Here is an 84,211-nt window from a genome sequence, read left to right as displayed (position 1 = left end):
TTGGTAAGTACCGTTGCTTCTTTGTAATTCCCCGGTACGAAGAACTACTCTTGATTTATCCTTTCTCTTTTCCTTAGCCATAAGTCACCCCTCCTAAATATGCTTTTTACCCTTGATATAGGTATCTAATTTCTCCCGGACAATAAAAACCTAATTCCCAAGCGGCACTACAAACGGGCATTTCTTTTGCTGTGATAATTGTCTGAGCTTCGTTATCCCGATACCGGAATATGCCGCCGCTTCTTCAATAGAAAGACATTTTTTCTCCCATATTGGCTTGTCAGCATTCCTTGCTTCAAGCTTTGCCTTATAAGTCATAACTTCATCATCCATAGTAGTTCCTCCTTAAATCGAATATGATTTTTTTATGTACTCATCAAAAACTTCTCTTTTTATCAGCCTGCGGTTTCCAATCCACAATACAAATGGGCAATCCTCTTTGTTTGTCATCTCGTAGAGCTTATCCCGACGGCAGCTCTTTTCTTGTTTCCGTTTGTTTCTTTTAGCTTTTTAATCACTTCGTACTTTTTCTGTTCTTTCATTCTAAGTTCAACCTTTCTGATAAAAACCACCTCCGAAGAGATAGTTTACTATGATATGTGTTTTTTAGGAATCCTTTTGGGACATTTTCTCTTGCGCTTTCTTAAGACATTATCACTTTTGGAGCAGAAAACCCACCCGAGAGCATAAAAAACTCTTGCAATCTTTTGTCCGATATGATATAATGCTCATGTTGTAATTACGGGCGGTCCTCTGTACGCAAGGAAAATGAGCGACAAGAACGTCTTGGAGGGAAGGAGGATACTATACAATGAATATTTTAGATTCAGTTGCACAGGATTACTTAAAGAAAGAAGTCCCTGCATTTAACGTGGGAGATACTGTAAAAGTTCACGTTAAAATTAAAGAAGGTAACAGAGAAAGAATCCAGATTTTCGAAGGTTTTGTACTGAAGAGACAGAACGGCGGAATTGCTGAGACTTTCACTGTTAGAAGAATTGCTTCCGGCGTTGGCGTTGAGAAGACATTCCCTGTACATTCACCATGGGTTGAAAAAATCGAAGTGATTAGAAAAGGTGATGTTAGAAGAGCCAGACTGCACTACATGCGTGGTAGAACCGGTAAAGCTGCTAAGATCAAGAGCAAAGAAAGATAAACTTTCTAAGGGAACCGTTAGGTTCCCTTTTTTTCTTTAGCGAATGAAAGTGTGGACGGGACGGCTAAGAAATGATATACTATTTGTATATGCGTAAATACACACAGATGAGGTAAAACATGATTGAAAATATAAACTGGTATCCCGGACATATGAAGAAGACCAGAGAACTGATTCAGGAAAATCTGAAGCTTGTGGATCTGGTTATAGAAGTCATTGATGCTAGGATTCCTATATCTAGCCGAAATCCCATTATCGATGAGTTGGTAAAGGACAAGAAGCGGATTATCGTTTTGAACAAGAGTGATCTTTCAGATCGAAGGGAGAACGACAAGTGGGCAGCGCATTTTGCGGCAGAGGGCAATTTGACTCTTGCTATGAACTGCATGAGTGGCGGTGGTGTAAACCAGCTTTTTAAAATGCTGGATAAGGAACAGGCGGCAAAGAACGCAGGGCAGATGCGAAACAAGCCTCTCCGCATGATGATTGTAGGTGTGCCTAACGTAGGCAAATCCTCTCTAATTAACAGAATGACAGGACGCAAAAGCGCTCAGACCGGTGACAGACCGGGGGTAACCCGAGGCAAACAGTGGCTTTCATTAAAAAATGGCATGCAGCTTTTGGATACGCCGGGCATTTTGTGGCCTAAGTTTGAGGATCCCAAGGCAGGTTTGAATCTGGCGTTTTGCGGCTCTATCAAAGATGAAATTTTGGATGTGGCAGACCTTGCACTGGAATTGATTACTGTGCTGCAGGACGCCTATCCGGACTTATTGGCAGAGCGTTATAAGTTGGATGCGGTGTGCGACATGCCTCTTGAAACCATGGAAGAAATCGCAAGAAAGCGGGGCTTTATCCTGCCTGGCAAGCGAATCGACTATGAGCGGTGCGCAAGGACCGTGTTAGATGAATTTAGAAGCGGAAAAATTGGAAATATTACATTGGAGCAAATATGAAAAAAGCAGAACGAGAAGCATATCTGAAAGCCAGACTGGAGGAAATGCTGAGCTACGAGCGGCAGCTTTGCGGGGAAGGTTACAGATATATTGCAGGCGTTGACGAAGTGGGAAGAGGACCTCTTGCAGGACCTGTAGTTGCTGCAGCGGTGGTGCTGCCTGAAGATTTTGACGTCATTGGCGTAGACGACTCTAAAAAGCTATCAGAAAAAAAGCGGGAGCAGCTTTATGAGGTGATTTTGGAGAAGGCGCTGGCGGTGGGAATCGGCAGCAGAGACAATCAGGTTATAGATGAAATCAATATTTTGGAGGCAACCAAACTTGCTATGACGCAGGCCATCGAAAATGCGGAGATCATGCTCAGAGAGCGCTTCGGTGCGGACATTGATTACGTGCTTTTTGACGCCATGAAAATCGACGCTGTGGAAAAGCCCCAGATGTCCCTGATTAAAGGTGATGCAAAGAGTGTGTCTATTGCGGCGGCTTCGATTATAGCAAAGGTAACCCGTGACAGGCAGATGGCGGAATGGAGCAAGATATATCCGGATTATGCCTTTGAGAAAAACAAAGGCTACGGCACTAAAGCCCACTACGAAGGCCTTACCCGGTGCGGCATGACACCGATACACAGGAAAAGTTTTTTAAAGAATTTTAAATAAAGAAAATGAAAAGGAGAAGTACCTATGGAAATCAAAAGCGACATTCAGATTGCCCAGGAAGTGGAAATGGCAAATATAAAAGAGATTGCCAAATCCGCCGGAATTGATGAAAAGTACGTTGAGCAGTACGGAAACTATAAAGCAAAGGTTGACTATAATCTTTTGCAGGAAAAGCAGGATACGCCGGACGGCAAACTGATTTTGGTAACTGCAATTTCACCGACCCCAGCAGGAGAAGGTAAGACTACTACTTCTGTAGGTCTTGCCGACGCACTGCACAAAAAAGGCGTTAACGTTATGGCAGCGTTGAGAGAACCATCTCTTGGACCGGTTTTTGGTGTGAAGGGCGGTGCTGCTGGCGGCGGCTATGCACAGGTTGTACCGATGGAAGATATCAACCTTCACTTCACAGGCGATTTCCATGCAATCGGCGCAGCAAACAATCTGATTGCCGCTATGCTTGATAATCACATTCAGCAGGGCAATGTGCTGGGCATCGATCCTAGAAGAATAACCTGGAAGAGAGCTGTAGATATGAATGACAGACAGCTGCGCTATATCTTAGATGGTATGGGCGGCAAGGTCAATGGCGTGCCAAGAGAAGATGGTTTTGAAATCACTGTAGCCAGCGAGGTTATGGCGATTATGTGTCTGGCAAAGGATATCGACGACCTGAAAGAAAAACTGGCAAGCATTATTGTAGGCTACACCTATGATGACAAACCGGTTACCGTTAGAGATATCAAGGCACAGGGCGCTGCTGCAGCCCTTCTGAAGGATGCTCTGAAGCCAAACCTGGTACAGACGCTGGAAAAGACGCCGGCATTTGTACACTGCGGACCATTTGCAAATATTGCTCATGGCTGCAACTCCATTATGGCAACTAAGATGGCGCTGAAGCTTGCCGATTATGTCGTAACCGAAGCTGGTTTTGCGGCTGACCTGGGTGCAGAGAAGTTTGTAGATATCAAGTGCCGAAAGGCTGGATTAACTCCGTCTGCATGTGTTATCGTAGCAACCGTAAAGGCTCTAAAATACCACGGCGGCGTTGCAAAAGCAGACCTTGCTGCTGAAAATCTAAATGCACTGGAAAAAGGTCTTCCAAACCTTTTACAGCATGTAGAAAACGTAACAAAGAACTTCGGTCTTCCAGCTGTAGTTGCTATCAACGAATTTCCGACAGATACTGCCGCTGAGCTGAAAATGGTAGAGGATAAGTGCAAAGAGCTGGGCGTAAACGTAGTGCTTTCTCAGGTATGGGCAAAGGGCGGTGAAGGCGGTCTGGCGCTGGCTGACGAAGTTTTGCGTCTGTGCGAACAGGAAAATCACTTCCAGTTCGTATATCCGCTGAATGTTTCCATTGCGGAAAAAATTGAAATGATTGCAAAGAAGATTTACAGAGCTGACGGCGTTATCTTTGAGGGCAACGCTAAGAAGCAGATGGCGCAGTTGGAATCACTGGGCTTTAATGATGTGCCTGTGTGTATGGCGAAAACTCAGTTCAGCTTCTCTGATAATCCGGCGCTCCTTGGCGCACCGAGAGGGTTCAACATTACAGTAACAGATTTGAAAATCGATGCGGGCGCAGGCTTTATCGTTGCAAAGACTGGCAATATTATGACGATGCCGGGATTGCCGAAAGTACCTGCAGCAGAAAGAATAGATGTAGATAACACAGGAAAGATTACAGGACTATTCTAAGATTGACATTGACAATCGATGCTGGAGATTGTATAATGCCCGACAGAAAACAAGAAGTTAAATTTATGGTATTTACCGTGAAGAAAAGCCAGGTCGTGTGGGACCTGGTTTTTCTTTATGTTTTTAAAATGACTGCTGCTATTTTCCGTTGCGACCACCCAGCCATTTGCCTATGTAGCGACTAACCAAAATTCGATGCATAAGAAGAACCTTAACATAAGGCACAGCATTTCTCAATTTGAGAAATGCTGTTTTTGTATCCTTGCAATTGCAGTGTTTCTACGTTGGCATGATTTATGCGATTTATACAGGCAAGAAAAAGATACCAAAGGAGGTTAATTTTATGAAAAGAGTTACTGTATTTGGTGCAGGAAACGGTGGTGTTACTGCAGCTTATCACTTTGCAAGAGCAGGATATCAGGTTTGCATCTGCGATTTTTCGCAGTTTCCTACGCAGATAGAAAATATTGCAGAACGCGGAGGAATCAGTGCGGCGGGAGAGACACACGGCTGCTCTATGATCCTGGAAGGATTTGAGCCGATAGAGCTTGCCACCTGCGATATCAAGGAAGCGATGGAGTTCTGTCAGCTGTATGTGATTCTATGTCCGTCCTTTGCACAGGAGATTTTCTTTGCACAGATGATACCGCATTTAAAGGATGGCAGTATTATAGTGACTATGCCGGCAAATTACGCAAGTCTTGTATTTACTGAAATGCTGAAAAATGCGGGAAAAATTGACCTTGATGTACATTTTGCAGATACAATCAGCATTCCTTGGGCATGCAGACTGCTATCGCCGGGTGTAACTGGAATCATGGGAATTAAGAAGTTCCTGCCGCTGTCCATCTATCCGTCAGATGAAAGCGGCAAGGTAGAGGATGCGGTGAGAGATTTGCTACCGATTCCGGTGGAGATTCTGAATAATCCGCTGGTTGCAGGCCTTGAGAATATCAACTTTGGCGGACATCCACTGATGACAACCATTAACATAGGACTTTTGGAGAATTTTAACGGGGCGTTTAATTACTATAAGGACTGCTGCAGTGCGGCAACAGCAAGAGCGGCCGCTAAGATGGACTTAGAGCGGCTGGCGGTGGGCAGTGCTTTGGGCTTTTCACTACGGACGGAACTTGAGGCGATGAATGCGCTGTATGGTATGGAGGAAGAAAGCGTTTATGACTTTAACAGAAAATCTGTTTCACACGGAAAAATCAACGGTGCACCAGATAGCTCGAAAGCCAGATATATCAGTGAAGATGTGCCTTATGTGTTGGTGCCATGCTATGAACTGGCAAAACTTTGCGGTGTTGATACGCCGATTATTCGTGCTTGCATAACGCTAGCATCGGCATATAATGAAGATAACTATTTTGAGAGCGGACGAACGCTTAAAAAGATGGGACTTGGTGGTCTGTCAGCGGAGGCAATCAAAGAGAAAATCTCAAAATGAGAACAAATAGCAGTCGAAGGTTCTCATTTTGAGAAGCTTCATTGCATTGAATCAAGAAATTGTTTAAATTTCAATGGAAATTAAGTTGGCACGTTTTATGCTTTATATAACAGCAGAAAAAATATAGGAGGAAATATCATGGAACCGAAATTAGAAGAAAAGAAGTTCAAACTGCGCTTTCCGGATACGGGAACTCTTTTGATTATTTTAGTGGTTTTATCTGCAATTTTAACGTATATCGTTCCCGCAGGGCTTTTTGAGCGGCAGCTGGATGAAGCCACAGGCAGAACGCTAGTCGTAGCAGGTACTTATGCCAGTGCAGAATCCAATCCGACGACATTCATGCAGCTGATTATGTCTATTTATAACGGTATGGTGGACGCTTCTGATATTGCCTGGTTTATCTTTGTCATAGGTGGCGCCTTTGGCATTGTAACCAAGTCGGGCGCTATTGCGGCAGGACTGAACAAATTGATTCGCAAATATGAAGGAAAGGAAAGTCTGCTGGTGATTATCATCATGAGCGCATTTTTCCTTGGCGGCATGTCCTATGGCATGGGCGAAGAGGTCATTCCACTGGTAGCAATTTTAGTGCCAATTGCAATTAAGATGGGATTTGACCCGATTGTAGGCGTATCTATGGCAATTGTGGGACTTTACAGCGGATATTCAGCAGGTGCGCTGAATCCCTTTAACACCGGCGTGGCACAGGGCATCTGCGACCTGCCGATGTTTTCCGGTATAGGACTTCGCATCGCGCTGGGCGTAGGGGCGCTTCTCATTGCGATTCATCACACCATTCGCCACGGAAAAAAGTTCAAGGCCAGCGGTCAGGTGGTGAACTTAAACGAACTGCCGGAAAACCTGCAGACTGTAGAGGAACGCGAATTTAACGGCAGAGACAAGGTGATTTTGCTGGTTCTGGTTCTGACTGTTGCGGTACTGGTATACGGCATTATCAAATTTGACTGGTACCTGGGCGAAATGGCTGCGCTGTTTTTCCTTATGGGAATCATCGTAGGACTGATTCACTTTGAGGGCAGCTTTAACGACACGATCAACGAGTTTATGATTGGCTGCAGAGATATTGCGACAGCGGTCATTCTGGTATGTCTTGGCAGAGCGATTTTGATTGTTTTGCAGGACGGAAATATTTTGGATACCATCGTCTATGCGACTTCTGTACCGCTTGCGAAACTTCCAAGCGTGGTAGCAGCATGGGGCATGTACTTGTCACAGGGGGTTGTCAACTTCCTGATTCCGTCGTCTTCGGGACAAGCGGTTGTGGTGATGCCGATTATGAGTTCACTAGCTGACGTGCTTGGTATTACTCGACAGACCGCAGTATTAGCATTTCAAAGCGGCGATGGATTCTGGAATATGATTACGCCGGTACATCCGATTCTGATGGCGTCACTGGGACTTGCAGGCGTATCTTTTAAGCAGTGGTTTAAGTTTGCATTCTCACTGGTAATGAAATGGTCCGCATGGGTTTGCATTATCCTTGCGGCAGCAGTTTTGACAAATTACGGTCCATTTTAAGGAACCTAAAAATAGGAGGAAATGAAAATGAATAATGTAAAGATGATCTCAAAGGCAGATGTACAGAAAGTGCTGGACATGAAAAAATCCATCGAACTGGTTGAAAAGGTGTATGAAGCCCATGGACATAACGAAGTGAATATGCCGGCAAAAATTACGCTGGATACAGGGGAAAGCAACGACTGGCCACCATATGGCGGCTCCTACAATGCAATGCCGGCGTATATCGGTCAGGATGTAGATATTTCCGGGATCAAATGGGTTTGGGGCTTCAATGATAATGCAAAGAAAGGCATCCCTTATATCGGCGGTGTCATTATCTTAAACGAAGCAAGAACTGGTGAAATTCTTGCTATCATGGACGGCAGTTTTATTACCGATATCAGAACCGGCGCTTCTGCAGGTGTTGCTTCTAAGTATCTGGTTCGCAAAGATGCCAAGGTTGCCGGCATCATCGGCGCAGGTGTGCAGGGCAGAATGAATGCAAGAGCCATCGCAGAATCCTGTGAAAATCTGGAAGAAATCAAGATTTCTGACTTATACTGGGAAGCAGCGGTAAAATGTGCAGAAGAACTCAATCAGGAACTTTCGGTAAAGGTGACGCCGGTAAAGACCAATCAGGAATGCTGTGAAGGCTCTGACCTGATCATTACGGTAACCATCGCCAATGAGCCGCTGGTAATGGGTGCGTGGCTGAAAAAGGGCTGTACTGTGATGTCTCTGGGTTCCTTCCAGGAATTGGATGAAAACATTCCGCTTCACTGTGACAAGCTGATTGTCGACAGCTGGGCACAGAACGCCCACAGGGGTGAACTTTTGAAACTGGTTCATGACGGAAGAATCACAGAAGAAAACATCCATGCTGAAATGCCGGATATCGTAGTGGGGCGTAAGAGCGGAAGAGAAAACGATGATGAAATCATCTGTGCAAGTATTATCGGTATGGGTTCCACCGACATCGGCACAGCGGGACAGCTGTACAAAGATTATTTTGCAGAAGACGACAGCCTGCCGGTATTTGCTTTCAGAACCTATGATAAATAGACACAGAAAATGAAAGTATTGAAATAAGTGCAATCTTCTGTTAAAATGAAAATATACGTGAAGTAGAGGCTGCCACTGGCAGCCTTTGCGCTGTGATTCGTTCCCAGAGGTAATTATGAATTTAGGTAGTATCAGAGAATATGCACAGAAGACCACAGAAATTATCAGCACAGTAGCGGACATGCAGGTGTTGGTCTGTGATATGCAGTTTCAGATTATTGGGGACAGCAAAGACGGCATCACCAATCAGCGGGCGCTGAATAAGTTGACCGGTAATTCCATGCTGGTGGAGACCGTTCGCCTACGAAAAATGATGGTGATCGAAGACAGCAAGAAGGATTTTGCAGGATGCAAAAATTGTCCGGAGAAGAATGCGTGCGACGTTAACGCAATGATTTCCATTCCAATTATCGATGGAGAGGATATTTACGGCGCCATTGGTCTTTATGCCCATGGAAAAGAAGATGTAAAGAGACTGATGGAAAAGAACAAGGATTTTCTGGAGTTTATTCACAGAATGTCAGAACTTTTGGTGATGAAACTAAAAGAGACTTCTGAAACGAAGAAATTAAAAGAAACTGTCAAGCAGTTGAAAAATAACAGTTGCAATTTGCCTTTTGAAGACATTGTAGGAAGCAGTCCCGCGTTTCGGAAGGTAAAAGAAGAGGCGAGGCGTTTTGCACAGGGGAATTCAGGGATTCTGATCCAAGGAGAAAGTGGAACTGGCAAGGAGGTTTTTGCTAGAGCCATTCATACCGCCAGCAGAAATGCGGATGGTCCTTTTGTTGCCATTAACTGTGCGGCGCTACCGGAGAACTTAATCGAAAGCGAGCTGTTCGGCTATGAGGAGGGGGCATTTACCGGTGCGTTGAAGGGCGGAAAGCTGGGAAAGTTTGAACTCGCCAATCACGGTACTTTGTTTCTCGATGAAATCGGTGAATTTCCAATCCATCTGCAGGCGAAACTTTTGCGAGCCCTTCAGGAGAAAAAAATTCAGCGAGTAGGCGGCAGCAAGGAGATAGAGGTGTCGGTACGGATTATCGCAGCCACCAATCAGGATTTAGAGGAGCTTTCGCGCAACGGACAGTTTCGGGAGGATTTGTATTATCGCCTCAGTGTCATCCCTATTACATTACCGCCGCTAAGACAGCGACGAAGTGATATTGGAGAATTGGCAGAGCATTTTCTCAGGATTTATGCAAAGGCGCTGCACAAAGATATTTTTGGCATAGACAAGGCGGCCATGGACAGGCTGTACGAGTATGCGTGGCCGGGCAACATCAGACAGCTGCAGAATGCTATCGAATATGCGGTGAATATTTCTTCTGGTTCCTATATTACGGTTGAAGATTTGCCGCAAAGAATTTTGGGCAACGCCACGGAACCACCTTCTGAAAGCGGAATTTGTTTGAAACCGCTTAGAGATGTGGAAGATGAATATATTTTAGAGGCCATCAGAATTTATGGCGATACACTTTCAGGCAAGCTGAAAGCAGCGGAGGTGCTGGGCATCAGCAAAGCTACGTTGTATCGCAGATTAAAAGAACTTAATGTATAGAGAGGTAGAAAAAATGAAGCACAAGTTTATTGCAAAGCGGTACTGGAAAGATCAGAGTACTGCTATGGGAAAATCTGATGAAATGGCAAAGTCTTTTGATGATGTGATCAATCTGAGTTTAGGGGATCCGGATTTAATCACCCATGATATTATTATCGACAATGCCTTTGCAGATGCAAAAGCCGGACATACCAAGTACACGGATTTCAGAGGAGATCCGGAGCTGCGCGCAGAAATCTGCAAATACTATAAAGAAGAGTATCAGATGGATGTTGTAGACGAGGAAGTCTTTGTCTGCGCATCTGCATGCCTGGGCATGTATTTGGCGCTGGAAGCCATCATAGACGATGGAGATGAGGTAATTTTACAGGCGCCGTACTTTACGCCGTATCCGCAGCAGGTGGAACTGGCAAGAGGCATCCCTGTTGAGCTTCCAACTTATGAGGGGGAAGACTTTCAGATTAACATTGAACGTCTGGAATCTCTGATTACAGAGCGTACAAAGGCGCTGGTCATCAACTCGCCGAGCAATCCGACCGGAAACTGCCTGACTGTAGAGACTATGGAAAAAATCGCAGAAATCGCTGTAAAGCATGACTTAATTGTAATTTCTGATGATATTTATACCTCGTTCAGTTACCAGAATCCGTTTGTGCCGTTTGCGACACTTCCGGGTATGAAAGAAAGAACGATTATTCTCAATTCATTCTCCAAGAACTTCACCATGACAGGATGGAGAGTGGGCAACATCATTGCGCCGGATTACATCATCAAGGTGATTCAGCAGATTAACGAAAATGTAGTATTTACTGCGCCGTCAGTATCTCAGCGTGCTGCAATCTATGCACTTCGCCACAGAGCGGAGATTCAGCCGCCGATGATTTCCGAATACAGGAAGAGAATGTTCTATGCAGCGGAGAGAATTAACCAGATTCCAAAGCTTTCTGTGATTTACCCGCCGAAGGGAAGTTTCTATCTGTTTATGAACATTAAGGAAAGTGGGCTGACCAGTGCTGAGGCGGCGGAACTGATCCTAAAGGAGGCACATGTGCTGATGCTGCAGGGTGATGCCTTTGGAGCCTGCGGAGAAGGCTATGTGCGTATCGCTTGCACTGTCAATGTGGATACCCTGAAAGAGGCTTTTGACCGAATTGAAAAGATCGAGGCGTTTCAGTAAAAAAAGTGTGCATGACGGAGCTAAAGCTCCTATGCACACAATAAGAAATTGTGAGAGACGAAAAGCGTGCGTATAGAAATGTGCACGCTTTTGCCGTTTTATGTTTGAAAAGGAGAAACGGAATGGAATGGAAAGATGGAAAAAAACGGTGCAGGTGGGTGAATCCCAAGAATGAAATCTATCTGCGTTATCATGACGAAGAATGGGGTGTGCCGGTGCATGACGATCATCAGCTTTTCGAAATGCTGATTTTGGAAAGCTTTCAGGCGGGTTTGTCCTGGGAGTGCGTGCTCAATAAGAGAGAAGCCTTTCGAGCTGCTTTTGATGGGTTTGATCTTGCCAAAGTCTGTGATTATGACGAGGAAAAAATGGCAGCACTTCGCGAAAATCCAGGCATCATCCGCAACAAATTGAAAATTCGAGCGGCAGTAAATAATGCGCGGATTTTTCGCGAAATCCAAAAGGAATACGGAAGTTTTTCCAACTATCTCTGGCATTGGACCTGCGAAACTGTTTTGCACGAAACAGATGTGGTAAGTTCTCCACTTTCCGATCAGATCTCAAAGGATTTGCAAAAACGAGGAATGAAGTTTGTCGGAACGGTGATTATTTATTCGTACTTGCAGGCGGTCGGCGTCATTGATTCTCATGAAGAAGGCTGTTTCAAAGCGCGCGGCACAAAAGAATAAAAGGCTGCGTGTTCTAGTAAATCAAAGAAAAGGTGAGAGTGAAAGAAAACATGGCAAACCCATGAAAGGAGTCTTCGACGATAGTACTGACAAAATTCTGGATTTTGAAAGATTTTGTCAGTAAATCGTGTCGAAATCACATCGTATGCCCCTGAAATCCTGACAAAACTGACAATTTTTTTCGATTCTGTCAGTTTTGTCAGGATTTTTACATAAAACACCGACAAGACTGACAAAAATCTGAGAAATTGTCAGTTTTGTCAGCAGTGTAAAAGGGTATCGCTTTTTCACGCGTTTGCCGCGCGAAAGAAAAGGGTGCGGCTTGCAAAAATAGCGGCACCCGTGCTATACTAATACCAGTTTAAAAAGAAAAGAGAGGTACAAGCTATGCAATGGATTGATCAAAGCTTGAGAGAATTTACAGAAGTGCTGGCGAGCAAAGCGCCTGTGCCGGGCGGCGGCGGCGCGTCGGCGCTGGTGGGCGCACTCGGGACAGCCCTTGGCAGTATGGTGGGTGCGTTAACGGTAGGAAAGAAGAAATATGCTGCTGTGGAAGAAGAAATCAAGGGACTGATGAAACAGGCGGAAGTTCTGCAGGCAGAGCTGCTTGCCCTTGTGGAAAAGGACGCGGAGGTTTTCGCGCCCCTTGCGGCGGCTTATGGCATGCCGAAAGAAACGAAGGAAGAAAAGGCGGAGAAGGCGCGAGTCATGGAGCTTGTGCTGAAGGATGCATGTAGCGTACCTCTGGAAATTATGGAAAAATGTTGCCAGGCGATTGATCTGCACAGGGAATTTGCGGAAAAGGGCAGCGTTCTTGCAGTCAGTGATGCCGGTGTCGGCGTAATTTTTGCCAAAGCAGCCCTGCAGGGCGCGTCACTGAACGTCTTTATTAATACAGGCTCGATGCAGGACAGAGCATACGCCGAAACGCTCAATGAGAAAGCTGAGAAGATGCTGATGGAATATACAGTAGCCGCCGATGAGGTGTACGCGAAAGTGTACAGTCAGCTAAAGAAATAGGGGGACAAGATGGAAAAATTACTAAAAGGAAAGCCAGTGGCGGACGCCATTGACGAAGGGTTGATTGCAAAGATGCCCGTATTTTATGAGAAAGGCGTGGTGCCGACCCTTGCAATCGTTCGTGTGGGGGAAAACGGCAGCGATATCGCCTATGAAAACGGCGCTGTGAAAAAGGCAAAGAAGATCGGCGTACAGACAGAAAAATTCATCTGTGATGGGAAGATAGAGGAAGCGGATCTCATTGCGGTCATAGAATCCATCAATCAGAATCCGGAAATTCATGGTGTGCTGCTGCTGCAGCCTTTGCCAAGGCACATCGACAGCGAGAAGGTACGAAATGCCATCGCGTCGGAAAAGGATATGGACTGCGTTTCGGATGGCGCGCTGGGCAGATTTTTTACTGGGGACAGTGCTTTCGCGCCGTGCACAGCGGAAAGTTGCATTGAAATTTTGAAACATTACGATGTAGATTTACGCGGAAAGCGGGCGGTGGTCATCGGCAGGAGCATGGTCATCGGAAAGCCCGTCAGTCTGATGCTTCTGAAGGAAAACGCGACGGTAACCGTCTGCCACACAAAGACCAGACCGGAGGATTTACGGAATCTTTGCAAAGCGGCGGATGTGATTGTAGCAGCCGCCGGCGCTGCAGGGACTTTGACAGATGAGATGATTAGTCCAGGTCAGGTGATTGTGGATGTGGGCATCAACTTTAATGAGGAAGGAAAAATGATCGGCGATGTGTCGGTCTGTGAGGACGCCCAGGTGTGGCTGACCCCGGTACCGGGCGGTGTGGGCAGTGTGACAACCAGTCTTTTGATGAAACATGTCGTGGAAGCGGCAGAACAAAGCATGCTTTAGTTCTGCAGGAGGAACCTTTGTGCAATGAGTGGATTGATTGATAAACTGAACCAGATTATGCAAATCGACAATACCAAATATGATGGTGTACTGATTGTAAATAAACATGGCATTGTGGAGTACAGCACGTGGTTTGGCAGAATGTCTAATGCAGTCATTCCGGACTGGACCAGATCGATTGTCGGAGAGCATCTGACGAATTTTTATGAGGATCTGTCAGAGGAAAACAGTACCGTTTTTCAAACACTAAAGACAGGAAAGATGTCCATCGACGAACCGCAGAAGCTGACCTGGAAAAACTATCAGATGGTACTGCGCGGCATCACGTATCCCATTGTGGAGAGTGGGGTGATTTTGGGCGCGGCCAATGTTGCGCAGCTCTTGTATCTACAGAATTTGAAGACCTCAGAATATCTGAAACAGAAGCTTTATGTCACAGATGATATCATCACGCAGAACAGGAAAATGCTGGAAATGAAAGCGATGATACTGGAGGTCAGCAACAGTGATTCACCGGTGCTGATTTATGGCGAAACAGGGACAGGAAAAGAACTGGTTGCAGAATCAATCCATGCAGAGGGAAAGCGGCGTACCGGAAATTTTATTACACAGAACTGTGCTGCAATTCCATCCCATCTTCTTGAAAGCATGTTTTTTGGTACAGAAAAGGGGGGCTTTACCGGCGCGGAATCCAGAGAAGGTCTTTTTGAAATGGCCAATGGAGGCACCCTCTTTCTGGACGAAATTAATTCGATGGATTTAGGGATGCAGGCGAAGCTTCTGAAGGCAATTGAAGAACAGAAAATACGCCGGATTGGCGGTAATCAGGATATTCATTTTGATGTACGTCTGATTTGCGCGACCAACGAACCCCTTGAAAAGCTGCTTTCCGAAAAGCGAATTCGGGAGGATTTGTACTATAGAATTTGTGTTTTACAGATCGAAATTCCACCGCTTCGAGAGCGTGTCGACGACATTCTGCTTTTGACGGAACACTTCATTCGCTATTATAATGAACGCATGCAGCGAAATATCAAGGGGATCAGCCCTTTGACGGAGCAGGTCTTTGTAAAGTGGGACTGGCCCGGCAATGTGAGGGAACTTCGCAATATCATCGAAAGCGCGTTTAATATAGAAAAGAAGGAATATATTAGCTTGGAAAGTGTGGACGCGCTGTTCCGAAGAACACAGCTTGTAAAGACGGTCAGCAGAGAAGAACGGAATGTATCACAGCGGGCAGATTTACTTTCTGAAGCAGCAGAGATAGAGCCGGGAATGCATATTGATTTGGAACAGATGCTGGCAGCCTATGAGCGTCAGGTGATTCAGACTGTGATGGAGCAGGAAACCAAGTTAATTGATGTTGCCAGGAGGCTTTCCATCTCTCCGCAGAAGCTGCAGTACAGACTGAAGAAGCTGGGGATCACTAATAAAAAATTTTGAATAAATAAAAATATTTTTATAAATAAAGAATTTTTCATCGAAAAAAGTGCGGCTGCAATTTTAATCTAATACTGAAAACGCTTGAAATTCAGGCGTTTTTTTGTTGCCCTTTTTCAAATGAACGGATTGGCACGCCCTTTGCGATAGTATAGTGCAAAGACTGAAGGAGGGAGTGAAAGAATTTGAAAAGACCATTACCGGGCAAAGTGGACATCATCGACGTGACCCTGCGGGATGGATTTCAGCACGAGGAAATGTTCGTGCCCACAGAGGTGAAGCTCTGGATCGCAGAGCGGCTGATGGAAGCAGGATTTCGGCGCATTGAGGTCGGCACGTTCAGTCATATCAAATATGTACCCCAGTTTAAGGATATCCTGGAGGTATTGAAAGGACTTCCGAAAAGAGAGGACGTAGAGTACACCGTCCTTGCGCTCAACACGAAAGCCTGTGAGCGTGTAGCTGCAGCCCTTGAAGAAGGCGTTCAGATTGACCGCGTACTGTGCGGACAGCTGGCAACCAGCGAGGCGTATGCCCGCAAGAATATGAACAGAACCCATGAAGAACTTTTTAATGAAGCAGAAAAAAATATAAAATTTCTTCACAGTCTGGGCATCAAGAAGGTTTTCGGCAATATTGGAACGATTTTCGGATGTCCGATCCAGGGAGAAATACCAATCGAAAAGGCTTACGAATTTGTAGATCGGGCTTTTGACATTGGATTTGACGAGATTGAACATTCTGATCCTGACGGCATCGCAGATCCGGAAACCGTATACCGCTATTTTTCGCATATCCTACAGAAGTATCCAGATGCATCGATGCATTCCTTCCATGTCCATGATATACGCGGCATGGGGATGGCATCTTACTGTGCAGCGATGGAGGCAGGTGTCAGAACCTTTGACTGCAGCCTGGGCGGCATTGGCGGACAAGTTGCGAATATTGTCGACAGCGTACCTGTCAAGGGGATCGGCGCATATTACTTTGATACGGAGAGAACCGGGCTGGTGGAAACCTGCGACTTTGTCTCCATGGTAAATGCCATGGGGATTGATACCGGAATCGATGAGAAAAAATGCGGCGTTATTACGCAGATGATGGAACGAATTTTAGGACGCACGCTGCATTCCTTTACAGCAGCAATCAAATAACAGAGGAGATGATAAGATGAAAACAAGTAGCTATTCCGGCTTTTTCAAGCTGGATACAGAGGCAAGAATGCGGGAGGTTGCCGAATTCGCGGGACTTTCTATCGCAGAACAGGAAGTTCTCAGAAGCGCGGATTCTTTGGACATGGACAAGGCGGATCACATGGTAGAAAATGTAATCGGCAGATTCGCGCTGCCGATGGGTGTTGCCATTAACTTTATCATAAACGGTAAAGACGTGGTAATTCCCATGGTGACAGAAGAACCGTCTGTCATTGCGGCATGCAGCAATGCGGCAAAGATGGCAAGAGCGGCAGGCGGCTTTACAGCAAGTACCTCCGGCAATATCATGATTGCGCAGATTCAGATGCTGCGCGTACCTGCGCCTTTTGCAGCAAAGAGTATGATTTTAGAGAAAAAAGAGGAAATTTTGCGAATCTGCAACGAAAAAGACCCGGTACTGGTCAGCTTTGGCGGAGGCGCAAAGGATGTGGAGGTCAGAATCATAGATTCTGCGGAAGGCCCTATGGTGATTGTGCATCTTCTGGTGGACACCCTGGACGCCATGGGCGCAAATGCGGTAAATACCATGGCAGAAACGGTTTCCCCTTACATAGAGGAACTGACCGGCGGCATTGCGGAGCTGCGGATTTTGTCCAATCTGGCGGACAGGCGTGTGGTGCGGGCAAGAGCAACTTGGAAAAAGGAAGCAGTCGGCGGCGCAGAGGTGGTGGAAAAAATTCTCAGCGCTTATGCCTTTGCGGCGGCAGACCCTTACCGGGCAGCAACCCATAACAAAGGGATTATGAACGGAATTATTCCGGTGGTGCTGGCCACGGGAAATGATACCAGGGCCATTGAGTCCGGCGCCCATGCTTATGCGGCAAGAAACGGAAGATATACATCGCTAACCACCTGGGAAAAGAATGCAGAGGGAGATTTAGTCGGCTGTATTGAGATGCCTATGGCGGTCGGACTTGTGGGCGGCGCTACCAAAATCCATCCGGCGGCACAAACAGCCGTGAAAATTTTAGATGTAAAAACTGCTGCGGAGCTGGGACAGATTATCGCATCTGCAGGTCTTGCAAATAATCTGGCGGCGATGAAAGCGCTTGCGACGGAGGGCATCCAGCGAGGACATATGTCTCTGCATGCGAGAAATCTGGCAAGCACCGTAGGCGCAAAGGGTGAAACGCTGGAGAAAATCGTGAAACAGATGGTGGCAGAGAAAAAAGTACGCATGGAATATGCGGCAGAGCTTTTCGAACAGTATAAAAAGCAAGGAGATGAAGGCTGAATTGAAACAGAAAGTATTTATCAATGGTAAGATATTCACCTCAAATCCGAAGCAAGCCTATGCGGAGTGCTTTGTAGTGGAGGACGGAAGAATTACTTTTATTGGAGACAGAAGCGATTTGCCGGAATATGATTGTGAAGCTGAGGATTTGAAAGGAAAGCGCGTCATTCCCGGCTTTGTGGATACCCATATGCACCCGGTCATTTTGGCAGACTGCGCGGCGAAGATATCCTGCCTGCCACCGGTGGTTCACTCCATCGAGGAACTGCAGGAGGAAATTCGCCGCGCAGCGTTAGAGAAAAAGCCAGGAGAATGGATTTGCGGCTGGGGCTATGATGAAGAAAAGTTTGCGGAACATCGCGCGCCAAACCGGTATGATCTGGACAAGGCGTCAGCGGATTATCCCATCGAACTGCTTCGTTCCTGCTCTCATATTCGGAGTGTCAACAGTAAAGCGCTGGAACTTGCAGGGATTACGAAGGATACCCCTGATTCGCCAGGCGGAGAAATTGAACGGGATGCGGAAGGCGTGCCGACGGGGATTCTCAAAGAAAATGCCCGCCATCTGGTCGGCGCGGTTTTGCCGGACAAATCCAGAGAGGTTATCGTGGATGGTCTAGTGGATCTGGGAAAGCTGCTGCTTTCTCAGGGGATTGTAGCGGTGACGGATATGGGAAACCTGGATGCAGTGGATTATTTCGATTATTATCAGGAAGCGGCAGAAAAAGGATTCCGGCAGGATGTAGGCATGTACTATATTTGGGATTTGATTCGTAAAAATCCTGATTTCCGGTGGGACGCTGAGAAAGCAGACAAATCCAGGCAGATTCACAGAAATGGAATTAAGCTGATTGCAGACGGCAGTATCGGCGGCAGAACGGCATGGATGGACAGACCCTATTTGGGGTCCTGTGACGAATGTGGCATTTCTGTGTGCAGCGACGAGGAAATCGAAAGCGCCATGGAATTTTGTCAGAAACATCAGTGCCAGCTGGCTGTACACACTATGGGAAAACGGGCAATCGACCGGATTGTGGATCTTGCATATCAGACCGGATCGTGGCTTTGTGATATGCCGTCTGTTCGCATGGAGCATATTACAGACCCGTCCCAGAATGCCATTGAAAAGGCGGCAGCAGGAAAAATTGCCTTTGCAACGCAGATGATTTTCCTGTATGCTGAAATTGAGAGTTATCGAAACAATTTGGGTATGGACTGGATTAAGGAGACCTATCCCATTTCCCATATGCTGGACTGCGGCGTGAAAGTGGCGCTGTCAACGGACGCTCCGGCAACCTCCTGGGCGCATCCGTCCGATCCGTTTCCAAATCTCAAGTGCGCGGTATCAAGAACGGCGTACGATGGAACGGACTGCGGTGAGAAAGGCAGCATCGATATCGAAACAGCGATCAGACTCTATACGAAAGAGGGCGCTGAAATTGCGGGATTTTCTGATATCGGTCAGCTGGCAGAAGGCTTTCGGGCTAATTTTGCGGTATTGTCAGAGGATATTCTGCATGTACCGCCAGAACGCTTTCCTGAAATTCGGGTAGAGCAAACCTATATGGACGGCGAATGTGTGTATGACAGGACAAAGGATCAGTAAAGTACAGATCTGATTTTTATCCTTACAGAATATCTTTTCCAAACATAGAAACATAGAAAGGAAAAAACGATGCTAGCTATTATGAATTTTTGTATTGCGTGCGCCAACTGGTTTTGGGGACTTCCCATTCTGATTTTAATCGTTGGCGGCGGATTATATATGAGCCTTCGATTAGGCTTTCCACAGATTACAAGGCTCCGTTACATCTGTTCCCAGACCTTTGGCAAGATGTTTGTGAAAGCAGAAGCCGGTAAAATATCTCCTTTTGCAGCAACATGCTCTGCACTGGGATCTTCCATCGGCGCGTCCAATATCGTGGGCGTTCCGGTAGCCATTGCGCTGGGCGGACCGGGGGCAATCTTCTGGATGTGGATTATCGCTATTGTCGGCTGCTGTACCAAATATGTTGAAATTGCTCTTTGTATGAAATACAGAACGAAAAACGAAAACGGCGAATGGGTCGGCGGCGCTTTCAGCTATGTCAAGGAACTGTTCGGTGGGAAAAAGGCAGGACGCGCTATTGCGATTTTCTGTGCGTTTTTTACCATGATTGCGGGAATTCCGTCGGTGGCTTCACAGACGCTGTCCGCCAGCGCACAGGTTGCGGTATTTGGCATTAATGGTACGGTATTCGGTATCATTGTTGCGGCAATTGTTGCGCTGATTGTCTTCGGCGGTATTAAGAGAATTGCCAGTGTTATGGAAAAGGCAGTGCCAATCATGGCAGCGATCTATTTGCTGGGCGTTATCATCATTTTAGTGTGCAACGCCGGTGAGATTCTTCCTTCCCTGGGCAGTATCTTTGTCTATGCGTTTACACCGCACGCCGCAGTTGGTGGCTTTGCCGGTTCTACCGTTGCGCTGGCGCTGCGCTGGGGTTCCGCAAGAGGTGTATATTCCAACGAAGCGGGCTTTGGTTCTGCACCGTCAGCCCATGCGGCAGCCGATGTTGACCATCCGATCCGGCAGGCGATGTGGGGCGTCTTTGAAGTAGGCGTAGATACGATTTTAGTCTGCACAGCGACGGCGCTTTCTGTACTGACGACTGGCGTATGGAAGCAGCCGGGTGTAGATGCCGGCGCTTTGGGACAGGCGGCGTTCCATACAGTATTTGGCGCGGCTGGAGACTATTTTGTGGCAATCTGCGTACTGCTCTTTGTTATTACAACGATTACCGTAGTCATTTTCTACGATGAGAGACAGGCGGAGTTCCTGTTTAAAACGCCAAAGGCCGGCGTTGCATGGAGATTTATCGCCATTGCGACCATGATCATCGTAACCTTCGGTATGGAACTGACGGTTGTATATCAGCTCAACGATTTTGTCAATGCTTTGTTCATCATACCAAATATGATCGCGATTATCTGGCTTGTACCACAGGTTGTAAAACTGCAGGATGAATTCTTCCATACACCGGGTAAATATTATCTTGCTGATATGGAAGCAAAGAGAGCCAAGAAAGAAACGAAATAACGATTATAACACAAGTGAAATGAATTCTGTAAAATAAAGACCTGTCTTGTTTTGGATCCATACCGGAAAGTCACTGAAAAGTCAGGCTTTCCGGTATGAGTTTTTGGAGGAAAAAGAAAATGAAACCACTGGAAGGTGTAACGATACTGGATTTAACAAGAGTTGTTGCAGGACCTTATGCAACGATGATATTAGCCGATCTTGGCGCTAGAGTGATTAAGATTGAAAATCCCGGTGATCCGGACTATACACGGGATTTTGAGCCATATCTTGTAGATGGAGATAAGCGGCAGAGCGCTTTCTTCGCCCAGTATAACAGGAATAAAGAGGCAATCACGTTGAACTTGAAAGAGCCGCGGGCAAAGGATATTTTCCGGCAGATGGTTCAAAAAGCGGATATTGTTGTGGAAAATTATCGCGCCGGCGTAATGGATAAGCTGGGTGTTGGTTATGAAAATTTGAAAACGTACAATCCGAAGCTGGTTTATACGGCAATTTCGGGATTTGGACAGACGGGACCGTATTCGACATGGCCTGCATATGATAACAGCGGGCAGGCGCTCAGCGGGCTTTGGTCCATGAACGGTATGCCCGGTGAACCGACCAGAATCGGTACGATTATCGGGGATTTGGCGGCAACTTTTTTCGGCGCGATTGGAACTCTTTCTGCGTACATTCACGCGCAGAAAACGGGACAGGGACAGCTGGTGGACGTGGCGCAGCTGGACGCCTCTCTGGCGCTGACAGAAAATGCCGTTTCCAATTATACGGTGGGAGACCAGGTGCAGCAGCCTCTTGGAAATGATCATCCCCTCTGCAGGCCTTATGGGAAATTCAGAGCAAAGGACGGCGAAGTCTTCTTCGGCGGCTATACAGATCGTTTTTGGAAGACGACCTGCGAGTTCTTTGGCGAACCGGGGCTTTTGCAGGATCCTGAAATTGATACCATGGCAAAGCGCTTTGACGAAGAAGTTTACAATAGGAGAATTTTGCCGAAAATCAATCAGTGGTTTTCTGCGTATACCTGTCAGGAGCTGCAGGACGCGCTGGCGGAAAAATTACCGCTGACAGCGATTCATACGATAGATCAGGTGCTTTTAGATCCGCAGCTGAATCACAGGGACATGTTTATCGACTATGCTTACGGAAATGCTCACGGCAAGCTGTTCGGAACACCGATTAAATTGAGTGAAACGCCGTGTGATACTTCGGGCCGCGCGCCGGAGATCGGAGAAGGCAACGCCCGAATTTATCAAGAGTTTTTGGGATATTCGGAAGAAGAAATCCGTGTGCTTTCAGAGGAAGGAGTTTTGTGATGACGCATATTTCTTATGAGGTGAAAGATGGGATTGCAGTGATTTGGTTTAACAGACCGGAAAAGCTGAATACCCTGACGCTGCAGATGTATCAGGACTTAGGAGAGGCTTTTGAAAAAGCGCAGAAGGATGACCATGTAGCAGTATGCATTTTGACAGGAACAGGAGAGAAGGCTTTCTGTGTCGGGGCGGATCTGACGGAATCCATTCCGTATTTGGGACAGGGACATTATATCGACGAGTGGGACGCAGCACATTTAAAGCACAGCAGGCTATTTAAACCGCTTATTTGCGCAGTTAATGGACTTTGCATGGGCGGCGGTTTTGAAATTATGCTGGCGTCGGACATCAGAGTGGCTTCCAGTCAGGCAGTATTTGCCCTTCCGGAAGTTTCTCTGGGAATCGTGCCTGCCGGCGGCACGCTGGTAAGATTGGCAAGACAGATTCCTTATGTCAGAGCAATGGAACTGATTTTAAGCGGCGAGAGGATCGATGCGCAAAAGGCGTTAGACTATGGACTTTTAAATGCGGTGGTACCGCCTGAACAGGTGATGGAGAAAGCCATGGAGATGGCAAAGAAGCTCTGCGCCTGCAGTACAAGGGCAGTGCAGACGGCAAAGGAATCTGTGCTGAAGCTGAGAGAAATGCCGGCTGAACAGGCTTTTGAGACGGAGGCGCTGCTGGGGTATAAAGCCTTTACCAGTGAAGACGCAAAAGAAGGATTGGCAGCCTTCTATGAGAAACGGAAACCGGACTTTCCGTCGAAGAAGTGGTAAATAAATTGTGCTGATTTTGCTGGAATTTATTGTTTACAGTGGGAAAAGGAAGCTGATATAATAAATGTATTATCACAGAAGGAGATTGCATTTATGGATACCATTTTCTACAACGGAACAATTTATACGCAGGATCAGGCATATCCTGCATGCAGCGCTATAGCAGTGAAAAACGGCGTGATTGCAGCGCTGGGTAGTGACCAGGAGATGCTGGCGCTGGCAAGCAGCAGGACGGAGCGGATTGACCTTGCCGGAAGATTCGTGGTGCCGGGATTTATCGACAGTCACCTGCATTTTATTTACGACGCCATGGTTCGGAGAACCATCGATCTGTCAGAGACTAAGTCACTGTCAGAAGCGATGGAGCTTTGCCGCGGCAGAGTTTCTGAAATCAGCGAGAAGGGTGGATGGCTCCTGGCAGGCGGTTTCAACCAGGACGACTGGATAGAAAAAACCATGCCTACCAGGACGGATCTAGATGCGATTTCAGAAGAGGTGCCGGTGGTATTGCAGAGAGCTTGTCTGCATATTTCCGTTTGCAATACAAAAGCGCTGGCGCTTTCGGGACTTTTGGAAAGCTGTCCGGACGGTATCGTCAGAGAACAGATGCAAAACGCTATTTCTGAGGCGGAGCCGCTGCCGGATTTAGATGAACTGAAGGAACTGATTCAGGATGCGGCGCGCGCTGCCGCAAGAGCCGGTATTACGGAAGTTCATACCGATGATTTTACGGTGCTGCCGGGCACCTGCGGGAAGCTGATTTTACAGGCGTACAGAGAGCTTTCCGAAGCAGGAAAGCTGGATGTGCGGATTTATGAACAGTGCAATCTGGAAACCCTGCCGGAGCTGAAACAATTTCTTGCAGCAGGGCACAGAACCGGCGATGATTACGGTTTTTTCAGAATCGGACCGCTGAAGATTATTACAGACGGATCTCTCGGCGCCCATACGGCGGCTATGCTTGCGCCGTATTGCAACGCGCCGGAAACCTGTGGCGTGCTGAATTATACCGATGAGAAACTGCAGGAGATGATATCCTTGGCGCAGGAGTACGGAATGCAGATGGCGATTCATTGTATCGGCGACGGTGCACTGGAACAGACGCTGAATGCGCTGCGCAGGGCGCATTATGAGAATCCAAAGGCGAATCTTCGCCACGGGATCGTCCATTGCCAGATTATGAGCGAAAAGCAGCAGGACTGGTTTCAGAAACTGAATCTGCTGGCATATATTCAGCCGATTTTTGTCCGCTATGATATGCATATCGTAGAAGACTGCGTAGGAGAGGAACTGGAGGCTACCAGCTATAACTGGCGAAGGTTTGCTGAGCTGGGCGTGCATCAGTGTGCAGGCTCCGACTGCCCGGTAGAAAAATTTGATATCCTGCCCAATCTGCAGTATGCGGTAACCCGTAAAGACCCGGTTTCCGGCAAGACCTGGTATCCCCAGTACGGGTTGACCTTAGAAGAAGCGCTGCAGGCGTTTACCTATGAGGGGGCGTATGCAGGGTTTAGTGAGGATGTACGGGGTACGATTTCTGTCGGCAAATATGCGGATTTGACCGTGCTTGACAGAAATCTGTTTGAAATTCCTGTAGAGGAAATTTCCGGAGCAAAAGTTGTTCTAACCATGACAGGCGGGAAGGTGACTTATCGCGCTATATCATAAACAAAAAGAACGCCCTGTGGTCCATACATGCAGGGCGTTCTTTTTATTTATCGTATTTACGCTGTCAGCATCATTTCCAGCGAGTTGTCTGCAAAGAAGGTATTGGCATTGTAGAGGAATAGTACATCCGTGATGCCTTCTGATTTAATGATATCGTTGATATCATCAAAGAAATAGCGAGGATCGACGACGACGATTTCGCGGAAATTCTGTGCAAGGAACGGAATCATGCTGTTAGCGTAAGAATCCTTGACCAGCAGTAATTTTTTTTCGGAGGCAGTAGGGGTTTTGATGGTGTACATCGGATGGTTGCTGCCGCCGAATACGGTATAAGCGTCTTTGGTATCCAGATTGTCAAGCTGGTAAAACTCCGTTGTCTTCGTTTTGGTATCCGCATAGTAAATGACGGAATTATGGTAATCTTTGTCTTTATTTGGCAAGTAAATGGTTAGCGGGTCATTTTGACCGTTGGTGAAACCGCTTTTGGAAGCCAGGGTGCCGCGAAAATCGTTTTTTACGACATAGCGTTTATAGCTTACATTATCGGTCAGTTTCATAATGGAAACAGCTTCTTTATATGCGAGAAACGCACCGTCGGTGGTCCAGTGATGGTCGGTTCTATAGTAGAGCTGTGTATTTTGCTTTGCGTTTTTGGTTAAGATGGAACGCACATCAATAGGCTTGATGCCGCACTCTTCGACTCCTTTATAAAACTGATTAATGGATTGGTTTTGATCTGCAGTGATTACGGTTGCAGGCAATTTGTCGCACAGAATATTGGCGGCATTTGGCGCCAGCATAAAGTACATGTTCAGTTTTTTGTACTGGCGTTTGAACTGAGTCAGACTGGAGAGGGTGGATTTCATCCAGTGCTCTGAAGGTTCCGTGATAGATTCCATCAGGTAGTTATCTTTGCAGCGGTAGACGCCGCCTGATTCCAGCTTGCCGCAGGTCACGTCAGATGCTGTTTTGATTTTTATGAACGTATTTCTGGCAGGAAATTGGTCGTTGACATAGGATTCCAGTTTTTTTTCATAGCGACCTTCCACATAAGAAGAAAAGGTGAATGTCGGTTTATCCTGTAGTACTCTGTTTTCTTCTTCTGAAAAACTTTGATCACTGCTGAACAGATTGCAGAGGAAGACCCCCGCAAGAACAGCGATGAAACAAAGCCCTAATATTGTATCGGTTAATTTTTTGTTCATAATTGATAATCCTTTTTTTTGCAATTTATATTACCGTTTGGCAGTTTGCTCGTCCTCTTGGGACGGAACCATTATACGACTAAATCCTGCCAATCAAGCTTCGCTGTGGGCTTGCTTTCTTGGGGATTTAAGGCATAAGGTCCGTCAGACCAATCGAACTTCGCCATTGCTCGTCCTCTTGGGACGGAACCATTATACGACTAAATCCTGCCAATCAAGCTTCGCCGTGGGCTTGCTTTCTTGGGGATTTAAAGCATAAGGTCCGTCAGACCAATCGAACTTCGCCATTGCTCGTCCTCTTGGGACGGAACCATTAGAACCTAAAATACAGAAACGGGTTATAGCTGCTGAATACTAGGTAAGCAGTGCACAGGGCAAGGAGTCCCAGTAATAGCAGGGTACTGAGCAGTCCATTTCGTTTGCGCAGGATTTCAAACTGCTTCATTGGTTCTGGGGTTGCAATGAGAATTCCAAGCAGCAGGAATACCCAGTTGGTGCGCAGCAGGTATAGCGTCATAGTATCTGCAAGGGGAACACCGCCTGCGCAGAAGAGCACTTGCAGATACTGCAGTGCGCCGGTTAAGGTTTCACTGCTGAAGAAGACCCAGCCGATGGCGACGATGAGCATCGTATAGATATGCTGGACAGTGGCGGGACATTTTTCTAAATGATTTCCCAGGAAATATTTCTCAAGAATCAGCAGGAAGCCATAGTAAAGACCCCATGCAACGAAATTCCAGCTGGCGCCGTGCCAGAGTCCAGTCAATGACCATACAATCAGCAAGTTGAGAATATGCCGCTTTGTAGAAACACGATTGCCGCCCAGCGGGATATAGACATACTCTCTGAACCAGGTCGATAGGGACATATGCCATCTGCGCCAGAATTCGGTAACGGTTTTGGAAATATACGGGTAATTGAAGTTTTCTAAGAATTCAAATCCGAACATTTTGCCAAGACCGATTGCCATATCGGAATAGCCGCTGAAATCGAAGTAAATCTGCAGAGTATAACAGATGATGCCGATCCAATAGGTGAGTACAGAAACTTGCTGGTCGGGCAGTGCAGTCACAGCAGCGTGAATTGCCCCCAGATTATTGGCGAGAATGACTTTTTTGCCAAGTCCGATCAGAAAGCGGCGTGTACCTTCTCCAAATTTTTCCAATGTGAGGGTTCTTTCCTTGAGCTGTAGTGCGATGTCTTTGTATTTGACAATAGGACCTGCAATCAGCTGCGGGAAGAGGGCAAGATAGAGTGCAAAATGCAGCAGGTTTCGCTGTACGTGCACGTTGCCTCTGTATACATCGAAAATATAGGAAAGTGCCTGAAAGGTATAAAAAGAAATACCGATGGGCAGTGCTAGCGCTGTATATTTGATTTCAGTACCAAGCAGGTCGTTTATGGTGTCCATGAGGAAGCCGTAGTATTTAAAAAAGCACAGGATAAACAGATTGACGATAACTGTAAAAATCAGTGTGCTTTTTCCGGTTTTGTTATGAATCTGTTCACGCCTGATATCGATTGCCATAAGATAATTGAAGACAGCGCTGAACAGCATCAGGATCACATAAATCGGCTCTCCCCAGCTATAGAAGAAAATGCTGGCAATGAGCAGAACCGGATTTTTTAGTCTGCGGGGGACGATGGTGTAGATGAACAACGTCACCGGCAGAAAGTAAAATAAAAACAGGATACTACTGAACAGCATCGCAGAACACCTCCCCAAATTTTTCTGCATGTTGATCAGTGCAGTAAAATAAATAATTTCCTTTTGTGATAATCACGGCATCTGAAAGCAGCGCAACCTGCGCAGGACCGTATCCATCAAAGGTTGCGGTTTGCGATGCGATGCGTTTTTCGACGGCATCTTTGACCCCATCTAAATCAGATTTTTCATGGGCTTTTACAATCAGTACTTCATCGACGCTGAGCGCCTCTTTTCCTTTATAGTAGAGGTGAGAATCGTACTGTTCATAATCCAGACCAAAAAACTGCATCAGATTTCGGTTATCACACTTTGTCATGTGGGTCATATCGCATGCTGTGGTCAGTTGTGTTTCAATATCCTCCATGGGAATATCGTTTGCACCGGCGCTCTCATAGACACCGGCAAGAAATAAAATCAAAATTAGGACGAAAACTGCTTTTTTAATCATTATATGCCTGCCTTCAGAATCATATTGTTCATCCAGAGCGGGTAGTAATCGGCTGTGACATGGATACCGTCGCCGGCATAAAACTCAGGATGTTCTTCTATGATATAAGTATTGTCAATATAGGTTAATTTTAAATCCTTGCACATCTGTTTCAGAGCGTTGTTAAATTTCTTGTAATTGCCCAGGATTGGATTAGAGGCAATTGCGTTTTTGGTCGGCGGTGTAATCCCATTAACCAGAATGATTGTATTTGGAGAGATTTTTTTAAATTCCTGAATCAGAGTGGTATATTTCTCAATAAATGCATCCGCATTGCCGTTATAATTTCCCATGTCATTCATGCCGAAAGAGCAGAATGCAAATCCTGGATAAGTATTTGCGGCAGACGTGAATAGGTCGTCGCCGCTGATAATGGACGCGCCGATTTTACAGAAAACCTGCTCATTTCCTAGCCAGCCGTAGTCAGCAAGCCCCTCAGTGATAGAATCGCCGAGAATGGCGCTTGTGGAGAAGATTTTTCTATACTGGTCTTTGGAAAGTGTTTCCGTTACATCAAAAGTACCGTGGGCTTCTGTAATTTCCAGATTTTTAATCTGTGCCTCGATGGTCGTAACCTTGGAATAATCAAAGGTTGCAATGGTAGAGATATTTGTCCTGATTTTCTTTTCGCTGTATGCAGCGTTTTCGTTGCTTTTAAAATATTGCATAAAAAATAGGCTTACCAAAAGGAGTAAGACTATGATAAAAATCAAAAATTTTTTGCTATTTGTTTTCTTTTCTTTTGTCATGATGTGTAGTCCCCTTATTATTAGATGTATATATAATGATAGCAAAACCGGAGGGAAAATCAATAGGAATTTGTTGGATTTTTTCTTAATAATTCTTAAGCCTGGTGAAACGAAAAAAAAAGTCCCGCAGTGCGGGACTTGCACCAGGAGACTTTTTAGAAATAGATAGTTTCGAAAAGGGTGAACTAGAGCAGTTGCGCAATCAAATCCCCGGCTTCTTTTGTGCCGATAGAAGAACCGCCTGCCGCAATGTCCGGTGTTCTGTATCCTTTGGCTAAGAATTTTTTGACAGCGTTTTCAATGGTATCTGATTCGGCAGTCAGTCCGAAGGTATAACGCAGCATCATGGCGGCAGAGAGAATCGTGGCAATCGGGTTTGCCAGATTCTGTCCTGCGATGTCAGGTGCAGAGCCGTGGACTGGTTCGTACATGCCGAAATTGCCTTCCGCCAGACTTGCCGACGGCAGCATACCGATGGAGCCGGTGATCTGGCTTGCCTCGTCGGAGAGAATATCGCCGAAGATGTTGCTGGTGACGATGACGTCAAACTGCTTCGGATTTCGCACGAGCTGCATAGCGGCATTGTCTACATAGAAATTTTCCAGTTCTACTTCCGGATATTCTTTTGCGACTTCACCTACAATCCGTCTCCAGAGGCGAGAGCTTTCCAGTACGTTGGCTTTATCGACGCTGGTTACCTTTTTGTCCCGCTTCATCGCCATATCAAAAGCGACTTTCGCGATGCGGCGTACTTCTTCCTCGGCATATTGTTCTACGTCGTAAGCGGCAGGACCTAAATCGGTGTTTTCGATGATGCCTTTTTTTCCAAAGTAGATGCCGCCGGTCAATTCTCTGACCACGGCGATATCAAGACCGCCCGCCAAAAGCTCCGGTTTCAGCGGGGAAGCATCAGCCAATTCATCAAAGACCATGGCAGGGCGCAGGTTGGCAAAGAGCCCCAGGGCTTTGCGAAGTCCCAGAAGCGCTCGCTCCGGGCGTTCGTCACCCGGCAGGTGATCCCATTTAGGACCGCCTACAGCGCCCAGCAGGACGGCGTCAGATTTTTTGCAGATTTCAATGGTCTCCGGAGGCAGGCACTGACCCGCTTCGTCGATGGCGTTTCCGCCGGCAAGGACGTAAGTGTATTCAAAGGTGTGCCCGAACTTTTCTCCGATTTTATCTAATACTTTTATCGTCTCGGCGATGACTTCAGGTCCGATGCCGTCGCCTTTGACTACAGCAATTTTATAATTCATTGATCTTTCTCCTTGTTATTTGTTGGAATTGACATAATTAACCAGACCACCTGCGCCAATCATTTTCTGCAAAAATTCCGGGAATGGCTGTGACTGATACTCAGCGCCTTTGGTCCGGTTATAGATGACGCCGGTCTGAAAATCTACTTCCACGGCGTCGCCTTCCGCGATGTCTTTGGCGGCTTCTTCACATTCCAGAATTGGAAAGCCGATATTGATGGCGTTTCTATAGAAAATTCTTGCAAAACTCTCTGCGATTAAGCAGCTGACGCCCGCCGTTTTTAGTACCAGTGGGGCGTGCTCTCTGGAAGAACCGCAGCCGAAGTTTTTACCGGCGACCATGATGTCGCCAGGTTCCAGTCGTTCCACAAAGGTTGGATCGATGTCGACCATCGCGTGGGTTGCCAGTTCCTTTGCGTCAAAGGAATTTAAGTATCTTGCGGGAATGATGACGTCAGTGTCTACGTTATCACCATATTTCAAAACTTTGCCTTTTGCGTCCATTATTTTTCTCCTCCAATCTTTTCAGGATTTGCGATATAGCCTGCCAGAGCGCTGGCTGCAGCAACTTCTGGGGAAGCCAGGTAAATCAGGGATTCCACATCGCCCATACGACCCACAAAGTTTCTGTTGGATGTGGATACGCATTTTTCGCCTTTGCACATGACACCCATGTGACCGCCCATGCAGGCGCCGCAGCTAGGAGTGTTGAAGGCGCATCCTGCTTCTACGAAAATCTTGGCAAGACCTTCTTCCATACACTGCAGGAAGATTTTCTGAGTAGCAGGGATGACCATGACGCGGACTTCCGGGTGCACGGTTTTTCCTTTCAGAATTGCCGCCGCTTTTCGCATATCGCTCATGCGACCGTTGGTGCAGGAGCCGATGACAACCTGGTCAATCATGATTTTTTCACCGGCTTCGACTTCGTCGATGGTGTGGGCGTTGCCCGGCAGGTGCGGAAATGCTATGGTCGGTCTAATCTCAGCAAGGTCGATTTCGATGGTTTGTTCATAGATTGCGTCGTCATCTGCTGTGAAAATCTGGTAGTCTTTTCCCGGTGCGTGTTCTTCCATGTAAGCGATGGTCTGTTCGTCGACCGGGAAGATACCGTTTTTAGCGCCGGCTTCGATTGCCATGTTGCAGATGGTGAAACGATCATCCATGGTTAAGTAGCAGGTGCCGTCGCCGACAAATTCCATGGATTGATATAAAGCGCCGTCTACGCCGATTTTTCCGATGATGTGCAGGATGATGTCTTTGCCAGTCACATAGCGGGATGGTTTGTTTTTCAGTATGAATTTGATTGCGGTAGGGACTTTGAACCATGCCTGACCTGTTGCCATACCTCTTGCGATGTCAGTGGTACCGACGCCGGTGCCGAATGCGCCCAGCGCGCCGTAGGTACAGGTGTGAGAGTCAGCGCCGATGATGCACTGACCGGCATAAACGATACCCTGTTCAGGCAGAATACCGTGTTCTACGCCGCATTTTCCCTGCACCATGTGGTGGGTGAGACCTTGCTGCCTGGAAAAGTCCTGAATATCTCTGGCGTTCTGTGCTGACTTGATATCTTTGTTCGGCGTGAAATGGTCTGGAACCAGTACGACTTTGTCCTTGTCGAAGACTTTATCCGCCATTTGCCGGAAGATCGGCAGCGCCATAGGACCGGTAATGTCGTTTGCCATTACCACGTCCAGATTACATTCGATCAGCTGACCGGCCGCGACAGTGTCGAGACCGGCATGGGCTGCTAAAATTTTCTGTGTCATTGTCATTCCCATTGTTCTGATTACCTCCTGTGGAATTGATGGGGTTGGGGTTTCGGATGTGAAGTGCAGGTTCTTGCTGCGTTGTGCAAAATGCCTTATATTTGCATGAAATGCACAACCTTTGAGCGCTTTGATTCGTTTGGGTTGTGCAGATAGCTCTGATTTTGCGGGATATGCACAACTTTTGAAACTTTGTAAGCCTTATAGTTGTGCAAAATGGCTTGTATTTCGCAAATCTGCACAACTTCAAGAACTGTATCGTTAATTACATCGCTTGTTCATTACTTCACGAAATGAATTCGCTTGTTCATTCTGTTCAATGCGCTGACCAGTGCATTGACGGAAGCGAGAATGATATCGGCATGGGTACCGACGCCCCAGTAGTAGTTGTCTTTTTCATCAGCGATGCAGACATAGGCAGCTGCTTTGGAATTGGAATCCGCGCTGATGGCATGTTCTGAATAGGTGATGAACTTATAGTCAAAGTGATATTCGGTCTTTCGAAGCGCATTGCTCACCGCGTCCAGACGACCGTTTCCTTCTGCTTCCAGATTGTAGCTTTGTCCGTCGATCACAGCACGCATTCTTACGCCGTACACTTCATTGTCATCCTTAGTAGAGGAGAAGTGGCTGAAGGATGCATCTGTAATGTCGATCGGCGAAAAGTCATTGATGTATTCTGCCTTGAACGCTTCAAAGATTTCTTCGGGTGAAAGTTCTTCGTGGCTTTTGTCGGAAATATCCTTCATCATGTAGCCGACTTCGCTCATCATATTCTTTGGAATTGCGTACCCGAAGTTATGTTCCAGAATATAGGCAACGCCGCCTTTGCCGGACTGGCTGTTGATTCTGATGACGTCGCCGTCGTAGGCTCTGCCTACATCATGGGGGTCAATTGGCAGATAAGGTACCGTCCATCTGTTTGGATCTGTTTCTTCTCTCCATTTCATGCCCTTGGAAATCGCATCCTGGTGAGAGCCGGAGAACGCCGCGAAGACCAGTTCGCCGCCGTAAGGCTGACGCGGATCAACGTGCATGCCGGTATATTCTTCGTACTTCTCTACAACTTCTGGCATATTGGAAAAGTCCAGACAAGGATCGATACCGTGGGTAAACATATTCATGGCAATGGTGATAATATCTACATTGCCGGTGCGTTCACCGTTTCCGAAGAGGGTACCCTCAATTCTGTCACCGCCTGCCAAAAGCCCCAGTTCAGCATCGGCAACGCCGGTGCCTCTGTCGTTGTGTGGGTGCAGGGAGATGAGAACGTTTTCTCTGTTATGTAAATGTTTGCTCATGTATTCAATCTGGTTCGCATAAACGTGCGGCATAGACATCTGCACAGTAGCGGGCAGGTTGATGATGACTTTATTATTCGCTGTCGGCTGCCAGATATCGATCACTTCGTTGCAGATTCGTTCTGCGAACTCAATTTCCGTTCCTGTAAAGCTTTCCGGAGAATACTCGAATTGGAATTTCGTCTCTGGGAATTTTGTCGCGTATTCATTCATCAGCACTGCACCATCTTTGGCAATTTGAATAATCTCTTCTTCGGAAGCCCGGAACACCTGCTGCCTTTGGGCAAAGGAAGTGGAGTTATATAAATGTACAATCGCTTTCTTTGCGCCGCGGAGGGCTTCAAAGGTTTTGTCGATGATGTGCTTTCTGGACTGAGTCAGCACCTGTACGGTCACGTCGTCGGGAATCAAATTCTTTTCAATCAGAGTACGGGTGAATTCATATTCAGTTTCGGACGCGGCAGGGAAGCCAATTTCGATTTCTTTAAAGCCGAGGGAAACCAAATACTGGAAAAAATCCAATTTTTCTTCCAGGCTCATGGGAACGACCAGCGCCTGGTTTCCATCGCGTAGGTCAACGCTGCACCACATCGGCGCTTTTTCGATGTGATCTTTTTTCGGCCATTCCATCTGAGAAATGTCCATCGGCGGCGTAAAGTAGCCGGGTCTGTACTTTTCAAAGTTTTTCATGTTGTAATACCTCCGTTTGTATATCAGTGTAGGAAAGTAGCTTAGCGGTTAGGGCATAAAAAATCGTCTCTTTTGACGATTGTTCCAAACCGCAAAAGAGACGAAAACTTGTTACATTGATGTAAGAACCTTGTTTCCGCGGTACCACTCTTTTTGACACGCTTTTTCTATATATAATGTAGAAAAGTGCGCGCCCACTCTTTGAACGCTGCTCGGGGGTGAGACACTATAAAAGGTTTACGGACTTTCACCAAACGCCGCTCTCTGCAAAACCAACATTATAGCTTATTCCCGTCTTGGCAGACGTAAATTTCAGCTATTTAATAATATAAAGGATAAAGTCATAATTGTCAACAGTAAAATTTGTGTTTTCACAAAATAATTGAAAATATTTTTTGTTGGATTACAACAAAAAATATTGAAAAAAAGTGTTGACATTTACATACTTGCGGCTATAATAATATAAGGGCGAAAGAATGCCCATAAGATTCTAAAGAAAAGGAGAGAGAGTATGAAATTGACAGGATCACAAGTGGTGATAGAAGTATTGCTCGATCATGGCGTTGATACTGTATTTGGATATCCAGGCGGCACTGCACTGAATATCTTTGATGAACTTTATAAGTATAGCGACAGGGTTAAGCATGTACTCACTGCCCACGAACAGGGTGCTTCCCATGCGGCTGATGGCTATGCCAGAGCCACAGGCAAAACTGGTGTAGTTTTTTCCACTAGCGGACCGGGGGCAACCAATCTGGTCACCGGCATAGCGACAGCATTTATGGACAGTATTCCAATGGTTGCCATTACAGCCAATGTTGCCGATTCCTTAATCGGAAGAGACGCATTCCAGGAAATCAGTATTACCGGTGTCACGCTTCCTATTACGAAGCACAATTTCTTCGTAAACAGGATAGAAGATCTTGAACCAGCACTTCGAGAAGCTTTCAAGATTGCAAACAGCGGGAGAAAGGGTCCTGTCCTCGTGGACATTACGAAGGACGTAACTGCTGCGAGCATTGAATATACAAATAAACCACCGCTTCAGCTGAAACCGGTGCCGCAGATGGACAAGGAAGACATTGATGCAATTGTTGCTATGGTTAATGAGGCAGAAAGACCGGTTGCATATATTGGCGGCGGTGTAGTTGCTTCAGGCGCAGAGAAGGAAGTAGTTGAATTTTTGGAGAAAGCAGATATTCCTGCGACATACACCTTGATGGCGGCTGGTGTAATCGGCTACGACCATGAGCTGAATCTTGGTCTTGTAGGTATGCACGGAACCGCAGCAGCAAACAGAGCAATCGACCAGGCTGATTTGGTTATTACACTGGGAGCAAGATTCTCTGACCGTGTAGCTTTGACACCAGAGAAATTCGGCCGCAGAGCAAAGATTGTACAGGTTGACATCGACCGCAGTGAAATCAACAAGAACGTTATGATTGATAAGTGCTGTGTCGGCGATGTAAAGGAATTTTTGATTCGCGCACTGCCTGAAGTAAAGGCACAGAAACATGAGTCCTGGCACCAGGAGGTTCTCACTTGGAGAAATACCGCAAAAGTGGTCAGATCCGGCGAATGCGAGCTGCACCCGAAAGATATTATCGATACTCTCTGCGATATGACCGATGAAAACACCATTTATGTAACTGACGTAGGTCAGCATCAGATGTGGTCAGCGCAGTATATCAGACATAATAAGGCGAAGAAGTTCCTAACAAGCGGCGGACTGGGCACCATGGGCTTTGGCTATGGCGCAGCAATCGGTGCAAAGCTGGCTTGTCCAAATGACAGAGTGATACATATTACAGGCGACGGTTCTTTCCATATGAACCTGAATGAGGCATGTACTGCAGTAAGTCAGAACTTGCCAATTATCACCATAATCATGAACAACAAGGTGCTGGGTATGGTTTACCAGTGGCAGACTCTATTCTATGATAAGCGTTATTCCAACACCACACCGGAAAGGAAGACCGACTTTGTAAAACTGGCAGAAGCCTTTGGCGCAAAGGGATTCCGTGCGGATTCTGTAGAAGAACTGAAGGCCGCAATGGAGCAGGCTCTGAAGGAAGAAGGCCCGGTTTGGATTGACTGCACCATTTCCAGAGAGGAAAGAGTGCTTCCGATGATTCCAAACGGTAAAACCGTTGAAGATATGATTATTGACTAGGGAGGGAACGCAATGCATAAACCATTAAAGAGAGAAATCGTCAGCGTTCTTGTCCTGAATCAGGCAAACGTATTGACGAAAGTTGTCAGCCTTTTCGGCAGAAGAGGATTTAATATTGATTCTTTGACAGTGTCTGCAACCAATGATCCGACCCTGTCCAGAATTACCATCGTATTCAGTGCGACTGAACAGTCTATGCAGCAGATTATCACCCAGACTGAAAAGCTGGAGGTAGTAAAAGAAATCTATATTTTAGATCAGGAATACAGCCTTTATAGAGAACTGCTGCTGCTGAAAGTTGAAGCAGCACCGGCACAGCGTGCTGGAATCAAGGAAATCGTAGATATTTACAGAGGCAAGATTGTAGATCTTTCCAGAGACAGTATGATTATCGAGTTGACCGGAACACCGGAGAAAATCGACGGGTTTATGAAGGTTATTGCTGAATACAATGTGCTGGAAGTCTGCAGAACTGGTATTACCGGCATTGAAGGCAATACCGCAAAAAAAGATAATTAATTTTAAAGGAGATAGATAAAAATGATTACGAAGTATTATGACCAGGATTGTAACTTAGGTTTGTTAGACGGCAAAACTGTTGCCATTATCGGATTCGGAAGCCAAGGCCATGCACATGCAATGAACCTTGCCGAAAGCGGTGTGAACGTAGTAGTAGGTTTGAGACCGGGTTCCGCTCATGCTGCAAAGGCTGAAGCTGCTGGAATCAAAGTTTTGGGCATCGAAGAAGCTGCAGAAGCAGGCGATATCGTTATGATGCTGACACCGGACGAATTGCAGGCAAAGATTTATAAAGAACAGATTGAAAAGCACATGAAAGAAGGCAATGTACTCGCATTTGCTCACGGCTTTAATATTCATTTTAACCAGATCGTTCCTGCTAAGGACATCGATGTTATCATGATTGCGCCAAAAGGACCTGGACACACTGTAAGAAGTCAGTATGTAGAAGGCAAGGGCGTTCCTTCTCTGATTGCTGTTTATCAGGATGCTTCCGGCAAAGCGAAAGATTATGCGCTGGCTTATGCAAGCGGTATCGGTGCTGGCAGAGCAGGTATTTTGGAAACTACATTTAAAGAAGAAACTGAAACTGACCTCTTCGGTGAACAGGCAGTTCTGTGCGGCGGTGTAACTGAGCTGATGAAGGCTGGCTTTGACACTTTGGTAGAAGCAGGATATGAACCGGAAATGGCTTACTTTGAATGTATCCACGAAATGAAGCTGATCGTTGACCTGATTAACGAAGGTGGTTTCGATAAGATGAGATATTCCATCTCCAACACTGCTGAATACGGTGATTACAGAACCGGCAGAAGACTGATTACAGACGAAACCAGAAAAGAAATGAAAAACGTTCTCAGAGAAATTCAGGACGGTACTTTCGCAAGTGAATTTATTCAGGAATTCAACGCTGGTGGAAAAGCGAGATTCCTTGCAACCAGAAAGATGGAGGCTTCCCACCTGCTGTGCAAGGTTGGCGCTGAACTCCGTGCTATGATGAGCTGGTTAAAGAAATAAAGAAAGGTTACAGTTATTATGTCAAGAAGAAGTGATAACGTAACCAAAGGCGTAGAAAAGGCTCCGATGCGAAGCCTTTTTTATGCTATGGGTTACACGAAAGAAGAACTGGAACGTCCGCTGATCGGTGTGGTTTCTGCACACAGTGAGATAGTTCCCGGACATATGCATTTAGATAAAGTGACCGAAGCAGTAAAAGCTGGTGTCAGAATGGCAGGTGGCACACCGATTATGGTGCCTGCTATCGGTGTTTGTGATGGTATTGCTATGGGGCATATCGGTATGAAATATTCTCTGGCAAGCCGGGAACTGATTGCAGACAGCGTAGAAACTATGGCAAATGCGCATCAGTTTGATGGTCTGGTTTTGGTTCCGAACTGCGACAAAATCGTACCAGGCATGCTGATGGGCGCACTGCGTCTGAACATTCCAGCTGTGGTTTGCTCCGGAGGTCCTATGATGAGCGGACTTGTAGGCGGTGTAGAGACATCTCTTTCCAAGATGTTTGAGGCAGTCGGCGCTCGCAAAGCGGATATCATCGATGATGAAGGGCTGCTGGAATTTGAACAGAATACCTGTCCGGGCTGCGGTTCCTGCTCCGGTATGTATACGGCAAACAGCATGAACTGTCTATGCGAAGCGCTGGGCATCGCACTGCCGGGCAACGGCACAGTTCCGGCTGTACACAGCGGCAGAATGATGATTGCAAAGCACGCAGGTATGGCAATCATGAACCTGGTTGAAAAAGATATTAAGGCCAGAGATATTGTAAACGAAAAGGCAATCAGAAACGCTCTTGCCTGCGATATGGCGCTGGGCTGTTCTTCAAACAGCGTATTGCACCTTTTGGCAATTGCTCACGAAGCAGGGGTAGAACTGAATCTGGAGTTGTTCAACGAAATGAGTGCAAAGACACCGAATCTGTGTCATCTGGCGCCTGCTGGCGGCACACACATGCATGACCTGAATAACGCAGGCGGTGTGCAGGGTGTTCTTGCTGAACTTTCCAAAAAAGGTCTCATCGATACGACACTTTTGACCGCAAACGGAAAAACCGTAGGTGAAAATATTGAAGGAAAAGGTTCGCTGGATTCGGGCGCAATGCGTCCTTCTGACAATCCGTACAGCGAAACAGGCGGACTTGCTATTCTTTGGGGCAACATCGCAAAGGACGGCTGTGTTGTTAAGAAAAGTGCAGTCGCACCGGAAATGCTGACCCACAGTGGTCCGGCAAGAGTTTTTGACTGTGAAGAAGACGCGATTGATGCAATTTACAACGGAAAGATTGTAGACGGCGACGTAGTCGTAATCCGCTATGAGGGTCCAAAGGGCGGTCCGGGCATGCGGGAAATGCTCAATCCGACCAGTGCCCTTGCCGGGATGAAGCTGGATAAAACCGTAGCACTGATTACAGACGGTAGATTCAGCGGTGCAAGCCGTGGTGCTTCTATCGGTCACGTTTGTCCGGAAGCTGCCAGCGACGGCGAAATCGGACTGCTTAAGGAAGGCGATATCATCGAAATTGATATTCCAAACTCCAGTGTTAATGCGAAAGTTTCAGAGGAAGAATTTGCAAAACGGCGTGAAACTTATGTGCCGCGCGAGCCGAACGTAAAGAGCGGCTGGCTTTACAGATATTCCAAGATGGTTGCACCGTCCAACAAGGGTGCAGTCATGCTGGAAGACTAACCTGATTGATAATAACGGGGTTGTTGCAGAAGCAATGACCCTGTTGTGATTGTCCGGGGCAACAAGGTTTCTGGACACCCATCCCAAAGTTTTACTTTATGGAAAGGTGGGATTGGTATCTGTGGTATGGAACACGGGAAGGCATGAACGCTTTTTTTTATTTTATATTGACAAATTTCGTTAATTTACGAGATTTTGTCAATAAACAGGCTGAATTCTTACCTAGGATGGCTTAAATATTGCCAATGTTGACAAAAAAACGAGAATCTGTCAATTTTGTCAATGTTTCACCGTAAAAACATTGACAGGATTGACACTTTTTTTGATTTCTGTCAATATTGGCAATAAAGTGGCTGCTTTACATATGAATTCGAGCAGAAATCACGATGACCATTTTTCACAGGCTTGCCGTGACGGAATACAGTTTTTCCTTGCAGTGCATACACACAAGGAGTATAATAATTCCTAGAGATTTTTTGGAAAGGAAAACAGAAGATGTTAACGTTAGATAAATTTGAGCAGGCGACGGAGGTCGTAAAGAAAGTTGCGGTAGCGACTAATTTGCTTTACAGTGACTATTTCAGTGAACAGACCGGAAATAAAGTCTATTTGAAGCCGGAAAATATGCAGGTGACCGGTGCATACAAAATTCGAGGCGCGTATTATAAAATTAGTACATTAACAGACGAAGAACGTGCAAAGGGGTTGATTACAGCTTCTGCTGGCAATCATGCCCAGGGGGTTGCTTATGCGGCAAAGGCTTATGGCTGTAAAGCGGTTATCGTTATGCCGACTACTACGCCTTTGATGAAAGTGAACCGTACAAAGAGCTATGGCGCGGAAGTGGTTCTCTACGGTGATGTTTACGACGAGGCTGCGGCCCATGCAAAGCAGCTGGCGGAGGAGAAGGGATATACTTTTATTCATCCCTTTGATGATCCAGTAGTAGCAACAGGTCAAGGAACCATCGCTATGGAAATCATTAAAGAATTGCCTTTAGTGGATTATATCCTAGTTCCTGTTGGCGGCGGCGGTCTTGCGACTGGCGTATCAACGCTGGCTAAAATGCTAAATCCAAAGATTAAAGTTATTGCCGTTGAACCGGCAGGTGCAAACTGCCTGCAGGCTTCGCTGAAAGCTGGTGAGCCAGTAACTCTGCCTACAATCAGTACAATTGCTGACGGTACAGCTGTGAAAACGCCGGGTGTCAGTATTTTTCCTTACCTTAAAGAAAACATCGATGATATCATTACAGTAGAGGACGATGAATTGGTGGTAGCTTTCCTGGATATGGTAGAAAATCACAAGATGGTTGTAGAAAACTCCGGACTTTTGACGGTGGCTGCACTGAAGCACCTGAAGGTAAAAGGAAAGAAAATTGTTTCCATTCTCAGCGGTGGCAATATGGACATTATAACCATGTCTTCGGTAGTACAGCACGGACTGATTCATAGAGAGCGAATCTTTTCCGTATCTACGCTTTTGCCGGACAAGCCAGGTGAGCTCGTTAATGTAGCAAGTATTATCGCCAAAGAGCAGGGCAATGTTATCAGACTGGATCATAATCAGTTTGTCAGCACCAATAGAAATGCGGCAGTGGAACTGAAAATTACCATTGAGGCATTCGGTCCTGACCATAAGAAAAAAATCATTGAAGCGCTGGCTGCTGGCGGATATAATCCAAAAGTCATAAGCGTAATGATGTAAAAACGTGAAAAAGAAGGATTGCGCATTTGTTTCAAAAGCAAGTGCGCAGTTTTTTTATGAATAAAACTTGTAGGCAGATTGAAAATTACCATTGATTTCCCCATACAACAGCAGTATAGTGAAAATTATAACAGGAAGGAGATGGTAATATATTGTATAATAGTAAATTATATGCAGAAAAAGAACTAGAATATCAAAGCGAGCTTGCAAAGCGTTATCGGAAAGAGTTGAAGCGTTTACCGGAAGGAAAACTTTCGGTTAATACTGTAAAAGGAAAGCCTTACTATTTTCACCTGTCAAATGGAGAGCGGAAGTATTTGGGCAGTGGAGAAAATGAAGTAGTAAAAGATTTACAGAAACGATACTATTTAGAAGAATCACTGAAGAGAATTGATTCAAATCAGAAGCTTCTTCAGAAAATAGGACAGGAGTACATATCGATAAACTTAGAAGAAATGATGACACAGTCACCGAAAGCTTATAGAGAAATGCCAATCGATTATTTTAATTTAAGCAAACAAAATTCTTCTAGCTGGGGTAGTAGTAAATATGAAAGAAGTCAGAAATACTCAGAACATTTGGTTCATCAGACTTTAAAAGGTGATTTTGTCAGATCAAAATCTGAAGCCATTATTTCAAATATTTTCTTTACAAAGAAAATCGAATATAGGTATGAAGAAGTCATAAAAATTAATGGAAAAATAATTGTTCCTGACTTTAGGATTTTAGTAAAAAGTGAAAATCGTATTAAGCTTCTTGAGCATTTTGGAATGATAGGAAACGCTGAATATATGGAAGATGTCATGTGGAAAGTTAAGTTTTACTTAGAGAACGGATTCAAGCCGTGGGAAGATATTATTTTTACTTTTGAAGATATATACGGGAATATTAATACGCAGCTCATAGACAAGATTATTGAAGAGTTTTGCAGGTAAAGAGATATGTAGAGATGATACACAACTTTTGTGAGTTTAATCAGAGAAGAGTTTTGTAGACAGTTAATAATACACTAAATTAGCACAACTTTTTAGCCCGGAAATAATCTTTACATAGTAAATTCGTGCAGCTGTTGTGTAAAATAGTGAGGTCTATTAACCTATGCACAACTCTTAAAGATGTAAGCGAAATAAAGTTGTGCATATTGGCTAAAAAAGAACAGTCTGCACAACATTGTTCATAGAAATAGAAAAAAGTTGTGTAAATGTTTGTATAAACAGATACATTTACACAACTTTCGATGATTGCAATAATGGGAAGAGCTATTCCCTAAACTGATACTGATAAAGTTCTGCATACATGCCGCCAGCAGCTACCAGCTCGTCGTGACTGCCGCGCTCAGTAATACCGTTAGCTGTGAGAACGATGATTTCATCTGCACTTTTTATGGTAGACAGGCGGTGGGCGACGATGACAGAGGTTCTGCCGCGGCCGAGTTCTTCCAGAGACTTTTGAATCAGCATTTCTGTAGCGTTATCCAGGGCGGAAGTCGCTTCATCAAGAATCAGAATCGGTGGATTTTTCAGGAATACGCGGGCGATGGAAATTCTCTGCTTTTGACCGCCGGATAGTTTGATGCCACGCTCTCCAACCTGGGTATCATAGCCATCTTCCATGGTTAGGATGTAGTCGTGAATGTTGGCTTTTTTTGCAGCTTCGATGATTTCTTCATCGGTGGCATCTAAGTTGCCGTAGGCGATATTTTCACGTATCGTACCGTTGAACAGGAAGACGTCTTGTGCAACCATACCGATATTTTTTCTAAGATCGTAACGGGAAATTTTTGTGATATCAATGCCGTCTATAGTGATTCGACCTGAATCTACATCGTAAAATCTTGGAATCAGATGGCACATGGTAGTTTTACCGCTGCCGGATGGACCAACCAGGGCAAGGGTGCGTCCTTTTTTGATATCCATGGTGAGATTTTTGATAACAGGCGGTGCTTCGCCTTCCTTGTCGCTGTTTTCGTAGCTAAAGGTAACGTTTTCGAAACAGATATTACCGTCCAGATGGTCAGGGTGAAGTAAATCTGTGCTGTCACTTTCTTCTTCATCAATCGCCATGATTTCACAAAACCTGCGGAAGCCCGTCATTCCTTCCTGTAGTTGTTCATAGAAAGAAACCAGTTTATTGACAGGATTCAGGAACATAGAAATGTAAAGCAGGAATGCGGCAAACTCGCCGGCATTGATTTTTCCATAGAAGAAAAAGAGTCCGCCTGAGGAAAGCACTACCAGATAGAGGAGGTCCATAAACAGTGTCATGCCAGAGTGAAAAATACCCATGGCTTTGTAGGCGCCGGAACGGGAACGTTTTAGATTTTCGTTGGCGACGTTGAATTTTTTATTTTCGTGTTCGTCTGCGGTGTAAGCTTTGGAAACACGGATGCCAGCGATGGCGGTTTCCACATTAGCGTTGATTTCTGCAGTTTTGACACGGGTTTCGCTGAAAGCCTTATTCATCATGGTTCTGGTTTTAAAGGCGAAGAAAATCATAAATGGCAGCACGGCAAAGGTAATCAGCGTCAGCGGTAGACTGATCTGTGCCAGCATGATGAAAGCACCAATTAGGATAATCAGCGACAGAAACAGGTTCTCTGGACCGTGGTGGGCAAGTTCAGATACCTCGAATAAGTCGTTAATCATTCGGCTCATGATGACGCCAGTTTTGTTTTCGTCGAAGAATGAGAAGGGAAGCTTTTGCAGGTGACGAAACAGCTCACGGCGCATGTCTCCTTGAATTCTGACGCCGACGATATGCCCCCAGTATTGAATGATGTAGTTGAGAAATGCTTTCAGCACGTAAATGCAGAGCAGAACAATCGCCCAAACGACGAAGAGGTGGATGTTCTGATTTGGCACATAGTCGTTGATAATATTCTTGGCGATGACTGGGTAAAACAGGTCGCAGCACGCCACAATAAAAGCACATACCATGTCCAGCGTGAACAGACGTAAATGAGGTTTATAGTATTTTGCAAACTTTCTAATCATGTATTTCCTCCAAATGCTTCTGGTATATTAAAGTCACTAATAGTATGATACCACTATTTGTAATAATTTCGCAAGATTTTACTCACAAAATGCACACATAATTTTATCGTTTTCTACAAAGTCAGACTGTATAATGAAAGTGCAAAAGGGAATTAGAATTAGAAATTTTATCAGGAGGAGAACATGGTAAACAAGAGAAAACATAAGAAACGACAGGATAGTAAGAGGGATAAGCCCCTGGAGGGGCGGGACAAAGAGGTTGCAGTTTTGCTGTGGCTGATGTCACATGGAAATGAGGATGTAGAGAAAAGGATCTTTGATGAATGGTCCTATACTGTATGAGTGAGATAAAGCAATACCTTCTAAGTAGACCAAAACCGCCGCGGGTGACCGCGGCGGTTTTGCAGTGGAAAAGTTTTAACTCTCGGCAGGATACAGCGTGATGCTTTCTACCTTGTCTGGATCAAAAAAGGTAAGTTTTAGAATTATGCGGCAGGGCAGGGTCTGATCGCCTGCGCTTAAATAAAACAGATTAGTGCCTTTTTTCAAAAATGTACCGCCACCGAGCCAGATTTCTCCGTAATTTTCCTCAGAAGACTGTGCTAGGCGCATGGTATAGATGGGTTTCAGCAGAACTTCATTTTCATCGCTATCGTTGACGTCGCAGCAGAGCATGACGCCCTCTTTTCCATAGGTATCATAGGTGTAGCGCAGGGCGATATCGGCATCTTCCTTTACTTTGACGGCAAGAAAAATAGGTTTATCTTCAGGCGCAATGCTGTCAGGTTTTGCCAGTGTATCGATTTCCACTGTGAGGCTTCCATCTTCGGAAAGAGAGAGTTCTTTGGATTCTTTTAGCTGGCTTTGCTGATGCAGGACATTGCTGTTCTTGGTGTTTTCTGAAGGCTTCTTATCGTGTGTGCTGCCGGGGGAAGCTTTGCTGCAGCCGGTGCAGGCAATCGCAAGTATTAGTATCAGTGCAGTTATGAATAACAGATTCTTTTTCATTTCAATTCACCTCGTATTTTTCTTGTTAAAAGAATCATAGCAGGAAAGACGGAAGAAAAACCAGAGGAACCTCTTAATTTTTTCTTAAGAACAATTCATGCCTTTTGGGCATGGAAGGTATACTTGATGCGTATTTGCTATTGCAGCCTGCAAGGGGTACAATGGGTAAGAGAATAAAGAAAGGTGAGATGACGGATGCAGTATCAGGATTTTTATGGAAAAAAGATTTCTACCCTTGGACTTGGGGGCCTCAGATTTCCGACGGTAGACGGCGATCCAAACAGGATTGATAGGGCGGCGGGACAGAAGGTGGTAGACGCGGCGATGCAGCAGGGCATCAATGTCTTTGACACTGCCTGGTCTTATCAGGACGGTGATTCAGAAAGGTTTCTGGGGGAGGCTCTTGCAAAATATCCGCGGGAAAGTTTTCTGCTGGGACTTTCGGGCGTACAGACCGTGTTTTCTGGCATGTCGGATGTATCTCAGGTCATCGAAAATGCAGCGCTGTTTGATGCGCCAAAGCCGTTGAGCGCCGCGGAGAGGAAGACATTACAAATGGCGGCGGGCGCCTTTCTCAAAACTATGGGTGTGCCGTGTTCCGGCTGCCGGTATTGCTGTGGCATCTGCCCGGCAGGACTTGAGATTCCGCTGCTGATCAAAGGATACAATGAGCAGAATATTACCGGTTCTACCTGGAAAATCGGTATGCTGACAGAGACGAAAGGCGCTTCGGCGTGCCTTTCCTGCGGCGCGTGCCTTTCCCGGTGTCCGCAGAAAATCGATATTCCCGGTGTGATGAAGAAGATTGTGGAACAACAATAAATCCGCGGCAGATCCGTACGCTGTGATGCAATATATGGATATTACGATAACAAGTTCCTTCAAGATGAGGGAGCTTGTTTGTTATATTTTGAAAATGATTGAATTACAATATCTAGCATGATAAAATATAATAAAACAGAAATAGCATGGATTGATTAGGAACAGGATATGAAGATTTTAATTTGTGAGGATGAAAGGGATTGCGCGCAGGCACTTGCAGTGCAGTGCATGGATTTTTTAACACGCTCCGGGATAGAAGCGGAAATTCTGACGGAATATACCGCAGAAAAAATTATACAGCATGATCCGGATATTCTACTTTTGGATATTGAAATGCCCGGTATTTCCGGGATTACAGCAAAGGATATGCTTTGCCAGTCAGATGGAAAGCCTCTCATTATCTTTGTGTCCAGTCACACGGAAATGATGCCGCAGGCTTTTGGACGGAATGTGATTAGCTTTATTGCCAAGCCGGCGCGGCAGTTTGAAATAGAAGAATCTCTGGAAACTGCAATCCGATTGCTGCCCAGAGACATCGGGATAGAATTGGAAGGAGGAAATACTGTCAGCAGCGCGGATATCGCCTATATTGCGGTAGCTGGCGTTTACACCGATGTGCATCTGGCATCAGGTGAACATGTTTCTAATCAGAGAAAAAGCTTGTCTGCATGGGAGGAAACGCTGCAGGAGACTGACTTTCTCAGAGTCAGTGACCGGCATCTGATCAATTGCGCCTATATAGAGGAAATAAACGATGAGGGTGCTATTTTGGAGCACAGCTTGGGTGTGCTGCATATCAGCAGACGCAGAAAAGCGGCGTGCAAGGAATCTTATCGAAACTATTGTAAAAGGATGGCGAAGCTGGTATGAATGTACTTTATACAGGGGTGTATTTCATTGATATCTTGCGTTTGGCAGCCGTTCTGTGCGGCATATTTGGATTCTCTTTTTCCATGCGCAGGAGCGCTTTGTTATTGGGTGCGGTTCTGGTGCTGACTGGCGCGGTGGTGACGCTTTTGCTTTCCGATCCGTCAAATCGGATTTTTGTATCGCTGTTTGTGCAGATGATGTTTGCTGTCATTTGTTTTGCGGAAAAAAAGCGAGTTTTAGCAGAGGTTACGTTTCTGCTGCATTTTGCTCTGATGACCGCAGAAGCGCTGGTGCAGAGCGTAATCGCAATGTTCTGGTACGCGGGGATGGTGCTGGAAAGCGAGCGGGAGGTTGCTCTTGATGCAATTTGCGGAATGACAACTTGCATCGTGATACTGGGTGTGACAGCGGCTATATCCAAATATACGAAGCCAGTACTGCAGCATTATCTGAAGCAGTTCGGCTGGAAACAAGTGCTCTATTATGCAGTGTGGATTTTTTCTTCAGGTGTTGTAATTGGGGTTGCCAGTGGAATAGCGATGGATAACGGTATGATTTATCGGTATAAAGTGGCGATGCAGCTTGCCGTGTGTGTGCTGGGCATCGGGATGCTTGCCTTTGGTGTATTGCTTAACGTGCTCTACGAGCAGAGGAAGAAGTTAAAAGAAGACGATCAATTTAAACAGAGGTGCATCGAACAGCAGGCGGCACAGTACGAGGAAATCACAGTAAAAAACAAGAAGTTGCTAAGCTTTCGACATGATCAGAAAGCCTACTTGCTGGCACTGCGGGCGTTGATCGACGAGGGAGATTTGACCCAGCTTCGCAGATATACAGAAGATTTAGAACAGAAAGCCAGAGATTTTGATTACATAGCCACTGGAAATCTGGTGGCAGACGCCATTGTGAATGCCCAGGCGGCATGGGCAGAAGAGGCGGCTGTAGACTTTTTTGTGGCGGGAAGATTTCCTGCACAGATGCGAATCAGTGACGCAGACCTTGCGATGCTCCTTTCCAATGGACTGAAAAATGCCTGTGAAGCGGCTGAAAGATGTGCAGAAAAACGAGAAGTATTTGTTTTGATCAAATCCTATAAAAAGATGTTGTTCCTGGAAATTAGAAATTCAGCCATGGAAGCGCCCAGGGTGCAGGACGGACAGCTTTTAACCAGTAAACAGGACAAGGAAAATCATGGAATTGGCACACAGAATATGCAGCAGGTAGTAGAAAAATATGACGGAACATTGACCTGGGAGTATGATGAAGAAGGACAGGTTACGACAAAAATAGAAATTTAAGGAAAGTAAACGACCACCTACATCAAAAAAGCAACCACCTGCAACATTTAAATTGGAACCTGCGCAGACCTATGATAGAGTGAACCTAGAAGGTGTTAGCAAATAGGTTTGCGGGAGGTGAGTGTATGCCAGAATATCTTGATTCCAATTGGTGGGAGTGGCTGAAAAGCTGCTGGGCGGAAAATAAAGAAGTTAGCGCAAGATTAGGAGAAAATCAAGATGGAAATTGTATTTTGATTGGAAAGGATAGAGTAATGAAGAAAAAATCATTATCAAAAAAATTATTTTTAGCAACTATAAGTTTAATTATATGCATGTTCATTTGTTCTTCTACTACATTCGCAAATGAAGTAGTTAGTGTTTCTGAAGAAATACCGGTCTATGGAAGCAATCGGGAAGCATTTGATAGCCAATATACTCCAAATATTTCAATTGATGTTGCAGGGATATTTCGTTCCGCAAGACTAGAGCCTGTGTTTATTAGATCAGGAGATACAACAAAGGTTGAAGTTTATGTGCAGTATACAGGTGATGATCCTGCAAATGCTGTGAAGATTACGAACTTTGAAATTTGGAATACAAATCTTTTGAATCGAAAACAGTTAGTACCGACATTTTCTCCAGGTACTAGAAACTTTATGGCAGCTAAAGAGGCTCATGTTCGATTGAAAGAAGTAAAGCTTGCAACATCAGTCAAAGCAGTTAGAGTAGATGTGGGAACTTATCAAGCATATATTATGGGTTATGGTTGGATTAGTGCAGGAGATCCTGTTGGACAGAAACCTATTAAATAAATATAAATAGATTTGTCGCATGAAAATAAGGGGTGAAGTGTAATTTGATTAAAAAATTATCAGATATAACGAGTTTTTTAAATAATAAATTTGATGTTACTATGATTGAACCGGAGAAATTAAGTGATTCAAGATTTAATATTATTATAAATAATATTATAAAATGTGAATTAAATAAAAATAAGTTTTTAAAATATGATGAACTTGATATATTGATTTTCGATATAATAAGAAATACAAAAAGTGAGAATTATTATAAGAAAGCGATTCTATCTGGAGCTTTAGAAAAAGAGGAACTTATAAGGATTATAATTGAAAAAAAAACTGGTTATATTGAATGCTCATCTCAAGAATTATATAAAGAATTGCGACTATTTCAAGGTGTATCTCAGTATGATATAGAAAATAATACTTCAGTATTTTGGGATTATTGCACACTACTTGAAAAGGAAAAAAAATGAATATGGCTTATTGTTCTACGTGGCATAATGATGTAACAACGCTTGTAGACACGCAGGCAGAAGGTACATGGAGAAGCAACTAAGATGACATGAAGGAAGACTGCGCTTGCAGTCTTTCTTTATCCTTTTGAAAGGAGAGAAAACAAATGAACCTATACTTAGATTCACTTAAAAGACAACGACTTCCTGCGGTTATTATGGGTTTGATATACGGGGGGTGTTGGTTGTCATGATGTTTATTACCGAATTGAGGAGTATAACTCCATATAATCCCTGCTTATATGAGGTGAACATGTGAACATGACTTAATTTACTTTAATTCAGCAGATGCTGACATTATTAGTTTTTTTATGTGGAATAGGCGTCACTGTGTCGTTAATCGTATATTTCATTCGGAAACGTCGTAAATAAAAGGGTAGTCTAAACACGTGAAAATATTTGAATTTCTTTCGTGACGACAAATCTGACTGTATTGTAGCAAAAATGCTATCTTGCGGTCATCTTTAAAACGTGTGACAGGCCGAAAATGACCGCAAATCTCTTTTTCGAACAATTGCGGTTATAAATTCCCTTGTTCAAAGGGAATTCTCAAAAGTTTTTCCTCATCATTTTGGAAGAAACTATAATATAATGGAATTGAAGATATAAATTCACAGTATTGAAAGTCAGTGAGTTTATTTTTTTGACTGTATTCGTTCAAATTTAGCCTTTTACGGTCAGAAATGCCTCAACAGGATTTTCAAGTCTGACCGTATGACGGCGATTTATTGCCCAAACGGTCAGAGTATGAATTTCGGAACAAAAATCCAGCTTCGTGTCTTTGCTGTTTCATGCCCCAAGAAAAGTATTTCCCTTTTCGGATTTCTTTGCTACAATAGAAACGAATGGGTACGAAAGGAGTCAAGGATGAAGCGGATTGCCATTGTGGAGGATGACAGGCTGTTCAACGAGGCGTTGTATCAGACATTGAAAAAAGCAGATTATGCGGTAGACAGGGCGCATTCCTACGGGGAAGGAACGGCGCTGATTGACAAGCAGCCGGATTTATTCATTGTGGATGTGAATCTGCCTGCAGGCGATGGTTTTACACTTTGCAGGCGTATTCGAGAATCCGGGCAGACGCCGGTGATGTTTTTGACGGCAAGAGATGATGAAAGTGATATGATTCGGGCTTTTGATCTTGGCGCGGACGATTATCTTGTCAAACCGTTTCCCATGGCGGTGCTTTTGAAACATGTGGAGGCGATCCTGCGCAGGAGCAGCGGTCAGAATCAGCGATTTTCCTATCTGGAACTTGCAATGGACTTTGACAGAAAGTCGGTAACCTATCGGGGTGAAGCCATCAATTTGACTGCCAAGGAATATAAAGTGCTGGAGCTTCTTGTAAAAAACCGGGGCAGAGTCGTTACCAGAGAAATGATGCTGGAACAGGTCTGGGATGCGGACGGCGCTTTTGTAGAGGAAAATACCGTAAATGTGACGCTGAGCAGGCTGAGAAAGAAAATCGAACCCAATCTGGAGGAACCGATTTTCATCAGGAATGTGTTTGGAATGGGTTATACTTTTGGAAAGTAGGAAGTGCGATGCGAAATACAAAAAAAGCGCTGGAGGAACTATCCGAAGCGCTAGAAACCATAAATCACGGCAAGAGGCTGGAACTCGCGGATTGTATTTCAGATACGCTGCCGTCGAAGATTTCTCATCAGTTAGTCAGGCTTTCCGATCAGATCTGGGAGAGCAAGCAGCAAGTGTGCAGAGAACGAGATGGACTGAAGGAGCTGATCAGTGAAATTGCCCATCAGCTGCGCAATCCCCTTGCGAATATGGAAAGCTATCTGGAACTTCTTTCTTCGGAAAACCTTTCGGCGCAAGAGCAGGCGGCTTACTTTCAGGCTGTCATGGCCGCAGAGCAGAGAATTCGGTTTTTAACAGAGAGTTTTATAAAAATGGCGAGGCTGGAAAGCCGTGTCATACAAATCCGAAAAGAATCCTGCAGCTTGCACGAAACATTGCTTTCCTGCATTTTGCAGATACGTCAGCAGGCGCTGGAAAAGCACATTGATGTGCAGCTTTCCATGGAACCGCGTTTATCTGTGCCCCACGACGCGAACTGGCTGGGAGAAGCAGTGGTAAATCTTTTGGATAACAGTGTGAAATACATGCAGGATGGCGGAAGGATTCTGATCAAAGCAGAAAAGAATGCCATGTTTACGGAAATTTCCGTACAGGATGACGGCATTGGCATAGAAGAAGGAGAAGAAAATCTGATCTTTCAGCGGTTTTATCGAGGAAAACGCGTGACGGTGGAGGAAGGATTTGGCATCGGACTTTATTTGGCGAGGGAAATCATCAGCCAGCATGACGGATTTATGAAAGTAAAAAGGCAGAAGCAGGGGCTGAAAGTATCGATTTTTCTGCCTGCGCGATGATAAGACAGGAGAAAACTGTGCGGCAAAATACACAGGGTGTAATTTTGCAGGGACAGTTTTTCTTTTTGTAAGGAAATTGTAAATACTATTTGGTAGGATAAAGGCAGAAAGGAAGGTGTTTAGATGGAAGTTGTCAAAACAGAGAATCTGCAAAAAATTTACGCAGTACCGTCTGGCGCGGTGCGAGCGCTGGATGGAGTAAGTATTTCCATAGAAGAAGGGGAGTTTGCGGCAATCATCGGTTCGTCCGGCAGTGGAAAGACCACGCTGCTCAATATGCTGGGCGGTCTGGATCAGCCGACAGCGGGCAGCGTCACAATTAGAAACAGAAATCTGGAACAATTGACCCAGGAAGAACGGACCGTATTTCGCAGAAGAAATATCGGATTTGTATTTCAGAACTATAATCTGCTGCCGATTTTGAGCGTGGAAGAAAATATTACATTGCCTTTAAAGCTGGACGGTGCAGGACTGGACGCAGCGTTCTTCGCGCAGGTAGTAGAAGTGCTTGGCATAGAAGATAAACTCTGCAATATGCCGGAAACCCTTTCAGGCGGTCAGAAGCAGAGAGTAGCCATTGCAAGAGCGTTAATGACCAAACCTGCGGTCATTCTTGCGGACGAGCCTACGGGAAATCTGGATTCCAGAACCGGCCTGGAAGTCATCGGACTGCTAAAAGCAAGTGCCGCGCGCTTTGGGCAGACGATGGTGATTGTGACCCATAACGAGGAAATTGCGCAGATGGCAGATCGGATGATTCGGATTGAGGATGGAAAAGTAAGAGGAGGCAGTGATGCGGAATAACAATAGAGAAGTGCTGCGTCTTTTGTCACGAAGACTGTATCAGGCAAATCTGAACCGAAACAGAGTGCTCACCTGCGCAGTTGCCTTTGTCGTCCTTCTGATTTTTTCTGTGTTCAGCCTGTCCGCAGGAAAACTGGAGGCGGACTGCCTGCTTTACGCGAGAATGATGGGAACGACTGCGTCGACGACGCTGGAGCGCGCCACAGAAGAACAGATTGCGGTCATAGAAAATCTGGACTATATTAAAGCCGTAGGAAAAGAAGTCTATATCGGCGAAGCGGAGGCGTTTTCCTGTCTGGTTCTGGACGAAACGGCTTACGAAAACATGCAGGCGCCGGCTTACAGTGATATACACGGCGTATATCCGAAAGAAGCAGATGAAGTGATGCTGCCGATGCGGGCGCTTTCTGATTTGGGGATTGCAAAGCCTCACCTCGGCATGGAAATTGATGTAACGATGCAGACCACAGGAGGACAAAGGCTGCAGCAGACCTTTCGGCTTTCCGGATATTATACAGAATATGTGGAAGCAGCAAAAGCGCCTCCCTATGGGTTCTTTTCAGAACGGTTTTTAGAAAAGGAACATCTGGCGTCGCAGAAGTATACCACGCTTTTGATCAAGCAGCAGGATAGTTTGGATGGAGAGGCGACAGAGGACAGATTGTATCAGGACGTGGAAATGACCGATGACACACAGCAGTTTTTCGGCGGAAATGCGCTGACCTACAGCGCAATCTATGAATTTGCCGGCGGTTTTGACGTTGCGGTGATTCTGGCCATCGTCATCTTTGCAGGCGCCTGGCTGCTTCTTTATAATATTATGAGCATTTCTATGGTGGAGCATGTGCGGCAGTATGGTCTTTTAAAGACACTGGGGACGACCAACGGACAACTGGCACGGATTGTATACAGACAAACAGGCAGGATTGTGTGCAAAGGCTGCCTGCTGGGAATGGCAGCAGGTATGGCAATGACAGTTTTTATCGTGCCAAAACTCCTCGAAAATCTGTATTTGCATGAGTTTGGCAGCGCATCGGCTATGATTGCGTTCAAACCGTGGATTTTGGTATTTGCAGTGGGATTTGGCGTCTTTGTCACTTTTGCGGCAACATCCCTTGCCATGATGAAAGTCATAGGCATGCAGCCGATTGAGGCGGTAAAATTTGTAGGACTTTCTGCAAGCCGCAAAAAGAAACAGAAGCCAGGGAATCAGCGCTTCAGTCTGGCGCTTCTGGCATGCAGAAATTTGTTTCTCTATAGAAAACGATTTGTGATTGCGATCATTTCCCTGACCCTTTCTATGACAGTCTTTTTAAGCGTAGTCGTGCTTTCGACAGGACTTGATCAGACAGCGCAGATTGAGTATGATAATCAGGATTTCAGTATTATGTGCGGAGCTTCTGCCATGACGGCGGAGGATTACACCGATGATGAGATCCATTTTGACCCTGATTTTGCTCAAAGGTTACTCGACTTACCCGGTGTGACAGAGGCGGAGACGGTCGACGGCGGTTTTGGCAGGGTGAAGAGCAGTGAAACCGCTTTATCCATGCGTCTTGCCTCCTGGAAACTTGAACATGAGACATTTCTGCCCTTTGTGGTGCAGACGCTCCATGATGATGTGCTGGAAGAACTTGCGATGTATGTAGCGGAAAAGGGATTGTCGGAGATGGTCGACATGGATGCAGTGCGCGCGGGGAAAGGCTTTATCGTGCTGCATTACCATAATTTATCGCAGGCGATGGAAGAGAAAAGCAAGGAGGCGGTAGGACAGCCGGTGCAGCTTTTTAGCCTGGCGAAAGATCGGAAGATTCAGATGGAATGCAGCGGTTATCTGGACTTTACCGCAAAGGGTTTTCCGAACATGATGACGACTTGGAATGGACCTAGCATCCTCTATTTTCTGGTCAGTGAAGAGGGGTTTGCGCGGATGGGACTTCCGGAACGGATTTTCCGGCTGGACTTCAACGTGGAACCGGCATCGGAGCCTCTTGTAAAAGCCCAGGCGGAGCGCATGGTTTCTGCTTATAATCGGGCGCAAAAGAAGCTGCACCCTGCAGATTTGCAGTATGAGCAGGGGATTTTAGAGATTACCGCCAAATCGGATCTGCTTACGGCAGCAAGGGACTATATCGGTTCCAGCAGAGTGATTATGGGTGGAATATGTCTGGTGCTTCTGTCCATGGGACTTCTGAACTATATCAATGTGACGCTGACAGGGCTTACGGCACGGCGGAAAGAGTTTGCCGTCATGGAAAGTCTGGGGATGACACGAAAGCAGCTTCGGAAAAGTATTGTGTTAGAAGGGATCTTTTATAGTCTGATTGTGACAGGTCTGACGCTGACAGTCGGCAGCGGCGTGCTCTATGGAATGCGGCAGCTGGTGAACCAGCGTATTGCGTATTTTACCTTTTCCTATCCGTGGGCAGCGCTTTTGTGCGGCGTGATGTTTCTCTTTGCCATTTGCATTGTGATTCCGCTGGTACTGCAGAAAAAGACGGTGCGGGACAGCGTTATAGAGCGGCTGCGGATGTATACGTAATCAAGAAATTATACATTGTATCAAGGTATCTTCTATGCTATACTGAATCTGTAGTGTACTGTACAGAAAGGAAGGTGCCATGGATCGACAAAGTGATAGAACACGTGCGCTGCTGCTTGTGACTGGCAGTAGGTTTACCCAAAAGAGTTTGGCAAAGCAGCTTTCCGGCTTTCTTCCGGAAGATGTTGCCATCGTTCCGTATATAGTCGAAGAAAAAAATCCGCAGCTTGACGGCACTTATTTTACCGTTTTCTCCAGTGAAGAGGTTTATGAAGAATTTCTGCATCAGGGAGGGCGTCCGTTGATAAAAAGCCATATTGTCGGCACGCGGACCGTTATCAATTCCAATATTGATAAGATTCTGACCCTGCCTCGCGATCAGAAGATTTTGTTAGTCACTGATTCTGAGATTAGTGCAGTTGACAGCATTGGTAATCTGCAGCGAATCGGATTTGATTTTCTACAGCTAATTCCTTTTTATCCGGGCTGCGATGTGCCGAAAGGTGTGCGGATTGCTATCACGCCGGGAGATCCGGATCAGATTCCTGCAGGAATGAAGGTAGTTTACAATATCGGCACGCGGCTCTTTGATCCTTCTACCGTCGTTCGTATTATGGCGCATTACGGTGTGTTGGAAACCGAAATTTACGATTATACCGACACATTTATTCAAAGTCTTTTGGATACGGCGGCACGTATTTCCGATGTTGCTTATGAGACCAGCAGGGTGACAAAAGCTGCAAGAATGCAGCTTGCCGGAAACGGTCATTTTGCCAAGTATCATTTTGATGATATCATCGGCGCCTCACCGAGGATCTTGCATGCAAAGAACCTTGCCAGAAAAATTTCCGCTTCGGACTTAACTGTCTTGCTGGAAGGGGAAAATGGCACGGGCAAGGAACTGTTCGCCAGCGCGATTCATCAGGCTTCAGCGCGCAGCAAAGATCCTTTTGTAGCGATTAACTTTTCGGCGCTGCCTGATACGCTGGTTGAATCTGAATTGTTCGGTTATGAAGAAGGGGCTTTCACCGGTGCGAAAAAAGGTGGTAAGATTGGCTTGTTCCAGCAGGCAGACGGCGGTACGATTTTTCTGGATGAAATTGGAGACGCCTCGCCGGCGCTGCAGGCAAAACTGCTGCGGGTCATTCAGGAGCGTGAGATTATGCGGGTGGGCGGCAATAAAATCATCCCCATTGATGTGCGGATCATTGCGGCGACCAATCGCAGTCTGAAGCAGATGATTGTGGAAAAGCGCTTTCGGCAGGATTTGTATTACCGATTGAAGGAGGGGTATCTTCATCTTCCGGCTCTTGCGGATCGAAAAGAAGATATTCCGCTGTTGTTGGAACACTGGCTAAAGACCCGCTTTGATGGATCTAAGACCATTTCTCCGGAGGTGATAGCGCTTCTGCTGGAACGTGACTGGCCGGGCAACATTCGTGAACTGCTTAACACGATGAAATATGCCTTTGCGGTATGCGATGGCGACACGATTTTGCCGAAAGATTTGCCGCCGGATGAAGAACCGTCTCCAACTGCTGCGCAGGCAGAAACATTCTCCAACTGTCTCTGCACCGGCACACAGCGATGCATTTTGGCTGCGATTCGGGAAATCAGTGAAAACAACGGGATTCCGGGACGGACAGGGATTTTTCAGCACTTGAAGGCGCAAGGGAAGTCCGTCAGTGAATATCGGATCAGGCAGGAACTGCAGCAGTTTCAGTCGATGGGTCTGGTGGAGTCTGCCGCTGGACGATATGGCGTTTATTTGACAGAGAAAGGGTGGGATTTTTTAGCACGAAATCATCCGAAATAAGCCAAAATATTCCATACAACGACCAAAATTGTCCGCAACTTTCATAAAATCTACAAAAAATCCTCGAAAAATCGGGGATTTTCTTTTGGCATCAAATTTGCTTGTATAATAGGAGTTAAGAAAAATTGAATTAGGAGGTAACACTAATGTTAAAAAAGCAAAAGGGTGAAACGCTCAACTCCTTGAACAAAGGATTCCGCGTTCCCGACACTTACGTTATCATTTTCTTTGTCGTATGTCTGGCAGCACTGATGACCTATCTGATTCCACAGGGGATGTACCAGACCGAGGACATCACCTACATGGTAGATGGCAGTGAAAGCACGCGTACCGTTATCAAGGACGGTAGTTTCCAGTATGCACTTGATGAAAATGGAAATCCGCTGAAGGATGGAATTAGCTTATTTGAAGCTGGCGGCGGCGTAGGTCTGTTCAACTATCTGTTTGAAGGCCTGGTTAGCGGTGATAAAGGGGGTTCTGCCGTAGGCATTATTGCATTTATCCTGGTTATCGGCGGCGCATTTGGTATCGTGCTGAAAACCGGCGCTGTTGAATCCGGTATCATGAACATGATCAAGAAAACCAACGGAAAAGAAAAACTTTTGATTCCGGTACTCTTTGTCCTGTTCTCTTTGGGCGGCGCAGTATTCGGTATGGGTGAAGAAGCACTTCCGTTTGCAATGATTTTGATTCCGATGGTCATCGCAATGGGCTACGACGGCGTAACAGGTGTGCTGATTACTTATGTTGCGACCCAGATCGGCTTTGGTACATCCTGGATGAATCCATTCTCTGTTGCCATCGCACAGGGGATTGCAGGTGTACCGGTATTCTCCGGCGCAACATTCAGAATCGTTCTCTGGGTGGTATTTACTGGTGCAGGCGCTGCGATGACAATGATCTACGCGTCTAAAATTAAAAAGAATCCAACTTTATCTGTCGCTTATGAATCTGACGCATATTTTAGAGACGATTTTAAAGCCAATCAAGAAAACGGTTCGGTAGAAAAGTTCAATATTGGTCATATTCTAGTATTGCTGACGCTGGTGGCAGGCATGGTTTGGGTTGTATGGGGCGTTATGAAAAACGGCTATTACATTCCGGAAATTGCATCCCAATTCTTTATTATGGGTCTGGTTGCAGGCGTGATCGGCGTTGTATTCAAATTGAACGGCATGAAATTAAACGATATTGCAGCGGCATTTAAACAGGGCGCATCTGACCTGGTGGGTGCAGCAATTATTGTAGGTATGGCACAGGGTATTATGTTGGTACTGGGCGGTTCAGATCCAACTGCGCCGACTGTACTGAATACCATTTTACATGGGATTTCGGACGCTTTTGTTGGCCTGTCTGGTACAGTTGCCGCTGTATTGATGTATATATTCCAGTCTGTGTTCAATTTCTTTGTGGTATCTGGTTCCGGTCAGGCGGCTTTGACCATGCCGATTATGGCGCCGCTTGCGGACCTGCTGGATGTAACGCGTCAGACTTCCGTTTTGGCATTCCAGCTGGGGGATGCACTGACTAACTTGATTGTACCGACTTCTGGTTGTCTGATGGGCGCCCTTGCAATCGCAAGATTGGATTGGTCTAAATGGATTAAGTTCATGTGGAAGTTCTTAGGTATACTGTTCCTGATGGCAGTAGCAACAATGATTATTGCAAGCGTAATGGGATTCTAAAAGTAAGGTACTATGATGAAATTAATTAAAGGCGTAAACTTATATACACCAGAGTATCTGGGTGTAAAAGACGTATTCCTCGCGGGAGGAAAAATCTGCAAAATTGCAGATAATATTGAATTGCCTACCGAATTAGAGGTGGAAGTCATAGACGGCACAGGACTTTTGCTGCTGCCGGGCTTTATCGATTCTCACGTTCATGTTCTTGGCGGCGGCGGTGAAGGCGGCTTTGCCAACAGAACGCCGGAGGCGACTTTGTCAGGGCTGACCAGATACGGTATTACTACGGTAGTGGGCTGCCTGGGCACTGATGGCATCGGCAGGGATATCAAGTCGCTGGTTGCAAAGATTAAAGGGTTGCGGGAGCAGGGAATCTCAGCCTATGCTTATACCGGCAGTTATCAGGTTCCTGTTCGCACCCTGACCGGCGGCATCATCGATGATATCATGATGATTGAAGAAATCATCGGAACAGGGGAAATTGCCATTTCTGATCATCGTTCTTCTCAGCCGACAGCAGACGAGTTTAAGCGGCTGTGTGCTGACACTCGCGTGGGCGGTATTTTGTCCGGAAAAGCGGGCATTATCAACATTCACCTTGGAGACAGCCCTCGGTGTATGGACTTAATCAATCAGGTTATCGCTGAAACAGAGATTCCTGCGACGCAATTTCTGCCGACCCATGTAAACCGCAACGCGGCGCTCTTTGAAGAAGCTGTAGAATATGCAAAACTGGGCGGTGCAGTGGACTTTACCGGAAATGAAGATATCGATTACTGGGAAACTATCTGCGATGAAGTGCGCGTCAGCAAAGGGATTAAGCGTTTGCTGGACGAAGGTGTCAGCAGTGATCTCTTTACCATTTCTTCTGACGGACAAGGCAGTCTGCCTATGTTCAGCGCTGACGGCGTATTTCAGGGAATGGGTATGGGACAGTCCAGCTGCTTGCTGAAAGAAGTCAGAGAATGTGTGGAAAAGGAAGGAATTCCTCTTGAAATTGCCATCAAGGCAATCACTTCCAATCCTGCGAAGGTGCTTTGCCTGCCGCAGAAAGGCCGCATCGAAGAAGGCATGGATGCTGATCTGTGTCTGATGACAAAGGATTTGGAAATCGACACGGTTATCGCTATGGGACAGGTTATGGTAAAGAAAGGCGAACCTATTGTAAAGGGCGCTTTTGAAGGACAATAAAATATTTACTTTAAAAAGGACTTCATCTAATATGGTGGAGTCCTTTTATATTGCAATCGGAAAATCACGACAAAGGCATGAGGATTATTCTTCTGTGTCACATTGACAAATTCAAGTCAAGTTGCGATATTTTGTCAATGAACAGTCTGAATTCTTGTCTAAGATGGCTTAAATATTGCCAATGTTGACAGAAAAACGAGAATCTGTCAATCCTGTCAATGTTTCATCGTAAAACCTTGACAGGATTGACACTTTTTTTGATTTTTGTCAATATTGGCAATAACGCAGCTAGTTTTCATAGAAATTCGGATAAAAATCCTATAAAACATTGACAAAAATAAAGAAATCATAGATATTTGTCAACTCTCCTTTTCTTTCATGGATTAGTCATGATAGGAAAACAAAGTTTGATTGACGAATAGTATATTATATGTTAAAGTATAAATAAAAAAGATACAGAATATAAAGGGGCAAAGGAATTGTTAGTTTTAATATGTGACAATGATAGAGATTATGCAATTCAGTTAGAGAAACTGTGCTGTAGCTTTTTTGAGAAACGGGATACTGCGGCTGAAGTTGTCTCTATAACAGAAGCTGAGAAAATCAGGTCATGGAATCCTGATATTCTGCTCCTTGACATTGAAATGCCCGGACTTGATGGTATTACTGTAAAAGAAAGTCTTTGCAGGCAGGAGGAAAAGTCAAAATGAAACAGATGAAATTTATATTACCTGCGGTTTCGATAGGATGCATATTCGTAGCATGCTTTATAACTCTGAATCCGATAATTATTTTGTCAGCAGCAGTTGGGCCAATTGCCTTCTTTCTAGGTTACAGCTACGATAAGCAGGAGAAAGTATTGGAGCAGCTACTGAAGGAACTTGAAAAAAGTGAAAGACCGCCCTCGGACGATAGCCTGTAGCAAAAGCTTATAGCTCTGCAGCAAGCCCTCACTTGATGGCGAATTAGGTAAAATACAATGTTGCTAAAATGGCTTGAATTCCTCGCACTAGAAAATCTGGAGGGGAAAGGCATTGTGTAAACTTTTGATGCGGTGTTTGTATTGAAGTATGCATTGCTGATTTTTTTTCGCACATTTTATAATATATGTCGCAATAAAAAGAAACAGATTTTCTGGTAGAGCATATTTTTCAAAATTTATCTTTTGGCTTTACTTTATAGTTATGATATGTTTTACAGTTTTGCCAATTGATTTTCCTGGTATCAACGATACCGTCGTAAACTTGAATTTCAGTTTAAAGCCAATTCTGTCTGCATTTTTCAGTAGAGCCGGATTGATTAATTTCGCCCCGGTACCTATTTTGGGATTAGCAGCCCAAATGAAGGTGTTTGATAAGTGGAGAAGTGCAGACATTTTTTCAATAATTGTGTCGGTTCTTATAGAACTGGTGCAATACTTTGAGACGGTCAATGGATATTCTGATTTGGTTGTAGTAGATATTGTGTATATTATAACCAATACGATTGGCGGTTTGACAGGGGGCGATATTCAAATTTTATCAAAAAATCATATTTAATGAATCATTGATAGGATCGAAAGGATAGCTTATGAACATGACTCAAATCACTTTAATTCAACAAATACTTACGCTGGTCGTTTTTTTATGCGGCGTAGGCGCGGTAGTATCTCTGATTGTGTATTTAATCAGAAAACACCGCAATAAAAGATAATCGTCAAAAGTGAAATTTCATACTGCAAGAAATAAAGCCGCCATTTGGCGACTTTATTTCGTTGTCTTTCATTATTTCAGCCCAATCTTTGCAAGCTGTACAAACTGCTTTGCGGTTCTTGGGCTTCTGCCGTTTGAACGAATGGCGAAGGCTTCGGCTCTCTTAAAGAGTTCGGCTTCTTCCATCTCTAGTTCGTATTCATTAGCAAGGCTTGCGACGATTTCCAGATAGAGATCTTTCTCCGGTTTGGAGAAAGTGATGGTCAGCCCAAAGCGAGCGGAAAGGCTCATGGTTTCCTGCAGGGTATCGTTTAAATGAAGACCGGAGCCTTGTCTTGCTTCGATGGATTCCTTCACCAGATGTCTGCGGTTGCTGGTCGCATAAATAGCGATATTGGCAGAGCTGCCTGTCACGCCGCCTTCCAGGATGCCTTTGAGACAGGAAAAGGCATCGTCGCCCTCCACAAAGCTAAGGTCGTCGATATAGAAAATGAACTTCAGCGGGCTAGCTACTAGCTGCTCCATAAGGGCAGGGATTTCAGACAGCTGGGTTTTGTCAAATTCGATGAGACGAACGCCCATAGCAGCACATGCGTTGGCGCAGGCTTTAATCGTGGAGGATTTTCCAGTGCCGGCGTCTCCGTAAAGGAGTACGTTGCTGGCACCGCAGCCCTCTGCCAGGGCTTTGGTATTTTCCAGCACTTGATTCCGCTCTCTGCTGTAGCCGTAAAGCTGGTCGATAGTCTGAGAATCAGCGTGTTTTACAGGAACCAGCCTGCCGTCTTTGACTTTAAAGGAGCGATAGTTTGCGAAAATGCCGTAGCCCTTTGTGGAAAGACTTGTCAGCATTGCAGCATATTCCGATTCTAAATCTATCGGCTCTGTGACCCAAAGAGGCAGAAATCCGTCGTAGTCAATGACTTTCGCAACCTTTGAGGCTGGCAGGTCAGCCAACTTTTGCAAAGTCTTTAAATCAGCCTGCATACTTTCTGTCATAGCAGGGCAAATCTCACGGCCTGAAAGTTTTTCCCTCAGAAAAATATTTTCGTCGTTACTTATATAACGGCGCACAAAATCAGACAGGATGCCGCCTTCTTCGTAAAGAGCCTTTGAAAAGGCTCCGCAGGCAGAAATCTGCGTGTCCACAGAGCCTTCGCTGATGGCATATATTAGTTCTTGGAGTGCCGAAACCACTGGGGTATCGAGAATACTCCGAAAAACAGAGAGGGCATTTAGCTGTCTGTTTAAAAGCTGTAAATAATCTTTCATATTATTCAACTGCTACCGTCCAGTCCATGAAGTCTTCCAGCTTGCCGGTCTGGATGCCGTAGATGGTGTCGTACATTTCCTGAGCAACAGGGCCGATTTCGTTGTTGTTGATGACCATTTTTTCGCCCTTGTAAAGGAGTTCTCCAACTGGGGATACGATAGCTGCTGTACCGGAAGCGAACATTTCTTTCAGCTGACCTGCTCTGTAGGCTTCTTCCAACTCGTCGATGGAAATCTTTCGTTCAGAAACCTTGATACCTTTCTTCTTGCAGAGGGCGATGATGGAGTTTCTAGTGATGCCCGGCAGGATGGAGCCGTTGAGCTCGCTGGTTACCACTTCGTCGCCGATGACAAAGAAGGCGTTGGCAGCGCCAATTTCCTCGATGTATTTCTTTTCAATACCGTCCAGCCAGAGTATCTGTTCATAGCCTTTTTCGTGGGCGATTTCCTGTGCTTTCAGGCTGGCACCGTAGTTTCCACCGCACTTAGCTTCGCCAGTGCCGCCTTTGACCGCTCTGACGTAAACGTCTTCTACGTACATCTTGGTCGGTGCAAGTCCGTTTTCAAAGTAAGGACCTACAGGGCTCAGGATAATCATGAACTTGTAAGTTTCGGAACGTCTGACGCCCAGGAATGGTTCGTCTGCAAAGATGAACGGTCTGATGTAAAGGGCAGTGCCTTCACCCTGCGGAATCCAGTCCTGATCGACTTTGACCAAAGCCTTGATGGCTTCCACGAAGAGATCTTCGTCAATCTGCGGAATGCAGAGTCTGTCGTTGGTGCTGTTGGTTCTCTTTGCGTTCATATAAGGACGGAACAGCTGTACTCTGCCTTCCGGTGTTTTATAGGCTTTTAGTCCTTCAAACATTTCCTGTCCGTAGTGGAGCACGACAGCTGCCGGGTCCAGTTCAATCGGACCGTAAGGCACGATGCGGCCGTTGTTCCAGCCATCAGTAGGATTGTAATCCATGATAAACATGTGGTCTGTAAAAACTGTACCAAATCTGAGCCCTTTGGATTCAGGTTTTTTACCCGGATTCGGATTCTTGGTTACTGGAAAATCGTATTTCATTTTTCTATCCCTCTCTTTGTTTAGAATTCTTCAAAAATCTACCTCATATTTTACTCCTGAAGTTGTACGCTGTCAACAAGTTAGAGGCATGTTTGTTGTATTTCATAACAAATATTTTGCCGGCTTTCGAGGAGGAACTTTGGACTCAAAAATTCCTTGACTCTCCTCTTAGGGCATGGGGTATAGTATAGGTAGGTCGCCTTGTTGGTGGCTGTCTCGAGACATTTTTTTCTAGGAGGGATAGACGTGCTTACCATTGGACAGATGTCAAAAGCCTGCGGCGTCACGGTAAAAACACTGCACTATTACGACAAAATCGGTCTGCTTTCGGCGCAGGAAGTAGATAGGGACACAGGGTATCGTTATTACAGCGAGGAACAAATCGGCAGAATGCTTTTGATCGACCGTCTGAAACGGTACGGCTTTTCTCTTGCGAAAATTCAGGAGTTACTGCAGATTTCCTGCGAAAAGGAACTGCACAGACAGCTAAAGGGTCAGAGGCTGCGTCTGGTTCGTGAAGTAGAACGGCTTTCTGTCACCATTCACGAAATGGACAGCCATCTGGCGGAGTTTGAAAGGACTGGTGATTTGATGAGTTATCAAAATCAATATGAAGTAATATTAAAAGAGTCAGAGAGGATGGCGCTGATTTCAGTGCGGGAGACAATGCCGGTTTCGGCCTTCGGCGATCATTACGCCCGCCTTTTTCAACGGGTCATTGCAGAGGGCATTACCGCATCGGGATTGACCATGGCGATTTATCATGATGAAACCTTTGATCCGGCGTGCAATGATACGGAACTTGGGGTAATTGTGGCAGAGGAGGAGAAGGCGGACAAAGTGCTGCCAGTTATGCTCTGCGCTGCAACCGTGCATAAAGGTCCCTACGCGGCGCTGCCCGACGCCTACGGCAGAGTTTACAGCTGGCTGAAGGCTTCCGGCTATTCTCTTGACGGCGCGCCTTTTGAAATTTATCGAAAGACAGCTTTTGATAAGCTGCCGCCGGAGGAATGGGAAACAGAGATTTACTTTCCGGTAAAGAAATAAACCACATCGCTGCAGCCTGGCTTGCCATCCAGGCATCGACTCCGGGCATTGGAATCTTAAAATACATATTTTTGCGGAAAAGCCTCAAAATATGCACAGAGCCATGCATATTTTTTAAAAAAATCTTCAAAATATGCACATTCAAAGCTGCTGAAGGACAATTTTACTGTTCTTTCAGCGGCTTTTTTCGTTCTACAGGAGTAAATGTGCATATAAAAGGCATTTTTCCTAAAAATGTGCACACGATTATGCATATTTTTGACATAATCTTTCCAAATATGCACAGCAGAGCGCAAGGGGGAACGCGCGAAGGGCAGGCAGAAAGTCCCTGCTTGCGATATTAATCCTTGACAAAAGAAGTTATATGTAGTAAATTATCAATATTAGAAGTAATTACCAATTATGTAAAAATAATTAAAAATCAAGAGGAGGAATGGCAAGTGGAAAGAGAAGGAAGTGAACAAATAAACATGAAGACAACTGAGCTCGGAAAAATCGGAGAAGATTTTGCTGCAAATCTGCTGGAATTACAGGGATACAGAATTTTGGAGCGGAACTTCCGCTGTAGAATGGGGGAAATTGACCTCATTGCGGAGAAGGACGGGGAGATTTCCTTTGTGGAGGTCAAGACAAGAAGGTCGGCGCGTTTTGGAATGCCTGCAGAAGCTGTGGGCGCGGAGAAACAACGCAGGATGCGAAGGACTGCAGAGTTTTACTTAAAGAGCCATCCGAAACAGCAGCAGACCGCAGATTTTCAGGTGATAGAGGTTTTCTGCAATCAAATTGACTATGCTTTTTAGCACGGAAAGTGAAAGGGGAATAAAATGTTATCAAAAATCAATTCAGCAGTAATAAACGGAGTGGCGGCAGTGCCGGTCATCATAGAAACGGATATCAGCAGAGGACTGCCCAATTTGTATATTGTAGGGCAGCCGGATGTATCGGTGAAAGAGGCGAGAGAGCGGATTCGTTCCGCCATTGTCAATTCCGATATGGAAAACCCTAATGGACGCATTACCATCAATTTGTCTCCGGCGGGAATCAGAAAACGGGGCAGCCATTTTGATTTGGCAATGGCAATGGGTATTTTGGCGGCGTCGGGGCAAGTTTTTACGCGTAATTTAGAAAAGTTTTGTTTCGTAGGAGAACTTTCGCTGGATGGTAGTCTGCAGAAAATCAGCGGCATTCTGCCTATGGCAATGGCAGCCAAGAAAGCGGGCTTCGAAAACATTATAGTGCCGAAGGTCAATGAAGAAGAAGCTATGCTGGTACAGGGAATTCAAATTTATGGTGCAGAAAATCTGGAAGATGTAGTAAATTTTTTTAATCTAAAGAAAGATTTAACAGGTAGGTGGGGTCATTTGCCGGAAAGCATCGCAGAAAGCCCCTATGAAGTGGATTTCTTTGAAGTAAAAGGGCAGGAAGCTGCAAAGAGAGCGCTGACGGTGGCGGTATCCGGCGGCCACGGCATTCTAATGACGGGAAGTCCCTCTACGGGAAAAACTATGCTGGCAGAGCGGATTCCTACCATTATGCCGAAGATGACACCGGACGAAATACTAGAAACTACGATGATTTATTCTATTGCAGGGCTTCTTCATGAGGGGATGCCCTGCGTTTTGCAAAGACCTTTTAGGAGACCTTCTCATGGAACGACCGTGGCGGGAATGTTGGGAGGCGGCCATGATGTGCCGAAACCGGGAGAAATTACTCTGGCAAATAACGGAGTATTGTTTTTAGATGAGGCTGGAGAGTTTAACAGACATGCCATAGATGCGCTGCGTACGCCTCTGGAGAAGAAATGTATAGCGTTGACGAGAAGAGGTATTACGTATACTTATCCAGCAGAGTTTATGTTGGTTGCAGCGTCAAACCCTTGCAAATGTGGATATGCCGATGATCCTGTCCACCCCTGCACCTGTACGCCGGCAGAGATAAATCAGTATCGGAGCAAACTTTCCGGTCCAATACTGGAACGAATTGATATGCACCTGCTGCTGCAGCCAGTACCTTACAACCAGCTGAACCGTGAGACAGAAGAAAGTGTTCTTAGCTCCGAAATGATGAGGAGTCAGATTGAAAAAGCAAGAAAAATGCAGAGGGAGAGATACAGCGGCACTGGAATTTATCTGAATCAGCAGATGACAAATAAAATGGTAGAAAAATATTGTCCTCTGGGAAGTGCGGAACAGGCAATGATTGCACAGGCATACAGCAGTCTGACGCTGAATCCTCGAACTTTAATGCGGGTAAAGCGGGTGGCAAGAACCATTGCTGATTTGGAACAAAGTGAGGATATTCATGTTAGTCATTTAGCAGAAGCGCTGCAATATAGGGAGAGAAAATGGTAAAGGGAAAAATAACGAATACGGACAGTTTCTTTCCGAAAGAACTGAAAAATCATGAACCGGCAATGAAGACTTTGTACTATGCAGGAAATCTGCAATTACTGGAAGAAAGAGCCATTGCGGTAGTGGGCAGCAGAAACTGCACTCAGTACGGAAGGACAGTGGCAAAGTCCATCGGTGCTAAATGTGCAGAAAACGGAGTTATTTTAGTTAGTGGGCTGGCGAGAGGCATTGATACTGCTGCTCACAAAGGGGCTTTGGAGGCAGGTGGAAACACGATTGCTGTAGTTGGCGGGGGCACGGAGTACTATTATCCTTCCGAAAACAGAAAGCTGCAGCAGGAAATTGCAGAAAAGGGTCTGCTGCTGTCTATCCATGAGCACGGCTATCAGCCAAAGCCCTATGATTTTCCTGTGCGTAACCGCATAATCAGCAGCCTTTGTGAGCATGTAGTGGTTGTGGAAGCGGGGAATCAAAGCGGTGCACTGATTACAGCGGTAGATGCTGTGGAGAAAGGGCGCGGTGTGTATGCGGTACCGGGCAATATTACCAGCCATTTCAGTTTTGGCACCAATCAACTGATTCGTGATGGCGCAATGCCATTGATTTTTATTGATGATCTTTTTATTGATATGGGGCTTAAGCCCAATATAAACGAAACAATTGAGGCGAATCTTGGTGATGCGGAGAAAAAAGTCTTTGAAGTAATAAAAAATGATGGAGAAGTCACAATTGACCAAATTTATCACAAAACCAACATGAAACTTTCTGAAATTAGTGGTATAATCACTATTCTAGAGATGAAGGGTCTAATTTTTTCCTCTCTTGGAAAAGTTTTTGTTGCAAAATTCTGATATCCCTACTACAATGTAACATTGTAGTGTTAAAATCAAAATAGCAGGAGGAGAAATGGCAGCTACAAAGAAAAAGACAACGACAAAGACGGCTGCAAGGAAGACACTGGTAATTGTAGAGTCACCATCTAAGGCGAAGACCATAGGAAAATATCTTGGTTCCAATTACAAAGTGATTGCGTCGGTAGGTCATGTGAGAGATTTGCCAAAGAGCAAACTGGGGATAGACATCGAGAACGATTTCGAGCCGCAGTATATTGCTATCAGAGGCAAAGGGGATATTATCAAAGAGATGCGAAAAGAAGCCAAAAAGGCTTCCAAAATTTATCTGGCAACTGACCCGGACCGCGAAGGAGAAGCAATTTCCTGGCATCTTGCCAATTTACTGGGAATGGATTCTGATGCGGTTTGTAGAGTTGTATTCAATGAGATAACGAAAACTACCATTAAAGAAGCAATCAAACATCCGAGAAAGATTGATCTCAGTCTTGTGGATGCGCAGCAAGCGAGAAGAGTACTGGATCGTCTGGTAGGTTATCAGATTAGTCCGCTTCTGTGGAGAAAAATCAGGAAAGGATTGTCAGCAGGTCGCGTGCAGTCAGCAGCACTGAAAATTCTCTGCGATAGAGAAAAGGAAATCCAGAAGTTTGAGCCGAAAGAGTACTGGACTATTACAGCTGAATTTAAAAAAGGCAAGCTCTTTACTGCCAAGCTGTCTGAATATCAAAAGAAGAAAATCACCATCGAAAATAAAGCGGAAAATGACCGTATCATCGCTGAACTGAAAAGAGGTAATTATACCGTAACTGCACTGACGCAGAAAGAGCGGACTAAAAAGCCTTATGCGCCCTTTACTACCAGCAGCATGCAGCAGGAAGCGTCTACCAAGTTGAACTTTAATACAAGAAAGACTATGATGGTTGCACAGCAGCTTTATGAAGGTGTAGATGTAAAAGGTGTTGGCAGCGTAGGTTTGATTACGTATCTGCGTACAGATTCGGTGCGAATTTCTGAAGAGGCAAGAGGTGCTGCGGCTTCCTTTATCACAGAGCATTATGGAAGTGAATACTTGGGGCGCAATGTATATACCAATAAGAAAAAGGATATTCAGGACGCCCATGAGGCAATCAGACCAAGTAACATCAGTCTGGTTCCGGAAGATATCAAAGACTCCTTAACAAATGATCAGTTCAAGCTGTATCGTTTGATTTGGTGTCGTTTTATGGCTAGTCAGATGACCGCTGCCAGATTCGATAATCTGCAGGTGGAAATTCAAAATGGTGATTATACCTTTAAGACTACCGGTTCCAAGCTGCTCTTTGACGGTTATCAGCGAATATATAAGAACAGTTTAGACGATGATAAGGACAGAATCCTTCCTGAACTGGAAAAGGGAGAAACTTTGACGAATACCGGCGTTTTGGGCGAACAGAACTTTACCCAGCCGCCGTCAAGATATACAGAAGCAAGCCTTGTTAAAGAACTGGAAGAGAAGAATATCGGACGCCCGAGTACCTATGCGCCTATCGTGGCGACTTTATCTGAACGAAAATATGTATCGAGAGAGAAGAAGTCACTGATTCCGACGGAACTAGGATTTTTGGTAACCGGTTTGATGGAAGAATATTTCAAAGAAATCGTCGACGTCAACTTTACGGCGGGAATGGAAGACCATCTGGACGATGTGGAAATGTCAAAGACAGAGTGGAAGAAAGTCATTCGCGATTTCTACGGACCTTTTGAAAAAGAGTTGAAAGTCGCTGACGAAGCCATCGAAAAGGTTGTCATAGAAGATCAGCCTACGGGAGAGAATTGTGAACTCTGCGGCAAACCTATGGTGCTGAAGATGGGAAGATTTGGAGAATTTGCCGCGTGCAGTGGGTATCCAGAATGTAAAAATACCAAGCCGATTGTAAAAACAATTGGTGTAAAATGTCCAAATTGTGGTAAGGATATTGTGGCAAGAAAAAGCAAGCGCGGCAAGCTGTTCTACGGCTGCAGCGGTTACCCGGAATGCAGCCAGTCTTACTGGGACAAACCGGTGGATAAATCTTGTCCAAAATGCGGCGCACTTTTGGTAGAGAAAAAATCAAAAACAGGAAAATTTGCATGTTCTAACAGTGAGTGTGATTATAAAGAATAGAAGGAAAAGTGGAGGTAGAGAAATGGTACAGTTCCATGCAACAACGATTTGCGCAGTGAGAAGAGGACCAGACGATGTCGCAATTGGCGGTGACGGACAGGTAACTATGGGTGAAACTGCCATCATGAAAAATGGAGCAAAAAAAGTAAAGAAAATTTTTAAGAATACAGTTTTGACCGGATTTGCAGGCTCAGTTTCCGATGCCTTTGCGCTGACAGAAAAATTTGAGAAAAAACTGGAAGAACACGGCGGTAACCTGAAACGTGCTGCAGTGGATTTAGCCCAGATGTGGCGAAGTGATAACGGTATGCGCAGCTTAGAAGCTTTGATGATTGTAGCAGACAAAGATGATTTGCTGGTAGTTTCAGGCAATGGAGAAGTTATCGTACCGGATCAGGATTTCATTGCAATAGGGTCCGGCGGCAATTTTGCTTATTCCGCGGCTAATGCGCTGTTTAACCATACGGAAATGAGCGCAGAGGAAATTGTAAGAGAATCGCTGAAAATTGCCTCTTCTATTTGCGTGTACACCAATGATAATATTTCTGTAGAAAAGCTGTAAGGGGGAATTTTAACATGGCAGGGAAAATTCAAAGCATGACACCGAAAGAGATTGTCGGTGAATTGGACAAATATATTATCGGTCAAGATGAGGCGAAAAAGTCTGTAGCCATCGCCCTCAGAAACAGATACAGAAGAAGTTTGCTTTCTGACGAGCTGCGCGAAGAAATTACGCCGAAGAATATCTTGATGATGGGACCTACTGGTTGTGGTAAGACTGAAATTGCAAGACGTCTTGCCAAATTGATGGAAGCCCCTTTCGTAAAGGTCGAAGCGACTAAATTTACAGAGGTTGGATATGTAGGAAGAGATGTGGATTCCATGGTTCGTGATTTGGTGGAAGCATCTATTCGCATCACCAAGCAGTCCAGATTGAAAGAAAAATACGAGGTGGCAGAGGGAATTGCAGAAGAAAAAATTATCGAAGCGATGATTCCTGGCAGTAAGAAAAAAAGCGGACAACCAAAGGCAAGAAGCCCGTTTGACTTTATCATGAATAGCGGTGGCTATGCAAGTCAGAAGCAGCTTTATGAAGAAAGCAAGGCAAAAGAAGCGGAAACAAAATCTGAACCGACTGATGTGGAGATGGCAAGAGAACAGGTGCGACAGCAGCTTCGAGATGGACTGTTAGAAGAGCAGTTTATCGAGATTGAGGTACTGGACACGCCAAAGGGCAACCAGCTAGATATGAGCAACGAAGGCATGAGCATTGCCATCGGCAATATTTTCGGTGACATGATGCCTCAGAAGACAAAGACTAAGAGAGTCAGAGTCAAAGAGGCAAGAAAGATCTTAAGAGAACAGGAGGCGCAGAACCTTTTGGATATGGATCAGGTGACCGATGAAGCCTTGGAAAATGCAGAGCAGAACGGTATTATCTTTATCGATGAAATTGATAAGATTGCATCTGGCTCCAGCTATCGCAGCGGTGCTGACGTGTCCAGAGAAGGGGTGCAGCGTGATATTCTGCCTATTGTAGAGGGCAGCGTGGTAAATACTAAGTATGGCCCTGTAAAAACCGACCATATTCTGTTCATCGGCGCTGGTGCATTCCATACTGCAAAACCCACTGATTTAATTCCAGAGTTGCAGGGGCGTTTTCCAATTAGGGTAGAACTGCAGAACTTAACAAAGGAATCCTTTATCCAGATTCTTACAGTTCCAGAGAATGCAATTCTGAAACAGCATAAGGCTTTATTAGAAACTGAAGGAATAAATGTGGAATTTTCTGAAAAAGCTATTGACGAAATCGCCGGAATGGCGTATCTTATGAATGAGCAGACTGAAAATATCGGAGCAAGAAGACTGCATACGATTCTGGAAAAACTGTTGGAGGATATATCTTTTAACATTCCGGATATGGATAAAGAAAAGATTGTCATTGACAGGGAGTATGTGCAGAATAAGTTTATGGATACCATTCACAAGGATGATGTTGACCGGTATATTCTATAATTCTGATATTTTAGAGCTAATATTAGTTGAGTAATTGTTTAGAAGAAATTGAGGTAAATTATGAGTGAGAATTTGTTAAAAAGAGTAAGAAAGTTGAATAACGTACTTGCAGACAGTACAGCAGGCTATATATCTTTTGATGAGCTTTGCGGCGTCATGAGCGAATTGCTGGGGTCCAACATCTATATTTTAAACAGAAAAGGAAAACTTTTGGCTGCCAAATACGAAGATGGCGAGGAGGCTCCTTTGACATACGATGAAGAAATTGAGAAAGTCGTTCTGCCACAGGTATATAATGACAGATTTTTGAAGGTGGAAGAAACCCGAACTAATCTGACCTATGACAGCATTAAGGAGTTTTATGGTGATGAGTACACTATGGCAAGCAAATATCACACCATCGTGCCAATTGTGTTCAGCGGTCAGCGTATTGCAACACTGCTCCTTGCAAGACCGGAAAAGGCATATGATGATGAAGATATCGCCATCTGTGAATATGGTGCAACAGTTGTAGGCCTTGAGGTATCCCGTGCTATCGCCCAGGAAGAGGAAGAAGATGTTAGAATGCGTGAAGCGGTAGAAATGGCACTGTCAACACTTTCTTATTCTGAAATGGATGCAGTAGGAAAAATCTTTGCAGAATTGAAAGGTTCAGAGGGTCTGCTTGTTGCCAGCAAGATTGCAGATAAATCCGGAATCACCCGTTCTGTTATCGTAAATGCGCTGAGAAAGCTGGAAAGTGCCGGTGTTATCGAGTCCAGATCTCTGGGTATGAAAGGTACGAGAATAAAAATCACCAATGAGTTCCTTCGCGATGGTATTAAAGATTTCGAAGTTTAAACTTATAATTGTATAGTTTAGAGTAACCAAAACCTCCAAGCGGTCATATTATGACAGAAGCGGGAGGTTTTTTTATGGGAAGACGGTCATCCGCGGCAGGCTGGTTTTGGAAAAAAACGGCCATAGGGCTGCTGATTTTTGCACTAGGGTGTTTAATACTGGCAGAAGGATTAAAACGGCAGATTGGTCCAAATATTGACGCAATCAGCCATTTGAAAGCCAGGGGCATGGTGACGGAGCTGATTAACGAAACAATCAGGGAAAATTTTTCTGACAAAGATTATGAGGATAAGCTTTTCCTCATCAAAACCGGCGATGATGGAAAAATGCAGATGGTACAGGCTAACACCAGTCTGATTAATAAGATGGTGTCTTCTTTTGCAGAAAGCCTGCAAAAGAAGTACGAAGCTATGGACCGGAAAATCGTGGAAATTTCCTACGGAACACTGCTGGGCAGCAAGGTTTTGTCACAGACCGGCTTTGGAGTTGAGGTGAAACTTTTACCTCTTGCGGTGACGAAATACGATTTTGAAACGGAGTTTGAAAGTCAGGGAATCAATCAGACTAAATACAAGATTTATATTGTGCTGGAAAGCAGCGTGCAGATTTTGCAGCCCTTTTCAAAGGAAAGCGTAAAAGTAACTAATAAAGTGTTGATTTCTGAGGCTGTTATCGTGGGCGATGTGCCTGACAGTTATGTAAATGTGCCAAAAGAAGATATTTTAGACGCAACATGATGACTTTTCAGTGCATTTTGTGTTATACTAAGAACATGCTTAGATTTAATGAAAATAATGAAATTATTACAGAAGAAACATATCGCGCAATTTTAGTGGGACTGCAGCGAAAGGAAGATATTTCTTATTCCATGGAGGAACTTGCCGGACTTTCAGAAGCGGCAGGCGCAGAAGTTCTCGGCAAAGTCATTCAGGTACTGGAAAGACCCAATACTGCAACCATGATAGGAAAGGGCAAGGTAGAAGAGGTTGCAAAGCTGGCTGCTAACATGGAGGCAGACGTGGTGATTTTTAATGATGAACTGACTGGAATGCAGCTGCGAAATTTGGAAGACGCTATCGGCGTACGTGTCATCGACAGGACGATTTTGATTTTGGATATTTTCGCAGCTCGCGCAGATTCTAAGGAAGGCAAGCTGCAGGTAGAACTGGCGCAGCTGAAATATAGAATGCCGAGACTGACCGGCTTTGGCAAATCTCTTTCCAGACAGGGCGGCGGAATCGGTACCAGAGGCCCCGGCGAGAAAAAGCTGGAGACAGACAGAAGACATATTGAGCGGCGCATGGAGGATATCAAAGATGAGCTTTCAGAGCTTCGCAAAACACGCACGGTACAGCGGGCGAGGCGAGAGAAAAACGGCGTGCCGGTGGTTGCGCTCGTAGGATACACGAACTCCGGAAAATCTGCACTGATGAACAGACTGCTTTCTATTACTGACAAAGAAGAAAAGAGCGTCACTGAGAAAAATATGCTTTTTGCGACTTTGGATGCCCAAAGCCGCAGTGTCAAAGTAGACAGCAGTCATCAGTTCATTCTGGTAGATACAGTTGGGTTTGTCAGCAAGCTGCCCCATAGTCTGATAGAAGCGTTTAAGGCAACTTTGGAGGAAGTTCTTTATGCGGATCTTTTGCTTCACGTGGTGGATAGCGCCTACGAAGAGCACAGTTTTCATATTGATGTGACGGACAAGGTTCTTGCTGAAATCGGTGCTGCCGCAAAGGACAAGATTATGGTCTACAACAAGATTGATTTGGTGCCAGAGCTTACGACTATGGCAAATTCTGACTCGCAGGTCTTCGTATCTGCGAAAACAGGCAGCAATATTGAACTTCTCATCGAGTTGATCAAAGAGAGAATCTTTTCCGATGTTAAAGTCAGCTTGCTGATTCCGTACACGAGGGGAGATATTTCCTCCTATCTCTGCGAAAAGGCGCAGGTGAAATCCATGGAGTACGTAGAAAAAGGAACCTTGTTTGAGGTGGAAATCAGTCAGGAAGATTATCAGAGGTTAAGTGAATATGAAGTTATATAGTACGGTTCTTGGAATGGGCCAGGCAGAGCAGGTGATTGAAAAGTCCAGATTTATCACCTATGTAAAGCCTGTCGAAACAAAGGAAGAAGCGGATGCTTTTGTTGGAGAAATCAGAAAGAAACATAAGGACGCGACCCACAATGTGCCTGCAATGGTTCTCGGCGACCATTTTCAGGTGCAGTGGGCAAGTGATGACGGAGAACCTCAGGGAACCAGCGGAGCGCCTATGGTGCAAATGCTGGTGCAGGAGGGAATTACCAACGTAGTGGTGGTCGTTACCAGATATTTCGGCGGTATTAAGCTGGGCACCGGTGGACTGGTGCGTGCTTACACCAGCAGCGCAAAGCAGGGGCTTGCTGCGGCAGGAATCTGCGATGTGCAGGAAATGCAGGTGACGGAATACAGGGTGGATTATGCTGTATTTAATAAAATACAAAATTCCCCCTTTACATATCCGGTAAAATTTGCTAATATAGTCTATGCTGACGCGGTTACCTTTGAACTGGTTACTAATCCGGAGGACACTGCGGCGGTTTCTGAAGTTATCACAGGTCTTTCCGGTGGGAGGGCTGAGAAGCTTTCTGAGAGCGTTCGATATGAGAAAGTAAGAAGAGAAAATTAATTTTAAAACTTACGAAAATCATGTTGACAGGTAAAAAGAAATGTGATAATATAATTTTCGGCTTATGAATCTGGTGATTCCACTAAGCTTAGAAAAAATTAAAAAAGTGCTTGACAAGTAACACAAGATATAGTATACTATGTAAACGTGCCAAGCAAACAAGCAACGGACACTGCGGGCGTTTAGCTCAGCTGGGAGAGCATCTGCCTTACAAGCAGAGGGTCATAGGTTCGAGCCCTATAACGCCCACCATTTTCCTACAGTGACCGAGATAGCGCAATGGCGGTGAGATGGAATACCGGCTGCGCAGTGAGTTCGCAGATTCGCGAATGAGGTGCAAAAGCACAAGCAATGCGGCCTGGTAGTTCAGTTGGTTAGAATGCCAGCCTGTCACGCTGGAGGTCGACGGTTCGAGCCCGTTCCAGGTCGCCAATTTTTCAACATAATAATGCGCTGGTGTGGCTCAACGGTAGAGCAGCTGATTTGTAATCAGCAGGTTGGGGGTTCGATTCCCTCCACCAGCTCCAATACAGATTAGGTTGGAGACTGACTCCAATTCATCAAATAACATGACTAAGTTTGGAAACTTTTGTCGAGGGATTCCCGAGTGGCCAAAGGGGGCGGACTGTAAATCCGTTAGCTGAGCTTTCGATGGTTCGAATCCATCTCCCTCGACCAATTTTTTTTTCAAGCATGCGGAAGTGGCTCAGGGGTAGAGCATCGCCTTGCCAAGGCGAGGGTCGCGAGTTCGAATCTCGTCTTCCGCTCCATCATGCGGATGTAGTTCAATGGTAGAACCTCAGCCTTCCAAGCTGATGGCGTGAGTTCGATTCTCATCATCCGCTCCATTTTTTCAAATTTAGTGTGGGCTCATAGCTCAGCTGGATAGAGCAACGGCCTTCTAAGCCGTGTGTCCGGGGTTCGAATCCCTGTGGGCTCACCATTTATTTGATGATTTTGGGGTATCGCCAAGTGGTAAGGCAACGGACTTTGACTCCGTCATTCGTAGGTTCGAGTCCTGCTACCCCAGCCAAGAATATGACCCATTAGCTCAGTCGGCAGAGCACTTGACTTTTAATCAAGGTGTCCGGAGTTCGAATCTCCGATGGGTCACCATCTAAATTAAATACAGATGTTGGTTGAATCCACAGCGAGGAGAGGTGTCCGAGTGGTTTAAGGAGCTGGTCTTGAAAACCAGTGATTCCGAAAGGGACCGTGGGTTCGAATCCCACCCTCTCCGCCATCATCTTAATTGAATAGTATATGATTGTGAGATTTATTTAGCCTGGAGAAGTACTCAAGAGGCTGAAGAGGACGGTTTGCTAAACCGTTAGGGTTCGATTAGGGCCGCATGGGTTCGAATCCCATCTTCTCCGCCATTTTGCAGGGGTATAGCTCAGCTGGTAGAGCAGTGGTCTCCAAAACCACGTGCCGTGGGTTCGATTCCTACTGCCCCTGCCAATAATGACACAATCTAAGCTTAACGGGGTGTAGCGCAGTTTGGTAGCGCAACTGGTTTGGGACCAGTGGGCCGCGGGTTCAAATCCTGCCACCCCGACCATTATCCAATATGTGGGCCATTAGCTCAGTTGGTCAGAGCATCCGGCTCATAACCGGCAGGTCCCGGGTTCAAGTCCCTGATGGCCCACCAGTTAAATAATTGAATATGTGGTATGCCCAGATAGCTCAGTAGGTAGAGCAGGGGACTGAAAATCCCCGTGTCCTTGGTTCGATTCCGAGTCTGGGCACCATTCATCCAACAGCCTTTCGCTGACGTAATGTCCGAAGGGTTGTTTTTTATTATCTAAATTTTCGTGTGATGTAATTTTCATGTTTCTGCCGTGATTTACCATCGACTTAATATTGATTTTATTCGTGTTTTCCTTTAAAATAATACATGGTAATTGTTAAAAGGGAGGACAACATGGCACAGCTATATTACAGATACAGTACAATGAACGCAGGCAAATCTATCGAACTGATTAAGGTGGCATATAATTACGAGGAACGAGGAAAACATGTGCTGACTTTGGTGCCTGCTATTGATGACAGATACGGAACTGGCGTTATTACCTCCAGAATTGGCGTGCAGCGGGACGCAATGATTGTAGGTGAGGATACAAATATTTTAGAGCTTTTCATGCGTGAAAATGAAAAACACAGGATTGATTGTGTTTGCATTGATGAATGTCAGTTTTTAAAGAAACATCATGTACAAGAACTTGTAGAAATTGTGGATAGTTTTGAAGTTCCAGTGCTTGCATACGGACTGAAGAACGACTTTAGAAACGAGCTCTTTGAGGGATCTTATTATATGCTGATTTATGCAGACAAGATTGAAGAAATCAAGACTATCTGCTGGTGTGGACGCAAAGCAACTATGGTTGCCAGAATTGTTGACGGCAAATTTGTCAAGCAAGGCAAACAGGTTATGATCGGGGGCAACGACATGTATGTATCCCTTTGCCGCAAGCATTACAATGATGGGCGAATCGGTCCAGAGAAATAGAAAAATATCAAAAATAAGTCATGAGAAGAAGATAGGAGAAATACCTATGAATTTTAAATTATATTTGATAAGGATAATTTTAATTAAAAATTTAATCTTCCAAAATCCCTTGATTTTTCAAGGCTTACCGCCTATCAAATATCAAAACCTTATGTATTTTCCCTTGTTTTTGCCCTTATGAGCCGAAACAAGGGAAATTTTTTATGCTTCGCCCACAACCCTATCCAAGAGCCTTGCGGAAGTTCGTTTCGCTTCTCGGGTAGAGTGGGCATAAATGTTCATTGTGGTACTGACATCAGAGTGTCCGAGAAGTTCCTGCACATCTTTGGGCTTTGCACCGCCTGAAAGCAGATTGCTTGTGTAGGTATGGCGGAGTGTGTGGAAATGAAAGTCCTCCAATCCCTCAACCTCTGCCTTTGCCTTGCGGCAAATCTGACCGACTGCACTTGCAGAAACAAAAGCACCGTCCTCCTTTAAGCAGACAAAGGATAATTCCCTGTCATTTTCGGGCGTTTCCTGCGTTCTTTGCAGAGTGTAAACCTCGTAATAAGTACGCCCTTTTTCTTTGACCGTCTTACAGTAGTTCAGATGATACAGTTCGCCATAGCGAAAACGGTTTTTATGCTGTTCTGTTTTTGCTTTCCGTAAGATGTCCGCCAATGTGTCGCAAAAATCAACGGTACGGACTTTACTGCGTTTTGTCGTGCCGACTTCGTGCTTATGCCTTGTGCCATTGTACCGCATACTTCGTCTTACGGTTAGATACTGCTCGTCAAGGTTGATGTCCTGCCAAGTCAGACCACAGACCTCTCCGATACGCAAGCCTGCATAGTAGGCTATCTGTACCGCAAGCAGGGCAGGGTGTTTCTTTTGGGTTAAGAAGTCCGTCAGTTTTTGGTATTCCCCGTGTGTAATGGTAGGAACAGGAACAATATCTTCTTCGCTGTCCGAGAAAATATCTGTTTCCTCTTTTCTGCCACGCAGCTTCACATACTGCATCGGGTTAAAGGTTATCAGCCTTTTCGGAAATACAGCAAAGCGGAATGAATTTTGCAGCACCGCCGAGAATTGCAGCATATAGCCTTTGCTCATCGGCTTTGAAGTTGTACCGTCAGGATTTACCCCTCCGTAACTCATAAGGTCGATAAACGCCTGTAAATGGTCGGCGGTCACGGTTTTCAGTTTTCGGCTGCCAATGGGATATTTCTTAATCTTTTTGACTGCCGCCATATATGCCATAACCGTACCGTTGCTAAGACTGCCGGGCTTCAGTTCTTCCTCTACCCACATATCCAGCATTTCGCCAACCGTGATGTTTTCGGCTTTCCCGACAAATTTCTTTTCCTCATAGTCAGCGATTGCTTTTCTGAGCAGGGCTTCTGTTTCAGACTTGCTTTCTGTTCCCACAAACTCTTTCTGTACTTTTCTTCCGCTTTCATCTTCGATGTAGAAGCGTGCGTACCACTTTTTACCTTTTTTTCTTACAGAACCTTTTGCCATAGATAAATTTCCCCTTTCTATCCGTGGCAATCGGGACTGTGACATATGGTGTGCGTAAAGTAATAGTGTCACTTATGCCGATGAATGTCAATCGGCATTTTCACTTGTCAAAGTGCCACGGAATTTTTCTTTTTCAGCAACCCTTTCTTCAGCTGCTGTCACTATCCCGAACAGGTCGCCCATCTTTACAGCGGTGCGTCCCTCATCGTAGATATGTAAAATCCCGTCTAAAAACTGTTTCATATCCTCGATAGGAAGTTCCATTTCTTTACGGTAAACTCTTTCCATAATCGCCCCTGACTCAATCGCATAGCGGCGTAAGGACTGCTTTAAGCCCTCGTCCTCCGCTACACGGTCAACCTCAGCCATAGCGTCTGCAAAGTGATAAGTCATAACCGTATAGAGGTCAATCATTTTTCCGAGGAATGTGGTAAGCAGTTGTTGGTGCGGCTCGCCCTTTACCACAGAAGAAACCGTATCAAGATATTTTTTGATATGTTCTTCCATATCCCTTGCACATAAAGTGCGGCTGTCATATTCCTTATCTTCGGAAAGTCCTGTCAGCCATTCGGGAGTGGTCAGGAGTGCTTCTGCCAGCCCGTTGATAATCATTGTACGCTTCGGGTCTACTCCGTCCGCTTCATATCTCTGAATGGTAGATTTGTTTACCCCGACACGCTTACCAAGTTCGGGCATTGTTAAGTTTAATTCTGTTCGGCGTTCTTTCACTCGTTCACCGACCTGTTTTGCGGTGAATGTAATTTCTTTTTTCAAGGTTTTCACCTCCTATTGCTGATAGTATAGCATGACAAAACCTATTTTGCAACCATAAATTTAACAATAGGCAAAAATATTTCTTAACCAGTTGCAAAACAAGTTGACAAGGAATAGCAAAATAAGTATAATTACAGATACATAGTTGCAAAATGCGTATTTTGAAAGGAGGTTGACAAAATGAGCAACATCAAAATGGGTTTAACCATAGAAGAAGCAGCAGAATGTACGGGTATCGGAAGAAATACAATGCGTAAGTTGGTAGACTGGGGCAAACTTCCAGTCCTCAAGGTCGGCAGAAAAGCGATTATCCGCAGGGATACTTTAGAGCGATTTATGAGCGTCAATCAGGGAAGAAACCTGCTCAATGAAAACGATGTCCGCAAAGTAGAATAAGCATTCTCCAAGCCCTCGGCGTTTGAGAGCGAAATACACCCCTCGCACAAATCTTCGATTTGTACAAGATGTATTTCGCCCTTGCAGGGGGCTATGTATCACAGCTTCGGGCAATGCACCGCCGCTATGATACAAAAGAAAACAGCCCGCTGTTTTCTTCGCTGTCCGTCTGCTTACGCCGCCGAAACAGCGGCAACCGATTTCTCGGTTGCAAAAAGAGTATGCCCGTCACGGGAGGAAGGAGTATATGGCAAGACATTCATTTATACAGATGTCGAAGCTACCCAATGTCAAGGGAAGAATATCCTATATCACAAGCCACGCAAGGCAGGAAAATCTCTATGCCACCTACCGCACCGCCGACAATGAATTTTGGAGTAACCTTGCAAGGGAAAGCCAGCAGGAATTTAAGCGAAGCGGTACAGAGGGCAAATGTATTGAAGCAAGGGAATTGATTATCGCCCTGCCCGAAATTTATACAAGATATGAGCCGCAGGAAGTCCTTGAAGATTTTACGGAGGAGTTCCGCAGGCGGTATGGCGTGGAGTGCGTGTCAGCCCTCCACCACAACAAACGCAAAACAAACTATCATATCCATCTTATCTTCAGCGAAAGAAAACTGCTTCCTGAGCCTGACATCAAGATAGCCACACGCAGCGTGTTCTATGATGAAACAGGCAAAAGGGTACGCACCAAGAAAGAAATCACAGGGGAGGACGGGCAGATACGAAAAGGCTGCACCGTCATAAAAAAGGGAGAAATTTATGAAAGCCACCTCTTTACCGTGAAAGATGATAAATTCAAAAGCGAACCTTTTCTTCGGGAGGTAAAGGAGATTTACACCGACCTTATCAATCGGCATATCTCCGATCCCGAACAGCAGTTAAAGGTATTTGATAAGAACAGCGTTTATCTTCCTACCAAGAAAATCGGCAAGAACAATCCCAAAGCCGCCGAGATTGAAGCGGACAATACCGCAAGGCAGGAATGGAACAGAACAGCGGATATGGCGCTCATATCGGGTATTTCCGAAGCAAAGATTTTAGAAATCAAACAGACCGAGATACACGAAAAAGCAAGCCAGTCTATCAAGAGCAAGGGTTGGCTGCCTAATCTGTTCCGTGGGATTGTAACAAAAGCAAAAGATTTTCTGCAAAACCTTATCCGAGAAAAAGATATGCCGCCCAAGCCTACGCTTGATATTGATATGGCAGAATTCCGCCATATGCGAAACCTGATGATAAAAGTACAGAATAAGGCGGTAAAAATCAAAAACTTGCAGGACAAAGTTCTGCCGCAGTTGAAACAGCAGCTTGCCGATACAAAGGGGCTTTTCAAAGGCAAAGAGCGAAAAGCGTTGGAAGTAAAAACCAAAGAAACCGAAGCGGAGATTGCTGACAGGTTGGATAAAATCCCCGATACACTCAAAGAGGACGGTTATCCCGATGTGCAGGTATTTATGCGGACTTTCCGTGAAATGGAAAGCGTTGTGGAACAGTATAACCGTGACCTTGCAGAGTGGGAATACCAAGTCAGCAGGAAACCGACAGCTACCGCCAAAGAACAGCACAGACCGCCCGAAAAGCAGAGCGTGTTAAAACATCTGCGTGAGATACAGGAACGCAACAAGCAGCAACCACCGCAAAGACAGCGTAAAAAATCCATTGACAGAGATAGCCGATAGGCATTGAAAAACACCGCCAGCGTGTGACCGCTGGCGGTGTCGTCTTACATAACCTATCGTCTATTTCCTTACAAACAGAGATTTACCTATTTCAAATCAAAGAGAGAACTTTCATAGTCCTTTACATAGTATCGTATATTTTTACGACCTTTTTGAATAATGATGGATCCCTCTGCTTCCAATTTTTCTTTCTGTGCTTCAATACCATTGGGATATTTAGGATTGAGTTCTCCGTTTGCTTTCAATGTTCTCCAATAAGGCGTTTCATCTTCGGAACGCTGATAACTCGCCCATGCAACAATGGAAACAAAAATTCCCGCTGTAATTGGTTCTGTAAAATCAGCACCACTCAATTTTGCAAAGTATTTTCGTATTTCCCCAACGGTAATTATTTTACCATACGGAACTTTTTTCATTACTTTGTCATAGTCGATTGGCGGTGCAAAATACATTTTACTGCCACCATATTTTTCAATACTTTTCTGGTCTGTGATAATTTGAAATTTTGGCATATCCTTATTATCGTGCAACATAGCATTAAAATCTTTTTTATCTTCGTTTGCCATTTCTGCCACCTCCTACTTTAAGGATAATCTGTTTGGCATTCCTATGCAATGAGGCTGTTTGAAAAAATTCGTCATACAAACTGGAATTTGTGGTTAGACGATATTCTCACCCAAAATTATTTTAGGCATTGTAGTTAAACATCTGTTCCAACGTTTGTAAAACTTCTCTATACCAAGTTTAGATACTCTTGCATGAGCTTCTTCATTTTCTAACACCCAATACAACACATATGTTACCTTGCCTACATTTCTCGTGAGTCGAACAGGCAATTCCCCCTCTTTAACCGCATTAAAATCTTTTTGTCGATGAGTACGTTTTATATAATGTACATCAATGACCCCATCTTGTTGTAAATAAAATTCGGCAACTTCTTTCATTAGTTCTTCTATTTCATCTAATTTGGTTAATTTCGCTTCATATATGCATATTTCATTAAACATAAAACACCTCCTCAAATTCTAATTTGTTCCTGTATAAAAAGTATATCACGAAGGCGTGAAGATTTCTATACTGTTGTTCATTTGCATAAGCAGTAGCGTGTCAATGTAACGCTATTGCCTAATGAGAAGCCTTGTTTTGTTACTATCTGCAAGCCCAAAATACAGTAGGGGAAGTATTATCCTCCACCCACTGTATTTTAAGGCAATAAGCGTTACGCTCATTAGTTATAAATCAGTTCGCTATATACAATTTCTCTCGCCCTCGCTTGTATTTCATTCATTCTTCCAATCCACAATATCATGCTTTCTGCTTTTAGTTGTTCAGTCACGCCCTCCTTGTCAGCCATTTGTTCGACCAATCGAAACATCATCTTCGTTGCTTGTTCGTCAATATCAGCAAGATAACAGTTCAATTTTCCGCTTGTGAGAAGCGTGGTGTAAACTGCCCGTTTATGTTCCTGCAAATAGTGTTTGTGTCGCTGCCCCCATAAGCCGATAGGCTTGTGTCCTTTTTCGGCTGGTAAAGTAAGGCAAGGAATATAATAATCTCCTTGCAGTTCATACCAAAGACCGTTGCTTTCATCATAAATATACTTATCCATTAAAAAGTCCTCCGTTATAATATATTCGCACATATATCACAGTTCTCCGATTACCACACTCTGTTATAACTTGTTATGAGATTTTCTTGCCCTTGATTTTGCCCTTATGATTGTGCAGAACAAGGGTAACATGGTGTGAAATCATATAAAGAAATAAGGTGTGATGATTGCGATAAATCCTTTGTTTTCAAGGCTTTCGGAGGATTTTATTAAAACCCTATGAGGTGTGATAAACACCTGTAAAATTATGAGTTTCTAATT

75 protein-coding genes, 15 tRNA genes and 1 pseudogene are annotated in these 84,211 nt (G+C 45.1%); 71 read left to right on the top strand and 20 right to left on the bottom strand.

The genetic code is table 11. The features are described from left to right. The 3 genes and pseudogenes from D1155_RS04175 to D1155_RS04165 form a co-directional block, all read right to left on the bottom strand. On the bottom strand, window positions 1–81 hold an 81-nt coding region (locus D1155_RS04175; protein ID WP_161880226.1), incomplete at its 3' end, for an integrase DNA-binding domain-containing protein. A gap of 69 nt (window positions 82–150) precedes the next feature. Then, on the bottom strand, window positions 151–333 hold the full coding sequence (locus D1155_RS04170; RefSeq protein ID WP_160202952.1) for an excisionase: 183 nt from the start codon (window positions 331–333) through the stop codon (window positions 151–153). A gap of 12 nt (window positions 334–345) precedes the next feature. Further along, a pseudogene (locus tag D1155_RS04165) lies at window positions 346–465 on the bottom strand (excisionase); the annotation flags it as partial. Between the two features lie 346 nt (window positions 466–811). Between D1155_RS04165 and rplS the strand changes: the two are divergent. The 20 genes from rplS to D1155_RS04065 all read left to right on the top strand — a co-directional run bounded on the left by rplS (window position 812) and on the right by D1155_RS04065 (window position 24,540). Next, window positions 812–1,156 carry a 50S ribosomal protein L19 gene (rplS, locus tag D1155_RS04160; protein WP_160201146.1) on the top strand — a complete coding sequence of 115 codons (345 nt, stop codon included), beginning with the start codon at window positions 812–814 and terminating at the stop codon, window positions 1,154–1,156. A 119-nt stretch (window positions 1,157–1,275) separates the two neighbouring features. Beyond that, entirely contained in the window at window positions 1,276–2,112 is an 837-nt protein-coding gene (gene ylqF, locus D1155_RS04155; protein WP_160201145.1) for a ribosome biogenesis GTPase YlqF, read from the top strand. Next, window positions 2,109–2,771, top strand: a complete 663-nt coding sequence (locus D1155_RS04150; RefSeq protein ID WP_160201144.1) for a ribonuclease HII — start codon at window positions 2,109–2,111, stop codon at window positions 2,769–2,771. Before ylqF ends, D1155_RS04150 begins: the two co-directional genes overlap by 4 nt. Before the next feature lie 24 nt (window positions 2,772–2,795). Then, window positions 2,796–4,472 (top strand): formate--tetrahydrofolate ligase, encoded by a 1,677-nt coding sequence (locus D1155_RS04145; RefSeq protein WP_201759522.1) that lies wholly within the window; start codon window positions 2,796–2,798, stop codon window positions 4,470–4,472. 343 nt (window positions 4,473–4,815) lie between these two features. After that, entirely contained in the window at window positions 4,816–5,925 is a 1,110-nt protein-coding gene (locus tag D1155_RS04140; RefSeq protein ID WP_160201143.1) for an NAD/NADP-dependent octopine/nopaline dehydrogenase family protein, read from the top strand. Window positions 5,926–6,063: 138 nt separating this feature from the next. Further along, on the top strand, window positions 6,064–7,467 hold the full coding sequence (locus D1155_RS04135; RefSeq protein WP_160201142.1) for a TIGR00366 family protein: 1,404 nt from the start codon (window positions 6,064–6,066) through the stop codon (window positions 7,465–7,467). 27 nt (window positions 7,468–7,494) lie between these two features. Then, window positions 7,495–8,511: an ornithine cyclodeaminase family protein gene (locus D1155_RS04130; RefSeq protein WP_160201141.1), complete on the top strand. Its 1,017-nt coding sequence runs from the start codon at window positions 7,495–7,497 to the stop codon at window positions 8,509–8,511. A 115-nt stretch (window positions 8,512–8,626) separates the two neighbouring features. Continuing rightward, entirely contained in the window at window positions 8,627–10,069 is a 1,443-nt protein-coding gene (locus D1155_RS04125) for a sigma 54-interacting transcriptional regulator (protein ID WP_160201140.1), read from the top strand. Between the two features lie 13 nt (window positions 10,070–10,082). Continuing rightward, window positions 10,083–11,246: a pyridoxal phosphate-dependent aminotransferase gene (locus D1155_RS04120; protein ID WP_160201139.1), complete on the top strand. Its 1,164-nt coding sequence runs from the start codon at window positions 10,083–10,085 to the stop codon at window positions 11,244–11,246. Window positions 11,247–11,368: 122 nt separating this feature from the next. Continuing rightward, window positions 11,369–11,935 (top strand): DNA-3-methyladenine glycosylase I, encoded by a 567-nt coding sequence (locus D1155_RS04115; protein WP_160201138.1) that lies wholly within the window; start codon window positions 11,369–11,371, stop codon window positions 11,933–11,935. A 387-nt stretch (window positions 11,936–12,322) separates the two neighbouring features. Next, entirely contained in the window at window positions 12,323–12,955 is a 633-nt protein-coding gene (locus tag D1155_RS04110) for a cyclodeaminase/cyclohydrolase family protein (RefSeq protein ID WP_160201137.1), read from the top strand. A 9-nt stretch (window positions 12,956–12,964) separates the two neighbouring features. Continuing rightward, window positions 12,965–13,813: a bifunctional 5,10-methylenetetrahydrofolate dehydrogenase/5,10-methenyltetrahydrofolate cyclohydrolase gene (locus D1155_RS04105; RefSeq protein ID WP_160201136.1), complete on the top strand. Its 849-nt coding sequence runs from the start codon at window positions 12,965–12,967 to the stop codon at window positions 13,811–13,813. A 24-nt stretch (window positions 13,814–13,837) separates the two neighbouring features. Further along, window positions 13,838–15,256 (top strand): sigma 54-interacting transcriptional regulator, encoded by a 1,419-nt coding sequence (locus D1155_RS04100; RefSeq protein ID WP_160201135.1) that lies wholly within the window; start codon window positions 13,838–13,840, stop codon window positions 15,254–15,256. Between the two features lie 182 nt (window positions 15,257–15,438). After that, window positions 15,439–16,407 (top strand): hydroxymethylglutaryl-CoA lyase, encoded by a 969-nt coding sequence (locus D1155_RS04095; protein ID WP_160201134.1) that lies wholly within the window; start codon window positions 15,439–15,441, stop codon window positions 16,405–16,407. Window positions 16,408–16,423: 16 nt separating this feature from the next. Further along, window positions 16,424–17,701, top strand: a complete 1,278-nt coding sequence (locus D1155_RS04090) for a hydroxymethylglutaryl-CoA reductase, degradative (protein WP_160201133.1) — start codon at window positions 16,424–16,426, stop codon at window positions 17,699–17,701. 1 nt (window position 17,702) lies between these two features. Next, window positions 17,703–19,307 carry an amidohydrolase gene (locus D1155_RS04085; protein WP_243151010.1) on the top strand — a complete coding sequence of 535 codons (1,605 nt, stop codon included), beginning with the start codon at window positions 17,703–17,705 and terminating at the stop codon, window positions 19,305–19,307. A 69-nt stretch (window positions 19,308–19,376) separates the two neighbouring features. Further along, window positions 19,377–20,780, top strand: coding sequence for an amino acid carrier protein (locus tag D1155_RS04080; RefSeq protein ID WP_160201131.1), 1,404 nt, complete (start codon window positions 19,377–19,379; stop codon window positions 20,778–20,780). A 119-nt stretch (window positions 20,781–20,899) separates the two neighbouring features. Further along, the gene (locus D1155_RS04075; protein ID WP_201759521.1) at window positions 20,900–22,096 is read left to right on the top strand and encodes a CaiB/BaiF CoA-transferase family protein; all 1,197 of its coding nucleotides are present in this window, start codon (window positions 20,900–20,902) and stop codon (window positions 22,094–22,096) included. Then, the gene (locus D1155_RS04070; protein ID WP_160201129.1) at window positions 22,096–22,872 is read left to right on the top strand and encodes an enoyl-CoA hydratase/isomerase family protein; all 777 of its coding nucleotides are present in this window, start codon (window positions 22,096–22,098) and stop codon (window positions 22,870–22,872) included. The genes D1155_RS04075 and D1155_RS04070 overlap by 1 nt, the downstream gene beginning before the upstream one ends. A gap of 93 nt (window positions 22,873–22,965) precedes the next feature. After that, window positions 22,966–24,540 (top strand): amidohydrolase, encoded by a 1,575-nt coding sequence (locus tag D1155_RS04065; RefSeq protein WP_160201128.1) that lies wholly within the window; start codon window positions 22,966–22,968, stop codon window positions 24,538–24,540. A gap of 56 nt (window positions 24,541–24,596) precedes the next feature. On the opposite strand, the gene D1155_RS04060 is transcribed toward D1155_RS04065, so the two are convergent. From D1155_RS04060 to D1155_RS04025, 8 genes are all read right to left on the bottom strand, one after another. After that, the gene (locus tag D1155_RS04060; protein WP_160201127.1) at window positions 24,597–25,745 is read right to left on the bottom strand and encodes a DHHW family protein; all 1,149 of its coding nucleotides are present in this window, start codon (window positions 25,743–25,745) and stop codon (window positions 24,597–24,599) included. Window positions 25,746–26,058: 313 nt separating this feature from the next. Further along, entirely contained in the window at window positions 26,059–27,453 is a 1,395-nt protein-coding gene (locus D1155_RS04055) for an MBOAT family protein (RefSeq protein ID WP_160201126.1), read from the bottom strand. Next, window positions 27,440–27,901, bottom strand: coding sequence for a DUF4358 domain-containing protein (locus D1155_RS04050; protein ID WP_160201125.1), 462 nt, complete (start codon window positions 27,899–27,901; stop codon window positions 27,440–27,442). The genes D1155_RS04055 and D1155_RS04050 overlap by 14 nt, the downstream gene beginning before the upstream one ends. After that, window positions 27,901–28,608 carry a GDSL-type esterase/lipase family protein gene (locus tag D1155_RS04045; protein ID WP_160201124.1) on the bottom strand — a complete coding sequence of 236 codons (708 nt, stop codon included), beginning with the start codon at window positions 28,606–28,608 and terminating at the stop codon, window positions 27,901–27,903. Before D1155_RS04045 ends, D1155_RS04050 begins: the two co-directional genes overlap by 1 nt. Before the next feature lie 266 nt (window positions 28,609–28,874). Further along, on the bottom strand, window positions 28,875–29,945 hold the full coding sequence (gene leuB / locus D1155_RS04040; RefSeq protein ID WP_160201123.1) for a 3-isopropylmalate dehydrogenase: 1,071 nt from the start codon (window positions 29,943–29,945) through the stop codon (window positions 28,875–28,877). Between the two features lie 15 nt (window positions 29,946–29,960). Continuing rightward, complete coding sequence (gene leuD, locus D1155_RS04035; protein WP_160201122.1) at window positions 29,961–30,449, bottom strand: 3-isopropylmalate dehydratase small subunit; 489 nt, start codon at window positions 30,447–30,449, stop codon at window positions 29,961–29,963. Continuing rightward, complete coding sequence (gene leuC, locus D1155_RS04030; protein ID WP_160201121.1) at window positions 30,449–31,729, bottom strand: 3-isopropylmalate dehydratase large subunit; 1,281 nt, start codon at window positions 31,727–31,729, stop codon at window positions 30,449–30,451. The genes leuD and leuC overlap by 1 nt, the downstream gene beginning before the upstream one ends. A 269-nt stretch (window positions 31,730–31,998) precedes the next feature. Next, a complete protein-coding gene (locus tag D1155_RS04025; protein WP_160201120.1) occupies window positions 31,999–33,708 on the bottom strand; it encodes a 2-isopropylmalate synthase in 1,710 nt (569 codons plus the stop codon). Between the two features lie 511 nt (window positions 33,709–34,219). Between D1155_RS04025 and ilvB the strand changes: the two genes are divergently transcribed. The 6 genes from ilvB to D1155_RS03995 all read left to right on the top strand — a co-directional run bounded on the left by ilvB (window position 34,220) and on the right by D1155_RS03995 (window position 41,748). Beyond that, on the top strand, window positions 34,220–35,881 hold the full coding sequence (ilvB, locus tag D1155_RS04020) for a biosynthetic-type acetolactate synthase large subunit (protein WP_160201119.1): 1,662 nt from the start codon (window positions 34,220–34,222) through the stop codon (window positions 35,879–35,881). A 12-nt stretch (window positions 35,882–35,893) separates the two neighbouring features. Continuing rightward, window positions 35,894–36,400 carry an acetolactate synthase small subunit gene (gene ilvN, locus D1155_RS04015; RefSeq protein WP_160201118.1) on the top strand — a complete coding sequence of 169 codons (507 nt, stop codon included), beginning with the start codon at window positions 35,894–35,896 and terminating at the stop codon, window positions 36,398–36,400. A gap of 21 nt (window positions 36,401–36,421) precedes the next feature. After that, window positions 36,422–37,417, top strand: coding sequence for a ketol-acid reductoisomerase (gene ilvC / locus D1155_RS04010; protein ID WP_160201117.1), 996 nt, complete (start codon window positions 36,422–36,424; stop codon window positions 37,415–37,417). An 18-nt stretch (window positions 37,418–37,435) separates the two neighbouring features. Beyond that, a complete protein-coding gene (gene ilvD, locus D1155_RS04005) occupies window positions 37,436–39,106 on the top strand; it encodes a dihydroxy-acid dehydratase (RefSeq protein WP_160201116.1) in 1,671 nt (556 codons plus the stop codon). A gap of 495 nt (window positions 39,107–39,601) precedes the next feature. Then, complete coding sequence (gene ilvA, locus D1155_RS04000) at window positions 39,602–40,813, top strand: threonine ammonia-lyase (protein WP_160201115.1); 1,212 nt, start codon at window positions 39,602–39,604, stop codon at window positions 40,811–40,813. Window positions 40,814–40,965: 152 nt separating this feature from the next. Further along, the gene (locus tag D1155_RS03995; protein ID WP_160201114.1) at window positions 40,966–41,748 is read left to right on the top strand and encodes a hypothetical protein; all 783 of its coding nucleotides are present in this window, start codon (window positions 40,966–40,968) and stop codon (window positions 41,746–41,748) included. A gap of 324 nt (window positions 41,749–42,072) precedes the next feature. Here the strand turns inward: D1155_RS03995 and D1155_RS03990 are convergent, their stop codons facing one another. Beyond that, window positions 42,073–43,806 carry an ABC transporter ATP-binding protein gene (locus tag D1155_RS03990; protein WP_160201113.1) on the bottom strand — a complete coding sequence of 578 codons (1,734 nt, stop codon included), beginning with the start codon at window positions 43,804–43,806 and terminating at the stop codon, window positions 42,073–42,075. Window positions 43,807–43,989: 183 nt separating this feature from the next. Between D1155_RS03990 and D1155_RS03985 the strand changes: the two genes are divergently transcribed. Then, window positions 43,990–44,148: a hypothetical protein gene (locus tag D1155_RS03985; RefSeq protein ID WP_160201112.1), complete on the top strand. Its 159-nt coding sequence runs from the start codon at window positions 43,990–43,992 to the stop codon at window positions 44,146–44,148. A 75-nt stretch (window positions 44,149–44,223) separates the two neighbouring features. Here D1155_RS03985 and D1155_RS03980 read toward each other — a convergent pair whose 3' ends face one another. Continuing rightward, a complete protein-coding gene (locus tag D1155_RS03980) occupies window positions 44,224–44,814 on the bottom strand; it encodes a hypothetical protein (protein ID WP_160201111.1) in 591 nt (196 codons plus the stop codon). 195 nt (window positions 44,815–45,009) lie between these two features. Between D1155_RS03980 and D1155_RS03975 the strand changes: the two genes are divergently transcribed. From D1155_RS03975 to D1155_RS03905, 15 genes are all read left to right on the top strand, one after another. Continuing rightward, window positions 45,010–45,636 (top strand): aldo/keto reductase, encoded by a 627-nt coding sequence (locus tag D1155_RS03975; protein ID WP_160201110.1) that lies wholly within the window; start codon window positions 45,010–45,012, stop codon window positions 45,634–45,636. Window positions 45,637–45,804: 168 nt separating this feature from the next. Beyond that, a complete protein-coding gene (locus tag D1155_RS03970; RefSeq protein WP_160201109.1) occupies window positions 45,805–46,506 on the top strand; it encodes a LytTR family DNA-binding domain-containing protein in 702 nt (233 codons plus the stop codon). Then, entirely contained in the window at window positions 46,503–47,804 is a 1,302-nt protein-coding gene (locus D1155_RS03965) for a GHKL domain-containing protein (RefSeq protein WP_160201108.1), read from the top strand. Before D1155_RS03970 ends, D1155_RS03965 begins: the two co-directional genes overlap by 4 nt. Before the next feature lie 125 nt (window positions 47,805–47,929). Beyond that, window positions 47,930–48,598 (top strand): hypothetical protein, encoded by a 669-nt coding sequence (locus D1155_RS03960; RefSeq protein ID WP_160201107.1) that lies wholly within the window; start codon window positions 47,930–47,932, stop codon window positions 48,596–48,598. Between the two features lie 44 nt (window positions 48,599–48,642). Next, entirely contained in the window at window positions 48,643–49,059 is a 417-nt protein-coding gene (locus D1155_RS03955; protein ID WP_160201106.1) for a hypothetical protein, read from the top strand. Between the two features lie 906 nt (window positions 49,060–49,965). Next, window positions 49,966–50,634 carry a response regulator transcription factor gene (locus tag D1155_RS03950; RefSeq protein WP_160201105.1) on the top strand — a complete coding sequence of 223 codons (669 nt, stop codon included), beginning with the start codon at window positions 49,966–49,968 and terminating at the stop codon, window positions 50,632–50,634. Between the two features lie 8 nt (window positions 50,635–50,642). Next, complete coding sequence (locus tag D1155_RS03945; RefSeq protein ID WP_160201104.1) at window positions 50,643–51,488, top strand: HAMP domain-containing sensor histidine kinase; 846 nt, start codon at window positions 50,643–50,645, stop codon at window positions 51,486–51,488. A gap of 123 nt (window positions 51,489–51,611) precedes the next feature. Then, window positions 51,612–52,292, top strand: a complete 681-nt coding sequence (locus D1155_RS03940) for an ABC transporter ATP-binding protein (protein WP_160201103.1) — start codon at window positions 51,612–51,614, stop codon at window positions 52,290–52,292. Further along, window positions 52,282–54,834 (top strand): ABC transporter permease, encoded by a 2,553-nt coding sequence (locus D1155_RS03935; RefSeq protein ID WP_160201102.1) that lies wholly within the window; start codon window positions 52,282–52,284, stop codon window positions 54,832–54,834. The genes D1155_RS03940 and D1155_RS03935 overlap by 11 nt, the downstream gene beginning before the upstream one ends. 79 nt (window positions 54,835–54,913) lie before the next feature. Beyond that, window positions 54,914–56,650, top strand: a complete 1,737-nt coding sequence (locus tag D1155_RS03930; RefSeq protein ID WP_160201101.1) for a sigma 54-interacting transcriptional regulator — start codon at window positions 54,914–54,916, stop codon at window positions 56,648–56,650. Between the two features lie 146 nt (window positions 56,651–56,796). Beyond that, window positions 56,797–58,335 (top strand): putative basic amino acid antiporter YfcC, encoded by a 1,539-nt coding sequence (yfcC, locus tag D1155_RS03925; protein WP_160201100.1) that lies wholly within the window; start codon window positions 56,797–56,799, stop codon window positions 58,333–58,335. A gap of 15 nt (window positions 58,336–58,350) precedes the next feature. Beyond that, window positions 58,351–59,526: a beta-aspartyl-peptidase gene (iadA, locus tag D1155_RS03920; protein ID WP_160201150.1), complete on the top strand. Its 1,176-nt coding sequence runs from the start codon at window positions 58,351–58,353 to the stop codon at window positions 59,524–59,526. 479 nt (window positions 59,527–60,005) lie between these two features. Beyond that, the gene (locus D1155_RS03915) at window positions 60,006–60,236 is read left to right on the top strand and encodes a response regulator (RefSeq protein ID WP_160201099.1); all 231 of its coding nucleotides are present in this window, start codon (window positions 60,006–60,008) and stop codon (window positions 60,234–60,236) included. After that, window positions 60,233–60,448, top strand: a complete 216-nt coding sequence (locus tag D1155_RS03910) for a hypothetical protein (RefSeq protein WP_160201098.1) — start codon at window positions 60,233–60,235, stop codon at window positions 60,446–60,448. The genes D1155_RS03915 and D1155_RS03910 overlap by 4 nt, the downstream gene beginning before the upstream one ends. Window positions 60,449–60,710: 262 nt before the next feature. After that, a complete protein-coding gene (locus D1155_RS03905; protein ID WP_160201097.1) occupies window positions 60,711–61,064 on the top strand; it encodes a hypothetical protein in 354 nt (117 codons plus the stop codon). Window positions 61,065–61,289: 225 nt separating this feature from the next. On the opposite strand, the gene D1155_RS03900 is transcribed toward D1155_RS03905, so the two are convergent. Together D1155_RS03900 and D1155_RS03895 are read right to left on the bottom strand one after the other, a co-directional pair. Beyond that, the gene (locus D1155_RS03900) at window positions 61,290–62,486 is read right to left on the bottom strand and encodes a DUF815 domain-containing protein (RefSeq protein WP_160201096.1); all 1,197 of its coding nucleotides are present in this window, start codon (window positions 62,484–62,486) and stop codon (window positions 61,290–61,292) included. A 1-nt stretch (window position 62,487) separates the two neighbouring features. Next, on the bottom strand, window positions 62,488–63,558 hold the full coding sequence (locus D1155_RS03895; RefSeq protein ID WP_160201095.1) for a branched-chain amino acid aminotransferase: 1,071 nt from the start codon (window positions 63,556–63,558) through the stop codon (window positions 62,488–62,490). A 246-nt stretch (window positions 63,559–63,804) separates the two neighbouring features. Between D1155_RS03895 and D1155_RS03890 the strand changes: the two genes are divergently transcribed. The 27 genes from D1155_RS03890 to D1155_RS03760 all read left to right on the top strand — a co-directional run bounded on the left by D1155_RS03890 (window position 63,805) and on the right by D1155_RS03760 (window position 77,987). Then, complete coding sequence (locus D1155_RS03890) at window positions 63,805–64,605, top strand: MerR family transcriptional regulator (RefSeq protein WP_160201094.1); 801 nt, start codon at window positions 63,805–63,807, stop codon at window positions 64,603–64,605. Between the two features lie 440 nt (window positions 64,606–65,045). Continuing rightward, window positions 65,046–65,405, top strand: a complete 360-nt coding sequence (locus tag D1155_RS03885; RefSeq protein WP_251615740.1) for a YraN family protein — start codon at window positions 65,046–65,048, stop codon at window positions 65,403–65,405. Window positions 65,406–65,429: 24 nt separating this feature from the next. Beyond that, on the top strand, window positions 65,430–66,956 hold the full coding sequence (locus D1155_RS03880; RefSeq protein ID WP_160201093.1) for a YifB family Mg chelatase-like AAA ATPase: 1,527 nt from the start codon (window positions 65,430–65,432) through the stop codon (window positions 66,954–66,956). After that, window positions 66,950–67,807, top strand: a complete 858-nt coding sequence (dprA, locus tag D1155_RS03875) for a DNA-processing protein DprA (protein ID WP_160201092.1) — start codon at window positions 66,950–66,952, stop codon at window positions 67,805–67,807. Before D1155_RS03880 ends, dprA begins: the two co-directional genes overlap by 7 nt. 55 nt (window positions 67,808–67,862) lie before the next feature. After that, window positions 67,863–69,950: a type I DNA topoisomerase gene (topA, locus tag D1155_RS03870; protein ID WP_160201091.1), complete on the top strand. Its 2,088-nt coding sequence runs from the start codon at window positions 67,863–67,865 to the stop codon at window positions 69,948–69,950. A 22-nt stretch (window positions 69,951–69,972) separates the two neighbouring features. Then, on the top strand, window positions 69,973–70,512 hold the full coding sequence (gene hslV, locus D1155_RS03865; protein ID WP_160201090.1) for an ATP-dependent protease subunit HslV: 540 nt from the start codon (window positions 69,973–69,975) through the stop codon (window positions 70,510–70,512). A gap of 14 nt (window positions 70,513–70,526) precedes the next feature. Next, complete coding sequence (hslU, locus tag D1155_RS03860; RefSeq protein WP_201759520.1) at window positions 70,527–71,966, top strand: ATP-dependent protease ATPase subunit HslU; 1,440 nt, start codon at window positions 70,527–70,529, stop codon at window positions 71,964–71,966. 60 nt (window positions 71,967–72,026) lie between these two features. Beyond that, window positions 72,027–72,806: a GTP-sensing pleiotropic transcriptional regulator CodY gene (gene codY / locus D1155_RS03855; RefSeq protein WP_160201089.1), complete on the top strand. Its 780-nt coding sequence runs from the start codon at window positions 72,027–72,029 to the stop codon at window positions 72,804–72,806. Between the two features lie 74 nt (window positions 72,807–72,880). Further along, window positions 72,881–73,543 carry a sporulation protein YunB gene (yunB, locus tag D1155_RS03850; protein WP_160201088.1) on the top strand — a complete coding sequence of 221 codons (663 nt, stop codon included), beginning with the start codon at window positions 72,881–72,883 and terminating at the stop codon, window positions 73,541–73,543. 35 nt (window positions 73,544–73,578) lie between these two features. Further along, complete coding sequence (gene hflX, locus D1155_RS03845) at window positions 73,579–74,856, top strand: GTPase HflX (protein ID WP_160201087.1); 1,278 nt, start codon at window positions 73,579–73,581, stop codon at window positions 74,854–74,856. Next, window positions 74,843–75,478, top strand: coding sequence for a YigZ family protein (locus tag D1155_RS03840; RefSeq protein WP_160201086.1), 636 nt, complete (start codon window positions 74,843–74,845; stop codon window positions 75,476–75,478). Before hflX ends, D1155_RS03840 begins: the two co-directional genes overlap by 14 nt. Window positions 75,479–75,654: 176 nt before the next feature. Next, window positions 75,655–75,730 (top strand) — tRNA-Val (locus D1155_RS03835). A 103-nt stretch (window positions 75,731–75,833) separates the two neighbouring features. Then, window positions 75,834–75,910 (top strand) — tRNA-Asp (locus tag D1155_RS03830). Between the two features lie 20 nt (window positions 75,911–75,930). Next, window positions 75,931–76,005: transfer RNA gene (locus tag D1155_RS03825), tRNA-Thr, on the top strand. A 66-nt stretch (window positions 76,006–76,071) separates the two neighbouring features. Next, a tRNA-Tyr gene (locus D1155_RS03820) sits at window positions 76,072–76,156 on the top strand. Window positions 76,157–76,173: 17 nt separating this feature from the next. Next, window positions 76,174–76,248, top strand: a tRNA-Gly gene (locus D1155_RS03815). Between the two features lie 4 nt (window positions 76,249–76,252). Next, window positions 76,253–76,326: transfer RNA gene (locus tag D1155_RS03810), tRNA-Gly, on the top strand. A gap of 18 nt (window positions 76,327–76,344) precedes the next feature. Then, window positions 76,345–76,421, top strand: a tRNA-Arg gene (locus D1155_RS03805). Window positions 76,422–76,436: 15 nt separating this feature from the next. Next, a tRNA-Gln gene (locus tag D1155_RS03800) sits at window positions 76,437–76,511 on the top strand. A gap of 7 nt (window positions 76,512–76,518) precedes the next feature. Next, a tRNA-Lys gene (locus D1155_RS03795) sits at window positions 76,519–76,594 on the top strand. Between the two features lie 38 nt (window positions 76,595–76,632). Next, window positions 76,633–76,721 (top strand) — tRNA-Ser (locus D1155_RS03790). A gap of 44 nt (window positions 76,722–76,765) precedes the next feature. Beyond that, window positions 76,766–76,857: transfer RNA gene (locus tag D1155_RS03785), tRNA-Ser, on the top strand. A 6-nt stretch (window positions 76,858–76,863) separates the two neighbouring features. Beyond that, a tRNA-Trp gene (locus tag D1155_RS03780) sits at window positions 76,864–76,939 on the top strand. A gap of 23 nt (window positions 76,940–76,962) precedes the next feature. After that, a tRNA-Pro gene (locus D1155_RS03775) sits at window positions 76,963–77,039 on the top strand. Window positions 77,040–77,052: 13 nt separating this feature from the next. Next, window positions 77,053–77,129: transfer RNA gene (locus D1155_RS03770), tRNA-Ile, on the top strand. 24 nt (window positions 77,130–77,153) lie between these two features. Continuing rightward, window positions 77,154–77,229, top strand: a tRNA-Phe gene (locus tag D1155_RS03765). Between the two features lie 173 nt (window positions 77,230–77,402). Continuing rightward, window positions 77,403–77,987: a thymidine kinase gene (locus D1155_RS03760; protein WP_160201085.1), complete on the top strand. Its 585-nt coding sequence runs from the start codon at window positions 77,403–77,405 to the stop codon at window positions 77,985–77,987. A gap of 201 nt (window positions 77,988–78,188) precedes the next feature. Here the strand turns inward: D1155_RS03760 and D1155_RS03755 are convergent, their stop codons facing one another. Together D1155_RS03755 and D1155_RS03750 are read right to left on the bottom strand one after the other, a co-directional pair. Continuing rightward, window positions 78,189–79,487, bottom strand: a complete 1,299-nt coding sequence (locus D1155_RS03755; protein ID WP_103240843.1) for a tyrosine-type recombinase/integrase — start codon at window positions 79,485–79,487, stop codon at window positions 78,189–78,191. Window positions 79,488–79,574: 87 nt separating this feature from the next. After that, entirely contained in the window at window positions 79,575–80,261 is a 687-nt protein-coding gene (locus D1155_RS03750; RefSeq protein ID WP_103240842.1) for a helix-turn-helix transcriptional regulator, read from the bottom strand. A gap of 180 nt (window positions 80,262–80,441) precedes the next feature. Here D1155_RS03750 and D1155_RS03745 point away from each other — a divergent pair, with 180 nt between their 5' ends. Then, entirely contained in the window at window positions 80,442–80,657 is a 216-nt protein-coding gene (locus tag D1155_RS03745) for a helix-turn-helix domain-containing protein (RefSeq protein WP_004612412.1), read from the top strand. Window positions 80,658–80,904: 247 nt separating this feature from the next. After that, entirely contained in the window at window positions 80,905–82,341 is a 1,437-nt protein-coding gene (locus D1155_RS03740) for a MobA/MobL family protein (RefSeq protein ID WP_103240841.1), read from the top strand. Between the two features lie 86 nt (window positions 82,342–82,427). Here the strand turns inward: D1155_RS03740 and D1155_RS03735 are convergent, their stop codons facing one another. The 3 genes from D1155_RS03735 to D1155_RS03725 all read right to left on the bottom strand — a co-directional run bounded on the left by D1155_RS03735 (window position 82,428) and on the right by D1155_RS03725 (window position 83,950). Further along, a complete protein-coding gene (locus D1155_RS03735) occupies window positions 82,428–82,907 on the bottom strand; it encodes an MGMT family protein (RefSeq protein ID WP_160201084.1) in 480 nt (159 codons plus the stop codon). Window positions 82,908–83,000: 93 nt separating this feature from the next. Then, complete coding sequence (locus tag D1155_RS03730; protein WP_103240839.1) at window positions 83,001–83,348, bottom strand: hypothetical protein; 348 nt, start codon at window positions 83,346–83,348, stop codon at window positions 83,001–83,003. Between the two features lie 221 nt (window positions 83,349–83,569). Then, window positions 83,570–83,950, bottom strand: coding sequence for a TnpV protein (locus D1155_RS03725; RefSeq protein WP_160201083.1), 381 nt, complete (start codon window positions 83,948–83,950; stop codon window positions 83,570–83,572). Between the last annotated feature and the right edge of the window lie 261 nt (window positions 83,951–84,211).

It is taken from the genome of Anaerotruncus sp. 80 (genome assembly GCF_009936115.1).
Taxonomy (GTDB): Bacteria; Bacillota; Clostridia; order Peptostreptococcales; family Anaerovoracaceae; genus Senimuribacter; species Senimuribacter intestinalis.
Note: the sequence above shows the minus strand (reverse complement) of the source record. Positions and strands in the feature narration are given on the sequence as shown.

Coding starts and splice junctions, on each gene's coding strand:
- D1155_RS04170 (WP_160202952.1), bottom strand. CDS start 333: ATGGATGATGAAGTTATGACTTATAAGGCAAAGCTTGAAGCAAGGAAT.
- rplS (WP_160201146.1), top strand. CDS start 812: ATGAATATTTTAGATTCAGTTGCACAGGATTACTTAAAGAAAGAAGTC.
- ylqF (WP_160201145.1), top strand. CDS start 1,276: ATGATTGAAAATATAAACTGGTATCCCGGACATATGAAGAAGACCAGA.
- D1155_RS04150 (WP_160201144.1), top strand. CDS start 2,109: ATGAAAAAAGCAGAACGAGAAGCATATCTGAAAGCCAGACTGGAGGAA.
- D1155_RS04145 (WP_201759522.1), top strand. CDS start 2,796: ATGGAAATCAAAAGCGACATTCAGATTGCCCAGGAAGTGGAAATGGCA.
- D1155_RS04140 (WP_160201143.1), top strand. CDS start 4,816: ATGAAAAGAGTTACTGTATTTGGTGCAGGAAACGGTGGTGTTACTGCA.
- D1155_RS04135 (WP_160201142.1), top strand. CDS start 6,064: ATGGAACCGAAATTAGAAGAAAAGAAGTTCAAACTGCGCTTTCCGGAT.
- D1155_RS04130 (WP_160201141.1), top strand. CDS start 7,495: ATGAATAATGTAAAGATGATCTCAAAGGCAGATGTACAGAAAGTGCTG.
- D1155_RS04125 (WP_160201140.1), top strand. CDS start 8,627: ATGAATTTAGGTAGTATCAGAGAATATGCACAGAAGACCACAGAAATT.
- D1155_RS04120 (WP_160201139.1), top strand. CDS start 10,083: ATGAAGCACAAGTTTATTGCAAAGCGGTACTGGAAAGATCAGAGTACT.
- D1155_RS04115 (WP_160201138.1), top strand. CDS start 11,369: ATGGAATGGAAAGATGGAAAAAAACGGTGCAGGTGGGTGAATCCCAAG.
- D1155_RS04110 (WP_160201137.1), top strand. CDS start 12,323: ATGCAATGGATTGATCAAAGCTTGAGAGAATTTACAGAAGTGCTGGCG.
- D1155_RS04105 (WP_160201136.1), top strand. CDS start 12,965: ATGGAAAAATTACTAAAAGGAAAGCCAGTGGCGGACGCCATTGACGAA.
- D1155_RS04100 (WP_160201135.1), top strand. CDS start 13,838: ATGAGTGGATTGATTGATAAACTGAACCAGATTATGCAAATCGACAAT.
- D1155_RS04090 (WP_160201133.1), top strand. CDS start 16,424: ATGAAAACAAGTAGCTATTCCGGCTTTTTCAAGCTGGATACAGAGGCA.
- D1155_RS04080 (WP_160201131.1), top strand. CDS start 19,377: ATGCTAGCTATTATGAATTTTTGTATTGCGTGCGCCAACTGGTTTTGG.
- D1155_RS04075 (WP_201759521.1), top strand. CDS start 20,900: ATGAAACCACTGGAAGGTGTAACGATACTGGATTTAACAAGAGTTGTT.
- D1155_RS04070 (WP_160201129.1), top strand. CDS start 22,096: ATGACGCATATTTCTTATGAGGTGAAAGATGGGATTGCAGTGATTTGG.
- D1155_RS04065 (WP_160201128.1), top strand. CDS start 22,966: ATGGATACCATTTTCTACAACGGAACAATTTATACGCAGGATCAGGCA.
- D1155_RS04060 (WP_160201127.1), bottom strand. CDS start 25,745: ATGAACAAAAAATTAACCGATACAATATTAGGGCTTTGTTTCATCGCT.
- D1155_RS04055 (WP_160201126.1), bottom strand. CDS start 27,453: ATGCTGTTCAGTAGTATCCTGTTTTTATTTTACTTTCTGCCGGTGACG.
- D1155_RS04050 (WP_160201125.1), bottom strand. CDS start 27,901: ATGATTAAAAAAGCAGTTTTCGTCCTAATTTTGATTTTATTTCTTGCC.
- D1155_RS04045 (WP_160201124.1), bottom strand. CDS start 28,608: ATGCAATATTTTAAAAGCAACGAAAACGCTGCATACAGCGAAAAGAAA.
- leuB (WP_160201123.1), bottom strand. CDS start 29,945: ATGAATTATAAAATTGCTGTAGTCAAAGGCGACGGCATCGGACCTGAA.
- leuD (WP_160201122.1), bottom strand. CDS start 30,449: ATGGACGCAAAAGGCAAAGTTTTGAAATATGGTGATAACGTAGACACT.
- leuC (WP_160201121.1), bottom strand. CDS start 31,729: ATGGGAATGACAATGACACAGAAAATTTTAGCAGCCCATGCCGGTCTC.
- D1155_RS04025 (WP_160201120.1), bottom strand. CDS start 33,708: ATGAAAAACTTTGAAAAGTACAGACCCGGCTACTTTACGCCGCCGATG.
- ilvB (WP_160201119.1), top strand. CDS start 34,220: ATGAAATTGACAGGATCACAAGTGGTGATAGAAGTATTGCTCGATCAT.
- ilvN (WP_160201118.1), top strand. CDS start 35,894: ATGCATAAACCATTAAAGAGAGAAATCGTCAGCGTTCTTGTCCTGAAT.
- ilvC (WP_160201117.1), top strand. CDS start 36,422: ATGATTACGAAGTATTATGACCAGGATTGTAACTTAGGTTTGTTAGAC.
- ilvD (WP_160201116.1), top strand. CDS start 37,436: ATGTCAAGAAGAAGTGATAACGTAACCAAAGGCGTAGAAAAGGCTCCG.
- ilvA (WP_160201115.1), top strand. CDS start 39,602: ATGTTAACGTTAGATAAATTTGAGCAGGCGACGGAGGTCGTAAAGAAA.
- D1155_RS03990 (WP_160201113.1), bottom strand. CDS start 43,806: ATGATTAGAAAGTTTGCAAAATACTATAAACCTCATTTACGTCTGTTC.
- D1155_RS03985 (WP_160201112.1), top strand. CDS start 43,990: ATGGTAAACAAGAGAAAACATAAGAAACGACAGGATAGTAAGAGGGAT.
- D1155_RS03980 (WP_160201111.1), bottom strand. CDS start 44,814: ATGAAAAAGAATCTGTTATTCATAACTGCACTGATACTAATACTTGCG.
- D1155_RS03975 (WP_160201110.1), top strand. CDS start 45,010: ATGCAGTATCAGGATTTTTATGGAAAAAAGATTTCTACCCTTGGACTT.
- D1155_RS03970 (WP_160201109.1), top strand. CDS start 45,805: ATGAAGATTTTAATTTGTGAGGATGAAAGGGATTGCGCGCAGGCACTT.
- D1155_RS03965 (WP_160201108.1), top strand. CDS start 46,503: ATGAATGTACTTTATACAGGGGTGTATTTCATTGATATCTTGCGTTTG.
- D1155_RS03960 (WP_160201107.1), top strand. CDS start 47,930: ATGCCAGAATATCTTGATTCCAATTGGTGGGAGTGGCTGAAAAGCTGC.
- D1155_RS03950 (WP_160201105.1), top strand. CDS start 49,966: ATGAAGCGGATTGCCATTGTGGAGGATGACAGGCTGTTCAACGAGGCG.
- D1155_RS03945 (WP_160201104.1), top strand. CDS start 50,643: ATGCGAAATACAAAAAAAGCGCTGGAGGAACTATCCGAAGCGCTAGAA.
- D1155_RS03940 (WP_160201103.1), top strand. CDS start 51,612: ATGGAAGTTGTCAAAACAGAGAATCTGCAAAAAATTTACGCAGTACCG.
- D1155_RS03935 (WP_160201102.1), top strand. CDS start 52,282: ATGCGGAATAACAATAGAGAAGTGCTGCGTCTTTTGTCACGAAGACTG.
- D1155_RS03930 (WP_160201101.1), top strand. CDS start 54,914: ATGGATCGACAAAGTGATAGAACACGTGCGCTGCTGCTTGTGACTGGC.
- yfcC (WP_160201100.1), top strand. CDS start 56,797: ATGTTAAAAAAGCAAAAGGGTGAAACGCTCAACTCCTTGAACAAAGGA.
- iadA (WP_160201150.1), top strand. CDS start 58,351: ATGAAATTAATTAAAGGCGTAAACTTATATACACCAGAGTATCTGGGT.
- D1155_RS03910 (WP_160201098.1), top strand. CDS start 60,233: ATGAAACAGATGAAATTTATATTACCTGCGGTTTCGATAGGATGCATA.
- D1155_RS03905 (WP_160201097.1), top strand. CDS start 60,711: ATGATATGTTTTACAGTTTTGCCAATTGATTTTCCTGGTATCAACGAT.
- D1155_RS03900 (WP_160201096.1), bottom strand. CDS start 62,486: ATGAAAGATTATTTACAGCTTTTAAACAGACAGCTAAATGCCCTCTCT.
- D1155_RS03895 (WP_160201095.1), bottom strand. CDS start 63,558: ATGAAATACGATTTTCCAGTAACCAAGAATCCGAATCCGGGTAAAAAA.
- D1155_RS03880 (WP_160201093.1), top strand. CDS start 65,430: ATGTTATCAAAAATCAATTCAGCAGTAATAAACGGAGTGGCGGCAGTG.
- dprA (WP_160201092.1), top strand. CDS start 66,950: ATGGTAAAGGGAAAAATAACGAATACGGACAGTTTCTTTCCGAAAGAA.
- topA (WP_160201091.1), top strand. CDS start 67,863: ATGGCAGCTACAAAGAAAAAGACAACGACAAAGACGGCTGCAAGGAAG.
- hslV (WP_160201090.1), top strand. CDS start 69,973: ATGGTACAGTTCCATGCAACAACGATTTGCGCAGTGAGAAGAGGACCA.
- hslU (WP_201759520.1), top strand. CDS start 70,527: ATGGCAGGGAAAATTCAAAGCATGACACCGAAAGAGATTGTCGGTGAA.
- codY (WP_160201089.1), top strand. CDS start 72,027: ATGAGTGAGAATTTGTTAAAAAGAGTAAGAAAGTTGAATAACGTACTT.
- yunB (WP_160201088.1), top strand. CDS start 72,881: ATGGGAAGACGGTCATCCGCGGCAGGCTGGTTTTGGAAAAAAACGGCC.
- hflX (WP_160201087.1), top strand. CDS start 73,579: ATGCTTAGATTTAATGAAAATAATGAAATTATTACAGAAGAAACATAT.
- D1155_RS03840 (WP_160201086.1), top strand. CDS start 74,843: ATGAAGTTATATAGTACGGTTCTTGGAATGGGCCAGGCAGAGCAGGTG.
- D1155_RS03760 (WP_160201085.1), top strand. CDS start 77,403: ATGGCACAGCTATATTACAGATACAGTACAATGAACGCAGGCAAATCT.
- D1155_RS03755 (WP_103240843.1), bottom strand. CDS start 79,487: ATGGCAAAAGGTTCTGTAAGAAAAAAAGGTAAAAAGTGGTACGCACGC.
- D1155_RS03745 (WP_004612412.1), top strand. CDS start 80,442: ATGAGCAACATCAAAATGGGTTTAACCATAGAAGAAGCAGCAGAATGT.
- D1155_RS03740 (WP_103240841.1), top strand. CDS start 80,905: ATGGCAAGACATTCATTTATACAGATGTCGAAGCTACCCAATGTCAAG.
- D1155_RS03735 (WP_160201084.1), bottom strand. CDS start 82,907: ATGGCAAACGAAGATAAAAAAGATTTTAATGCTATGTTGCACGATAAT.
- D1155_RS03730 (WP_103240839.1), bottom strand. CDS start 83,348: ATGTTTAATGAAATATGCATATATGAAGCGAAATTAACCAAATTAGAT.
- D1155_RS03725 (WP_160201083.1), bottom strand. CDS start 83,950: ATGGATAAGTATATTTATGATGAAAGCAACGGTCTTTGGTATGAACTG.